The 107,000-nt window shown below is 68.1% G+C and carries 97 protein-coding genes, 1 tRNA gene, 2 pseudogenes and 1 riboswitch; of the genes and pseudogenes, 53 read left to right on the plus strand and 47 right to left on the minus strand.

Annotated elements, in window-relative coordinates; all coding sequences use genetic code 11:
- Positions 1 to 25: 25 nt before the first annotated feature.
- The gene (locus Ahu01nite_RS41410; protein ID WP_203842240.1) at positions 26 to 1,309 is read right to left on the minus strand and encodes an IS701 family transposase; all 1,284 of its coding nucleotides are present in this window, start codon (positions 1,307 to 1,309) and stop codon (positions 26 to 28) included.
- Positions 1,310 to 2,461: 1,152 nt separating this feature from the next.
- On the opposite strand from Ahu01nite_RS41410, the gene Ahu01nite_RS41420 reads away from it, so the two are divergent.
- Positions 2,462 to 3,025: a tyrosine-type recombinase/integrase gene (locus tag Ahu01nite_RS41420; protein WP_239159564.1), complete on the plus strand. Its 564-nt coding sequence runs from the start codon at positions 2,462 to 2,464 to the stop codon at positions 3,023 to 3,025.
- 106 nt (positions 3,026 to 3,131) lie between these two features.
- On the opposite strand, the gene Ahu01nite_RS41425 is transcribed toward Ahu01nite_RS41420, so the two are convergent.
- Positions 3,132 to 3,207, minus strand: a tRNA-Lys gene (locus Ahu01nite_RS41425).
- Positions 3,208 to 3,359: 152 nt separating this feature from the next.
- Here Ahu01nite_RS41425 and Ahu01nite_RS41430 point away from each other — a divergent pair.
- From Ahu01nite_RS41430 to Ahu01nite_RS41450, 5 genes are all read left to right on the plus strand, one after another.
- On the plus strand, positions 3,360 to 4,634 hold the full coding sequence (locus Ahu01nite_RS41430) for a L,D-transpeptidase (protein WP_203842327.1): 1,275 nt from the start codon (positions 3,360 to 3,362) through the stop codon (positions 4,632 to 4,634).
- A gap of 107 nt (positions 4,635 to 4,741) precedes the next feature.
- Positions 4,742 to 5,974: a L,D-transpeptidase gene (locus tag Ahu01nite_RS41435; RefSeq protein ID WP_203842243.1), complete on the plus strand. Its 1,233-nt coding sequence runs from the start codon at positions 4,742 to 4,744 to the stop codon at positions 5,972 to 5,974.
- Positions 5,975 to 6,150: 176 nt separating this feature from the next.
- Positions 6,151 to 6,552 carry a hypothetical protein gene (locus Ahu01nite_RS41440; protein ID WP_239159552.1) on the plus strand — a complete coding sequence of 134 codons (402 nt, stop codon included), beginning with the start codon at positions 6,151 to 6,153 and terminating at the stop codon, positions 6,550 to 6,552.
- A gap of 53 nt (positions 6,553 to 6,605) precedes the next feature.
- Positions 6,606 to 7,394 carry an aminoglycoside adenylyltransferase domain-containing protein gene (locus tag Ahu01nite_RS41445; RefSeq protein ID WP_203842244.1) on the plus strand — a complete coding sequence of 263 codons (789 nt, stop codon included), beginning with the start codon at positions 6,606 to 6,608 and terminating at the stop codon, positions 7,392 to 7,394.
- 67 nt (positions 7,395 to 7,461) lie between these two features.
- Positions 7,462 to 8,007, plus strand: a complete 546-nt coding sequence (locus Ahu01nite_RS41450) for a TetR/AcrR family transcriptional regulator (protein ID WP_203842245.1) — start codon at positions 7,462 to 7,464, stop codon at positions 8,005 to 8,007.
- Here the strand turns inward: Ahu01nite_RS41450 and Ahu01nite_RS41455 are convergent.
- Together Ahu01nite_RS41455 and Ahu01nite_RS41460 are read right to left on the minus strand one after the other, a co-directional pair.
- A complete protein-coding gene (locus tag Ahu01nite_RS41455; RefSeq protein ID WP_203842246.1) occupies positions 7,995 to 8,333 on the minus strand; it encodes a PRC-barrel domain-containing protein in 339 nt (112 codons plus the stop codon). The two genes, Ahu01nite_RS41450 and Ahu01nite_RS41455, sit on opposite strands and share 13 nt — an antisense overlap.
- A 29-nt stretch (positions 8,334 to 8,362) precedes the next feature.
- Entirely contained in the window at positions 8,363 to 8,794 is a 432-nt protein-coding gene (locus Ahu01nite_RS41460) for a response regulator (RefSeq protein WP_203842247.1), read from the minus strand.
- A gap of 225 nt (positions 8,795 to 9,019) precedes the next feature.
- Here Ahu01nite_RS41460 and Ahu01nite_RS41465 point away from each other — a divergent pair, with 225 nt between their 5' ends.
- On the plus strand, positions 9,020 to 11,896 hold the full coding sequence (locus Ahu01nite_RS41465; RefSeq protein ID WP_239159553.1) for a transglycosylase domain-containing protein: 2,877 nt from the start codon (positions 9,020 to 9,022) through the stop codon (positions 11,894 to 11,896).
- 3 nt (positions 11,897 to 11,899) lie between these two features.
- Here Ahu01nite_RS41465 and Ahu01nite_RS41470 read toward each other — a convergent pair whose 3' ends face one another.
- The 10 genes from Ahu01nite_RS41470 to Ahu01nite_RS41515 form a co-directional block, all read right to left on the minus strand.
- Complete coding sequence (locus Ahu01nite_RS41470) at positions 11,900 to 12,823, minus strand: type II secretion system F family protein (RefSeq protein ID WP_203842248.1); 924 nt, start codon at positions 12,821 to 12,823, stop codon at positions 11,900 to 11,902.
- Between the two features lie 10 nt (positions 12,824 to 12,833).
- Positions 12,834 to 13,790, minus strand: a complete 957-nt coding sequence (locus tag Ahu01nite_RS41475) for a type II secretion system F family protein (protein WP_203842249.1) — start codon at positions 13,788 to 13,790, stop codon at positions 12,834 to 12,836.
- Entirely contained in the window at positions 13,787 to 15,199 is a 1,413-nt protein-coding gene (locus Ahu01nite_RS41480; protein WP_203842250.1) for a TadA family conjugal transfer-associated ATPase, read from the minus strand. Before Ahu01nite_RS41480 ends, Ahu01nite_RS41475 begins: the two co-directional genes overlap by 4 nt.
- A complete protein-coding gene (locus tag Ahu01nite_RS41485; protein WP_203842251.1) occupies positions 15,196 to 16,371 on the minus strand; it encodes a CpaE/TadZ family protein in 1,176 nt (391 codons plus the stop codon). The genes Ahu01nite_RS41480 and Ahu01nite_RS41485 overlap by 4 nt, the downstream gene beginning before the upstream one ends.
- Positions 16,372 to 16,390: 19 nt before the next feature.
- Positions 16,391 to 17,152, minus strand: coding sequence for a Flp pilus assembly protein CpaB (gene cpaB / locus Ahu01nite_RS41490; RefSeq protein ID WP_203842252.1), 762 nt, complete (start codon positions 17,150 to 17,152; stop codon positions 16,391 to 16,393).
- 10 nt (positions 17,153 to 17,162) lie between these two features.
- Complete coding sequence (locus Ahu01nite_RS41495; protein ID WP_203842253.1) at positions 17,163 to 18,221, minus strand: pilus assembly protein TadG-related protein; 1,059 nt, start codon at positions 18,219 to 18,221, stop codon at positions 17,163 to 17,165.
- Entirely contained in the window at positions 18,209 to 18,610 is a 402-nt protein-coding gene (locus Ahu01nite_RS41500; protein WP_275411822.1) for a TadE/TadG family type IV pilus assembly protein, read from the minus strand. The genes Ahu01nite_RS41495 and Ahu01nite_RS41500 overlap by 13 nt, the downstream gene beginning before the upstream one ends.
- A gap of 26 nt (positions 18,611 to 18,636) precedes the next feature.
- Positions 18,637 to 18,840: a Flp family type IVb pilin gene (locus tag Ahu01nite_RS41505; protein ID WP_203842255.1), complete on the minus strand. Its 204-nt coding sequence runs from the start codon at positions 18,838 to 18,840 to the stop codon at positions 18,637 to 18,639.
- A gap of 102 nt (positions 18,841 to 18,942) precedes the next feature.
- Entirely contained in the window at positions 18,943 to 19,278 is a 336-nt protein-coding gene (locus Ahu01nite_RS41510; protein ID WP_203842256.1) for a DUF2750 domain-containing protein, read from the minus strand.
- 74 nt (positions 19,279 to 19,352) lie between these two features.
- Complete coding sequence (locus Ahu01nite_RS41515; protein WP_203842257.1) at positions 19,353 to 19,826, minus strand: DUF2000 domain-containing protein; 474 nt, start codon at positions 19,824 to 19,826, stop codon at positions 19,353 to 19,355.
- 71 nt (positions 19,827 to 19,897) lie between these two features.
- Between Ahu01nite_RS41515 and Ahu01nite_RS41520 the strand changes: the two genes are divergently transcribed.
- The 3 genes from Ahu01nite_RS41520 to Ahu01nite_RS41530 all read left to right on the plus strand — a co-directional run bounded on the left by Ahu01nite_RS41520 (position 19,898) and on the right by Ahu01nite_RS41530 (position 21,388).
- Positions 19,898 to 20,359, plus strand: a complete 462-nt coding sequence (locus tag Ahu01nite_RS41520) for an Lrp/AsnC family transcriptional regulator (protein ID WP_239159554.1) — start codon at positions 19,898 to 19,900, stop codon at positions 20,357 to 20,359.
- Positions 20,360 to 20,373: 14 nt separating this feature from the next.
- Entirely contained in the window at positions 20,374 to 20,859 is a 486-nt protein-coding gene (locus Ahu01nite_RS41525) for a GNAT family N-acetyltransferase (protein WP_203842258.1), read from the plus strand.
- Positions 20,860 to 20,929: 70 nt separating this feature from the next.
- Positions 20,930 to 21,388, plus strand: coding sequence for a hypothetical protein (locus Ahu01nite_RS41530; RefSeq protein ID WP_203842259.1), 459 nt, complete (start codon positions 20,930 to 20,932; stop codon positions 21,386 to 21,388).
- An 87-nt stretch (positions 21,389 to 21,475) separates the two neighbouring features.
- Here Ahu01nite_RS41530 and Ahu01nite_RS41535 read toward each other — a convergent pair whose 3' ends face one another.
- The 3 genes from Ahu01nite_RS41535 to Ahu01nite_RS41545 all read right to left on the minus strand — a co-directional run bounded on the left by Ahu01nite_RS41535 (position 21,476) and on the right by Ahu01nite_RS41545 (position 25,825).
- Positions 21,476 to 24,064, minus strand: coding sequence for a lipopolysaccharide biosynthesis protein (locus Ahu01nite_RS41535; RefSeq protein WP_203842260.1), 2,589 nt, complete (start codon positions 24,062 to 24,064; stop codon positions 21,476 to 21,478).
- Between the two features lie 157 nt (positions 24,065 to 24,221).
- Positions 24,222 to 24,728, minus strand: coding sequence for a GrpB family protein (locus Ahu01nite_RS41540; RefSeq protein ID WP_203842261.1), 507 nt, complete (start codon positions 24,726 to 24,728; stop codon positions 24,222 to 24,224).
- Positions 24,725 to 25,825, minus strand: coding sequence for a magnesium and cobalt transport protein CorA (locus Ahu01nite_RS41545; RefSeq protein WP_203842262.1), 1,101 nt, complete (start codon positions 25,823 to 25,825; stop codon positions 24,725 to 24,727). Before Ahu01nite_RS41545 ends, Ahu01nite_RS41540 begins: the two co-directional genes overlap by 4 nt.
- A gap of 135 nt (positions 25,826 to 25,960) precedes the next feature.
- On the opposite strand from Ahu01nite_RS41545, the gene Ahu01nite_RS41550 reads away from it, so the two are divergent.
- The 3 genes from Ahu01nite_RS41550 (at position 25,961) to ybiA (ending at position 28,705) form a co-directional block, all read left to right on the plus strand.
- Entirely contained in the window at positions 25,961 to 26,917 is a 957-nt protein-coding gene (locus Ahu01nite_RS41550) for a helix-turn-helix transcriptional regulator (protein ID WP_203842263.1), read from the plus strand.
- A gap of 123 nt (positions 26,918 to 27,040) precedes the next feature.
- The gene (locus Ahu01nite_RS41555) at positions 27,041 to 28,081 is read left to right on the plus strand and encodes an amidohydrolase family protein (protein WP_203842264.1); all 1,041 of its coding nucleotides are present in this window, start codon (positions 27,041 to 27,043) and stop codon (positions 28,079 to 28,081) included.
- 54 nt (positions 28,082 to 28,135) lie between these two features.
- Positions 28,136 to 28,705 (plus strand): riboflavin biosynthesis intermediates N-glycosidase, encoded by a 570-nt coding sequence (gene ybiA, locus Ahu01nite_RS41560; RefSeq protein WP_498370812.1) that lies wholly within the window; start codon positions 28,136 to 28,138, stop codon positions 28,703 to 28,705.
- A 97-nt stretch (positions 28,706 to 28,802) separates the two neighbouring features.
- Here the strand turns inward: ybiA and Ahu01nite_RS41565 are convergent, their stop codons facing one another.
- Positions 28,803 to 29,615, minus strand: a complete 813-nt coding sequence (locus Ahu01nite_RS41565) for an ATP-binding protein (protein WP_203842266.1) — start codon at positions 29,613 to 29,615, stop codon at positions 28,803 to 28,805.
- A 104-nt stretch (positions 29,616 to 29,719) separates the two neighbouring features.
- Here Ahu01nite_RS41565 and Ahu01nite_RS41570 point away from each other — a divergent pair, with 104 nt between their 5' ends.
- The 4 genes and pseudogenes from Ahu01nite_RS41570 to Ahu01nite_RS41580 all read left to right on the plus strand — a co-directional run bounded on the left by Ahu01nite_RS41570 (position 29,720) and on the right by Ahu01nite_RS41580 (position 31,720).
- Positions 29,720 to 30,184 (plus strand): hypothetical protein, encoded by a 465-nt coding sequence (locus Ahu01nite_RS41570; RefSeq protein WP_239159555.1) that lies wholly within the window; start codon positions 29,720 to 29,722, stop codon positions 30,182 to 30,184.
- Positions 30,087 to 30,371, plus strand: a pseudogene (locus tag Ahu01nite_RS50955) (SRPBCC domain-containing protein); the annotation flags it as partial. The gene Ahu01nite_RS41570 and the pseudogene Ahu01nite_RS50955, both read left to right, overlap by 98 nt.
- On the plus strand, positions 30,368 to 31,207 hold the full coding sequence (locus tag Ahu01nite_RS41575; RefSeq protein ID WP_203842267.1) for an LLM class flavin-dependent oxidoreductase: 840 nt from the start codon (positions 30,368 to 30,370) through the stop codon (positions 31,205 to 31,207). The pseudogene Ahu01nite_RS50955 and the gene Ahu01nite_RS41575, both read left to right, overlap by 4 nt.
- A 42-nt stretch (positions 31,208 to 31,249) precedes the next feature.
- A complete protein-coding gene (locus Ahu01nite_RS41580; RefSeq protein WP_203842268.1) occupies positions 31,250 to 31,720 on the plus strand; it encodes an NUDIX hydrolase in 471 nt (156 codons plus the stop codon).
- Between the two features lie 42 nt (positions 31,721 to 31,762).
- Here Ahu01nite_RS41580 and Ahu01nite_RS41585 read toward each other — a convergent pair whose 3' ends face one another.
- Positions 31,763 to 32,314: a GNAT family N-acetyltransferase gene (locus Ahu01nite_RS41585; protein ID WP_203842269.1), complete on the minus strand. Its 552-nt coding sequence runs from the start codon at positions 32,312 to 32,314 to the stop codon at positions 31,763 to 31,765.
- 110 nt (positions 32,315 to 32,424) lie between these two features.
- Between Ahu01nite_RS41585 and Ahu01nite_RS41590 the strand changes: the two genes are divergently transcribed.
- The 3 genes from Ahu01nite_RS41590 to Ahu01nite_RS41600 all read left to right on the plus strand — a co-directional run bounded on the left by Ahu01nite_RS41590 (position 32,425) and on the right by Ahu01nite_RS41600 (position 36,981).
- Entirely contained in the window at positions 32,425 to 33,918 is a 1,494-nt protein-coding gene (locus tag Ahu01nite_RS41590; RefSeq protein ID WP_239159556.1) for a beta-N-acetylhexosaminidase, read from the plus strand.
- A 215-nt stretch (positions 33,919 to 34,133) separates the two neighbouring features.
- Entirely contained in the window at positions 34,134 to 36,263 is a 2,130-nt protein-coding gene (locus Ahu01nite_RS41595) for a M48 family metallopeptidase (protein ID WP_203842271.1), read from the plus strand.
- Positions 36,264 to 36,462: 199 nt separating this feature from the next.
- Positions 36,463 to 36,981 carry a hypothetical protein gene (locus Ahu01nite_RS41600; RefSeq protein WP_203842272.1) on the plus strand — a complete coding sequence of 173 codons (519 nt, stop codon included), beginning with the start codon at positions 36,463 to 36,465 and terminating at the stop codon, positions 36,979 to 36,981.
- On the opposite strand, the gene Ahu01nite_RS41605 is transcribed toward Ahu01nite_RS41600, so the two are convergent.
- Genes Ahu01nite_RS41605 through Ahu01nite_RS41615 form a run of 3 tightly spaced genes read right to left on the minus strand, consistent with a single transcriptional unit; the run spans position 36,971 to position 40,010 of the window.
- The gene (locus tag Ahu01nite_RS41605) at positions 36,971 to 37,948 is read right to left on the minus strand and encodes a helix-turn-helix transcriptional regulator (RefSeq protein WP_203842273.1); all 978 of its coding nucleotides are present in this window, start codon (positions 37,946 to 37,948) and stop codon (positions 36,971 to 36,973) included. The two genes, Ahu01nite_RS41600 and Ahu01nite_RS41605, sit on opposite strands and share 11 nt — an antisense overlap.
- A 47-nt stretch (positions 37,949 to 37,995) precedes the next feature.
- Positions 37,996 to 39,354 carry a hypothetical protein gene (locus Ahu01nite_RS41610; protein WP_203842274.1) on the minus strand — a complete coding sequence of 453 codons (1,359 nt, stop codon included), beginning with the start codon at positions 39,352 to 39,354 and terminating at the stop codon, positions 37,996 to 37,998.
- A gap of 11 nt (positions 39,355 to 39,365) precedes the next feature.
- Complete coding sequence (locus Ahu01nite_RS41615; RefSeq protein WP_203842275.1) at positions 39,366 to 40,010, minus strand: hypothetical protein; 645 nt, start codon at positions 40,008 to 40,010, stop codon at positions 39,366 to 39,368.
- A gap of 137 nt (positions 40,011 to 40,147) precedes the next feature.
- Between Ahu01nite_RS41615 and Ahu01nite_RS41620 the strand changes: the two genes are divergently transcribed.
- The 5 genes from Ahu01nite_RS41620 (at position 40,148) to Ahu01nite_RS41640 (ending at position 46,428) form a co-directional block, all read left to right on the plus strand.
- Positions 40,148 to 41,629, plus strand: a complete 1,482-nt coding sequence (locus Ahu01nite_RS41620; protein ID WP_203842276.1) for a catalase — start codon at positions 40,148 to 40,150, stop codon at positions 41,627 to 41,629.
- A gap of 186 nt (positions 41,630 to 41,815) precedes the next feature.
- Positions 41,816 to 45,058, plus strand: coding sequence for a sensor histidine kinase (locus Ahu01nite_RS41625; RefSeq protein ID WP_203842277.1), 3,243 nt, complete (start codon positions 41,816 to 41,818; stop codon positions 45,056 to 45,058).
- A 9-nt stretch (positions 45,059 to 45,067) separates the two neighbouring features.
- Positions 45,068 to 45,475, plus strand: a complete 408-nt coding sequence (locus tag Ahu01nite_RS41630; protein ID WP_203842278.1) for a roadblock/LC7 domain-containing protein — start codon at positions 45,068 to 45,070, stop codon at positions 45,473 to 45,475.
- Entirely contained in the window at positions 45,465 to 45,851 is a 387-nt protein-coding gene (locus Ahu01nite_RS41635; protein ID WP_203842279.1) for a DUF742 domain-containing protein, read from the plus strand. The genes Ahu01nite_RS41630 and Ahu01nite_RS41635 overlap by 11 nt, the downstream gene beginning before the upstream one ends.
- Positions 45,832 to 46,428: a GTP-binding protein gene (locus Ahu01nite_RS41640; protein WP_203842280.1), complete on the plus strand. Its 597-nt coding sequence runs from the start codon at positions 45,832 to 45,834 to the stop codon at positions 46,426 to 46,428. The genes Ahu01nite_RS41635 and Ahu01nite_RS41640 overlap by 20 nt, the downstream gene beginning before the upstream one ends.
- A 209-nt stretch (positions 46,429 to 46,637) precedes the next feature.
- Here Ahu01nite_RS41640 and Ahu01nite_RS41645 read toward each other — a convergent pair whose 3' ends face one another.
- Positions 46,638 to 47,198: a hypothetical protein gene (locus tag Ahu01nite_RS41645; RefSeq protein ID WP_203842281.1), complete on the minus strand. Its 561-nt coding sequence runs from the start codon at positions 47,196 to 47,198 to the stop codon at positions 46,638 to 46,640.
- 476 nt (positions 47,199 to 47,674) lie between these two features.
- Between Ahu01nite_RS41645 and Ahu01nite_RS41650 the strand changes: the two genes are divergently transcribed.
- From Ahu01nite_RS41650 to Ahu01nite_RS50960, 3 genes are all read left to right on the plus strand, one after another.
- Positions 47,675 to 48,226, plus strand: a complete 552-nt coding sequence (locus tag Ahu01nite_RS41650; protein ID WP_203842282.1) for a type 1 periplasmic-binding domain-containing protein — start codon at positions 47,675 to 47,677, stop codon at positions 48,224 to 48,226.
- 125 nt (positions 48,227 to 48,351) lie between these two features.
- Positions 48,352 to 59,181, plus strand: a complete 10,830-nt coding sequence (locus Ahu01nite_RS41655; protein ID WP_203842283.1) for a LamG-like jellyroll fold domain-containing protein — start codon at positions 48,352 to 48,354, stop codon at positions 59,179 to 59,181.
- Between the two features lie 149 nt (positions 59,182 to 59,330).
- Positions 59,331 to 59,849: a pentapeptide repeat-containing protein gene (locus Ahu01nite_RS50960; protein ID WP_344572455.1), complete on the plus strand. Its 519-nt coding sequence runs from the start codon at positions 59,331 to 59,333 to the stop codon at positions 59,847 to 59,849.
- A gap of 44 nt (positions 59,850 to 59,893) precedes the next feature.
- Here Ahu01nite_RS50960 and Ahu01nite_RS41665 read toward each other — a convergent pair whose 3' ends face one another.
- The gene (locus Ahu01nite_RS41665; RefSeq protein ID WP_203842285.1) at positions 59,894 to 60,715 is read right to left on the minus strand and encodes a transposase family protein; all 822 of its coding nucleotides are present in this window, start codon (positions 60,713 to 60,715) and stop codon (positions 59,894 to 59,896) included.
- A 124-nt stretch (positions 60,716 to 60,839) separates the two neighbouring features.
- On the opposite strand from Ahu01nite_RS41665, the gene Ahu01nite_RS50965 reads away from it, so the two are divergent.
- The 5 genes from Ahu01nite_RS50965 to Ahu01nite_RS41685 all read left to right on the plus strand — a co-directional run bounded on the left by Ahu01nite_RS50965 (position 60,840) and on the right by Ahu01nite_RS41685 (position 63,513).
- The gene (locus Ahu01nite_RS50965; protein ID WP_239159558.1) at positions 60,840 to 61,409 is read left to right on the plus strand and encodes a transposase domain-containing protein; all 570 of its coding nucleotides are present in this window, start codon (positions 60,840 to 60,842) and stop codon (positions 61,407 to 61,409) included.
- 19 nt (positions 61,410 to 61,428) lie between these two features.
- Positions 61,429 to 61,839, plus strand: coding sequence for a hypothetical protein (locus Ahu01nite_RS50970; RefSeq protein ID WP_239159559.1), 411 nt, complete (start codon positions 61,429 to 61,431; stop codon positions 61,837 to 61,839).
- Positions 61,808 to 62,650: a polymorphic toxin-type HINT domain-containing protein gene (locus Ahu01nite_RS41675; protein ID WP_203842286.1), complete on the plus strand. Its 843-nt coding sequence runs from the start codon at positions 61,808 to 61,810 to the stop codon at positions 62,648 to 62,650. Before Ahu01nite_RS50970 ends, Ahu01nite_RS41675 begins: the two co-directional genes overlap by 32 nt.
- Positions 62,647 to 63,192, plus strand: coding sequence for a suppressor of fused domain protein (locus Ahu01nite_RS41680; RefSeq protein ID WP_203842287.1), 546 nt, complete (start codon positions 62,647 to 62,649; stop codon positions 63,190 to 63,192). Before Ahu01nite_RS41675 ends, Ahu01nite_RS41680 begins: the two co-directional genes overlap by 4 nt.
- 84 nt (positions 63,193 to 63,276) lie before the next feature.
- Positions 63,277 to 63,513 (plus strand): hypothetical protein, encoded by a 237-nt coding sequence (locus Ahu01nite_RS41685; RefSeq protein WP_203842288.1) that lies wholly within the window; start codon positions 63,277 to 63,279, stop codon positions 63,511 to 63,513.
- Between the two features lie 71 nt (positions 63,514 to 63,584).
- Here the strand turns inward: Ahu01nite_RS41685 and Ahu01nite_RS41690 are convergent, their stop codons facing one another.
- Complete coding sequence (locus tag Ahu01nite_RS41690; protein ID WP_203842289.1) at positions 63,585 to 65,240, minus strand: AfsR/SARP family transcriptional regulator; 1,656 nt, start codon at positions 65,238 to 65,240, stop codon at positions 63,585 to 63,587.
- A 161-nt stretch (positions 65,241 to 65,401) separates the two neighbouring features.
- Here Ahu01nite_RS41690 and Ahu01nite_RS41695 point away from each other — a divergent pair, with 161 nt between their 5' ends.
- The 3 genes from Ahu01nite_RS41695 (at position 65,402) to Ahu01nite_RS41705 (ending at position 69,180) form a co-directional block, all read left to right on the plus strand.
- A complete protein-coding gene (locus Ahu01nite_RS41695) occupies positions 65,402 to 66,193 on the plus strand; it encodes a hypothetical protein (RefSeq protein ID WP_203842290.1) in 792 nt (263 codons plus the stop codon).
- A gap of 81 nt (positions 66,194 to 66,274) precedes the next feature.
- A complete protein-coding gene (locus Ahu01nite_RS41700; protein ID WP_203842291.1) occupies positions 66,275 to 67,318 on the plus strand; it encodes a lactonase family protein in 1,044 nt (347 codons plus the stop codon).
- A 158-nt stretch (positions 67,319 to 67,476) separates the two neighbouring features.
- Positions 67,477 to 69,180: a substrate-binding domain-containing protein gene (locus Ahu01nite_RS41705; protein ID WP_203842292.1), complete on the plus strand. Its 1,704-nt coding sequence runs from the start codon at positions 67,477 to 67,479 to the stop codon at positions 69,178 to 69,180.
- 29 nt (positions 69,181 to 69,209) lie between these two features.
- Here Ahu01nite_RS41705 and Ahu01nite_RS41710 read toward each other — a convergent pair whose 3' ends face one another.
- Complete coding sequence (locus tag Ahu01nite_RS41710; protein ID WP_239159560.1) at positions 69,210 to 70,388, minus strand: PP2C family protein-serine/threonine phosphatase; 1,179 nt, start codon at positions 70,386 to 70,388, stop codon at positions 69,210 to 69,212.
- A gap of 51 nt (positions 70,389 to 70,439) precedes the next feature.
- On the opposite strand from Ahu01nite_RS41710, the gene Ahu01nite_RS41715 reads away from it, so the two are divergent.
- Positions 70,440 to 70,910, plus strand: a complete 471-nt coding sequence (locus Ahu01nite_RS41715; protein ID WP_203842294.1) for a MarR family winged helix-turn-helix transcriptional regulator — start codon at positions 70,440 to 70,442, stop codon at positions 70,908 to 70,910.
- Here Ahu01nite_RS41715 and Ahu01nite_RS41720 read toward each other — a convergent pair whose 3' ends face one another.
- Positions 70,911 to 72,035 (minus strand): ROK family protein, encoded by a 1,125-nt coding sequence (locus Ahu01nite_RS41720; RefSeq protein WP_203842331.1) that lies wholly within the window; start codon positions 72,033 to 72,035, stop codon positions 70,911 to 70,913.
- Positions 72,036 to 72,126: 91 nt separating this feature from the next.
- Between Ahu01nite_RS41720 and xylA the strand changes: the two genes are divergently transcribed.
- Genes xylA through Ahu01nite_RS41735 form a run of 3 tightly spaced genes read left to right on the plus strand, consistent with a single transcriptional unit; the run spans position 72,127 to position 76,168 of the window.
- Complete coding sequence (gene xylA / locus Ahu01nite_RS41725; RefSeq protein ID WP_203842295.1) at positions 72,127 to 73,311, plus strand: xylose isomerase; 1,185 nt, start codon at positions 72,127 to 72,129, stop codon at positions 73,309 to 73,311.
- Between the two features lie 22 nt (positions 73,312 to 73,333).
- Positions 73,334 to 74,749: a xylulokinase gene (xylB, locus tag Ahu01nite_RS41730; protein WP_203842296.1), complete on the plus strand. Its 1,416-nt coding sequence runs from the start codon at positions 73,334 to 73,336 to the stop codon at positions 74,747 to 74,749.
- 9 nt (positions 74,750 to 74,758) lie between these two features.
- Positions 74,759 to 76,168 (plus strand): MFS transporter, encoded by a 1,410-nt coding sequence (locus tag Ahu01nite_RS41735; RefSeq protein ID WP_203842297.1) that lies wholly within the window; start codon positions 74,759 to 74,761, stop codon positions 76,166 to 76,168.
- Here Ahu01nite_RS41735 and Ahu01nite_RS41740 read toward each other — a convergent pair.
- The 7 genes from Ahu01nite_RS41740 to Ahu01nite_RS41770 form a co-directional block, all read right to left on the minus strand.
- Positions 76,146 to 77,774, minus strand: a complete 1,629-nt coding sequence (locus Ahu01nite_RS41740; RefSeq protein ID WP_203842298.1) for a glycoside hydrolase family 13 protein — start codon at positions 77,772 to 77,774, stop codon at positions 76,146 to 76,148. The genes Ahu01nite_RS41735 and Ahu01nite_RS41740 overlap by 23 nt on opposite strands.
- A 9-nt stretch (positions 77,775 to 77,783) precedes the next feature.
- Positions 77,784 to 78,503, minus strand: a complete 720-nt coding sequence (locus tag Ahu01nite_RS41745; protein ID WP_203842299.1) for an HD domain-containing protein — start codon at positions 78,501 to 78,503, stop codon at positions 77,784 to 77,786.
- 23 nt (positions 78,504 to 78,526) lie between these two features.
- Positions 78,527 to 79,444 (minus strand): MHYT domain-containing protein, encoded by a 918-nt coding sequence (locus Ahu01nite_RS41750; protein ID WP_203842300.1) that lies wholly within the window; start codon positions 79,442 to 79,444, stop codon positions 78,527 to 78,529.
- A 223-nt stretch (positions 79,445 to 79,667) separates the two neighbouring features.
- A complete protein-coding gene (locus Ahu01nite_RS41755; RefSeq protein ID WP_203842301.1) occupies positions 79,668 to 79,811 on the minus strand; it encodes a GPGG-motif small membrane protein in 144 nt (47 codons plus the stop codon).
- Between the two features lie 120 nt (positions 79,812 to 79,931).
- The gene (locus Ahu01nite_RS41760; RefSeq protein ID WP_203842302.1) at positions 79,932 to 80,675 is read right to left on the minus strand and encodes a metallophosphoesterase family protein; all 744 of its coding nucleotides are present in this window, start codon (positions 80,673 to 80,675) and stop codon (positions 79,932 to 79,934) included.
- Positions 80,672 to 80,926, minus strand: coding sequence for a hypothetical protein (locus Ahu01nite_RS41765; RefSeq protein WP_203842303.1), 255 nt, complete (start codon positions 80,924 to 80,926; stop codon positions 80,672 to 80,674). The genes Ahu01nite_RS41760 and Ahu01nite_RS41765 overlap by 4 nt, the downstream gene beginning before the upstream one ends.
- Position 80,927: 1 nt before the next feature.
- Positions 80,928 to 81,512, minus strand: a complete 585-nt coding sequence (locus Ahu01nite_RS41770; RefSeq protein WP_203842304.1) for a nucleotidyltransferase — start codon at positions 81,510 to 81,512, stop codon at positions 80,928 to 80,930.
- Positions 81,513 to 81,658: 146 nt separating this feature from the next.
- Between Ahu01nite_RS41770 and Ahu01nite_RS41775 the strand changes: the two genes are divergently transcribed.
- Entirely contained in the window at positions 81,659 to 82,366 is a 708-nt protein-coding gene (locus Ahu01nite_RS41775; protein WP_203842305.1) for a dTMP kinase, read from the plus strand.
- On the opposite strand, the gene Ahu01nite_RS41780 is transcribed toward Ahu01nite_RS41775, so the two are convergent.
- Positions 82,363 to 83,049, minus strand: coding sequence for an SDR family NAD(P)-dependent oxidoreductase (locus Ahu01nite_RS41780; RefSeq protein WP_203842306.1), 687 nt, complete (start codon positions 83,047 to 83,049; stop codon positions 82,363 to 82,365). The genes Ahu01nite_RS41775 and Ahu01nite_RS41780 overlap by 4 nt on opposite strands.
- A 539-nt stretch (positions 83,050 to 83,588) precedes the next feature.
- Between Ahu01nite_RS41780 and Ahu01nite_RS41785 the strand changes: the two genes are divergently transcribed.
- Positions 83,589 to 84,590, plus strand: a complete 1,002-nt coding sequence (locus Ahu01nite_RS41785) for a sigma-70 family RNA polymerase sigma factor (protein WP_203842307.1) — start codon at positions 83,589 to 83,591, stop codon at positions 84,588 to 84,590.
- Between the two features lie 67 nt (positions 84,591 to 84,657).
- Here Ahu01nite_RS41785 and Ahu01nite_RS41790 read toward each other — a convergent pair whose 3' ends face one another.
- From Ahu01nite_RS41790 to Ahu01nite_RS41800, 3 genes are all read right to left on the minus strand, one after another.
- Positions 84,658 to 85,602 carry a C40 family peptidase gene (locus Ahu01nite_RS41790; RefSeq protein WP_203842308.1) on the minus strand — a complete coding sequence of 315 codons (945 nt, stop codon included), beginning with the start codon at positions 85,600 to 85,602 and terminating at the stop codon, positions 84,658 to 84,660.
- A gap of 29 nt (positions 85,603 to 85,631) precedes the next feature.
- Positions 85,632 to 85,762: riboswitch (cyclic di-AMP (ydaO/yuaA leader) on the minus strand.
- A 210-nt stretch (positions 85,763 to 85,972) separates the two neighbouring features.
- Positions 85,973 to 86,302 carry a DUF3817 domain-containing protein gene (locus Ahu01nite_RS41795; RefSeq protein WP_203842309.1) on the minus strand — a complete coding sequence of 110 codons (330 nt, stop codon included), beginning with the start codon at positions 86,300 to 86,302 and terminating at the stop codon, positions 85,973 to 85,975.
- Positions 86,303 to 86,313: 11 nt separating this feature from the next.
- Entirely contained in the window at positions 86,314 to 86,742 is a 429-nt protein-coding gene (locus Ahu01nite_RS41800) for a hypothetical protein (RefSeq protein ID WP_203842310.1), read from the minus strand.
- Positions 86,743 to 86,822: 80 nt separating this feature from the next.
- On the opposite strand from Ahu01nite_RS41800, the pseudogene Ahu01nite_RS41805 reads away from it, so the two are divergent.
- From Ahu01nite_RS41805 to Ahu01nite_RS41820, 4 genes and pseudogenes are all read left to right on the plus strand, one after another.
- Positions 86,823 to 87,020 (plus strand): annotated as a pseudogene (locus tag Ahu01nite_RS41805) (DUF6158 family protein); the annotation flags it as partial.
- A gap of 17 nt (positions 87,021 to 87,037) precedes the next feature.
- Positions 87,038 to 87,559 carry a DUF1360 domain-containing protein gene (locus Ahu01nite_RS41810; protein ID WP_203842312.1) on the plus strand — a complete coding sequence of 174 codons (522 nt, stop codon included), beginning with the start codon at positions 87,038 to 87,040 and terminating at the stop codon, positions 87,557 to 87,559.
- A 318-nt stretch (positions 87,560 to 87,877) separates the two neighbouring features.
- On the plus strand, positions 87,878 to 88,048 hold the full coding sequence (locus Ahu01nite_RS41815) for a hypothetical protein (protein ID WP_203842313.1): 171 nt from the start codon (positions 87,878 to 87,880) through the stop codon (positions 88,046 to 88,048).
- 233 nt (positions 88,049 to 88,281) lie between these two features.
- A complete protein-coding gene (locus tag Ahu01nite_RS41820) occupies positions 88,282 to 89,073 on the plus strand; it encodes a GAF and ANTAR domain-containing protein (protein WP_239159561.1) in 792 nt (263 codons plus the stop codon).
- Positions 89,074 to 89,242: 169 nt separating this feature from the next.
- Here Ahu01nite_RS41820 and Ahu01nite_RS41825 read toward each other — a convergent pair whose 3' ends face one another.
- The 4 genes from Ahu01nite_RS41825 to Ahu01nite_RS41840 all read right to left on the minus strand — a co-directional run bounded on the left by Ahu01nite_RS41825 (position 89,243) and on the right by Ahu01nite_RS41840 (position 92,696).
- Positions 89,243 to 89,545 (minus strand): antibiotic biosynthesis monooxygenase family protein, encoded by a 303-nt coding sequence (locus tag Ahu01nite_RS41825; RefSeq protein WP_203842315.1) that lies wholly within the window; start codon positions 89,543 to 89,545, stop codon positions 89,243 to 89,245.
- A 350-nt stretch (positions 89,546 to 89,895) separates the two neighbouring features.
- Positions 89,896 to 91,584, minus strand: a complete 1,689-nt coding sequence (locus tag Ahu01nite_RS41830) for an MDR family MFS transporter (RefSeq protein WP_203842316.1) — start codon at positions 91,582 to 91,584, stop codon at positions 89,896 to 89,898.
- Positions 91,581 to 92,060 carry a MarR family winged helix-turn-helix transcriptional regulator gene (locus Ahu01nite_RS41835; RefSeq protein ID WP_203842332.1) on the minus strand — a complete coding sequence of 160 codons (480 nt, stop codon included), beginning with the start codon at positions 92,058 to 92,060 and terminating at the stop codon, positions 91,581 to 91,583. Before Ahu01nite_RS41835 ends, Ahu01nite_RS41830 begins: the two co-directional genes overlap by 4 nt.
- 21 nt (positions 92,061 to 92,081) lie before the next feature.
- Positions 92,082 to 92,696, minus strand: a complete 615-nt coding sequence (locus tag Ahu01nite_RS41840) for a class I SAM-dependent methyltransferase (protein WP_438874860.1) — start codon at positions 92,694 to 92,696, stop codon at positions 92,082 to 92,084.
- A gap of 416 nt (positions 92,697 to 93,112) precedes the next feature.
- Here Ahu01nite_RS41840 and Ahu01nite_RS41845 point away from each other — a divergent pair, with 416 nt between their 5' ends.
- Complete coding sequence (locus tag Ahu01nite_RS41845) at positions 93,113 to 93,775, plus strand: response regulator (RefSeq protein ID WP_203842318.1); 663 nt, start codon at positions 93,113 to 93,115, stop codon at positions 93,773 to 93,775.
- Positions 93,776 to 93,874: 99 nt separating this feature from the next.
- The gene (locus Ahu01nite_RS41850; protein WP_203842319.1) at positions 93,875 to 96,391 is read left to right on the plus strand and encodes a hypothetical protein; all 2,517 of its coding nucleotides are present in this window, start codon (positions 93,875 to 93,877) and stop codon (positions 96,389 to 96,391) included.
- Between the two features lie 22 nt (positions 96,392 to 96,413).
- Here the strand turns inward: Ahu01nite_RS41850 and serA are convergent, their stop codons facing one another.
- Complete coding sequence (serA, locus tag Ahu01nite_RS41855) at positions 96,414 to 97,628, minus strand: phosphoglycerate dehydrogenase (RefSeq protein ID WP_239159566.1); 1,215 nt, start codon at positions 97,626 to 97,628, stop codon at positions 96,414 to 96,416.
- Between the two features lie 251 nt (positions 97,629 to 97,879).
- Here serA and Ahu01nite_RS41860 point away from each other — a divergent pair, with 251 nt between their 5' ends.
- The 3 genes from Ahu01nite_RS41860 (at position 97,880) to Ahu01nite_RS41870 (ending at position 100,519) form a co-directional block, all read left to right on the plus strand.
- Positions 97,880 to 98,821, plus strand: a complete 942-nt coding sequence (locus tag Ahu01nite_RS41860) for an ATP-binding cassette domain-containing protein (RefSeq protein ID WP_203842321.1) — start codon at positions 97,880 to 97,882, stop codon at positions 98,819 to 98,821.
- On the plus strand, positions 98,818 to 99,618 hold the full coding sequence (locus tag Ahu01nite_RS41865) for an ABC transporter permease (protein ID WP_203842322.1): 801 nt from the start codon (positions 98,818 to 98,820) through the stop codon (positions 99,616 to 99,618). The genes Ahu01nite_RS41860 and Ahu01nite_RS41865 overlap by 4 nt, the downstream gene beginning before the upstream one ends.
- A 676-nt stretch (positions 99,619 to 100,294) precedes the next feature.
- Positions 100,295 to 100,519 (plus strand): hypothetical protein, encoded by a 225-nt coding sequence (locus Ahu01nite_RS41870; protein WP_203842323.1) that lies wholly within the window; start codon positions 100,295 to 100,297, stop codon positions 100,517 to 100,519.
- Between the two features lie 125 nt (positions 100,520 to 100,644).
- On the opposite strand, the gene Ahu01nite_RS41875 is transcribed toward Ahu01nite_RS41870, so the two are convergent.
- From Ahu01nite_RS41875 to Ahu01nite_RS41885, 3 genes are all read right to left on the minus strand, one after another.
- Positions 100,645 to 101,856 carry a glycosyltransferase 87 family protein gene (locus Ahu01nite_RS41875; protein ID WP_203842324.1) on the minus strand — a complete coding sequence of 404 codons (1,212 nt, stop codon included), beginning with the start codon at positions 101,854 to 101,856 and terminating at the stop codon, positions 100,645 to 100,647.
- Between the two features lie 215 nt (positions 101,857 to 102,071).
- Positions 102,072 to 102,989, minus strand: a complete 918-nt coding sequence (locus Ahu01nite_RS41880) for a hypothetical protein (RefSeq protein WP_203842325.1) — start codon at positions 102,987 to 102,989, stop codon at positions 102,072 to 102,074.
- A gap of 74 nt (positions 102,990 to 103,063) precedes the next feature.
- The gene (locus Ahu01nite_RS41885; RefSeq protein WP_307794719.1) at positions 103,064 to 103,381 is read right to left on the minus strand and encodes a PadR family transcriptional regulator; all 318 of its coding nucleotides are present in this window, start codon (positions 103,379 to 103,381) and stop codon (positions 103,064 to 103,066) included.
- A 57-nt stretch (positions 103,382 to 103,438) separates the two neighbouring features.
- Here Ahu01nite_RS41885 and Ahu01nite_RS41890 point away from each other — a divergent pair, with 57 nt between their 5' ends.
- Complete coding sequence (locus Ahu01nite_RS41890; protein ID WP_239159562.1) at positions 103,439 to 104,713, plus strand: O-antigen ligase family protein; 1,275 nt, start codon at positions 103,439 to 103,441, stop codon at positions 104,711 to 104,713.
- On the opposite strand, the gene Ahu01nite_RS41895 is transcribed toward Ahu01nite_RS41890, so the two are convergent.
- Entirely contained in the window at positions 104,710 to 106,323 is a 1,614-nt protein-coding gene (locus tag Ahu01nite_RS41895; RefSeq protein WP_239159563.1) for a methyl-accepting chemotaxis protein, read from the minus strand. The two genes, Ahu01nite_RS41890 and Ahu01nite_RS41895, sit on opposite strands and share 4 nt — an antisense overlap.
- A 115-nt stretch (positions 106,324 to 106,438) precedes the next feature.
- On the opposite strand from Ahu01nite_RS41895, the gene Ahu01nite_RS41900 reads away from it, so the two are divergent.
- Complete coding sequence (locus tag Ahu01nite_RS41900; RefSeq protein WP_203842326.1) at positions 106,439 to 106,966, plus strand: GNAT family N-acetyltransferase; 528 nt, start codon at positions 106,439 to 106,441, stop codon at positions 106,964 to 106,966.
- Positions 106,967 to 107,000 lie beyond the last annotated feature (34 nt).

A 107,000-nucleotide genomic window follows, 5' to 3' on the forward strand; every position in this document is an offset into this window, starting at 1 on the left:
CTAGTACGGCAGCCGCCGTTAGAGATCATGGCTGAAGTTCGAGGTTGAGACGGCGGGCGTAGTGAGCTCGTTTCGCCCGTGCTTGGTGTCGGCGTCGCCATGTTGACCAGCGCAGACTGTAGGCGATGCTGTGGGTCGGCCGGATCAGGAGGACGTTGATCAGGCGGCGGATCTCGTTGACGGTCAACTCGATCATGTCGTCTTGACCGTGGTGCTCTGGGGTGCGGCTGGTAGCGGTGCAGAGCGCGAGGATGGCGAGGGCGGCCAGGGCCAACGTGGTGAACCGATGCCACGAGGTCCAGCGGCGGACCTGATGCTGGTCAAGGCCGACTTGGCCCTTGCCGGCTTGGAACGACTCTTCGACGGTCCAGCGGATACCGGCGACACGCACGAGCTGAGCGAGGGTGACCGGGCCAGGTGTCCAGCATCGGTAGAAGGCCAGCTCACCGGTCGAATTGTTGCGGCGGATCAGCAGGCTGTGCCGCCCGTCGTCGTCGGGGTCACCGTCAGCGCCGACGTCGGCCAGCCAGGCCCAGTCGTAGAACCGTGGTCCTTTCGACCCGTCACCGGCACTGCGCCGGGTCCACCCGGTGGCGGGCAGATCGGTGGCCAACTGGTCGGCGCGGCAGCGGGTCTTGCCGGCGCCGATCGGCACGAGATGATCGCGGGAGACTGCCAGGACGTAACCCAGACGCAGGGCGCGGAGCCGGGCCCGCAGGCCGGTGTTGTTGCCGTAGGCCTCGTCCGCCGCGACCCACCTGGCCGGGACCAGGGCGTTCACCGCAGCGGTGATCATGTGATCGGCTAACTCGGAGCGGGTCGCGAACGTAATGTCGTCGGGGACACCAGCCTGCTGACACCGTTGGCGGTCGCCGGTCCAGGACTTCGGCAGGTAAACCCTGCGGTCGATCAGGGTGTGGCCGTGCCGGCTGGCATAGGCCAGGAACACGCCGACCTGGGCGTTCTCGATTCGTCCGGCGGTGCCGGTGTATTGACGCTGGACGCCGACGGTGTGCGTGCCCTTCTTCAGGTCGCCGGTCTCGTCAACAACCAGGACCCCGTCGGGGTCTCCTAGACGGTCCGCCACGACCTGCCGCACATCGTCACGCACCGCGTCGGCATCCCACTTCGCCCGATACAGCAACCTCTGCATCGCATCCGGCCGGCCATGTCCGGCTTGCTCTGCGAGCTGCCAGCACGTCTTGATTTCCAGGTCGGTGAGCAGGCCGGTGACGAACTGGACGGCCGTCCGGCGGGGCTCGACCCGGCCGAACCGGCCCGCGAACGCGTCAGTGACCAGGTCAATCATTGCCCGCCACCGGGCAGGTTCTAAGCTATGACCTTCGGCCACCGCAAGGTCTGATGTTGTGTCCACAACGCACAGACGATCATGCGGTGGCCGTCCTTGTTCCCGCGGGATCCGAGGTCACCTCACAAACGGCGGCTGCCGTACTAGAGCTGCCCGCTCGTTCCTTGAGCGACGGTGAGTGATGCGCAAATGTCGCCTGGCCCTTGAACTCCGCACCTCATTTGCCACGCTCCACGGCTTGCAGGCTGGCTGCGGTTAGGGGTGCCGCTTTTGCCCGTCTGAGCTCCACCTCAGAGTGACTCGGCGGCTCTTGGGGTGCGGTTCGGGCTCATCGTTGAGCTATCCGATTGAGGAGGGCGTGGCGATGAGCGGTGGGGTGTTCAAACGGTGTGGATATTGATCGTCGGAGGACGGGCGGTTGTTGAGTTCGGCTTGTTCGCAGTTGGCTGAGCGGGTTACGGGAGCTGGTATTTCGGCTGCGCGGTGCCGGTCCTGCCCGGCCGGCGGGAGCGGCTGCGCCGCGGCGGCTACCCGACTCGGCATGAGGCGATCGCGGCCCGTGATGCGTTGCTGAGTGGCGGTGAAGCGACCACTGCCGAGGGTTGGACTATGCAACGCTGGTTGCGCTATTTGCTGACCACGCGGACGAAGATTCGGCCGACCACGCTGCGCTCGTACGAGAGTCATGTCGAGAACCATCTGATTCCGCATCTTGGCCGGTCCGGCTCAGTGAGCTGACCGGCCGTCACATCACTGACATGATCACCGCTACCGGTGCGACCACGAACCGGTACGACCGCCCGCCAAACCCATCGACGTTGCACCGCATCCGGGCGACTCTGCGCTCGGCGCTCAACGCCGCCATCCGTGAAGGGCTGCTGCGCGACAACCCAGCCCGCTATGTCGAGCTGCCCTCCCCGCGACATCCGCACGCCCTAGTGTGGACGCCGCAGCGGGTCGATGCTTGGAAGAAGACCGGAGAGCGGCCGTCGGTCGCGGTGTGGACGGTCGAGCAGGCCGCAACCTTCCTGTCCTTCGTGACGAAGGATTGTCTCGCGGTGATGTGGTGGTTGATCGCACTACGCGGCCTGCGCCGCGGTGAGGCCGCCGGGCTGCGCTTGGGCCGACGTCAATCTGGATGCCGGGGTGGCGATGATCGAGCAGCAGCGCATCGCCAACGGCCACCTGGTTACCGCCGGGCCTCCGAAGATCGCGGCCAGCCGCCGGCTGATCGCCCTCGACCGGCACACCGTACGACTGCTGCGTGACCACCGGAGTGGGCAGCGCGCCGAGCAACGCGCAGCTGGGTCAAGCTGGCAGGACTCCGGATACGTGTTCTGTTCGTCGCCGCGGACGGGGGCGCCGCTGCACCCGGACTTCTTGACCCGCCGGTTCCACCATCTGGTTGGTGAGTCGGGGCTGCCGCCGGTGCGGTTGCATGATCTGCGCCATGGGGCGGCCAGCCTCGCTCACTGCGCGGGCGTCGACCTCAAGACCGTGCAGACGCAGCTCGGACACAGCAGCATCGTGCTGACCGCTGACACCTGCACCAGCGTCCTGACCGATCTACTCGCCTACGCAGCCGAAGCCACCGCCCGGCTCGTACGCACCGCTGCGGCCCGTAACCCCGGCCACCGGCACCACCAAAACAGCACCTCGACGAAATCCGCTGAGCCGTCCAAGATCAACCTCGCAGAGCGACTCGCGGCCAGGTAATCCGGTAGCCAGAAGGGGTCGAAGCGACACGGCCCACATGGGTCCCACCGGCGCCCCACAAAGACTCAGGGCGTATAGCTCGAAAGCTATACGCCCTGGTGATGCTTGGTGCGCCGCGTAGGACTTGAACCTACAACCCGCGGATTAAGAGTCCGCTGCTCTGCCAGTTGAGCTAGCGGCGCTCGTTGGCAACGGAGAAACATTAACACGGTCATCGCGGGGCTCAAAAACGGGCCTCGGGTCGATCGGTGCGAGCAACCCGACGGTCGGTTGACCCCGTCTCTTGCATCGGTAGGGCAGGATGGCCGCGCGGAACGTGAGATCGGGGCAGATGATGGTCAGCATGAGGCGCTCGCTACTTGCGGTCGTGGCTTTGGTGGTGGTGGCGCCCATGGCGCTGGCAGCGTGTGGGGACGATGCCAAGAAGCCGGGGGCCGTGGGTGGGGCGGGTAGTTCGTCCGCTCCTGCCCCGGGTTCGTCGGCGGTGCCCGAATCGGGTGTTGTGGCGGCGGACGGGCCGTTGAAGCTGAGTGTGACGCCGGCTGCGGGCAAGAAGGGCGTACCCCTCAGCACTGAGATCGGGGTCGACGTCTCCGGGGGCAAAGTGACGACCGTCGCCCTCAAGGACGCCAAGGGCAAGGCCGTTGCGGGAGAGCTGCGCGAGGACGGCTCGTCCTGGGTGCCGGCGAAGGCACTCACGGCAAGCAAGACGTACGAGGCGAGCGTCACCGCCGTGGACAGCGCGGGGGTCTCCAAGACGGAGACGACCACGTTCACCACGATGGCGAAACCGGCCAAGAAGACCGGAACCGGGCTCTACCTCTTCGACGACCACACGTACGGCGTGGCGATGCCGATCGTGGTCGAGTTCAACCCCGGTATCAAGAAGAAGGACCGGGCCGCCGTACAGAAGCGCCTCTTCGTGAAGAGTGAGCCGGCGCAGCCCGGTGCCTGGTCGTGGACCTCGACCGGCACTCAGGTCTACTACCGTCCGCCGAAGTTCTGGGAACCGGGCACCAAGCTCACCGTGCGCGCCGCAGTAGGCGGCCTGCCGACCGGGGGCGGCCGCTACGGCGACCAGGACCGGGGCGCGAGTGCCAAGATCGGCCGCAGCCTGGTGATGAAGGTCGACAACAAGACCAAGAAGATGACGGTCGTCGAGAGCGGCAAAACGGTGCGTACGCTGGCCGTCAGCCTCGGCGCCCCGAAGCACCCCTCGTCGAGTGGCACCATGGTCGTCATGGAGAAGATGGCGGCAACGGTCTTCGACACCATGGACGAGGCTCCGCCCGGCGAGGGCTACGTCACAGACATCGAGTACGCCCAGCGTCTGACCTGGTCCGGGCAGTACATCCACTCGGCCCCGTGGTCGGTGGGTGCCCAGGGCCGCCGGAATGTGTCACACGGCTGTGTCAACGTGTCCCCGTCGAACGCCAAATGGCTCTTCGACAAGACGCTGATCGGCGACCCGGTCACGGTCAAGGGGACGGGCGACAAGCTGGCCTACGGCAACGGCTGGACGCCCTGGGATCTGAGCTGGAAAGAGTTCGTGAAGGGCAGTGCCATCGCTGTGCCGGCGGAGCTGGCGAACCAGGATGGCCAGTCCTGATTGTTGAAGCGTAAAGTCCCGACGGCGGTGTGGCACGAATTCGGGATGGGGGGTCCGGCATCCATGACGGATGATTGGCGCCGGACCGAGGTGCGGTGAGAGGGATCATGAAGCTTCGTGGATTTACCGGCAAAGCCGGGGGACGGCAGTGGCGAACTGCCGCGGCTGCGCTGGTGGCCGCGACCGTGCTGCTGAGCGCGGGCTGCAGCAGTGACGACAAGTCGGCGACGCCGGCATGGCAGGGCGGCAGCGCGGGCGCCTCCGGGGAGCCTTCGCCGCAGCCGACGCTGAGCACCGTGGCGGTCACCTCACCGGCGGCCGACTCGACCGGCGTGAAGGCGATCACGGAGATCAAGTACGACTCCGAGGACCCGCAGAACACCGCGGTCACGGTCGCTGACGCCGACGGCAAGGAAGTTCAGGGCACGCTCGACAAGGACGACAAGGTCTTCAAGCCGGCGGGTGCGCTCGGCTGGGGCAAGACCTACACGGTGACGGTCACCGGCACCGCGTCCGGTGACAAGGGCGGCACCGCCACCAGCAAGTTCACGGTGATGAAGAAGCCGTCGCAGCTGGTCCGGGTGACGAGCTTCCTCGGTGACGGCCAGAAGGTCGGCGTGGGCATGCCGGTCATCATCAAGTTCGGCCGCACCGTGCCCAAGAGCTACCGCGCGGAGGTCGAGCGTCGCATGACGGTCACCGCCCAGCCGGCCCAGGAAGGCTCCTGGTACTGGATCAGCGGCACCGAGATGCACTACCGCCCCAAGGTCTACTGGAAGGCCAACTCCAAGGTCTCCTACAAGATCGCGCTGGGCGGCGTCGAGATGGACAAGGGCTGGTACGGCCGCTCCGACCTCACCGTCGACTTCAACGTTGGCCGCTCCTTCATCATGACCGCGGACAGCAAGAACAAGCAGATGACCGTCACCCAGGACGGCCAGGTCATCAAGAAGCTACCGATCAGCCTCGGCAAGGCCAGCACCCCCTCGTCGAGCGGCACCGCGGTCATCATCGAGAAGAAGGAACACACCGTCTTCGACACGATGGACGAGCTTCCCGACGGCGAGGGCTACCGCACCAAGATCGACTACGCCCAGCGCTACACCTGGGGCGGCGAATTCGTCCACGCGGCCTCCTGGTCCGAAGGCGTCCAAGGCAAGCAGAACGTCTCCCATGGCTGCGTGAACGTCTCCGAGGCCATGGGCAAATGGCTCTTCGACCGCACCCTCATGGGCGACGTCGTCACGGTCAAGGGCACCGGCCGCAAGCTCCAGTGGCAGAACGGCTGGACCGACTGGAGCATCAGCTGGGACGAATACAAGAAGGGCAGCGCCCTCTGAGCGCAACACCCTGAAGCACCCCGCACCACGAGACATCCCCGGGCCGGTCGTTCCCACGACCGGCCCGGCCCCATTCCCGGCCTTGACCGTGTGGCGGCTGGCGTCCCCCTCCACCACGCACGGGCGCCATGGCGAAACAGGTCCTGGTCAGGGTGCGCGGACCGTACCCTCAGGCAGTGGTTCGATCATTGAGCGCCGGGGCCCTGGCCGCGCTCCTGGGGCTGCTCGGGGCGTGCACCGCCGACACCGCGAGGACAACCGCCCCAGCCCCCGCGCCGTCGCCGAGCATCTCCCCGGCCGTCGATGATCCACCCGGCTCCCTCGCCTGTGCCAAGGTGATCGCCGCGGTCCGCGACGCGACAGTCATGATGCCCGGCGTGACCGACTCGATCCTGCAGGCCACCGGCACCGCCGACGCACCCGTGGCCGATGCCGCCCAACGTCTCGCGGAAGCCTTCACCGCGGCCGTTCAGGCACAGGGTGCCGAGGACGAACCCGACAAGATCGCCGCAGTCAGTGCCGCCGCAGCCGAAATGGTCGAGATCTGCCGCGACTCCGGCCTCGAGTCGGCCGGCTGAACCCACTCACGGCCGAGCGGCGGGTGTGGACAGGGGCAGATACCGTCGCGGCGGTGGGTACGGACCTTGACGATGATGTTGCGCGGACGTGTGCGGAGTATCTGGCGCTGGCGGATTCCTATGAACCCGGTCTGGTCCGGGGGCTCTATCTGCAGGGTTCCCTGGCTCTGGGCGACTATCACCCCGGCACGAGCGACATGGATTTCGTCGCGGTCGTCTCCCGGCCACCGCAACTGCGGGCGCTGGAAGCCATTCATGCAAGCCTTCGGCGTACGCGCGGAGCCACGTTCTTCGACGGCCTCTATGTGAACGAAGGGGACCTGGCGAAGGACCCGGACGGACTCCCGGACGGCCCGGCGGTGCACGAGTGGCGCGTCGACCCGGCATCCCGCTTCGAGCGCAACCTCGTCACCTGGCACGTGCTGCGTCAGGGCGGGATAGCCGTGCGGGGATCCGCCGATCCCGACATCCACACCGACTGGCCCGCCCTCGCCGAGCAGACCCGTGCGAACCTGGCCGGCTACTGGACCGGCTGGCGGGCCAGGACGGCGCTCGGACTGGCCGGCGTGGGGGAGTGGAACACCTGTTGGAGTGTGCTCGGTGTGGCCCGGCTGCGGCACACTCTGGCGGCCGGCCGGGTGACCTCGAAGTCGGAAGCCGCCGGCTTTGCCCTGGAGACATATGAGGAACGCTGGCATCGCGTCATCCGTGAGGCGTTGCGCATCCGGCGCGGCGAGGGGCGGTCGCTCTATCGCAACCCGGTGCGCAGGCATGCCGACGTGGTGGGTTTCATGACCCACGTGCTGCGGTCGGAAGAGGCAGCGGGAACCGCAGCGGAATAGTGATCGGCTTCGTTTACGTACTACGCGAGTGCGACACGGAAATGCACGATGCATCGAAGGGTCGGAAATGGATGTAGAGGAACAACGCATTCTCGAGGTGGCGGACCGGCTCTTCTACGCCCGTGGCTTCCACGCTGTTGCGATGGCCGAGATCAGGACCGCCGCGGCCGTTTCGCTCAAGCGGCTCTACCAGCTCTTTCCGGCGAAGAATGAGCTGCTCCTGGCCGTTCTCGACCATCATGACGCCGAGTGGCGGGCCCGGCTCAGCGCCTACGTCGAGGCCGGTGACGGCGGGCCGCTCGCGATCTTCGACTGGCTCGAGCTCCGGGTGGGCGAGCGCGGCTTCCGGGGCTGTTTCAGGCTCAATGTGTACGCGGAACTGGGCGCCCGCTCGCCCCGCGTCGCCGAGCGCGTCCGAGATCACAAGGCGTACTTCCGCGCGTACCTGGAAGGTCTGACCTCGGACGGTGACCTGGCCGATCACCTGATGCTGCTCTTCGAAGGCGCAACGGTGACCGCGGCAGCGACCGGCACCACCGCCCCGGCCCGTCAGGCCCGTGAGGCAGCGGCGCAAGCCCTGGCCGAAAAGCAGCGAGTGGCCTACTTGGGCTGAATGAGCCAGTTCCAGGCGCGCCGCAGCCCGTCGCCGAGCGAGGAATCGGTGCTGTCCGCACTCGGTGAGGGGAGTTCGCCGGCCGTCTGCGAGATGATCACGCCGTGCTCGAAGATGCCGTCGATCACGGACGCGGCGGCGTAGCGGTGGCCTTCGGAGGTCTTGACGACCACGCCGTGGAAGATGTCTTCCTGGTCGTCCGAGAGCACGTGTTCGACCGTGCCCACCCGCTCGCCGGCCCGGTCGTAGACCGCGGTGCCGTCGTTGAGAACGAGGAATGACTGCGGCGCCCCGAGGTCCTCGGGCGCGGTATCGGTGTCCGCCATACGGTCGACGTACCCCGGAAACGGGCTTGTTACTCGCCCGGGGGCAGGATCGCGACCTCGCGGTAGAAGCGGTCGATCGTGCGGACCGTCGACTCGAACTCGTCGAGGCCGAACGGCTTGGTGACGTAGGCGTTGGCGCGGTGCTGGTAGCTGGCCGCGATGTCCGGGGCCGCACCCGACGTAGTCAGTATCACGACCGGGATCGTCTTGAGCTTCTCGTCGGTCTTGATCGCGGCGAGCGTCTCGCGGCCGTCCATGCGGGGCATGTTGAGGTCGAGCAGGATCAGGTCGGGGCGGTGCGCGTTCTCGAACGGCGTGTTGCGGCGCAGATAGTCGAGGGCTTCGCGGCCGTCGGCGACCCGGTTGACCGTTGTCAGGCGTTCTGTGCCCTCGAGCGCCTCCGAGATCATGAAGGCGTCGGCGTCATCATCGTCGACGACGAGGATCTCGAGACTTCGCACCAGTGCCCCCTTGATTGCAGTGGCGCAAGCATAGGTGTGGCAGGGTCCGACCACCACACACGGGCGGTATGAATTCCGTCAAGAGGAGATGTGTCTCATAGTGGTTTTCTGCAACCTGCAGGAAACAGCAGCTCACAACGTATCGATCAAGCGTGATTGAATCCCCACGCAAAGTAGTTGGGGCGAGGACGCCACGGATTGACGCTCGTCAACCGTCATCGATTCGTGACCACGAATGACGTTTCGGCGGAAGGCGCCCACAACCCGGGCCCGGCGCGAAAAGGACGACGGTCCCGCTTCTGGCGGAGGCTGGCCATCCGGCTGATGGTGATCGTCGCCTTCTACTGCGCTACGGGCGCTGCCGCGGCCGAGGCATACGTCGAATCGGTCCCGCTCCCCGACGCGCCGATCGAGCCGCAGGCGTCGACGCTGTACTTCCGGGACGGCAGCACGATCCTCGCCCGGGTCGGCACCGTCGACCACAGCGACGTGCCGCTCTCCGTCGTCCCGAAACCGGTCCGCGACGCGATCCTCGCCGCCGAGGACCGCAGTTTCTACGACCACGGCGGGTTCTCGGTGCGGGGTCTGGCCCGCGCGCTGGTCGCCGATGTCAGCGGTGGTCAGCAGGGCGCATCGACGATCACCCAGCAGTACGCCCGTAACGCCTTCCTGACCCAGGACGTCTCGGTCGGGCGTAAGGCCAAGGAGCTGGCGCTCTCCGTCCAGCTCGAGCGCAAGTACACGAAAGATCAGATCTTCGAGCGCTACCTGAACACCATCTACTACGGGCGCGGCGCGCAGGGCATCGCCGCGGCCGCGCACGCGTACTTCGGCATCACGCCGGACCAGCTGACCGCCGCCCAGGGCGCGGTGCTCGCCTCGGTCATCAAGGACCCGTGGGGGTTCGACCCGGCGAACGACGCTCATGCCGCGCAGGTGCGCTGGAAATGGGTGGTCAAGTCGGAGCAGACGCTCGGCTGGCTCAAGGACGATCTGGTCTACCCGAAGGTCGACGCGGCCAACGCGAAGAACCCCGGCGCCGACGGCATCATCATCGACCGGGTGGAGCGCGAGCTGGCCGCGCATGGTGTCACGTCGCAGATGCTGCACACCCGGGGCCTCAAGGTGATCACGACCCTGGACGCCACCGCTCAGCGCGCCGCGGTCAAGCAGGTGAAGAAGAAACTCGACGCTCAGCCGGATGACCTGCGCGCCGCGTTGGTCGCTCTTGATCCCGGGACCGGAGGGGTACGCGCATACTACGGCGGCGCGGAGCGGGGCTACTTCGACGACGCGTCCGCCTCGCACCCGGCCGCGTCCACGTTCAAGCCGATCGTGCTCGCCGCGGCGCTGGAGAAGAACATCGGCGTGAACTCACGCTGGGACGGCAGCTCGCCGCGCATCTTCCCGGGCAGGCTAGGCGTACCGCTGAAGAACCACCTCGACCTGCAGTGCCCCAGCTGCACGCTGAAAGCGGCGATGGTCGACTCGCTGAACACGCCGTTCTATGCGGTCACCGAGCAGATCGGCACCGACGCGGTCCGGGACATGGCGTGGGCGCTGGGCATCTCGAAGAAGTACGGGACCGCGCCGACCCTGGTCGATGTCAAGGGCGACCCCAAACCCGGCAAGACCAGAGCGGACATCGCGATCGGACGGTACGCCGTGACGCCCGGCGACCTCGCCACCGTCTACGCGACGTTCGCCTCGGGCGGCGTACGCCATGACCGCTTCTTCGTGCAGACGGCCACCGCCGCCGGTGGTGAGCGGCTCTACACCGCCGTCCCGAAGTCGACGCCCGTGCTCGACAAGGCCGCCGCGTCCGACATCTCGTCCGTGCTCAGTGCGGTGGTGACGAGCGACAAGGTGGTCCCGGGACGGCCCGCCGCCGGTAAGACGGGCACCCAGCAGTGGGGCAACACCAAGGACAACCAGGACGCGTGGATGGCCGGATACACCCCGGAGCTGGCGTCCGTGGTGTGGATCGGCAAGGCCAAGCCCGGCCCGATCCGCGAGAAGTCCGGCAAGGCGATCGAGGGCGAGACCGTCCCGGCGAAGCTGTGGAGCGACTTCACCCGCGACGCCCTCACCGGCTCCCCGGTCCAGGCACTGCCGAAGGCGACCCACATCGGCCGCACGGACGTCGGCGACGCCGGCAAGACGAAGACCGGCACCAAGGGCGGCGAGAGCAGCGACCAGAGCCGGCAGAACCAGGACGGCAAGCTCGGTTTCGGTACGCCCGTCGTGCGCACCGCCGGCACCGGCAAGCGCCTGGCGCTGACCTTCGACGACGGCCCGTCCTCCTACACCCCGGAGATTCTCGACCTGCTCGCGAAGAACGGCGTGAGGGCAACGTTCTGCATGGTCGGCGAGGAGGTCGAGCGTTACCCGGAGCTGGTGCGCAGGGTGATCGCCGAGGGTCACACGCTGTGCAACCACTCGTGGAAGCACGACGACCTGGGCCAGATGTCCGCTGCTGATGCCCGCGCCGACATCGAGCGCACCGACGCGGCCATCTCGGTGGCGGCCCCGGGCGCGACGGTCCCGTTCTTCCGGGCGCCGTACGGCTCGTGGGGCACGTCGAACAAGGAAGGCGCGAAGCTGGGCCACACCCCGCTGGGCTGGGTCGTCGACCCGGACGACTGGCTGCTGCCCGGCGCGGACGTGATCGCCGACCGGATCGAGACCCAGCTGACGCCGCGCGCGGTGGTGCTGGTGCACGACGGCGGTGGTGAGCGCGAGCAGACCATCGAGGCGCTGACGAAGCTCATCCCGAAGCTGAAGGCCGACGGCTGGACGTTCGACCTGCCCGAGAAGACGGTCGCATCGCACCCGCTGCCGCAGCAGAGCACCAAGCCCGAGTCGCCCTCGCCGAGCGAGAGTTCGAGTGCCCCGCCGCAGTCCGGGGACGACGACCCGAGCGGCGACGACCCGAGCAGCGACGACCCGGGCGACGGCGACAGCCCGAGTGACGGTGAGTCGCCTGACGAGGGGGACGGGACGCCCGGTGATGACGCGCCCGACAATGGGAATGACACGCCCGGCACCGGCGGCCCGACGACGGCGACAACAACCGGGGCTCCGGCGGATCCGGGCCGGTAGGGCTCAACGGCCCAGGGTGTCCAGCAGGCGCAGGACGCCCGGGCCGAGGATGACGACGAAGATGACCGGGAACAGGCAGAACAGCACCGGGAAGAGCAGCTTGATCGGCACCTTCTGGGCCTGTTCCTCGGCCCGCTGACGACGTTTGGTCCGCTGGTCGCGGGCGTGTTCACGCAGCACGCCCGCGATCGGCACACCCAGCTCGCCGGCCTGGATCACCGAGGTCACGAACGACTTCAGCTCGCGCACCGTCGTGCGTGCGGACAATGAGCGCAAGGCCTCCGTACGCGAGATGCCGATCTTCATCTCCTGCAGCACCCGGTGCACCTCGGCGGGCATCGGGCCGGCCAGGTTGGCCGAGACCTGAGCCATCGCGGCGTCCAGGCCGAGCCCCGCCTCCACCCCGATGACGAGCGCGTCGAGCACGTCCGGCAGCGACTGGGCCAGCTCGCGCTGCCGTTTGGTGCCCAGGTCGTTGACGATGATGTCGGGCAGGAACAGCCCGAGGATCGCGGCGGCCGGCCCGGCGAGCACCGCGCCACGGGCTCCGGCGAGGGCCGCGCCACCGAGCGCACCCGCCAGCCCCATCCCGATCAGCAACTGACCCCGGCGGCGGACCACCGTGTCGATCAGCCGGTCCTCGGGATTACCCGCGTAGTCGAGCAGCCGCTCCAAGCGCCCCCGCGCGGCAGCAGGCGTGACCATCCGCCCGAGCCGGTCGAACGCGCCGACGGTCGCCGCCCGCAGCTGCTGATCCAGCGTCGGCCCGCGATCGTCCCGCAGCTTGCCCCGCCCGGCACCGAACATGCTCAGCGTGCGCATCATCCGCTCGCCACGCGTCGGCGGCAGCGCCACCGCCAGCAGAAACAGCCCGACGGACGCGGCCCCGGTCAGAATCGCCACGACCTCGATGATCAGCAGCCCCATGCTGTCCCCATCAGACTTCGACCCGGACGACGCGGCGGAGCCAGAGGCCGCCGACAACGAGGAGCCCGGCGGCGACGGCGAGCATCACGATGCCGCGGGGGTCGGTGTAGAGCGGGCGGATGTACTCCCGGCGGAACAGGAGCATCCAGGCGCCCATGATGAGCGGCATCGCGAAGAGAATGCCCGCGGACAGCCGCCCCTCGGCCGACAGCGCGCGCACGCTGCGCCGCAGGTAGTCACGTTCGCGCATGGTGTCCGCGGTGGTCTGCAGCACCTCGGAGAGGCTCCCGCCGACTTCCCGCTGCAGCCGGATCGCCATGACCAGCCATTTCATGTCGTGGTTTCCGGTGCGCCGGCCGACCCCGTCGAGCGCGTCCTCCAGTTCGGCCCCGAGCCGGGTCTCGGACAGCGCCCGCCGCAGTTCCCCTGCGACCGGCCCGTCGCTGTCGCGGACCGCGTTGGAGATGCCGTGCTGCAGCGTGAAACCCGACCGGAGCGAGCTGACGATCATCTGCAGGGTCTCGGGCAGCTCCTCGGCGAAGCGGGCCTTACGCCGTTCGACCCGTCCCTGCAGCAGCGCGTTCGGGATCAGGAAACCGGCGATCAACCCGGCCGGGATGCCCAGGAACCACGGCAGGATCAGGCCGAGCACCAGCGCCAAGGCCAGCGCCGCACCGGCTTGGATCACCAGCCACTCGCCGGGCCGGATCGGCACCGCGGCCGCTTCGAGCAGCGCATGGTTGTCGAGCCGGACGAGCCGCCCGATCCGTTCGCCGGTCCGGGTGATCCCGGCGCGGATCGCCGCGACCATGAGCCCCTTCGTCACCGGTGTCCGCACGGCGAAGCGCCGCAGGGACTCCAGGCGCCGCTGGAAGAACGTCTTGCCGAAGAGGGCCTCGAGGATCAGGTAAGCGACGAGGAACACCGCTGCGGCCATCGCCACGGCGGCGAGGACCAGCCACATCATCGGCGTCCCTTGGCGGGTGCGGCGGTGAACAGCGCCGGCGGCATCGTCACGCCGTACACCGCGAGGTCGTCGGCGAACCGCGGGCGCAGACCGGTCGGTTCCAAGGTCCCCTTGAAACGCCCGGCGCTGTCCATGCCCGCCTTGAAGTCGAACAGGAACAGGTCCTGAAGGCTGACCACGTCGGCTTCCATGCCGACCACCTCGGAGATGTGGGTGACCCGGCGGCTGCCGTCCTTGAGCCGGCTGACCTGCAGGATGACGTCGACGGCCGCGGCGATCTGGTCGCGGATCGCGCGGATCGGCAGGTCCATGCCGCCCATCAGCACCATCGTCTCCATCCGGGCGATGGCGTCGCGCGGCGCGTTGGCGTGCAGCGTGGTCAGCGAGCCGTCGTGGCCGGTGTTCATCGCCTGCAGCATGTCGAGTGCGGCGGCGTCGCGGACCTCGCCGACGACGATCCGGTCGGGGCGCATGCGCAGGGCGTTGCGGACCAGGTCGCGGGTGCTGATCGTGCCGGCGCCCTCGGAGTTCTTCGGGCGCGACTCCAGGCGTACGACATGGTCCTGCCGCAGTTGCAGTTCCGCCGCGTCCTCGATGGTGACGATCCGCTCGTCATGCGGCACGTACGAGGAGAGCACGTTGAGCATCGTGGTCTTGCCGGAGCCCGTACCCCCGCTGACCACGATGTTGCGGCGCCCGCGCACACAGTTCTCCAGGAACGTGGCGGTCTTCGCGCTGAGCGTGCCGAAGCGGATCAGGTCGTCGACGGTCAGCGGCGACACGGAGAACTTGCGGATCGTCAGCGAGGAGCCGTCCAGCGAGACCGGTGGCACCACGGCGTTGACCCGGCTGCCGTCGGGCAGTCGCGCGTCGACCATCGGGCTGGCCTCGTCGACGCGGCGCCCGACCCGCGAGCAGATCCGGTCGATGATGCGCCGCAGGTGCGCCTCGTCGTCGAACTCGACGTCGGCGCGTTCGAGCCGGCCGAAGCGTTCCACGTAGATGAGGTCGTAGCCGTTCACCATGACCTCGCTGACCGTCGGGTCGCGCAGCAGCGACTCGATCGGCCCGTGCCCGAGCACGTCGTCGGTGACGTCCTGGATGATGCGGGCCTTGTCGGCACCGGCGAGCGGGGTCTGCTCGCGCGCGATCAGCTCGGTCAGCGTCTGCTTGACCCGGGCGTCGAGGTCGCCGGCCGGGCCGTCGGACGACGAGTAGAGGGTCGGCCCGAGCTCGTCGGCGAGCTGCCGCTGGATCCGCAGCCGTACCTCGGTGACGGCATCCCCGACCTGTACGCCTGCGGCGCGGTAACGCTGTTCCGTCGCCGAGACCGGACCCTCGTCGACCGGCTCGGCGGTGACCGGCCCGGCAGACGGGGAGAGTGCGGCGATGCGCGCGGAGAGACTCATCGGCGTTTCCCGAAGGCGAAGATGCGCCGCCGCGACTCCTGCGCGCTGGTAACCCCGGAACAGCGGTCGGCGAGTTTGCGCAGGGCCAGGCTCACCGGGTGGGTCGGGTCCTGCAGCACGATCGGCAGGCCCCGGTTGACCGACACGGGCACGTCCCGCGACGACGGCACGTGCACGGACAGGTGGGCGCCGACCGCCTCCTCGACGTCCTCGGTGGTCAGCCCGACCTCGGTGTTGGCGCGGTTGAAGACCACGAGCCGCCGGTCGCGCGGGTACTGCAGCAGGTCGAACATCTCGATCGTGAGCCGCACACTCTTGAGCGTCGGCAGGTCGGGCGTCACGATCGGCACGAACCAGTCGGTCAGGTCCAGCGCCGAGAGCACCTGATCGGTGACCGCGGGCGGGGTGTCGAGGACGATGAAGTCGTACATTCCGCGGGCCACCTCGAGGATCTCGGTGACCAGTTCGCGGCCGACGTGTTCGCCCTCGGCCGGGCTCGACGGCGCGAGCAGCGCGTCCCAGCCGGGCCGGTAGGGCGTGATGACCGAGCGCAGCCCGGCCTCGTCGACCTTGCCGCCCATCGAGATCGCGTCGGAGATGCTCCGGTTCGGCGGCAGCTGCAGCATGATCGCGACATCGCCGAACTGCAGGGCGAGATCGACGAGCAGCACCCGGCGGCTGCCGTCGGCGGAGAGCGCGGCGGCCAGGTTCGTGGCGACGACGCTCTTGCCGCAGCCGCCCTTGCCCGCGAAGACGGTGATGATCTTCGCGCTCTGGTCCTGGTCGCTCGCGCTGCGCAGGCTGGTGCTCAGCGCCTTCGACAGATCGATCGACCGGGCCGCCGCGAGCCGGATCCCCTCAGCGTCCAGTTCCTCGAGCACCTCGCGGATCCCGGCGCGCATCGCCCGCCCGAGCACGTCTGGCTCCAGCGTCCGGCGCAACAGCAGAACCCCGATCAAAGGCCTCTGCACTCTCTGGTACGCCGTGAAGGTCAGCACCTCCTCCAGGTCCACGGTCGCGCCGACCATCACCAGCAGCGTCTCGGGATTGCGCGGCAGATGCGTCTCCAGCTCCGCCAGCTCGCCCACGATCGCGAAGCCGTACTCGCGGTAGACGGCCCCGACCGAGTTGCGCCGCTCGGCATCCGGCTCGACATAGACGTAGTACGTCACGAGTTTCTCCTCGGCCCGGTCACGAGTTCTCCTTCGGCCAGAGTGAGCCGTAGTCGACGGCGGCCGACGGCGTGACCTCGGTGCCCTCGCCGAGCAGCCCGAGATACAGCTCGGCGGTCTGTGCGGCGTGCACGAGCCGGGTCGCGTCGGCCTGGTTGACCGCGAGCGTGGCCGGATACGACTGGGCTGCCCGGCTGCTCGCCGCCCGCGACGTGGACGTCGGCGCCGGCGTGACATCGCTCGGCTGGCCGCTCGTGATGCTGATGACCGTCGCGGCCGGCAGCAGCACCCGGGTCTTCTGCGAGTCGGGCGAGCCACCCTTCGGATACGTCACGAACACGGTGACCCGATCGCCCTCGGCGACCTTCTCGGCGACCCCGGGCGCCATGCTGACCTCGACGCTGACCCCGAGCTGCCCGTCCGGTACGCCCACGGTGGCCGCCGATGTCGTGCCGGCGACGCCGAAGAGCCCGCGCATGAGCAACTGCTGCGGCGCGAGATCGGCGCTCAGCTCCAACCGGTCCAGGTCGGCGCCGAGCGCGTTGAGCGTCCCCTCGGGAACCGTCTCGGCGGGCATCACGACCGTGCGGACGAGCTTTTGCTTGCGGATCTCGGCGCCGGTCGTACCTGCCTTGATCTTCTTGGTGGCGAGCAGCACGGAGATCGCCTGCCGCCCGTCCACGGCCCGCTGGTCGACGCCGCGGGCGTACAGGGTCATGGCGACCCCGCTGATCCCGGCGAGGACCAGCGCGGCCAGTGCGATCAGAACCCGGCGTCGCATGATTCCCCCGTCATCCGGTGCGTCCGATAGCCGTTACGCCGTAGTCGGCGGCTCCCTCGACGGAGAACCTCGGCTGCGAGCGCGGTGCGAGCATCTGGGTGAAGTAGCCGGCCACGCACGGCGTGCCCGGGTCGGTGCAGAGCGCGCCGTCCGGCTGCCCGGCGTAGCCGGTGACGACGTACGCCGCGTAGCCGGTGACGTGGATCTGGTCGGCGGCGCGGCTGTCGTACACCGGCACGAGCATCGGCAGGTGTTCGTCGCGCGCCTCGGCCAGCGCATCCGGGCAGCCGGTCGCGGTGGCGGTGAGGTCGACCGGCGGCGTCGGCGTGACGTAACAGGTGCCGGCGCTGTCGAGCCACGTGAAGCCGCAACCCGTACCCGTCCCGGGGTCTTCCGGAAGAGCGGTGGAAGCGTCCGCGGGTGGGTCGGGCAGGTGGCGTGGCATCGCGCCGATGGTCTGCTGGGTGTCGTCCGGGATATCGGGTACGCCGTAGAACTCCGCCGGGATGCACGCGGCGGAGATGCCGAGCGGCCGCAGCTGCATCGACTCGGCGGCGCCCCACGAGACCCGGGAACACGCGCCGACCTTCGCGCCCTTGGACCCGCCGGAGAACGCCCCGGCCAGCGGCGCCGGCATGACGAGGTCGTCGCCGTCCCGGTAGTAGCTGCGCACCTCGGCGTACGGCCCGAACGTCAACCGCAGCGACGGGCACTCCACGCCTGTGTTCCAGTCCGCGCAGTTGATGCCCTCGATGCACACCTGCGCCGCGACGGCCGCGCTCAGGTTGTTGTTCGGCTGCGGGCCGTAGACCTGCGCGGCGACGAGCTGATCCACGGCGGGTTGCTGCGCTTCGTTCGTACACGAGGCCGGGTCTTCGATGCAGGACTGGGCAACCGCCCAGGCCGCGGCATCCGCGCCGGACTGCAGCTGCTCGCGCTTGGCGTAGAGGTTGCCCACGTCGAGGACGAGAGCGGTGGCCCCGATCAGCACGCCGCCGGTGAGCAGCACCGCGACGATGACCGCGATCGCGCCGTCATCGCCGGTTTTCGACAGCTTCAGCCGACGCATGGCATCACGCCGGTCGCATGCAGCTCGAAGCTCGTGACGTCGCGCCCGCCGAAGCTCGCCATGAGGCTGCCGAGGCCGGTGGGGGAGTCGTAGAAGAGCGTGAGGTCGACCGTCGCGGTGTCGTCGGTGCCGTCGAGGGCGCACGCGGACACGGACATGTCGACCTGGGTGTTGTCGGCGCTGACGCCGAGGATGCGGTTCACGGTCTGCGCGACGGCCGCCTGGTCGCCGTTCAGCGCGGCGACGCGGGCGCCCTCGTGCGCGGCCTCGGTGAGGTTCAGCTGACGGTTCCAGCCGATCCCGAACTCGATGATGCCGAGAACTATCAGGAGCAGCAGGGGCAGGACGATTGCCATCTCGACAGCGGCCGCTCCGCGATCGTCACGCAGCGGCCGCCGTACGGAGAAGCCGGGACCTAGCTGCCGCTGTCCGAGCCGCCGCCGAGCTGGTTGGCCACGTCGTCGAACATCGCGTCGATGTTGCCGCCCAGCAGCGTCACGCTGGAGATGATGATGACCGCGATGAGACCGACGAGCAGTGCGTACTCGACCGCGGTCGCACCCTCGTCGTCGTCGGAGGGCCAGCGACGCGCCATCTCGCGCAGCAGGGTGATCAGCATCGTGGTTCTCCTTCTGGGGTGCCGCGACTACTTGCGCCGGCATGGTCAGCCTGTCGCAATGTGTATCGGTCCCCGCGGGAATCACTAAAGGGTTTGAAGCGGTCATGGCAGCTCTTCAAACCACCCTGCTACCTGAGCCGGAGTCAGATCGAATCCGGTGGCGTGCGGGCCGGCCCAGTTCACGCCGACGAGCAGGTCGTCACGCCGCAGGCCGGGAAGCCAGCTGTCCAGCCAGTCCGACACGGGTATCTCGACGACCTCGAAGCCCTGATAGGCCTCGACGGTGCCGACGATGCGCTTGGCGCGTGACTGCTTCGACCAGAACGGGAGAGCGCCACCGGGGGCGGGGTAACCGTGGGAGTCCCGGATCGACCAGACCCGGCCTTCCTGGGGCACCTCGCGGCGGAACGCCGCCTTGTGGGCTGCACTGAGCGACATGGCCGTCCCCTCCTGATCCGACGCTGCCCCTATCGTCGCTTGTCGGAGGGTTCTTGGTGATTTGAAACCCTAAATCAGGCCAGCAGCGCCAGGCCCTTCACCAGCTTGTCGATCCGGTTCCGCGGCCCGACCAGACTGACCGCGTGGTACGCGAGGGCGTCGCTGTCCGTTTCGCCGAGCTGTCGCAGGTATTCGTCGTAGACCCGGGTGCTCTGCCCGTTCGCCGGCATGTCGGCGACGAAGACGCCCAGCGACTCGACCGCCCGGGCCCGCAACCCGGCGAGCTTGTCGGCCCCGGCGCCGAGCACCGTGCACCCCGCCCAGGGCAGGCCGGGGTGCACCGAACCGGTGGCGTCCTTGGCGTCCGGCCCGAGCAGCCCGGTGACCGAGGCGGTCGTAGCGGCGGCGACACAGACTGCCGCGTTGACGGCCCGCCCGGCCGGCATGCTCTCGTCCACCACGACCACCCACTTGAGCCGCGCGGAGCGGGTGGGCTCGTCGGTACGGATCTCCTCGGGTTCAAAACCCACCTGATTAACAGCGCTCATAGGTCAAAACGGTAGGCACTTCGACGGGTACGCAGCAAGTGAACCGTACTTAATTCGGCTAGCCTGCCAAGATGGCTGACCTGGACGAACTTGATACGGCGATCCTGCGGGAATTGCAGGTGGACGCACGGCGCACCAACCGCGACATCGCCGCCGCGGTGGGCGTCTCACCGACCACCGCGCTGGATCGCACCCGGGCGCTGCGCGAGCGCGGAGTCATCCGGGGTGCCAGTCTCACGCTCGACCTCGCGGCGATCGGGCGGCCGGTGCAGGCGTTGATCGCGGTCCGGATCAGGCCCCCGTCGCGCCGCAACATCGAGGCGTTCCGCAACTGGGTGACCGCGCTGCCCGACACGCTCGGCGTCTTCGTCACGACCGGCTCGGAGGACTTCCTCATCCACGTCGCGGTGCCGGACAACGACAGCTTGTACGCGTTTGTCATCGACCGCCTCACCGAGCACGCCCATGTAGCCGATGTGCGAACGTCCGTCGTCTACGAGCACCTGCGCAACGACAGCATCACGCCCGCCTAGCTATTCTTCCGAAAATGGAGATCAGGGAAGCGACCCCGCAGGACTGGCCGGCCATCTACCCGTTCTGGTCGCAGATCGTGGAGGCGCGGGAGTCGTACGTCTACCCGCTCGGCGCGAGCAGCGACGAGGCCCGCGCGATCTGGATGCAGGCGCCGCCCGCGCACGTCGTGGTGGCCGTCGACGGCGAAAGCATCCTCGGCTCGGCGACGATGGGCCCGAACAAGGCGGGCCCGGGATCGCACATCGCGACGGGCAGTTTCATGGTCAGCCCGGAGGCTCAGGGTCGAGGGATGGGCCGGGCGCTGGGCGAGTACCTGATCGGTTGGTCGCGGCGCTCGGGGTATCGGGGCATCCAGTTCAACGCGGTCGTGGAGACGAACGCTCCGGCCGTACACCTCTGGAAGTCTCTGGGTTTCGAGGTCATCGGCACGGTGCCGGAAGCCTTCGATTCGGCCTCGCACGGTCTCGTAGGACTGCATGTTATGTACCAAAAACTGTAAGTCTGCCCCTGGAGTCCGATATCCGCCCTAGCCTCGGCATGATCAACCGAAGCTTTGGGAGGTAGTTCGCATGAGCAAGACTCGGCGCGTCGCGGCGATGATGACAGCGGCGCTGGCGGCCGTGGGGCTGGCGACGACGGTGGCGGTAACGCCGGCCGCCGCGGCGGTCAAGGGCCCGCACCTGATCACGAACTGGACCCGGCCCGTCGCCCCGGACGAGGGCACGTGGGTCGACCTCTACTGGAAGACCGGCAAGCCGGTGTGCGACGCCGAGGTGACGATCGACGGCAAGAACGTCTCCATCACCTACCCGTCGAACACCGAGACGTACACGTCGTTCTCCAAGAGCGCGAACCTCAAGGCCGGAAAGGTGGACCGGACGGCGTTCTACGTCATCGCCTACTACGACGCGACGACGGTCGTGAAGCTCAAGGCGACGATCGTCTACAACACCTGCGGCGACGACGCGGTCGAGAAGACCAAGAAGTTCGACGTGAAGCTGCCGGTCATGGCGGACACCGCGCTCTGACGGCGGTGGACCTGCGTGCGGCCGACGGGGGGCTGCCGGCCGCACGCAGGCCTTTCCAACGGGCCGCCGCTCGCGCGGCGACCGGGCTTAACGGGCCGCCATGATCAACGCGGCGGGGTCGGTGCAGACCAGGTCGAGGGCCCGGGCCACGACGGCCGGGTCGTACGTCGAGGTGTGGAACGTCGCCTCGAGGTGCAGCACCCCGTTCATCTCCGAGGTGGTGAGTGTGATGCCCTCGGGGCTGCCCGCTGTCGGGACGCTCTGGTTGACCCGGCCCGCCGGCTCGACCGCCCACGGCAGATCGCCGAGCATGTCGTGCCGGCCCTGGTTGCTGAAGGTCAGCGCGGGCCTCGGCGCGGAGGGGGCCTGCGTCGGGTACGGCTCCGGCATCCCGGGCGCCCCGGTGATCAGCATCTTGCCCTCGCGCAGCACCATCATCGTCAGGATCCGGCCGGTGGCGAGCTCGGCCTTCAGCGTGGTGTGGATCGACTTCGGGTCGGTCAGATCCTCCGGCGACAGGTACGGGCCCATCACGAAGTTGCTGTCGATGCTGACGCCCTTGTCGACGTAGCGCCGGGCGTCCGCGAGGAACGTGCCGCCCCGCAGGTCCGGGTCGAGCCCGAGGTCGCGCAGGGCCGCGGTGAACGCCGCGAAGGTGATCGCCGAGGTGGTCACGCCGGGGGCGTACCGGTCGCGCCACGCCCGCATCTCGCCGAGTACGGTCGCCGACCGGGCGGTCACCACGGTCAGGCTCGCCGTCCACGGCTGCACCGGGCCGTCGAGGTGCTCCGGGGGCCGGGCGAAGCTCAGGCCCTGCTTCCAGCGGCCCGGCTTGGTGCCGAACTGTTTCCGCCAGGCCACCGGCAGCGCCCAGCGGTGCCGCACCGACGGCGGGATGTCCGCGGCACGCTCCTCGCCGGCCGCGCGGATCAGCTCGCGCAGGAGCACGTTCACCGGGCCTGCGTCGCCGTACGCGTGCGACACCTTCATCGCGACGTACCCGCCGCCGACAAGGATCCGCACCGGGTGGTGGGCGCGCGGCTCGGCCTGCAGCTCCAGGCTCATCGCGTCGAAGTCGGCGGGGCCGTCACCGAGGTCGCTCACCGCGTCCTGCACGTACCTGGCGAACGCGGGCGCGTCCATGTGCAGCCAGCGCGCGCCGCTGCGGTCGAGACGCGACACGGCCCGGTGCTCCGGGTCGGCGGCGTGCAGGCCGATCAGCGCGTTGCGCAGCCGCTCGGCGTTCACGCCGGTGAAGGGGCCGACAGTGCGGATGTACTCGAGCGGTAGCCAGGCGCGCTCGCGCAGCGTCAGGCTGGTGGTGGACACGATGTTCTCTCCTTCAGGAGCTGCCTTGGCGAAAACCACGCGCAGCACGGTGGGCGCCACCAGAACCGTCTCGACGGCCATCACCACGGCGACCCAGGCGACCAGGTCGGTCAGGCTGCCGCGGCTGCCGCCGTACCAGGCCGCGACGAGCTCGGCCGCCCCGGCGAAGACCGAGAAGTAGCCGGCGCCGCGGACGGTGCCCTGCACCCGGGAGATCGCCAGGAAGAAGTGGTGGAAGACGAACGGGATATAGGTGAACGCGAGGATGGTGAGCGCGGTGCTCGCGGACGCGGCGTAGCTGGCACCGAAGATCAACATGATCCAGTGCGCGCCGAACGCGACGACGAGGGACGCGGGCAGCCCGACGGCGAGACAGATGCCGAGGCCGACCCGGACCTTCGAGCGCAGCGCCGCCTTGTCGCCGCTGGCCACCGCGAAGAGGGTCAGCGCCACGTTGCCGGGGACCATGGCGAGGAACGAGGTCACCATGAACGCGGTGTAGAAGGCCGCGTTGGCCTCGGTGGAGAGGACCGCGGTGACGACCAGGGGCAGCGCCGCCCGGGGCAGGTAGGTCGCCAGGTTGAGCAGGTTGTGGTCGAACGTCGACCGGCCGCGGCCGCGCAGCAGGGCCACCCGGGGGCGTACCGAATCGACCATGGCGCGGCTGCGCAGTGCCCGGCCCAGGATCGCGACCGACGCGACCGAGCCGGCGATCCAGGTCAGCAGCAGCTCGCCGCCGGTGAGCGTGATCGGCAGCACCGCCAGCACGCCGAGCAGCACCAGCTTGATCACGGAGAACCAGGCGTTGCGCATCAGCTGCAGCGGGCCCTGCAGGAGGCCGACGAGGGCCTCGTCCAGCACCAGCGTCATCGCGTTGAGCGCGATGCCGAAGACCAGCAGCACGGTGGCGGCCGTACTGCCGAGTGCGTCCCGCAACCCGGGGAAGGCCAGGTGGGCCAGGCCGACGTAGATGAGGCCACCCACGGTGGCCGCGGACCCGGCGACGAGCAGGCAGGTGGAGATCAGCTCCCACTTGCGCCCGCGCAGCGACCCCAGGTCCGAGATGAGCATCGTGCCCATGCCGAACATCCCGATCGTGCCGATCAGGGTCATCGCGGACACGGCGGCGGAAGCCTGGCCGACGGCGGCGGGCGAGGCGAACCGGGCGGCGACCCACCAGTACGCGAAGCCGAAAAGCGAGGTGATCGCGGTGGTCGCCATCAGCGACCCGGCGTTCAGGAAAAGATCGAGATGCCCGCGCAGGACGGTGACGAGGCCGCCACGCCCCGGACCCTCGGGCCCGGCGTCAAGGCTTTCCGGTACGGCCTCGGTAACCGTGCTCTCCACTGACCGCCCCCAGTCGCCGTGATCGACTGCCAACGGTAGTTACTGCGCGTGTTCATCTGCCACGGCGAAGTGGGGTAGTCCCGGCGTTCCGTCCGGAGTGGATCATCCGGCCGATCGGGGGAGGCCATGAGGCCCTAGTGACGACTGTGACCTGGGACTATTCCTCCCACACCGGAATCGGGGGCAAACCACGCCCAGCCCGTTCGGCATCGGACATCTCCTGCATCAGGGCGGCCTTACCCCGCGTATACGCCTCGCCCGGGCCGAATCGGTCCATCAGCTCTGTTTTGCGTGCGGCGTACCTTTCCCGCTGCGCGGGGTGGGTGGTAAGGTAGTCACGGAGCAACCGCTCCGGGCGTTCCGGCCAGCTCGCCGTGGTGACCACATACAGGCAATATCCGAGACTGTCGTAGTTCTCACGTCGATAGAGAAGCATGTCGTCGACCGGCGGCACCGCGAGGCGATACGCCAGCCTGCGGAGCGCGCCGTCGTCGACCTCGTCGAGGTCTTCGACCGCCGCCATCAGGTCGATGGCGGCCGAGGCGGGCAAACCCGGCACGGCCGTGGCGCCGATGTGCTCGACCTCGTCGAAGTACGGCTCGAGGGCAACGATCGCCGTGTGGGCGAGAGCGGCCCAGCGCGGATCCGGCTCCGCAAGCGTCACAACCAGCCCACCTTCTTCAGCCTTCGATGCAGCGCCACGGCCGAGACCACCATGACGGCCAGTACGACCCCGTAGCCGTACTTCCAGTCCAGTCCCGGGAGATTCGCGAAGTTCATCCCGTAGACGCCGGCGATGGTGGTCTGCACGGCCGCGATGGCCGCCCAGGACGCGATCTTGCGCATGTCGTTGTTCTGATCCACGGAGACCTGGGCGAGCCGGGCCTGCAGGATCGAGTTGATCAGGTCGTCGAAGCCGGCAACCCGTTCCACGGCCCGGGTCAGGCGACTACGTACGTCCACAAGGTACGGATACAAGCCTTCGGGCACCACCCCGCGGTCGAGAAGTCGTGTCAACGGCTCCTGCAACGGCAGCACGGCCCGCTTGAATTCCACCATTTCGCGCTTGAGCTGGTAGATGTGGGCGATATCCGGTGCCAGGTCGGAGAACGCGGTCTCCTCCAGTCGCTCCAGGTCACGCTCGACGCTACCCGCGACCTCCAGATACAGCTCGACCATCCGGTCGCACACCGCGTAGGCGACAGACCACGGCCCGTGCGCCAGGATCGCGGGTCGCGCTTCAAGCTCTTCGCGTACGGGCTTGAGCGCACCCGCCGCCCCGTGCCGCACGGTGATCACGAAGTTCCGCCCGACCAGCACGGTCACGTCCCCGGTGTCGACCACCTCGGAGGTGGCGGTCAGCTCCTCGTGCTCGACGTAACGCGCGGTCCGCAGCACGAGCCGGGTGACCTCGCCGACGGTCTCCGCGGCCGGCCGGTGCCCACCGGTCAGCGCCTGATCGGCGGTGAGCTCGTGCAGCCCGAAGACCTGGGCGATGGCGGCCATGGTCGGCTCGTCGGGCTCGTGCAGCCCCAGCCAGACGAACGCGTCCCGCTGTCTCGCCGCCACCCGGGCGGCCTGCGCGTAGTGCGCGTGCCCCGCTCGCCGGTCGCCGCCCTGGTAGATCGCGCAGTCGACCACCGCGTCCGGATTGCGCTGCCGTTGCCGCGGAGCCTGCGGCTCGACCCGGTTCAGTCCCTCGATGAGCCGCCCCAGAGCCCGGGGAAGCGCGTAGGGCTCCCGTCGCCGCCACCCCAACATCCGTCGCGCCCCCCGTTTTGCTCGCCTGTTCCGTCTGACGTTAGCGGTCGGCTGCCGCGGTGGTTCGGGCCGGCTTCACGTGTTTCCATGCTTCAGCGGTCACTTTCTGACCGCAATATGCGGGACCCTGGTCAGATGGCGAACACGAGCGCACGGATGCTCCGGCTGCTGTCGCTGCTGCAGACGCATCGTTACTGGCCGGGCACGGAGCTCGCCGACCGGCTCGAGGTGAGCCCCCGCACCCTGCGCCGGGACGTCGACCGGCTCCGCGAGCTCGGCTACCCGGTCGACGCCGCGCGTGGAGTCGCGGGCGGCTACCAGCTCCAGGCCGGAGCTGCCATGCCGCCGCTGCTGCTGGACGACGAGGAAGCGGTAGCCATCGCCGTCGGCCTGCGTACCGCCGCGGTGGTCGGCTACGAGGAAACCTCGATCCGGGCTCTGGCCAAGGTGATCCAGCTCCTGCCACCACGGCTCCGGAAGCGGATCGACGCCCTCCGCGTGGCAACGGCCCCGGGCGCGCAAGGACCGGGACCCACCCTCGACGCCACCACCCTGACCACGCTCGCCCTGGCCTGCCGCGCCGAGGAACGGCTCAGGTTCACCTACACCCCGGCAATCGCGCCTCCGACGGACCGGCACGCGGAACCGCATCGCCTCGTCTCCCTCGGCCGCCGGTGGTATCTCGTCGCCTGGGACCTGGATCGGGGTGACTGGCGCAGTTTCCGGGTCGACCGCCTCACCGCCCCCGTGCCGACCGGCGCCCGCTTCCGGCCCCGCGAGATCCCCGGTGGCGACCCGGCCGCCTGGCTGCAGGATCGCCTGAGCGGCGTCAGCAACCGCTACGACGTGTCGGTCCTCGTGCAGACCGACGCCGAGACCGTGCGCCGCAGTTTCGGCCAGTGGGCCAGGGCGGAGGAGACCGGGCCCGGAAGCTGTCGCCTGCTGATGACCGTGGACGACCTGCGCTGGCCGCTGATGATTCTCGGCTCGCTGGGCGCCGGCTTCGTCATCGAGTCGCCGCCGGAACTGCACGACCACGCCCGCCGGGCGGGGGAGACCCTGCTGCGCAGCGCCGGGGCCTCCACCGCCTGACCAGGTGAATTACTATGCGCGGATCGGCGCCCCCGTGGCGTCGATCCGCGAGCAGAAACCTAGCGGGACCCTCTGACATTTTTTGGGGCAGCGGCGTCCACAGTGGTGATCTAGGGTCGGACAATGACGGTTCTACGGCTGCGCGGCCCGGCTCTGCCCGACGGCGAGATCGTGGATATTTATGCCGACGGGGATCGCTGGACCACCGACCCCGTGCCGGGCGCCGAGCTGATCGAGGGCTGGCTGCTGCCCGGTCTGGTCGACACGCACACCCATCCCGGTGCGGCGGAGCTCGGCGATCCGCTCGACGACGGGGTCCTCCGCGACGACCTCCACCGGCACGTCGACAGTGGAGTGACACTGATCCGGGCGCCCGGGCTCGCGGGCGATCCACCCGAATGGTTCGGCCAGGATCCCGACGTGCCGCGGGCGCTGCATGCCGGTCCGTGGATCGCGCAGTTCGGCCAGTTCTTCGACGGCTGGGGACGCCGCGCCGACCATGACAAGCTGCCCGGGGTCGCCGCCGAGCAGGCCGCGCGCACGGGCTGGGCGAAAATCATCATGGACTGGCGCGTCGGCGACGAGCCCGTCCCGCTCGCGGTCATCAGCGAGATCGTGACGCGGGTCCATGCGGTGGGTGGCCGGGTCGCCGTGCATTCCCAGCACGCCGCGGGCGGGTTGCTCGCGGTCCGGGCCGGCGTCGACTCGATCGAGCACGGCATGTGCCTCGACCCGGAGCTGCTGCCCGAGATGGCCGCCCGGGGCATCGCCCTCACACCCACGCTCGCCGCGTTGCAGCGCAGCATCCCGGCCCAGCACGCCCGCGAGGACAGCCCGACGAAGCGCTGGCAGCTGGGCGGGCGGCTGGGTCACGCCGCGCTGACCGCTGCCGCCGTCGAAGCCGGTGTGACTGTGCTGGCCGGCACGGACTCGCGCCCCATGGGTGGCATCGCGGCCGAGGTGCGGGCGATGGTCGAGGCCGGTGTGCCGCCCCACGACGCGGTGGGTGCGGCGTCGTGGTCGGCGCGGGCCTACCTGGGGCTGGCCGGGCTCGTGCCCGGTGCGCCTGCCGATGCGGTTGTTTATGCCGCTGACCCGCGTACTGAAATGGGACAGCTGGACCACCCGGAAGCGGTCATCCTCCGCGGGGTTCGGGTGCGGTAACGCGGGGTTCGCCTGCGGTAAACGGGGCGAGAAATGTCAGAGGGCAGCGGCATAATCCCCGGCATGGACGAGATCCCCAGCACCGTGGCCGAATTGGTCGCGCTGACCAGCAAGGGCCGGCGGGTCAAATACCTGTTCTTCTGGGGGCACCAGCCGCAGCGTGACGGGAGTGTCGGCGCGGGGTGCCTGAGCCAGTGGTTCCCGGCGCCGTTCACGGTCGACGGCGTCACGTTCCGCACCGCTGAGCACTACATGATGTGGCGCAAGGCGATGCTCTTCGGCGACGAGGAGTCGGCCCGGCGCATCGTCATCGCCGGCCACCCGCGTCAGGCCAAGATGCTGGGGCGCCGGGTCCGGGGCTTCTCCGACGACGTCTGGGACAGGGAGCGGTTCGCCATCGTGACGCGGGCGAGCGTCGAGAAGTTCGGGCAGCGCCCCGAGCTGCAGGAGTTCCTCGCCGGCACGAATACCCGGGTCCTGGTCGAGGCCAGCCCGACCGATCGGGTGTGGGGCATCGGCCTCGCCGCGACCGACGACCGCACCGCCGACCCGGCGCAGTGGCGGGGCCTCAACCTGCTCGGTTTCGCCCTGATGCAGGCCCGCGCGGAGCTGGCACTCACCTGAGCGGCTTACGCATTCTGGTGGACCTGGCCTCGACGTCATCGACCGTCGCGGCCCGCACGATGGCAGCGCCATGACACCGCACGCTACCGCCCGGGGATCACCATCGCCGCCCGCTGCCGCGCCGCTCGCGGATCGTGGCCCACACCATCTTCCCGCCGGTTGTCCGCATGGCACCCCACGCCATCGAGTCCGCGTGGACGACCTGCAGCCCCCGCCCCCGTTCGTCGAGAGGACGACCGGCCAGAACCGGTGCCGGCCGACGGATGTAAGGAAGCTTCGGATCGCGATCCCGCACCGCGATATGCAGGCCGAATCCCCGGCGGGATACCGAGATGTCCATTTCGGTACGCGCATGCTCGACCGCGTTCGCCACCAGCTCCGACATCACGGCGCGGCCCGGCATCAGCAGCCGGGGCATGGTCCATTCGTGGCAGGCGCCGCCGACCAGGTTCCGGGCCACGCTGACCGACTGGAGCGAGGGTGGCAGGCGGAGCCGGATGACGTCGGCGAGCACCCTGCGGGCGGCAATCGCGATGCGGGCCTGCGCCGGAGTCTCGAAGATCGCCAGGAACCGTTTGCTCCCCACCCGGAGCAACCGCTCTCCCAACGGCGTGCCGGGCGGCATGCAGAGGGCGATCTGCGTGGGCGGGTCGGTGGCATCGGCCATCTGCGCCGCGGCCACCCAGGTCGCCACGCTCTCCGCCCCGGGGTCGTCGATCCTGCCGAGGTCGATGACGATCCCGGCAGGGCATTCGGCCAGGCATTTCTGGATCGCCTGATGGACGGTCACCCCGACGCTCCGCTGCCATGGCCCGGAGACGCAGATGTCGATGACCGCACCGTCGATGTCGGTCGTCACCGCGACCTCGGAGTCGTGGAGGTCGAAGAGATAGGGAGGTTCTTCCTCCATGGCACGGCCTCCCGCCTTTGCGTACCCCGGAGTCTTCGGGCCTGCCAGGAAGGAGTCAACCGACCTGTCACCTCCCCAGGTTCGCCCGTTCAGCGCCACTTGACATGACCCGGCAGTCGGCGACCCAGCATCTGGAGCTGCTCGAGGGAGCCAACCTGATCAGCGTGGTCCGCCGTGGCCGCGCGAAGCTCCACTACCTCAACCCGGTGCCGCTGCACGAGATGCAGGAGCGCTGGATCGACAAGTTCGAGCGGCCCCGGCTACGGGCGCTCAGTGGCGTCAAAATTCGAGCGGAGAAAGCGATGAGCGACCGGCCCACGTACGTCTACGTCACCTACATCGAGAGCACCCCCGAGCGGGCCTGGCACGCCCTGACCGACGCGGACCTGACCGGCTGCCTACTGGGGGCACGCCAACGTCTCCGACTGGCAGCCCGGTTCGACGTGGGAGCACCGACGCGTCGACGGGTCCGGGATCGCCGACGTGGTGGGCACGGTCGTGGAGGCGTCCGCGCCACGCCGGCTCGTCACGACGTGGGCCGATCCGGCCCGGCCGGAAGCCGTCTCTGAGCAGGTCACCTTCGAGATCGAGCCGTTCCACGGGATCGTCCGGCTCACGGTCACCCACGAGAACCTCGCAAGCGAGCAGGCGCACTCCGACGTGGCGAGCGGCTGGCCCGCGGTGCTGTCGAACCTCAAGACGCTGCTCGAGACCGGCCAGGTTTTGTCACAGGCACCGTGGACTATGGGCCGGTGACGAATCTCGGCGCTATCTACCTGCCCATGAACCCTCCCGAACGGCTGCCGGAGGTCGCCCGCATCGCCGACCGGGCGGGCCTCGAACAGCTCTGGCTGTGGGAGGACTGCTTCCTCAACAGCGGCATCGCGGCGGCTTCCGCGGCGCTCGCCTGCACCGAACGGCTGCGGGTCGGCATCGGGCTCATGCCGGTCCCGTTCCGTAACGTCGCGCTCGCGGCGATGGAGATCGCCACGCTGCACCGGCTCTTCGGCGACCGGCCGATCGCGGGCATCGGCCACGGCGTTCAGGAATGGATGGCCCAGGTCGGCGCACGAGCGGAGTCGCCGATGACCCTGCTGCGTGAATACACCACCGCACTCAGGTCGCTGCTGCACGGCGAGGAGGTCACCACAGACGGCCGCTACGTGCATCTCGACGCGGTCAGGCTCGACTGGCCGCCGTCCTCGCCGCCCAGCCTGCTGATCGGGGCGACCGGGCCGAAGACCCTGCAGCTGTCCGGCGAGCTGGCCGACGGCACCATCCTCACCGCGGGCACCTCCCCCGACGGCGTGCGCACCGCGGTGACGAACATCCGCCCCGATGACCGGCACGACGTGGTCGTCTTCATGATGGTCGAGACCGGCCCGGGCGCGGCCGAGCGGCTCGCCGCGCAGCAGGAGAAGAGCGGCGGCTGGGGAGTCGCAGGTGACGCCGCCGCGATCGCCGAGGGCGTCGAGAGCATCGCCGCAGCCGGTGCGACGACCGTCGTCCTGCAGCCGACCGAGTCCAACTCGCCGCCGCCCGGGGAGTTCGTGCGCTTCGTCGCCGAGGAGGTGCGCCCCCTGGTCGGGTGACACGCATTTGCCCCGGCGGCGGAGCGCTGATGGAGTGGGATCATGGCCATCTCCGAGTACCTGAAGAGCCTCCGTTCCGTCGTCGGGACCAGGCTGTTGTTCCTGCCCGGGGTGACCGCCGTGGTCTTCGACGACGCCGGCCGGGTGCTGCTCGGCCGGCGCTCGGACGACGGCTCCTGGGGGCTGATCGCCGGCGTCATGGACCCGGGCGAGCAGCCCGCCGAGACCGTCGTCCGCGAGGTGTTCGAGGAGACCGCCGTGCACGTCGTCCCCGAGCGCATCACCGGCGTCTTCACCCAGCCCCCGAACACCTACCCCAACGGGGACCGCACCGAATACGTGGACATCTCGTTCCGGTGCCGCGCGGTGGGCGGCGAGGCTCGGGTCAACGACGACGAGTCGCTGGAGGTGGGCTGGTTCGCCCTGGACGAGCTCCCGCCGATCGGCGACCTGACCCGCCGCCGCATCGACTGGGCCCAGCTCCCCGGTCCCGCCGCGTCCTTCCTCAGCTGACCTCCCGGCCCTGTCCCTCAGCTGATTTCCCGGCCCTTTTCCTCAGCTGACCTGCAGCACCCGGCCGCGGACGTGGTCGTCGTGCCGGGCGTTGCCGACCCGGAAATGCTTGGTGCCGATCACGTCGAAACCCTGCTTGGTGTAGAACTTGGCCGCGCGTTCGTTCTGCTGGTTCACGCCCAGCCAGCAGTGCGTCGCACCGGTCTCCACGGCCGCCGCCAGCGTCGCCGCCATCAGCGTCGATGCCACACCGGACCCATGGGCTTCAGGGGCAAGATAGAACTTGCTCAGCTCGATGCTGACGCCGTCGCCCGCGAACTTCGCCACCGTCTCCGAGAGCGACGGGTCTGCGACAGGGCCGCCGACCAGCATCGAATACCCGATGGGCTTGTCATGCTCGGAGGCGATCAGCAGGACCCGCAGCGGGTCCGCCAGGTAGCCCTCGAAGCTGGCAACCGAGAGGTGGAGCGCGATGAAGGCGTCGATGTCGCTCTGCGCGGAGCCCGGCGGATTCGCGAGGCCGAAGGTGCGTGCTGCCAGTTCGTGCAGTTCGCCCGCATCGCGCAGGGTCGCTCGTCGTGTGGAGATGACCATGTTCAGAACATTAAGACCTTCCCGACCATGGGAGCGGTCCCGGGAACTGGAAAGAGGGTTTAGAGTTTCCGGCGGGTCGAGAGGCGGCCCCTACGATGAAGGGCGTAGCGGTGACTAGAGGACTGGGCGACGTCATACCCGCCCCGGGTGAGGTGCGGCCCGACGCGGCCGCCGATTTCACCATCGATTCCGGTACGAGGATCAGCGCGGCAGCCGGCACGGAACACGTCGCGGAGCATCTCGCCGCGGCGCTGCGCCCGGCAACCGGCTACGACCTTCCCGTCGGCGGTGCAAGCCTTGATGCCGGCGCGGTGGCCCCGGGCGTTATCGCGTTGGCGGTTGACGCGGCGCTGGGCTCCGAGGCGTACCGGATGGAGATCTCACCGGGCGGAATCGTGCTGACCGGCGGTGACCCGGCAGGGGTTTTCTATGGTGTGCAGACGCTGCGGCAGCTGCTGCCCGCGGAGATCTACGCAGGCGTTCCACGGCGGGTCACCTGGACGGTTCCCGGTGGGACGATCTCCGACCGGCCCAGGTTCTCCTATCGAAGCGGCATGCTCGATGTGGCCCGGCACTTCTTCACGGTCGCCGAGGTCAAGTCCTATCTGGACACCCTGGTCCAGTTCAAGATCAATCACCTGCACCTGCATCTCACCGATGACCAGGGCTGGCGCATCGAGATCGACAGCTGGCCCAAGCTCACCGCGATCAGCGGCGGCGAGGGTACGGGTGTCGACGGTGCAGGCCCCGGCTTCTACACCAAGGCCGACTACGCCGAGCTGGTCGCGTACGCGGCGGACCGTTTCGTGACGATCGTGCCGGAGATCGACATGCCCGGGCACGTCAACGCGGCGCAGGTGGCGTACCCCGAACTCACCACGGACGGCATCGCCCCCGAGCCGCGCACCGACGTCGAGGTCGGCTACAGCTCCCTGGTCGCGGCCAAGGAGGAGACGTACGCCTTCGCCGACGACATCCTGCGCGAGATCGCGGCGCTGACACCGGGCCCGTACATTCACATCGGCGGCGACGAGGCCCTGGTCACGACGGCCGAGGACTACCGTACGTTCATCGAGCGCCTCCTGCCCCTGGTCGTGAAGCACGGCAAGCGCCCCCTGGGCTGGCACGAGATGGCGTCAGCCGACCTCCCACCCACAACCATCGTCCAATACTGGCGGATCGAAGCCACCGACGACGGCACCGCCCGCGCCGCCGCAGCCGGCCACAAGGTCATCATGTCCCCGGCCGACCACACCTACCTCGACATGAAGTACGCCGCCGACACCACCCCCGGCCTGGACTGGGCCGGCCTCGTCAGCGTCGAGAAGGCGTACGCCTGGGACCCGGCCGACCGCCTCCCCGGAGTAACCGAGGAATCCCTGCTCGGCGTCGAAGCCCCACTCTGGTCGGAAACCCTCCGCACCCTCGCCGACGCCCAGACCATGACCTTCCCGAGACTCCCGGCAATCGCCGAGATCGGCTGGTCACCCAGAGAAACCCACAACTGGGAGTCTTTCCGCACCCGCCTCGCCGCCTGCGCCCCCCGCTGGCAAGCCCAGGGCGTCGCCTTCCACCCCGCCCCAGAGATCAACTGGCCCCACTGACCTCCGGCGCAGAGCTTTAGGTTGTGTGCAATTAAGTTGTGCACAATTAAATTGCACACAACCTAATCACCCGTCCGTGACTGCGCTGCCGAAAATCTTCCTTAAATCTTGGCCGCGGGTCCGGCGGCCGTCCGCCCAGCTCAGCCGGGCATCGACGGGATCACGGACCGGACCGCGCCGGTGAAGCGCTGCGAAGCCACCCCTACTCTTGCCGAGTGCAGAAGTTGGTGTGGACTTCGGCTACCGCGTTGGCCGGTTTTCTGGCGGTAGCGGTGCTGCAGCTGGCGCTGGTCGTCGTGCCGGTCCTGCTTGTGCTCTCGACGCTGCCCGATTCGGCGATCACGCGGATCGGGGTGCCCGTGTGCACGGCGACGGTGGGTGTGATGGCGTACGCGACCTGGCGTGCCCTGCACGCCCGGCGCCCGGAACCGGTCGGTATCCCCGTGACCAGGCAGGACGCGCCGGAGCTGTGGGCTCTGCTCGACGCCGCGGCGGTGGCTGCGGGCACTCGCGCGCCGGACCATCTGACCATCGTCGCGGACGCGGTCGCCAAGCTGATCGAACGAACCCGCTTCCTCGGCCTCGGCGGCGGCCCCCGCAATTTCTACCTCGGGTTGCCGCTGCTGCAGGCCTGGGACATCGAGCACCTGCAGGCGGTCACCGCCCACGAGCTCGGTCACTTCTCACCTCGCCTCGGCCGCCTGGCGCCGCTGGCCTGGCGAGGCCGCACAGCAGTCGCCCGGGTGGTGCCCCGCATCCCGCGTCGTAACCCGGCCGGCCCGCTCCTGCGGACGTACGCGAAGTTCTACCGCCGTCTCGATGCCCCGTTCAGTCGGGCCCAGGAGCTCCAAGCCGACCGTATCGCCGCGGATTTCGCCGGCCCGGCCGCGGCGGCCGCTGTCTTGCGCGACCTCCCAGCCCTTGATGCGGTCCACCGCGTATTCCACGCCGAATACCTCGGTCCCGGCTGGCAGGCGGGCCACGTCCCCGACGACGTGTTCGGCGGCTTTCTGCGCGTGTTGTCGGCCCGGGCGGACGAGATCGCGGTCCTGCGCAACCGCGAACCGTCAGCGCCATCCACATGGGACACTCACCCACCCCGCCAGGAACGCCTCGCCGCACTGGCCCTGCTCACCACGCCGCCATCTCCACCTGCGCCCACGCCGGTGGCGGACGCGACTTCAGGAGCCCCGGTCGGCGCCGAGATGACGGCATTCGGTGCGCCCGTCGGCGACCGGTCAGAAGGCTCGACGGATTCACCCGCAACAGCTACCGCCTCCGCACCCTCGTCCGCCGCGGCCCAGCCGGTCGAATCGGGAGCGGGATCCGTCGCCGTCGCCGACCGCACCGAGACATCCCCCGACGCCGCCGAAGCACCCGCACCCGCGCCGGCAGCAGAAGAGCCGGCCGCAGAAGAGAAGCCCACGACAATCCCGGCCCCAGGTGCCGCCCGCTCGGCCGGCCCGGCGCTCACCCTCGTCCCCGATCTCCCCGGTCTGGGCCGCGCGCTGCAGCAGGTCGCGTACCCGCCGCAGGGCCGCACCCGCGTCGGCTGGGACGAGTTCTTCGGCGCGGCGCGTACGGGCGAGATGCAGCGGGAGGCCGACGCCGCGCTGGCGACCCTCACCCGGGTCGCGGAAAGCCCGGTGACCAACGCCGCCGACGTGCTGGATCTCGCCGCTGACGGCCGGCTGCGCAAGATTGCCGAGTCCGTGTTCGCCGGTCTCACCCCCGATGAGACCACCCTTCGGGTGAACGAGCTGGTCAACCTGCTGATCGCCCTGGCCGCGCTGCGTAGTGGGGCGGCCCGGTGGCGGCACAGCTGGACGGGTACGGCCGAACTTGTCTCCGTCGACGGATCGCATCTCGATCTCGGGGCGCTGGCCGCGCTCGCCATCGATCCGGCGACCGTGGGCAGTGCGCGCGAGCGGCTGACCCAGCTCGGCATCGACGTCTCGGCGGGGCCGTCCGCGGATGCGCTGCCCGCCCGGCCGGAAGTTGTCGGCGGAGTCGTCAATCTGGTCGTCGACGGTTCGCGGACCGATGTGCTGATCGTCGACACCGGGTTGTTGCTGGTGCCGGGTTTGCCGCGTTCGCAGAACGGGTCGGCGAAACGGCGGCTCGCGCGGATCGCCGCCGAGGATCCGGCGCGGCGGGAATCCGACACGCGGTTCGTCGCGTACGCCGATGTGGTGAATGCGACCCAGGTGAAGCGCCGGAGCTGGGCGTTGAATCTGCGTGACGGGGCGGCGTTGAATGTCCGCAGTGCCCTGGATTCCGATGAGTTGCCAGGCGGTTGGGCAGCGCTGGACAACGCCGTGGAGTTCCTGTCGCGTACCAGGTAGTCATGATCCTAGTGAACCGTTGTGCTCCCTCGTCCGTGGTGCTGCGTAGACGGGTCGTGTCGCCGACTATTTAGTAGTCGATGCGTCACGTCACGTCACAATGGCAGCAGGCGAGATTCGCTTTACGTTCGCGGAATATGGGTAGAAGTACCCCCGCGTGTGAAGCGATGATTGTCGTAACACGGGGGGAGGGGGCGTCGTGGAACGGGGACCCTTGGCGCTCTTCGGAGCATTGGTCGCAGTCGGTCTGGGGCCGGCTATGTGGCTGGGCGCGCAGTTCGGCGAGTCGACGCTGACGCCGCAGCGCCCACCGGCGGTGACCAGAGTCCAGCAGAACGAGGTTGTGCCGCCGGGACAGGGCGGCGAGGGCGCGGGCATCACGCCGAGCGATCCGGCCGAAATCATCCACACCGACCCCGCGGCCGACCCGGCGCCGCAGAAACACAAGCCCCGGGTGACGACTCCGTCCACTGAGGACAACAACGACGAGTACACCGGCGGAAGCGGCGGGGATGACCCGACGACCAGGCCTACGACGCCGTCGTCGTCTCCTACCGCCGACCCGGAGCCGAGCGAAACCTCCGACGACCCGGACACCCCGCCGACGGACGAGCCCACCGATCCCGCGACCGACCCGACCGACGAGACCTCCGACTCGCCCAGTGGTCCGGAAGTCCCGACCACGAACGTGACCACCCAGTCCGTGGTCAACGACTGAGATAGATGGTGCCGAGGCCCTCGGCCGTGGCCGCGAAGAGCGAACGTAGCTCGGGCGGTGCCAGCACTTCGGCCTCGGCGCCGAGTTTCAGCAGCTCGATGTGCCCGTGCCGCGCCGACTCGATGGGCACCGTCGTCGTCAGCCAGCCGCTCTCATCGGGCTCCGACGCCGCTGACTGCGCCACCCGGGTCATCTCCGGCGGGAACACATACTGCATCCGGGCGAGCGCGGACGACGTCATCCGCACGGTGGCGACTCCTGTGTAGACACTCCGCTCGTACCTGTCGGTCCATTCCTGCCAGAAACCCGCCAGATCAAAACCCTCGGGCCGCAGGGCCGGTTCATCGCGCACGCTCGCATCAAGGACATTCACCACTCGGTACGCCGTGACGCGCTCGCCTGACAACGCGACCAGATACCAGCGCCCCGCCTTGAGAACCACCCCCAGGGGCGAGAGTGTCCGGGTGACCTCCCGCGGCGCCTTCCACCTGCGGTACCTGACATCGAGTTGCCGTTCCCGCCACACCGCGTCCGCCACGGCGGCGAGGTGCGGGGTCGACTCGCCGACGCGGAACCAGCCGGGGGCATCGAGGTGGAAGCGGTCGCGGACCCGATCCGCACGGTCGGCGAGCTCGCCCGGGAGCGACGCGCGGAGCTTGAGCTCCGCGGCGGCCAGCATCGAACCCAGGCCGAGTTCGGCAGCCGGGCCGGGCACCCCGGAGAGGAAGAGCGTGCTCGCCTCACCCTCGGTGAGCCCGGTCAGCCGGGTGCGATAGCCGTCCAGAAGCTGATAACCGCCGGCCGGGCCGCGATCGGCGTAGACCGGAACCCCGGAAGCGCCGAGTGACTCGACATCGCGGTAGACCGTCCGGATGGAGACTTCGAGCTCGTCAGCGAGCGCACGGGCCGTCATCCGGCCGCGGGTCTGCAGCAGAAGCAGAAGGGAGACCAGGCGGGATGCGCGCACCCACCCAGTCTCCCAGTGCCAGGTCGTTCAGCGGACCAGGGTTGTTTTCAGAGGCCCAGGATCCGGTTGAGGATGTCCCGGTATCCGCGCAGCTGCACGCGAAGTGTCTCGGTGTCGTCGCTCTCGCCGGCCAGGCCGTCCTTGCGGGCTTTCAGGCTCGCGGTCAGCTTCTCAACGGCTTCCTCGACCATCTTGGCGGCGTCCTCGGTGGCTTCCTTCGGGCTGTCGACGAAGCGAAGCTGCACATCGCGCCACCGCTCCTTGAGCCCGGCCGCGTCCTCGGCCTTGAAGAACGTGTCCGGCCCGTCGGCGGAGGCGGCCGCGGGCGTGGTCGTGGTCGTCGAGGCGCCGACCGGAACCGGCACCACCGCGGGCGGGGTGGTGTCGTCGGCCGCCGTGCCGACGTGCGCGGGCTCGGCCACGATCGGCTCGTCGAGCCCGGAGTTCTCGTCGGTGGGGTTCTCGTCGGTCTTGTTCCGCAGATCGGTCACGCCGGCCACCTCATCGCTCTTGTCGGTCTCGTCGGCCACAACGGCCGTCCCGGTGACATCCTCGTCGGCCTTACCGTCCCCGTCGATGTCGTGCGCGCCGGAGAAGGCGGTGTCGGTGTCGTGCGCACCATCAACGTCAGTGTCGTCCTCGTCGGCCGCGTGGTGCTTGCCGTCGGCGAGATCGGTCGTGCTGTCACGGTCGGAGTCACTGGCAGCGTCGTACTCACTGTCGGCGGCCGATCCGAACGCCTCATCGGTTGACGAGGTGAGCGGCTCGTCGGTGACCGGGTCGACGGCCTCCGGGTCCTTGAACGTGCCCTCGTCCTTGAGCGCGGCGTCCTTGTCGAACGCGGCGTCGGCGTCGGTGTCGAACTTCGCCGTCGGCTCGTCGGGTTCGTCCAGCGGCACGTCCACGACCTCGTCGTCGTGCGTCTTGTCGCGGGTGTCATCCACGGCGTACCCGGTGGGCAGGGTGGTGGTGGCGTCCGGGTCGCTGGTGGCCGCGGAACTCCCCGCGTACGTGGTGGTGTTGCTCTCGGAAGGCTGCTCGACCACGACGGCCTTGTCGGTCGTCTCCGGGGTCTCCCACCGCTCGGTCGGGGAATCGGATCCGACCGTGCCCCACGGGGTCTGGTGGGTGCCCGTCTCGTGCGCCTGGGTACGGTCCGGGTCGTCGTCGTCCAGCTCGGTGTCGTTGCGGGTGTCGTTGTCGGCGGTTGCGGGAACGGCGGCGTTGTCGGCGGGGGTGGCCCAGGGCGACGGCGGGCGCTGGCCCGGGACGGCTACCGGCTCGGACTGGACCCTGCCGGCCCGCTCATCCGTGGCTCGCTCGTCCGCCGCCCGCTCATCCGTGTCGCGGTCCTCGGTTGCTTGATCGTCGCTCGCCTCGCGGGCGTCGTTGGAGAAGAAACGCATCGTCGGACTCCTCAGCGGCTCGTGGCGTCGGGACGGGAGCCCGCGACGTCGGTGTCGTGGTCGTTGATCTTCGGGGACGGGACCTTCGGTTCGCTGTCGGGGGCAACGGCGCCCTCGGAGCGGACGGGGTTCTCACCGAGCAGGTCGGCGAAGAGCTCGCGGTAGTGCACGAGCGCCTGGCGGAGGTCCTCGGTCTCGGCCTCGCCGTTCTTGCTGCGTTCGCTGATCGCGTGGGCGTCGCGGTAGTGCTCGAGCGTCTTGGCGTGCTGCACCGAGAGGTTGGCGAGCTGGTCGTCGTAGTCGCCAACCGGGTAGCCACGCTCGGCGATCAGGCGGGTGACGAGCTCGTCGGCGGTGGAGACGGCCTCCGCAGGGGAGTCCACGAAGTCGATCTGGACTTCTTCCCAGGCCACGGAGTAGCGCGCCTTCGACTCCGCCGAGAGCGCCTTGAGCTCGAACTGGGCGACGCGCTTCTGCCGCTCCACCAGCTCACGCTCGCCGGCCGCCCGGCTGTCGGAGTCGCCGACGACCCGGTCGTACTCCGGCCCGAACTTCGTCTGCAGCTTCTTGCGCCGCGACGCCCGCACACCGAGCACGACGGCGGCGATCACCAGCAGCACCAGGACGATGAGAATGACAACGAGTACAGGGGACATCGGTCTCCTCCTTCTTCACCCGTTGATATGCCCACCCAACCAGGGTCATCAATCCGATTCGAGCCTGTGAGGTGAAATCCCTCCGACCGGGGCCGGTAAACTTGACTCATTCCAGAAAACGTCGTTGACTCGGAAGCATGACGAACCCGGAATCCAAGCCGGTACTGACCACCCGTCAGGGGCACCCGGTCCACAACAATGCCCAGCAGCGCACGGTCGGGACCCGAGGCCCGGCGACGCTGGAGAACTACCAGTTCCTGGAGAAGATCGCCCATTTCGACCGCGAGCGCGTCCCGGAGCGGGTCGTGCACGCTCGCGGCTTCGTCGCGCACGGTGAGTTCGAGGCCTACGGCACCATCGGCGAGGAGCCTGCCGCCGTCTACACGAGGGCCAAGCTTTTCCAGATCAAAGGAGAGAGGACCCCGGTTTCCGTACGCTTCTCAACTGTCATCGGCGGCCGTGACTCCTCCGAAGCGGCCCGTGACCCACGTGGTTTCGCGGTGAAGTTCCGCACCGCCGACGGCAACTGGGATCTGGTCGGCAACAACCTCCCCGTCTTCTTCATCCGCGACGCGATCAAGTTCCCCGACGTGATCCACTCGCTCAAGCCCGACCCGATCACCTTCAAGCAGGAGCCGAACCGGATCTTCGACTTCATGGCCGGTACGCCCGAGTCGATGCACATGCTGACCTGGCTCTTCAGCCCCCGGGGCATCCCCGCGAACTACCGCACCCAGGACGGCTTCGGCGTCAACACCTACCGGATGGTCAACGCCGCCGGCGAGGCCGTGCTGGTCAAGTACCACTGGAAGTCGCAGCAGGGCATCGAGTCGATGACCGAGGAACAGGCCGCGGTGGTCCAGGGGCAGGGGCTCGGCCATGCCACCCAGGACGCGTACGACGCCATCGAGCGCGGCGATTTCCCCAAGTGGGAGCTCCACGTGCAGATCATGAGCGACGACGAGCACCCCGAGCTGGACTTCGATCCCCTCGACGACACGAAGACCTGGCCCGAGGACGTCTTCCCGCTGCGCGCTGTCGGGATGATGACGCTCAACCAGAACGTGTCGAGCTTCTTCAACGAGAACGAGCAGCTCGCATTTGGCACCGGCGTGCTGGTCGACGGTCTCGACTTCTCCGACGACAAGATGCTGATCGGGCGCACCTTCTCCTACAGCGACACCCAGCGCTACCGGATCGGCCCCAACTACCTGCAGCTGCCGGTCAACGCGCCGCGCCCCGGCGTCAAGGTCGCCACCAACCAGGAGGGCGGCCCGATGTCCTTCGCGGTGGACAACCGTGGTGCCAGCCCGCACATCAACTTCGAGCCCTCGTCCGTGGCCGGCCTCGCCACCGCCGACGACAGCTACCAGGAATACCGTCCGTTCGTCTCCGGTCAGATCGTGAAGGCCCCGATCGCGCGTCAGAACAACTATGCCCAGGCCGGCGAGCGTTTCCGCACCATGCCGCAGTGGGAGCGGGACGACCTGGTGGCCAACATGATCAATCTGCTGGGCCAGTGCGACAAGCACATCCAGGAGAAGATGATCTGGCACTTCACCCAGTGCGACGAGGCGTACGGCAAACGTGTCGCCGACGGGTTGGGTCTTACAGTCTGATCGACAGTCAGTCAGCATGGCATTACCGCAGCCCCCGGCTTTTGAGGTCGGGGGCTGTTTGTCGTGCCTTTGTCCACAGGGGCGGTGGCTGCGGTCGCCGCGATTACGTATCCTCGCCAGGGCGTGCGCTCCTCATAGACATATGTTGACGCGTGCGTTGTCCTGCACCCCCTCGGGCGGAGTCTGATGAGAACCCGCAGTTGGTCGATCCGTTCGAAGATCATCGCGCTGGCCGCGGTGCCGTTGACGGCACTGCTGGCGCTCTGGGCCTTCGCCACGGCTATCACCGCCGGTCCGGCGCTCAACCTGCTGACGACGCAGTCGTTGCTCGATGACGTCGGCAATCCGGGTTCGGTCCTCGTGACCGAGCTCCAGCGGGAGCGCCGGCTCTCCGTCGAGTTCCTCTCGAATGCCAAGACGAACCCCGAAAGTCTCAACACACAGCGGGCCGTCACCGACCGGGCCGCCGCCGACTTCCGGCGCACAGCGGTCTCCGCGGTCAGCAGCCAGGCCGAGCGGGTCTCCAGCGGGACGCTCTCCGCGCGCATCAAGCAGCTCATCAGCGACCTCGACGGGCTGTCCGCCGCCCGCGGCTACATCGACGATCGCGACGTCGACGTGGTGGGCGCGCAGAATCTCTACAGCAACATCGTCGACACCAGCTTCCAGATGTTCGTGGCCACGGCCACGTTCGGTGACGAGCGCGTCGACCGGGAGATCCGCGGCCTGAGCAACGTCGGCCGCGGCCGCGAATACCTCAGCCGGGTCGACTCCCTGCTCGCCGGCGCGCACGTCGCCGGAAAGCTCAGCGCTGGCAGCCGCGCCGAGATCGTGCAGGCGATCGGCACCGCCCGCTTCCTGATCGCCCAGGGCGTCAGCGACCTGCCCGCGCAGGACCGCACGGCATATCAGACGCTCAGCGCCGGCACCGCCTTCAACCGCCTCGGCGAGCTGCAGAACGAGCTGCTCACGACCAGCCGGGCCGGGGTCGCCGTCCCGGTGCCGGCCGACGCCTGGCAGCCCGCCTACGACACCACGATCGAACAGCTGCGCGCCTTCGAGACCAACGCGTCCGATTCACTCTCCGACGACGCCCGGCCCGTCGCGGTCAACGTGCTGCTGCGACTCGGGCTCGCCGGCCTGCTCGGCCTGGTCGCGCTCGTCCTGTCGGTGCTGGTGTCGATCCGGGTCGGCCGCTCCATCGTCGGCCGGCTGATCCGGCTGCGCGGCGAGGCCCTCGAGATGGCAGACGAACGGCTCCCCGCAGTCGTGCGGCGGCTGCAACGCGGCGAGGCCGTCGACGTCGAGGTGGAGACCCCTCCCCTCGAGTACGGTCGCGACGAGATCGGCCAGCTCGGCCACGCGTTCAACGAGGTCCAGCGCACCGCCGTGCAGTCCGCGGTCGAGGAGGCCAGCGTCCGCCGCGGCATCAACGAGGTGTTCCTCAATATCGCCCGGCGCAGCCAGACCCTGCTCCACCGCCAGCTGGCCCTGCTCGACAAGATGGAGCGCCGCGAGACCGAGCCGGACGAGCTCGAGGACCTCTACCGCGTCGACCACCTCGCCACCCGCATGCGCCGCCACGCCGAGGACCTCGTCATCCTCGCCGGCGCCGCCCCCGGCCGGGGCTGGCGCAACCCGGTCCCGCTGATCGACGTCATCCGCGGCGCGATCAGCGAGGTGGAGGACTACAAGCGCGTCGACATCCAGTCCATCCAGCCGTCCGCGGTCCTCGGCCGCGCGGTCGGCGACGTGATCCACCTCCTCGCCGAGCTGCTCGAGAACGCCGCGTCCTTCTCACCCCCGACGACCCGCGTCCAGGTGGTGGGACAGATCCTCCCCAACGGGTACGCCGTGGAGATCGAGGACCGTGGCCTGGGCATGTCCGCCGACGCGATCACGGAAGCCAACCGCAAACTCCTCGAGCCCCCGGACTTCGACCCCACCGACAGCGCCCGGCTCGGCCTGTTCGTGGTGGCCCAGCTCGCCTCCCGCCAGGGCATCCGCGTGTCCCTGCGCCCCAGCGCCTACGGCGGCGTGACAGCGATCGTCCTGATCCCCGGCGAGCTGATCACCGCCGCCCCGCCCGGCCCCGGCGCGCTCACCATCGGCCCCGGCCCGTCACCCAGCGGCCCCGCCGAGCCTGGCCTCGACCGCCCCCTGACCGGCACGGGCACCGACGACCGCAGCTCCCTCGCCGCCCTCCAATGGCAGGGCACTGAGGAGCTCCGCTCGATCACCACCCCCGCCCGCCCGGCCCAGGCCAACGGCAGAACCGTCGACGGCCTCCCCGCCGCCCTCACCACCCGGCCCGGCCCCGCCGCCGCACCCGGCCCACTCGATCAGCCCGGCGCACTCGATCGCCCCGGCCCCCTCGATCAGGCAGGCCCCCTCGATCAGGCAGGCTCGGCCGAGGCCGACCTGGTGACCGGCCCGACGCCGTCCGCGGTGGTCGACGGCTTGACCCCGGACGGCCTCGTCCAGCGCCGCCGCGGCGCCCCGCGCAAACGGCGCGACGGCCGCCCCGAGCCGCTGGCCCAGCTGACGCCCAACCTCGACACCCCGGACGCGCTTGCTGCACCCACCGCGCCTCCTGCCACGCCTCGCGCCGGCGCCCCCGAGGTGCCGGGAGCGATCCAGGGCGACGGCCTCGACGTGGACTGGCCGTCAGGGAGCGACCCGGCGGCCCTACCCACTCCGGCCCTACCCACTCCGGCCCTGCCGTCCCGGCCCCCGCGCATTCCCGCCCAGCGCACCCCTGCGGAGTCGATCTCTCCGACTGCCCCCTCCACCCTGCCCGGCTCGGTGTCACCGGCTGAGGTGGCTTCTCCGGCCGGGGGAGTCCAGGAGCGGGCCGGGGGAGTCCAGGAGCGGAGTGCGGCGGCCGCCGAGGATGCGAGTAGGTTGCGGGCGGCTTTCGCCGGTTCTGTAGATTCTTCGATGGATTCGCCCCTTGAGTCCTCGATGGAGGAGCCGGGGGAGGCTCCTGCGGACGAGCGTCTGCTGCCCCGGCGGGTGCGGCAGTCTCATCTGGCTCCGCAGTTGCGGGGCCCGGTGGTCGAGCGTGCGGAGGCAACCACAACGCGTTCCCCGGAGAAGGTGCGCAGTCTGATGAGCGCGTTGCAGCAGGGCACCACCCGGGGCCGCCGGGACGCTGCAGCGCTCACCCAGCCGCCGCAGTCGGAACCGGGGTCGGTAACAGCCGCAAGTGACCATGCGGCAGCGGGTAGTGAGCGAAACGCCGGAGAGGGTGACGAACAAGCCCGAGTTACTGACAAACAGCAGACGACAGGGCAGCCGACGTGGTCGGAGGCAGCTACCGTCACCTTCCCGGCCGTAAGGATTAGTGAGGCGGACGGGACCGACGGGGGCACGGACGGGCCGCCCGGGGATTTACACCAGATCCATCGGCCGGAGAAGGACGCATAAGTGGCACAGATGACCAACCAGAGCGCTCACCTCACCTGGCTCCTCGACGACCTCGTCGAGCGGGTTCCGTCCGCGCAGCAGGCGGTGGTGCTCTCGGCTGACGGGCTCCTGATGGGAGCGTCGGCCGGCATGGGCCGCGAGGACGCCGAGCACCTGTCGGCGATGGCCGCCGGTTTCCAGAGCCTCGCCAAGGGGGCCAGCCGGCACTTCCGGGCCGGGCCCGTGCGCCAGACCGTGGTGGAGATGGAGGACGCCTTCCTCTTCGTCACCGCGGCCGGGCTGGGTGCCTGTCTCGCCGTCGTCGCACGCAGCGACGCGGATCTCGGCCTGATCGCGTACGAGATGGCCATGCTCGTCACCCGGGTCGGCCAGAAGATGGACGCACCCGACCGGCTTCCCGGATCCGATGCCCGCTGATCCTCGGCGTGCGCCGCACGACTGGCTGGACCACGACGCAGGTCCGGTGGTCCGGCCGTACGCGATGACCCAGGGCCGGGTCGCACCCTCCGGCGGCGAGTTCGACCTGCTCGCCTTCGTGGTGGCGTCCGCTCCCGACACGCCCCTGCCGGCATCGATGCAACCCGAGCATCACGCAATCGTCGGCGCGGCGTGGGAGCCAACGTCCGTTGTCGAACTAGCCTCCAAACTGGACCTCGCGATCGGGGTCGTCCGGGTTTTCCTGGGTGATCTACGCTCTGCGGGCTTCATTTCGCTTTACGAGCCCCCCGCGGCCTCCCAGCCGCATGACGTCGACGTACTCAAGGCGGTTGTCAATGGACTCCGTGCGCTCTGACCGTGAAGGCGCCCGATCGCGCATCCCGGTTGCGCTCAAGATCCTCATCGCCGGCGGGTTCGGTGCGGGCAAGACCACTCTGGTCGGCTCAGTCAGCGAGATCCGGCCGTTGCAGACCGAGGAAGTTCTCACCGGCGTCGACGGCGCCGACGACACTTCCGGAGTCGAGGGCAAACACACCACCACGGTGACGATGGACTTCGGTCGCATCACCATCACCGACGACCTTCAGCTCTACCTGTTCGGCACCCCCGGCCAGGACCGCTTCTGGTTCCTCTGGGACGAGCTGTCCCAGGGCGCCCTGGGAGCGGTAGTCCTGGCGGACACCCGCCGCCTGGCCGACTGCTTCCCCTCCATCGACTACTTCGAGCAACGAGGCACCCCCTTCATCGTCGCAGTCAACTGCTTCGACGACCGCCGCTTCGGCGCCGACGCCATCGGCCGAGCCCTCGACCTCGACCCGGACGTCCCCGTGGTCGAATTCGACGCCCGAGACAAGACAGCAGCCCGCAACGTCCTCATCGAACTGGTCGAGTACGTAGCCCGCCGCCAACTCGCCGCCGCCGGCTCCCGCTGACCCACCCGCCGCCGGGCCGATCCCATCGGCCCGGCGGCGGGATGGGTTGGGGTGTGGAGGCGAAGGTGACGGGTGAGATCACGTAGGTGATCAAAGGTCACAGAGGTCGAGCGCAACATCATTGCCAAATGGATGCGAACCAAGCGTTACCGGTTTGTTGCACTCCCCTGATGATCTTTCCTTCGGTCTCGCACCGTCTGAACAGTGGGCTAGAGTCGGCGCATGCCATTGCGGTAAGCCATCGACTCCACCCCGGCCTCGGTGCGAACCTCGTCGATGAACTCAGCGGAGAATTCACCAGCGGCCTCGCTTACCAGGTCGAACAAATAAGCTTGCCCGCGCAACTCGAAAGCGGCCCAGGACCGTCCATCTGCGGGCAGGTCGGCCGACGCCCGGTCCATCTCGATAGCGACCCGCAACGCCAGCCCGACGACTCTTGAGCATCGCTCCGCCTCATCGCCGACATCCGCCAAGAGTGCAGCGATGACATCTATCGCCGCGGCCGCAGCGGCGGCACCGTGCCGGCCCGAGGCCGCGATCTGTTCTTTCACTGAGGGCAGCCGGCCCCTAAGGAGGCTATCGAGCTCCTCGGATCGACCCATACCGGTCAGCTCACACCACCCCGACTCGACACCCTGCTTCGGGTCGAAGGTGTCGCTCACATAGGGCCTGTCTAGCCGTCCGAGGAAAATTGGCAACAACGACGTGACCCGCGTGGCGATCGCGACCGAGAGGATAAATTCTCCAGAGAGAGGAGCAGCGTTGGTCACGGCCTAATTTCCTTTTCCCCAGACTGCTCTGGTCGGTGTGATGATGCGGCCGCCGAGTCTCTCGATCAGCGGAGCGACAATACTCGTCGCAGAAGTCACGGCTGGCAATCAGAAGTTTCGGTTGCACCCCCAAGTTGACGACAGCCTCGGTCCGCAACTTTCCTTCCGCATGGTTATGACCCAACAGATGCGGGTTATCCCTGACCCTAGGCAAACCTGGGTAAATACGATGCGCCTCGTCTTCGGGACTGAGCTTGCCGATCCCCGCCCTCGGGATGCTTCTGGCTTTTTTGTGACTAGATTTCCCCGGGCGCCCGGGGAGCGGTGGTCCTCGCAGACACCCGCCGCCTGGCCGATTACTTCGCGTCGATTGCTGGTCGTAACGCTCGCGTTCATGCCGTGCGTAGGCGGTGGTCGCGGTGGGATACGGGCGGGCGGACATCACTGATCCGGGTCGAGCCGTTACGCTTCCGCGCGTGCTGGGGGGAAAGATCGACAAGCGGTTGCGTGGGTCGACGTCGTCGCGGGTGGTGTGGCCACGGCTGTCGCGTCGGCAAGGGATGGTGCTGGGTGGCGGGCTGGCCGGGCTGCTGGTGATCGCGCTGCTGGTCTGGGCTCTGTGGCCCGAGCCGGAGGCGGAGCCCCGCCCGCGTGAGTACACCGATGCCACGGCCTGTCTGCTGACCGACGCGGACGGGGTGGCCGGGGCAGGCGCGGCGCCTGTGTGGGCAGGCATGCAGCAGGCCTCGCGGGAGACCTCCGGGCAGGTGCGATACCTGGCGGTGGGTGGCGAGCAGACCGTGGAGAACGCCCGTACGTTCGTCGGCACGCTGATTCTGGGTCGGTGCACCGTGATCGTTGCCGCGCCCGGGATCGCTGACGGGGCTGTGCGGGCTGTTGCGGGCGATCACCTGAACCAGCAGTTCATGGTTGTAGATGGCGATGCCCCCGAAGGGCCCAATGTGGTGCTCGTCGGGGTGGGCGAGGTGGCCGCAACCCTGCGCGACCGGCTGAGCACGCAAAACTGATTGTTTCATTGACACTCAGGAACTTCACAGTAGACACTCTCCGTGCTTGATCGACTGCGGTTAGCGGGGCGGGGAGTATGTCCTTTTGGCGGCGCTGTGCCGTTTTTACGGTTGTTGTCTTTGGTTTGTCGGTTGCGGTCCCACCGCAGGCGGTGCCAGAGGGCGGCAGCTTCCCGCTCAGCTGGTTGGCCGACGCGTTCCGGTTGCCAGCCGCGCTTGCTTCAGTAACCGGGCTGCCGGTGCAGGAGCGCCGCGATCCCGGCAAGGGCGGCTACGTGCCCACCTCCGAAACACGGGCGAACGGCGGCGTCGGCAGCCCGCAATCCATCGTGGAAGGCGGCCTGGACGGTTATCGGCCGTTCGAGCCGGAGAAGGTCACGACCACCACGGGCCCGCAGGCGCGCGGTTTTGTCGAGGAGACGAGCAAGAGGCAGGCCGGCAAGTCCGCTGCCGAGATGGACCAGTACCTGAACGCGGACGGGTCCACGACTCGGATCTTCTCCGCCGACCCGGTCAACTACCGCACCGCCGACGGCAAGTGGCAGCCCATCGATCCGACGTTGATCCGCGTGGGGGACCGTTGGCGCACGCGCGCGAACTCCCTGAGCGTCACCATCGGCGCCCCGACAGAAGCAAGCCCGGCGCCAGAGGCGAACTCGGCAACGGCAAGCCCTACGCCAGAGACAAGCCCGGCACCATCAGCGAGTCCTGCATCCGAGGTAAATCCGGCATCCAAGGCGAGTCCGGCAGCGGAAGCCAGTCCGACACCAATGGCGAGTGTGGCGGCCGGCTCGGATGCGGCGCCGGAGAAACGAGCTGAACCCCTCGCCGCGATCACTGTTGCTGAGGGCATCGAGGCGGGCTGGAGTCTTGACGGGGCCGCCGCGGTCACTCCGGCGATCACCGGAGCCACTGCGGCGTACCCGGAGATCCTGCCCGGCACCGACCTCGAGCTGCACACCACCGCGACCGGTTTCGACCAGACCCTGATCCTCAAGTCGCCGCAGGCGAAAGCGGCAGGCGAATGGCTGCTACCGCTGAACCTGACCGGCCTCACCCCGCACACCGCCGCGACCGGCGACGTTGAGCTCCGCGACGACGACGACGCTGTCCGGGCGACGATCATGCCGGGCTCGACACCGGTCAAGGTCGAGACGATCGACGGTGGGCGGTCGCTGCGGATGACGGCCGATTCCGCCTGGCTGAACGACCCGGCTCGCGTCTTCCCCCTCCGGCTCGGCGTCACCGTGACGACGGACGCCGACGCAGTCACGAAGAACACCGCTCTGACCGTTCCCATCGATACGACCCGTCCGGCGGGCACGCATGTGACCGAGGCAAGGGTCGAGGTCGCCGGATGCGAGACCGATCAGCCGGTCACCGTGACCGGGGCAGACGGCAGACAGCCGCTCGGCACTGCCACCACCTGTAAGGCTGATGCCACGGTCCCCCTCGATGAGGCCGCGGTGGACAGCGCCCTCGCGAAGGCCAAAACTAAGACCGCGGATCTGGAGCTGACCGTTTCAGCCGCGGCGGAGGCGAACGTCGTTGTCACGCTCGCGGCGAATAAGGTGCCGCAGATCGACACCCGTTATCCGGCGTTGAACGCGGTCGTGGAGACGCTCACACCGCAGCTGGTGACCCGGGCCCACGACCCGGACAACTCCCCGGCCAAGGGCCTGACCTACGCCTACACGGTCTACGACACCACTGCGACCGCGGTGGCGACCTCGGGGACCGTGACCACGTCGGGCTGGCAGGTGCCGGCGGGCAAGCTGGCGTGGAACACCTCCTACTACTACACGGTGAAGGTCGGCGACACGGTCGGGACGACGGCCGAATCGGCGGTATCGGCGTTCGCGACGACTGTTCCACAGCCGCGGCTCACCTCGGACCTGGCGCAGAACCCGGGCGCCGGCTTCGACCCGAACAACGGCAACTACACCACCGACGCCACCGACGCAGAGGTCGCTGGGGTCGGCCCGGCACTGGAAATCTCGCGTAGTTACAACAGCCTGGACACCCGCCGGACCGGGGCGTTCGGTCAGGGCTGGGCGAGCATCCTGGACACCGCGGTGACCGAACGCAAGGACGCCGCGGGTGCGGTGAAGACCGTGGAGGTGACGTACCCGAACGGCTCCGAAGTGGCGTTCGGCCGCAACGCCGACGGTACGTTCACCCCGCCATCCGGCCGGTTCGCGGTGTTCACCGCGCAGACCTCGGGCACCACGGTCACCGGCTACACGCTGACCGACAAGGACGCGACGAAGTACGTCTTCGGCCGTTCGATCGTCACCGGCCGGTTCGGCGTGACGTCGATCGCGGACGCGAACGGGCGGGCGCTGACCTTCGCGTACGACGCGGGCACGGGCCTGATCTCGACGATGACCAACACGTCGGGCCGCAAGCTGACGCTGACCTGGGCGACCACGGCCGCCCCGACATCCGGGGCTTCGCACGTGGCATCGGTCGTCACGGACGCTCCGGTCGCGGGTGGCACCGGGTACACCTGGACCTACACCTACGGTACGTATGACCGGCTGACCTCCGTCTGCCCGCCCGGGACGTCCACGGCGTGCACGGTCTACGAATGGGCGAACTGGCACAACCAGCAGGCGAACGCCGTACTTGACCTGAACCCGTACTCGTTCTGGCGCTTGAACGAAACGGAGGGGACCTCGGCTGCGAGCAGCGTGCTCACCAACGCCGGGGTGGACAACGGTATCTACAAGAACGTGACGCTGGGTGGAGCCGCGTCGCTGGCTGACTCGACCTCACCGACGACAGGCTTCAACGGCACCACCTCGTCGGTGCAGCTGCCGGGCAAGCTCGTCAACGACGGCTCGTACCAGTCGCTGAGCATGTGGTTCAAGACCAGCACCGCAGGCGGGGTGCTGTTCAGCTACAGCGGTGGTTCGATCAGCGCCGGTACGACCACTGGGAACTACGTCCCCGCCCTGTACGTCGACAAGAACGGTTTCCTGCGGGGCGAGTTCTGGCAGGGCGCCGTCGCACCGATGAAGAGTAAAAAGACGGTCACCGATGGCAGTTGGCACCACGTGGTGCTCTCCGGCGCGGGCAACACCCAGACCATGTACGTGGACGGGCTTCCTGCGGCCGACCTCGCGGGCACGATCGGCCTGTTCCAGACGACCGGGTCCGCATATGAGTACGTCGGCGCGGGATTTGTCGGTGGCAGCTGGCCAGACCATGTGGACACCGGTAAGGCGCCCGCCCCGGCCCGCTACTTCACCGGCTCGATCGCCGACGTCGGATTCTTCACCAAAACGCTGAGTTCCTCGGACGTCACCGGCATCTACCAGGTTGCGACGAACTCCAGTTCGGCGATCCGTTCCGTCACGTCGCCGGCGGGAAAGGTCACGTCGCAGATCGCCATCAGTACCGTCTCCGGCCAGGTCAGTTCGGTGACGGATGAGAACGGCGGCGTCTGGACGATGGGCCAGCCGTCGATCGCCGGAAGCAGCGAGGTCTATGTCGCGTCGGTTCTCGGCGCCAAACCGCTCAACTACTGGCGGCTCGGCGAGACCGAGGCCGACACAGCGGACGCGGTGAACGAGGTCGCCGGTTCGACAGCTACCTACAGCAGCGTCCAGCTCGGTGCCGCTGGGCCGTTTCCTGATTCGACTGCGGCCACGTTCAATGGCAGCACCTCGGCGGTGGCACTGCCGGGAACTGTTGCGGCTGCGGGTGCCTCGTCGGTCGGGGTGTGGTTCAACACAACCGCTGCAGGCAAGGTTGTGCTCGGCTCGCAGGCCGGCGTGCTCGGCACGACCACCGCGCCGGGCTTGCCGACGCTGTGGATCAGTGCGGACGGCAGACTGCGTGGGCTTTCACCGTCGACGACCCCGACCGGGCCGCTGCGCTCCGGCATCGCCGGCAAGTGTGTGAACGTAACCGACGGTGCCACCGCGAATGGCACCAAGGTCGGTATATATACGTGTAACGGTGCGGCGGCGCAGAACTGGACCTGGTACGCCGACGGCACAGTCCGCGCGCTCGGCAAGTGTCTTGACGCCAAGAGCTCCGGCACGGTCAACGGCACATTGGTGCAGCTCTACGACTGCAACAACTCGGTGGCGCAGGTCTGGGAGCCGACCACCGGCGGCGGCCTGAAGAACACGAACGCAGGCAAGTGTCTCGATGACCCGGACAGCACTACCGTGAACGACACCCAGCTGCGGATCTGGACCTGTAACAGCACCGCGGCGCAGCAATGGCCGGTATCCCTGGCCTCCTCGGCGGCGGTCAACGACGGCAAATGGCATCAGGCGGTCCTGACCTCGACGGGTCTCGCTCAGGTGCTCTACGTCGATGGCGTCAAGGCCGCATCCAGCACCGGCTCCGTAGCACTGGACCCGGGTGCCCAGCCGTACGCGTATCTCGGCGTGGGCCTCACCGGCACCGGCTGGTCCGGGCTGACCGCGAACACCACGTCGTACTACACCGGCAAGCTCGCCGAGGCAGCCTTCTTCGCCACGACGGTGACCGCCGACCAGGTCGCGGCGCAGTTCGCGGCAAGCAAGCTGACCGTGCCGGTCGCGGTGACCACCGTCGACACCAGCGTTCAGACCATCACCATGCCGGTGAAGACGGTCGCCGTCACCGATCCCGGCGGCAAGACCGTCTCCTACGCCTACGACCTGGTCAACAACCGGCAGATCGCCGAGACCGACGCGCTGGGCAACACCACCCGCTACGGCTACGACAGTGGCGGGTTCGACAGCCTCGTCTACGACCCCAACGGTGTCCGCACCCAGAACGTGCAGGACAAACGCGGCAACACGATCCAGGCGCTCACCTGCCAGGACCAGTCGGCGAACCTGTGCTCCAGCACCTACTACGGCTACTACCTCAACGCGGCCGACCCGGTTGACCCGCGCAATGACCTGATGGTCAGCAGCCGGGACGGCCGGTCGGCGGACCGCGCCGACAACACGTACCGCACGATCTATGACTACGACACCAAGGGCAACCCGGTCACCACGACCGACCCGCTCAAGCGGATCACGGCGACGGCCTACACCGACGGGACGACGATCGCCGCTGCGGACGGCGGGTTCGCACCGGCTGGGCTGCCATACCAGATCACGAACGCCGCCAACAGCGTGCAGGCCATCACCTACAACGCCAACGGCGACATTGCGAAGACTGTTTCACCCGCGGGTGAGGTCACCGCGTACACGTACGACCGCCTGGGCCGCAAGCTCAGTGAGACGGTGACGACCTCGACGTTCCCGAGCGGGCGGACGTCGACGTTCACGTACGACGCGCTGGGCCGGGTGCTCACCGAGTCCGACCCGCCGGTCACCAACCGGGTCACCGGTGCCGTGCACACCTTGGTGGCCACCAACGTCTACGACGCCGACGGCCGGATGATGTCGCAGTCGATCGCGGACACCACCGGCGGTGACGTCGCCCGCACTGAGACGGTCAAATACAACGATCGCGGACAGCGGTTGACCGCAACCGACGCCACCGGCAAGTCCACGTCGTTCACCTACGACGCTTACGGACAGGTCGTGACCGAGACCGACTCGGATGGCGGCGTCACCGCCTATGTAGTCGACCCCGAGGGCCACGTGCTTTCCGAGACGATGAAGGGCTGGACGGGCGACCCCGACGCCCCGCAGGACCCCAAGGACCTGATCACCGAGACGAACATGTACGACCCGGACGGCCGGCTCGCGAGCACGACCGACGCGATGGGCCGCACGACGTCGTACACGTATACGGACAACGACCTGACGGCGACGGTCACCGTCACCGACGGGACCAGCTCGTTCGTGCAGGAACGCAACACCTACGACAACGACGGCAACCTGGAAACCCAGATCACCGGCAACGGCGCCACCAAAACCGCGTTCAAGTACGACGAGGCGGGCCGCCAGACCATTACGACACTCGACCCGGACGGCCTCAACCGGGTCTCGACGAACGAGTACGCCAAGGACGACAACATCTGGCGTACGACCCAGCGCGTGGGCACCGGGGAAGTTCTCTCGGCGACCGATCACCAGTACGACACCGAGGGTCGGATGACGGCCGAAACGTCGTACAACGGAGACCCGGCGAGCACCCCGCTAGCCCGCTGGAAGCTGGACGCGACGACCGGCACCACCGCGGCCGACAGCTCCGGCAACGCGCCCGGCACCGCCAACAACGGCGTCACCTGGTCGACCTCGGCGCCCGCCGGGCACACCGGCAGCGCCGCCTTCAACCGCGATCAGAAGGGCCGGGTCACCTCTGTCGGCGGCCCAGTGGTCGACACCACCCGCTCGTGGACCGTCTCCGCGTGGGTCTATCTGACCATCAGCGAGGTCCGCAACTTCGCAGCGGTTTCGCAGGACGGCCCGGTCCGCAGCACCTTCATGCTCGGTTACGCAGGCACCAACAACAAATGGCGGATGCTGAGCAGCCGCTCCTCCACCGCCCAGAACACCGTCGAGTCGCAGGTCACGGCGGCCACGAACACCTGGACCCAGCTCACCGGCGTCTACGACTCGTCGATTGACAAGATGTCGCTCTACGTCAATGGCGAGTTCCAGACCACCGCGGGCATCACCGGCATGGCCAGCACCGGCCCGTTCATCATCGGCGGCGGCAAGTGGGACGGCGGGGTCTCGGACTCGTGGCCCGGCCAGGTCGCCGACGTCCAGGCATATCAGGGCGTCCTTACTGCTGACCAGATCAAGAAGGTGTACGCGGGGACCGCGCCGGCCGCCGGAGCCACGGTGTCCCGGTCGTCCGCGGTCACCGATGAGGGCGGCCTCGCGACCCGCAGCATCGACCCGCTCGGCAACGCCACCGACGTCACGTACGACGAGGCCGAGCGGCCCGTAGTGACGGTGGCCGCGCCGGTCGTCGCCGACACCGAGGCGGGCACGGTTACCGCCCGGCCGGTTACCTACACCGGTTACGACACGTTCGGCGATGAGACCGAGAGCGTCGACGCCAACGGCAACCGCACCACGACCGTGTTCGACCGGGCCGGGCGTGCCTACGAGACCCACGACCCGACCTACACGACACCGGCCGGCACCACGATCAGCCCGGTCTCGAAGGTCGAGTACGACACGCTCGGGCAGGCCGTCTCCAGCACCGACGAGCTCGGCAACGTCACCCGCAACACGTTCGACCAGCTGGGCCGGACCACCCGGAGCGTCGCGCCGAACGGCGGCATCACCCGGGTCTCGTACGACCTGGCCGGGCAGCCGCTCACGGTGACCGACCCGACCGGCGCGGTCTCCGCCACGACCTACGACTTCCTGGGCCGTCAGAAGACCACCACCCAGGCCGTACGCCAGACCGGCGGTGCCTATGAGACGAAGTACAACTACGACACCGCCGGGCGGTTGGAGTCGACAACCACCCCCGCAGGCGCCACGGAGCACTACACCTACAACGCCGTCGGCCAGCCGGTCACCTCGGTCGATCCCGCCGGGCAGACCACCACGACGGCCTACGACGGGCAGGGCCTGCCGGTCAAGGTGACCCAGCCGGACGGTACCTACCAGACGACGTCGTACGACATGCTGTCCCGGCCCACGGCGGCTGCGTCCTACGGCGCAGGTAGCACCACGCCCGGCACCACCTCCGCCCAGTCCTACGACGCCGCCGGCAAAGTTCTGACCAGCACGGACGGGCGCGGCACGACCACCTCGTACACGTACGACCCGACCGGTCTCGTGCTTACCGAGAAGCAGCCGATCAGCGCGACCGCATCGATCACCACATCGTTCGGTTACGACCTGGTGGGCAACCGGACCCGCTTCACCGACGGGCGTGGCAACGCGTTCCGGACCACCTACAACGCCTGGAACCTGTCCGAGTCCACGATCGAACCGGCCACCACCCGGACCCCGTCCGCTGTTAACCGCACCTGGACGATCACGTACGACGCGGCAGGTCAGGCGGTCTCACAGCGGGCGCCGGGCGGTGTCGTCCAGACCTACTCGTATGACAGTGCGGGCAGTCTGAAGTCCCAGAGTGGCACCGGTGCCGAGGCGGACACCGGCACCCGGACGTTCGACTACGACCTCGCCGGCCGGGTCACTTCCTTCGCCACCCCGACCGGCAGCAACACGGTGGGCTACGACGACCGTGGCCTGCCGTTGTCGATCACCGGAGCGTCCGGCAACTCGTCGTTCACGTACACCGCCGACGGTCTCATGGCCTCACGGACCGACGCCGCCGGCACCACCGCGTACACATACGACGGTGCCGACCGGCTCGCCACCCTGAGCAACTCCGCCGCCGGCGCCGACCTGCGCTACACCTACGACACCACCTCCGCGGTCAAAAAGATCACCTACGGGGGTACGGGCAACGTCCGCACCTTCGACTACGACGATCTGCACCGCGTGAACAGCGACTCCCTGGCAACCGCCGCCGGCGCCGCAGTCGCGAAGATCTCGTACGGCTGGGACGCCAACGGCAACGAGACCTCAAAGACCACCACGTCATTCGGCGCCGGCACAACGGCGAACAAATACACGTACGACCTCGCCGACAGGCTGACCTCCTGGGACAACGGGAACACGACGGTCGGCTACACGTACGACGCCTCCGGCAACCGGACCGGCAACGGTTCGACGACCTACACGTACGACGAACAGAACCGGCTGTTCAGTGACTCCACCGGGGCTGGCTACTCCTACTCCCCACGCGGCACGCTCACGTCGGTCGCCGGCAACGGCACCACCACGTCGTACACATCGGATGCTTTCGACCAGACCACCGGGCAGGGACTCTCGTACGACGCGCTCGGCCGGGCGGTGCGAGCCGGGTTCTCGTACACGGGAACCGGCAACGACCTGGCCGGCGACGGAACCGCGACCTACGCCCGTGACCCCTCTGCCTCCGTGATCAGCGCCGGCGGCCGGCTGACCTGGACCGATCTGCACGACGACGTGGTCGGCCAGTTCACACCGACCGGCACCACGCTGACCGGTTCCCGCACCTACGATCCGCTCGGCAAGGTCGTCACCGAGACCGGGATGCTCGGCAACCTCGGCTACCAATCGGAGTACACCGAGCCGTCAACCGGCCGGGTCAACATGGCCGCCCGCTGGTACAACCCCGGCACCGGCCAGTTCGACAATCGCGACACCGCCGCCAACAGCCCGGTCCCCGACAGCATCAACGCCAACCGTTATCAGTACGGCGACGCGAACCCGCTTACGGTCACCGACCCGACGGGCCACTGGGGCTTCAGGTCCATCACGAGTTTTGTGTCCCGGGCGGCCAGCACGGTCACTTCGTATGCCTCGCAGGCCGCTTCGGTGGCACGCAGTTATTCGTCGTCCGTTTATCACGCGACGGTTTCGCTGGCGTACTCGGCGACGGCGTACACGTTGCATCAGGTTTCGAAGGCTGCGAAGAAGGTCGGTTTCAAGAGGCTCGCCAAGCGTGCGGACGCGGGTCGTAAGCGGTACGCGAAGAAGGCACGGATCCATCGGCACAAGGCGCATAGGTCGTATGAAAGAGCCCAGCGTAAGGGTCATGCGCTGAAACAGCGGGCGGCGCGTGCGGCGAACAAGGTCGCGAAGAAGGTCAATGACGCGACGAAGAGGTCTGTGAAGTGGGTGAAGGCCCACAAGAAGCAGATCATCGCGGTGGTCGCGGTCGTCGCGGTGGTTGCTGCCACGGTCGCATTGGGTCCGGTCGGTGGGATCGTGGCCGGGATTGCGATCAACGTGGCGAAGGATGCGTTGCTGGGTGAGATCCACAGCATCGGTGATCTGGCGTCGTCGGCGGCTATGGGTGCGGTGACCGGGATTATCGGGGCGGCGACTGGTGGTCTGGGTGGTGCGGTTGGTTGCCGGATCGCGGGGATGGCGGCGACGAAGCTGGGTGCTGGTTTCGCGGGCAAGGTCGCTGCGGGTGCCATTGATGGTGGTGTGACCGGTGGTGTGTCGGACGCGGCGGAGCAGTTGGTGCGGACCGGTCGGATCGATGTGCGTCAGACGGCGCAGGCCGCTGCGGTGGGTGCGTTCACCGGTGGGTTGACGCGTGGCCTGATGAAGAAGTCCGCGTGTCACAGTTTTGATCCGACGACGCGGATCTTCATGGCTGACGGCACGGTGAAGCAGATCGGTGACGTCTCGCTGGGTGACGAGGTCTTGTCCACCGATCCTGAGTCCGGGGACACGGAGGGTAAGAAGGTCAGTGTCCTGCACCATCACCTGGACACCGACCTGGCCAAGGTCACCGTCTCGGATACCAAGACCGGTAAGAGAGCGGTCCTGGACACCACGGCGAATCATCCGTTCTGGAGTGAGGACCGCCAGGCGTGGGTGGAGGCCAAAGACCTGAAGCCGGGCGAACGCCTCCGTAGTGCGGATGGTGAGAGTAGCCAGCGGGTCGCGTCGGTCAAGCTCTGGAACGGCCTGAAGTGGATGGACGACCTCACCGTCAACGACATCCACACCTACTACGTACTCGCCGGCAACACGCCGGTACTCGTACACAACAATAGTGGTGAGCCCTGTAAACCTCCGGTTGGGTCCCGTGACAGCCTGGATGGCGCTGGCAAGCAGAGCTACGACACTTTGAAGGCTGCCGTAGGAAGGGCGCGCGGAGACCACGATTCCATCCGGGATAACCTGGGTCCGAACCAGGTTGGCCGTACCGATGTGCCGTTCTTCGTTCAGCGGATGTGGGCGGGTACGGCTTTGGAGAAGGCTGTGGCAGCAGACCCCAAGGTCGTCGCGGATGGCAACATTGTCCACGTCGGTGCATCCCTACCCGGTCGGGCAGAACCAGACTTCGTGATCGGCGGCAGTCATAATATTGATGTGACGGGTGCAAGTAGGACATCGATTTCCGAACATATGGGCCGTGACTACTATAAACACAACGACCAGCTATTGACTTATCCCACGCTGGCCGGAGCTGATATAGCCAAAATTTTTGGGAAAGTTGGCCGAGGGTGAATAGCTTAGAGAAATTGTCATTCGAGCGTCTTCGCCAATATGGCAGTGGGCGAATCTTCAGTGAACTTGATTTGAGAGACGTCAAGTTCACCAGTTGCACTCTAGCTCAGCATGACGACCCCGCGTTTGGGCTCGTAGTGCGGAATTCCATGCTTCGCAATTGTTCTTTCAGTGCGTGTGTTATGGCGGGAGTTAAACTCGATAATGTCATTATCGACAGAGCGAAGTTTTCCAGGAGTTCGATCTCTGGGTGTGTTTTCAGGAATGTGACGCTGCGTGGGAGAATTGGCCAGCTTATTCTCGGTGGCCCGGCCAGATCTCTTCCCTCCGAAATGTTTGAGGCTTTTTCTCAAGCGCTTCTAGAATTTTATCGGGATGTCGACTGGGCGCTGGATATCAGTGACGCTACATTCGCAGACGCCACTATCCGTGCGGTCCCAGGGGAATTGATTCGTAGGGATGTCGGCAGGCATTTCCTCATACGTCGCGAGAACAGGGATGCAGTCCTGTCTATGCCGGATGCTCCGGGTCTCGCGAAGGCGTATTTCAGAGATTTTGATCTAACTCCATTCGATACTATGATTGCCGTTGCTGCGCAGGGTTCGAAAAATTTCGAAAAGCAGTTGGCTGATTTGCAATGGCTTCGTGAGCGGGACCTTGCTGAATGAGGCTTTCCGAGTAACAGCCGTCTGACGTTTGGTGACGAATTTTCTCAGGTAGTCCGGCCGTGCTCGATGTGCAGGATGACCAGGGCTGCTGTAGTGATCCGGCCGATACTCCAGAGGCTGAGGCTGGTGTTGCGTAGCGCTTTGAAGGTGGTCTTGAGCAGGGAGTTCCCGCGTTCGCCGATAGCGCGTACGGCGTTGTGGGCCCGGTTGCACTGTTGCTGCACCGCGGTGCAGGACCGGTTCTTCGGTATCTTGAACGCGACGGTGATCGTAATCGGTTCAACTTCGTAGCCCAGGTCACCGGGCACGCGCAGACCGTCGCCGGTCCAGGTGGTCAGCGCCGGCAGGATGCTGTGGTGGCGCAGGGCGGTGGTGTCGTGTTCGCGGCCCGGGCGCACGGGTAAAGTCCAGAGCGGCCAGCCGTCCGGGGCGGTGATGACCTGCACGTTCCCACCATGATTGTCGTGTTTTCCCGACCACCACAGATCCACCCCGGGCGTCGGTCCCGGGGTGCGGCACCGGTCGGTCTCGATCAGCGTGCCATCGATATTGACGTACGCGTAGCCGGCGATCTTCGCCGCGAGCAGTGCCGAGTCCAGCCCGGGAGCCTGGGCGGCGATCACTCGCAGGCCCTCGTGCAGATACGCGTACCCGGTCGAGCGACTCACCGCGTTGTCCGCGGCCAACTGCGTGATCCGGGTGCCGTCGAGTAACCAGCGCAGCACCAGGACCGCTTGTCGATAACAGCCCAGTTTACGGGTTCCCGCCCCGGTCCCGAGGCGTCGGCGTTCGGCGTGCAGCAACGCGGACACGAACAACACGGTGTGCTCGGATACTGGCAGGACGGCGGTGTATGGGACACTCATGACGCAATGCCGTCAAGTTAAGGCATCGATGCTGGTCAGCGTGGTGAGCTGACGGGGTGGTGATAGGTCAGTACTGTGACCGACCGTGACGTCGTCTGTAGTGGAATCGCGGCCGCAGGGCCGGTTGACTGATCACATTGGGCTCGGGGTGGTGTCGGCCCGGTTCAGTCGGGACCTGATCGAGGAGGTCCTGAACCAAACGGACCGGCGGGAGAAACGGTCACGGCGCCTGCCCGCACACGTGATGATCCGCTACGTCATCGCGATGGGCCTGTTCGCTGCCGAGTCATATGACGAGGTGATGCGCCGGCTCGTCGGTAACCTGCGCAAACTCGGGTCCTGGGATGATGGCTGGCAGGTCCCGACCGCATCCGCGATCACCCAGGCCCGTCAGCGGCTCGGCCCGCAGCCCGTCGCCGAACTGTTCGACCGCGCGTGTGTGCTCCTGTCCGGTCCGGGCACCAAGGGTGCCTGGCTGGCCCGGCGCCGGCTGATGGCGATCGACGCGACCAGCTTCGACGTCGCCGACGCAGAAGCCAACGTGGAGCGTTTCGATCGCCTCGGGTCCGGGCCGAAGCGTCGGCGTATCCGAAACTGCACGTCGCAGCCCTCGCTGAGTGCGGCAGCCACGCGATCGTCGCCGCGGTCCTGGGCTCGTGCCGGACCGGGGAACGCACTCTGGTCAAGGACCTGAGCGCCGGGTCGAAGCGGGCATGCTCGTGCTCGCTGACGCGGGTCTGTTCTCCTTCGAGCTGTTCAACGCCTTCGCGGCCACCGGCGCCGATCTGGCCTGGCGGGTCGGGGCGAGCGTCTCTCTGGGCAACGTCCGCTGGCTGGCCGACGGCTCTTACCAAGCGCTGATCTTCAAACCTGGCCTGTCCGCGCAACGCCAGACCCGCCTCGTTGAGCAGGCCCGCGCCGGCCACGACATCCCCGCTGATCTCGCCCGGCTCGTGCGGGTGGTCGAGTACACCGTCCCGGACCGCAACCCCGACGGTGAACTCATCGTGGTGGTCACCACCCTCACCGACCCGTTCGAGGTGCCTGCCCTCGATCTGGCAGCCGCGTATCAGCAGCGCTGGGCGGATCTTCATGGCCGACGGCACCGTGAAACAGATCGGTGACGTCTCACTCGGTGACGAGGTCCGCTCGACTGACCCGGAGTCCGGGGACACGGAGGGCAAGAAGGTCGGTGTCCTGCACCATCATCTGGACACCGACCTGGCCAAGGTCACCGTTTCGAATACCAAGACCGGCACAACCACCGTCCTGGACACCACGGCCAATCACCCGTTCTGGAGTGCGGACCGCCAGCAGTGGGTGGAGGCCAAGGACCTGAAGCCGGGCGAACGCCTCCGTAGTGCGGATGGTGAGCGCAGCCAGCAGGTCGCCTCGGTCAAACTCTGGACCGGCCTGAAGTGGATGGACGACCTCACGGTCAACGACATCCACACCTACTACGTACTCGCCGGCGCGGTGCCGGTACTGGTCCACAACAACGGGCCGGTCTTCGACCACTGCGCGCCCATCGGGCCGGTAGAGGCGAACGGGCGCCGGACAGCGTGGTCGGATCCCGCCGAGGGCCCGGCGCCGAAATACAACCGGCGAACCCAGTTCACGAACATGACGAATGCAAATCGACAAGACACGTTGGCCAGCGACCCTATTTGCGTCTACTGCGGGAACTCGGTGAGCTCACAGGCCGATCACGTCTACTCGGTCCGTGAATATCACCAGAGCGGTGGCTGGGAAGGCGATAAGGAAACCCGTTCGGCCGATATCAACCAGCGCGGTAACCTGGCTGGAGCCTGCCAGCCATGCAACGGGGGCGGGGGTAAGGGAGGTAAGGTGTTGGGGCCTGGCCCGGGAGAATTCTGGCCGCCTGCTTGGCCGGCCGGACAGTGGTGGCCGTTTGGGGGAGGGCCCAGACCATGATTACTCGTGACCTGATAAGCGATTTCTACGAATCAAAATGGGGGCGACCGAAGCGCAAGGCCCGATTCGATGTGCTCGGTCACCCCATGGAGGTCGGTAAGTGGGATGAAGAGGCCACCGGCGAAGACGTCACCATGTACGCCACCAACGGTGCCAGCGCTTTGGAGTCGGTTCAGTCTCCTGGCCGCCGGGTGGAGTTCTATGTGGGATTCAGTCCGGAGTTCGACGACATAGCCTCCGCGCTATCCTTGCTCGGTAGCTACCCACTGACCGGGGCGGCCGTTTCGGTCGGCGATACGGTCACCTTGGGCGATCCACTCTGGAGTGGCGCTCCTGTCAATACTTTCTTGATCGCTCCGCAGATCGAGGAGTTATTCGATCCGTTCGTGCTCCCGGATTCTTCGCACGTCCACTTCTATCAGGTGCTTCTCATTTCTGAGAATGAACTCAAGCTGAAGCAACAACTTGGCGCCCGGTGGCTGCTCGGAGAATTGAACGATCAGGGAATTCCGACCTGGAAGCACGACCGGCGTTATCTCTGACCAGCAGGGTAGAAGGATGGTCGGCGCGATTGCGCCGGCCCTGCCGTTGGTGCGGCCTAGGACCCCGGCAAAGTCGACGATTTGATGCAGGTGGCCACCACTGAGAATGGTGACCTGATCTACTGGGCTGCCCCGGTGGGAAAGAACCCGAACGACTGGACGACTGTGGTTACCGGACCTCGCGACTCCGACGAGCTTCCCGAGCACGAGTTCGGTTTGGCCGGCTTCCCGGTCGGGGTGTTGCCTGGCAGCCTGAGGGTGGAGGCGTTCACACCCGACTTTCCGGATGAGTCCCCCGTCTTCGTGCCAGAGGAAGACTGACTGGCGGCGGACGATCTTGACGGCTTGTGCGGGCTGCCGAGGGGACAATATCGAGTCACGGACGTAGAAGATCAGTACGCGTGGCCCCAGGACGGCGTGGCTGGTGCAGGTGCGGTCGCCGCGATGCAGACCAGCCAGGAAGAGGCCCGGTTCAGTCGGCGGGTTGTCAGCACGCCACGCAGGACAAGTTCTTCGGGCTGCAGGTACGGCCGTTCGGCGCGAGCTGTGACGATGCGCTCGGCCAGGACGGTTGTCAGGCCGGGCACGGCGGTCAGGGTGTGAGCCGGGGCGTGGTTGAGGTCGACCAGGCCGCCGTCGTCGTACCTGCGGGCGAGGTCGGGACGCCCGACCGCGATCTGCAGTGCCTGTGCCGGGTTGTAGGCCGCGAAGGTGCGAGCCTGGTGGCGCAGCGCGCGGGCTTTGGGGCTGTCGCCCGGGTGGGAGGCGAGCACGCCGCCGTGGATCGCGGCGACGACCGCGATGAGCAGGAACATGCTGATGGCGACGTTTTCGGTGTTGGTCGTGTAGTCCGCTTCGATGGGGCTCGGGTCCAGGCTCATCACGATGCAGGCGGCGACGAACAGCACCAGATAGGTCGCTGAGACCACGAACTGGCGCCGGTCGCGGCGATAGAAGCCGGCGTACAGGAAGTAGATCCAGCTGCCTGCCGAGAGGAGCAGGATCGGCAGCACAGACGCGATGATGACTTCGACAACGGGAAAGCCTCGGTGTATCCGCAGAGGTAGCGGCGGTGTCTGCGTCCAGCCGGGCAATGTGGGCGGGTCCGGCGGCACATAGGGCGGCGGGTAAAAGGCCGAGGGGTTGTACGGCGGCCCGGAAGGCTGGTTGTAAGGAGAGCCGGAAGCGGGCCCGGAGGGCGGCGGGGCGAATCCGGCCGGTGGCGAATACTGGCCGGGATGCTCGCTCCCGTCGGACCACGGGTCGACGGCTTCGGAGTAGAAGTGTTCGCCGCGCAGGATCCGGCGGTGGGTCTCCTGGAGTTTGTCGCCGGGTTCGACGCCGAACTCGTCGAGGAAGTATTCGCGGGCCTCGCGGAAGGCGGCCAGCGCTTCCGCCTGCCGTCCGCCCTGGTGCAGGGCGATCATCAGGCTTGACCGCAGGCCCTCGCGGAGTGGGAACTGCTCGACCAGGCGTACGAGATCGGGCATCACGCCGGTGTGGTTTCCCCGCGCGAGCTCAATTTCCGACCATTTCTCCCAGGCTGTTGCTTTTGCCTCGGTGAGGCGGGTGCGGGCGGACTCGAAAACGGCTCCGCTCAGGCCGGCGAGCGCTTCGCCTTTCCAGAGCTCCAGCGCGGTGCGCAGCGTCGCCGCCGCTTCCGGGAAATGCCCGCTCTTGCGCTGGACCGACGCCTGCGCCATGCCCGCCTCGAACCGGACCGAATCCAGGTCGTCGGGGGAGATCTGCAGCGCATAACCCGCGCTCGTCAGAGGGAGCAATTCTCCGGGGGTACGCGGTGGGCGATCCGGGTCGAGGAGGCGTCGCAGCCCGGCGACATATTTCTGTACGACGTTGGCGCCGTTCTCCGGCGGATCCTCGCCCCACACCGCGTCGACGATCTGGGTGACGGGGACCGGGCGGCCCGCGTTCAGCAGGAGGATGGCGAGCACCGCGCGTTGTTTTGCGGGGCCGAGTTCGAGGGGCGTTTGTGCGCGCAGTGCGCGTACCTCACCCAGAAGCTCGAAGCGCAAGTCTGAGTCAGACATAGCGCACCCCCATTTACCTGCGGAAACGTGAAACGGCAGCGAAGCGGCAGCCGGCAGCAGCATAGCGGCAGCGCGACGGCAGCACTGTCCGCCAGTCTTCGGTGTATCGACCCCGGTGGTGTGCAGCGCCGGGACCCCCATCGCATTCGGAGACAAGACTGATGAACGTACGTGTGGGAGTGGGCGCCGTGGTCGCCCTCGGCATTCTCGCCACCGGCGGCTGCGGTGCTGTGCAGGCGGCCAAGGACGAGGTCGCGGAGGCGGTGGTGCCGACGCCGAAGGAGAAGCTCGTCGACTCGCTGCCGGATTCGGGCGCCGGGCCGTTCCACTTCGCGATGAAGGGTGGCGAGCAGCCGATGGACGGTGTGCTCGACGCCTCGAAGAAGAGCTACCAGCTGGGGTTCAGCAACACGGACCCGGATCTGGGTTTCACCATGACGATGAAGTTCCTGGTCGTGGGGGAGAAGTCCTGGATCAAGATCGGATTCACGGGTACGGAGGGGCTCACCGGGCTGCCGAAGTTGCCGAAGAAGTGGATGCTCGTCGACCCGGCGAAGATCAAGGACGCCGACGGGCCGTTGACGTATGACGACGAGACCGATCCGGGCGCTTTGACGCCGATCCTGGACGCGATCGTCGAGGTGCACGAGACCGGTGCCGGGAAGTTCGCGGGCACCACCGATCTCACGAAGCAGGGTGAGGCTGACCTCGTGGACCAGAAGACCCTCGACGCGCTGGGCGCGAAGGCGAACGCTGTGCCGTTCGAGGCCGAGCTGGACGACAAGGGCCGGTTCGCCAAGGCGGTCATCAAGGTCCCGGCCGCCGGCAAGATCAAGGCGGAGACGTACGAGGTGGTCTACGACAAGTACGGCACCGCCAAGTCTCCCGCCGAGCCCGCCGCGGGGGAGCAGCAGAAGGCGACCGCCGCGGCGTACGAGTTGCTGAACTCCTGATCCTGGTTCCACCTCATCGGCGGTCGCGCGGGTCTGACGGGGGTCCGCGCGGTCGCCGCTGTCGTGTGGTGGGATCGGGGTATGGCTACAAACGAGGACTTCGTCTATCTCGGGTGTTACACCGATGAGCGCGGCGGCGAGGGCGAGGGCATCGCGTTGCTGCGGCGCGACCGGGTGACCGGTGCGCTGACGCCGGCGGGGGTTGCCGCGCGTACGCCTGCTCCCTCTTTTGTGGGCCAGCACCCCACCCTGCCGGTCGTGTACGCCGTCAACGAGCTCACCGAAGGTGCGGTCAGCGCGTTCGCCGTGGAGCCTGACGCGACGCTGACCCTGCTCGCCGTACGCCAGACCGGTGGTAAGGAGCCCTGCCACCTCGCGGTCTCCTCGGACGCCTCGCACCTGCTCGTCGCCAACTACACCAGCGGTGATGTGGCTGTCTTCCCACTGGACGCGGACGGGGTGCCGGGGGAGCGTTCCGATCTGCTCGACCTGCGGGGGTCCGGCCCGGTCGCGGACCGCCAGGAGGGCCCGCACGCGCACATGGTCAATCCCGATCCGAACGGCCCGGACGTCCTAGTGTGCGACCTCGGCTCGGACCGGGTCTGGCACACCCGTCTCGACGCGGTTTCCGGGCGGCTGACCCTGGTCGGCCCCGCGATCGTCGCCGAGCCCGGCACCGGTCCGCGGCACCTGCTGCGCGTCCCGGGCGGTGACATTCTGCTGGTCGGGGAGCTTTCCGGGGATCTGAGCCGGTTCCGGCCGGGGCCGTCGGGGGCGTTCGTCCAGGCCGTCGTCGAGGTCACCAGCGCGGTGAAGCCGAATCAGCCGTCAGAGCTCACCACGGGCCGGGACGGCCGTTTCGTATATGTCGCCAATCGTGGGCCGGACACCATTTCGGTCTTCGACGGCGATCGGCTGATCGCGGAAGTGGCGACGGGCGGCGAGTGGCCCCGGCACATCGCGCTGCTCGGCGATCACCTCTATGTAGCCAATGAGCGGTCGCACACCGTCACTGTCTTCCGGATCGACCCCGATTCGGGCATCCCGGCGATTCAGGGTGACCCCGTCCACCAGGGCAGTCCTACCTGCATCTTGCAGTACCGCACACCCATCGGAATGGGATAACTACTCTCAGTGAATTAAGTATACGATAATGCCAATACGAGTAACTTTCGTCCGAACGTATATGGCATTCGCGTCTCGGGATGCGCAGTATGGAGCGCGTGTCAGGCCGCCATCGCAGAAACTTCAGTCTCAAGGGAGCGGGCGTCGTCGCATCAGCGATGGCGATCGTTGTCGTTCTCGCGGGGTCCTGGTTCGGTTATCAGCAGCTCGCTGACAAGGGCTGTTCCGGCGGAATCGCCCTCAACGTGGCCGCGGCGTCCGAAATTGTCCCCGCTGTTCAGCAGGCCGCCAAGCGGTGGAGTGACGCCGGTGCCGAGGTCAATGGGACGTGCGTCAACGTCAATGTGACTGGCGTCAGCCCGGCCTCAATGGCGTCCACCATCGCGCTCAAGCACCGGGTGACGCTGTCGGGCCTGGGTGCGGTGAGCAAGGACGGCACGGTGCCCGACGTCTGGATCCCCGACTCGACCACCTGGCTGCTGCGCCTGCGCTCGGAGGCCTCCGGCTTCCAGCCGACCGATGGCAAGTCGCTCGCGCAGAGCCCGGTCGTGATCGCGATGCCGCAGCCGGTCGCCGAGAAGATCGGCTGGCCCGACCGCAAGCTCGGCTGGGCCGACCTGGTCAAGCAGATGACCACCGGAAACTCGCTACGGACCGGCATCGTGGACCCCAACCGGGACGCCGCCGGTCTCGCGGGCCTGCTCGCGCTGGGCGGCGCGGCCGGCACCAGCGCGCAGGCGAAGGCTCAGCAGGTCGGCGCGCTGCGCTCGCTCGCCCTGGGCAGCTCCTCGCTGCGCGAGGATCTCCTGGAGAAGTTCCCCCGCTCGGAGGACGCGGCAGACCTGACCACCGCGATCAGCGCGGCGCCGCTCTCCGAGGAAGACGTCATCAGCTACAACGCCGACAAGCCGGTCGTCCCGCTCGCCGCGCTCTATCTCGACCCGAAGCCGCCGGCCCTTGACTACCCCTACGCCGTCATGCCCGAGGTCGGCATCGACCTGAACAAGTCCGCGGCGGCGACCGGTCTGCGCCAGGCGATGGAGCAGCCGGCCTTCCGCGACGAGCTTGCCCGGGTCGGCCTGCGCGGCCCCGACGGCGTGGCGGGCTCCGGTTTCGCCAACCCGACCGGCGGGCCCAAGGCCAGCGCGGCCCCCGCCGCCACCACCGGCACCGAGGGTGCGGCCGCCGCGGGTCTCGACGCCGGCTCGATCAACCAGGTCCTGGGCAGCTGGGCTGCCATCACGCAGCCCGGCCGGGTCCTCGCGGTCTTCGACGTGTCGGGCTCGATGGCCGACAAGGTCCCGACCGCCGACAACCAGAGCCGCGCGGCGGTGACCCGGACGGCGGCGACCCAGGGCCTCAAGCTCTTCGACAACGAATGGGCCGTCGGCACCTGGATCTTCTCCACCGAGATGAACGGCAAGCTGCCCTACAAGGAGATCGTGCCGATCAGCCCGCTGACCTCGGCGCGCTCCGAGCTGGAAGCCTCCATCTCGCAGATCACCCCGAAGGCGGGCGGCGCGACCGGCCTCTACGACACGGCGCTGGCCGCGTACAAGAAGGTCCAGGAGGACTGGCAGCCCGGCCGGGTCAACTCCGTCATCCTCTTCACCGACGGCAAGAACAGCAACGACGACGGCATCAAGCTCCCCACCCTCGTCACCGAGCTGAAGAAGGCCAACGACGCGAAGCGCCCGGTCCGCATGGTGATCATCGGTATCGGCAACGAGGTCGACGCCAACGAGCTGGAGACCATCACCAACGCGACCAGCTCCGGCGGCGTCTTCATCGCCGAGGACCCCGCGAAGATCTCCGACATCTTCCTCGAAGCCATCGCCTCCCGCTCCGGCGCCGCGCGCTAGGCGCCTCCCGCTCCGGCGCCGCGCGCTGATCACGCCGAAGAGGGGTTCCAGTCGAGGCAGACGGCCACGGCGTCGTCCTCCAGGTCCGAGCTCACGAACGCGCGGAGATCGCCCAGCAGGGAGCGAACAGCCTGGAGCGGGGCAAGCGGGCCGGTCCGGCGGATGAAGCGGCGCAGTGCCGCCTCGCCGTACTGACCGGCCGCCCCCGGAGCCGCGAAGACGCCGTCGCTGACGATGAACAGCCGGTCACCGGGCTGCATCCGGAAGCTCTGCGTCGAATAGTCGCTGGTCTCGAACATGCCGAACGGGAACTCGGCGTCCAGCTCCTGGTCGTGGACCTCGCCGTCGCGCAGCACCAGGAGCCGGGGCGAACCGGCATCGATCGCGAGGACCTCGCCGGTGGTCACGTCCAGTTCCAGCATCAGGGCGGCCACGTGCGAGTTACCGCGGTGCTGGGCGAAGAGGGCCTGGTCGGCGAGGCTCGCCTGGTCGGCCAGCGGGAGACCGGCACGGCGGGCGTTGCGCAGGGCCTGGGTGGCCAGGGAGGTCAGCAGGGACGCCGTCATGCCGTCGCCCATGCCGTTGAGCACGGTGACGAAGACCCGGTCCTTTTGTTCGGCCCAGTCGAAGCTGTCGCCGCGGACGGCGTACGCCGGCTCGAGCTGGCCCGCCAGGCTGAAGCCCGGACCCACCCGGGAACGCCCGGGCAGCAACTCCCACTGCAGCTCGGCAGCGAGCGTGAGCCGCTGGGAGCGGGCCGCGACGGTGTAGCGGTCGGTGCCGGCGCCGGCAGCCTGCAACTCGTGCGCGAGCAGCGTGCCGATCTCCAGGAGCTCGGCGCGCTCGATGCCGGCCTCCGGAAAGGGCTCGGTGCCGGCTTCCGGGGAGGGCTCGGTGCCAGCCTCCGGGAAGGGTGAGATCCGCAGAACACCGAGGCGTTCTCCCCGCACGGTCACGGGCAGATACCCGACGTGCCCCGCGACCACCTCGTTCTGGTGGTCGAACGCCCGCCACGCCGGATCGCCGGGGTGGGTCACCGCCGGGCCGCCGAGCAGCGGGAGCAGCGCTGACAGGCGGTAGTCGACCAGCAGCAGATCGGCGCCGGTGATCGCGTATTCCTTGGCCAGCACGTCCGCCAGGCACTCCACCACCAGCCTCGCCGGCGCCTCGGCCAGCGCCCGCCGGACCGCTGTCACTCGCTCGGACACGGTTTGCACCCCCTCGACACCGTCGCCTCTCCGGGTAGTCTCTGCTGCACCATGGGCGAACACCATGGGCCGGATGGGCCACAGCACGCCGCGGCAGTCGACGACGCCGCGGGTACGTTGCTGGCCGTTTGGGACGCTGCCCGGGAGCAGGCCACGCCCCGCCTCTCCGGCCCGCAACTCAACGCGCTCCTCGTCGTCGAGCGCGAGGAGGGCATCAACCTGCGAGGTCTCGCCGGGGAGCTGAGGATGATTCTCTCCTCCGCGAGCCGGCTCTGTGACCGCCTTGTCGCCTCCGGCATGGTCGAGCGGGTGCCGGGCCGGGTCGATCGCCGGGAGATCGCGTTGTACCTCACGCCCTCATCGCACGCCCTGCTGGCCAACCTGCGCAACACGCGCCGGGAGATCCTGGCCGAGGTGCTGGGCCGGATGAGCCCCGCCGGCCGTGCGGCGCTGGTGCGGGGGCTCGCGGAGTTCAGCGCGGCGGTCTCGGAGGAGTCCCGCTCCGACGCCCGCACGGCCTGATCAACGCGCCAGATAGGCGGCGGGGTCATCCAGCACACCACGCAGCACGGCTCCGGCCGCACCTCGGACGGCGGCGTCGGGGCCGAGGGTCGCGGCCCGCAACCGCACCGGGGACCAGCCGGCGGTCAGCACCCGCCGCGCGATCTCCGCGCCGATGGCGTCGTGCAGCCCGGGCAGCAGCGGCGCGTAGATGCCCCCGAGCACGACCGTGTCCACGTCCAGCAGGTTGACCACGGTGGCTATCGCGGTGCCGAGCGCGGTCCCGGCGACGGTCAGGTCGGCCCCTGCCAGGGACTCGACCGAGGTGACGCCGGCGGCGCCCAGCATCGCTTCCTGGCCTGCGTACTGCTCGAGACAGCCGCGGGCGCCGCACCGGCACAGCGGGCCTGAGGAGTCGATCGGGATGTGCCCGATCTCGCCGCTCCAGCCCCGCACGCCCCGGTAGAGCGCGCCGTTCAGCACGATGCCGGCGCCGATGCCGATCTCGCCGGAGATGTAGACGAAGCTGGGTGGCAGGTCACCCGTGCCCAGCTCGCTCAGCGCGGCCAGGTTGGCCTCGTTGTCGACGATCAGCGGCAGGCCGTGCAGCTGCGACCCGACGGTGACGTCCTGCCAGCCGAGGTTGGGGGCGACCCGGACCACGCCACCGGCGGACACGAGGCCGGGCACGGCGAGCGCGGCCCCCGCAACGGTCAGCCCCTCGGCCCCGGCCAGGCGTAGCGCCCGCGCGGCCAGCCGGGTGAGGCCGTCGAGGGAGCCGGGGGCGCGCTGGTCGCCTGCCTCGACGAGGTGGTGCCGGACGGTGCCGGTGAGGTCGACGACGCAGGCCGCGCGGTAGTCGACGTTGATCTCCAGGCCGAGCCCGGCCGGCCCGTCCGCCGAGGGTCGCAGCCCGGCCGCGGGGCGTCCGGCGCCGCTGCGGGGAGCGGGGTCGACCTCGCCGAGCAGGGCGCCGGCGATCAGGTCGTCGACGAGCGCGGAAACGGTGGCCCGGGTGAGGCCCGTCGCGCCCGCCACCGAAGCCCGACTTATCGGATCTGCGCTGTTCGCCACGGTTTGCAGCACAAGCGCGAGATTATGGGCCCGCACGCTGCTCTGCCGGACGGGGGCGTTGGAAGCAGTCATCATCCGGCCCGGCACCCCTTGACAATGCCATACGGCACTCAAATAATTCAACCAATAAACAAATCGGTCCTGTTACGTGGAGGTAACTGAGATGGTCCAGCCCACCAAGGCAGACAAGTTCAGCTTCGGTCTCTGGACCGTGGGCTGGACCGCCCGCGACCCGTTCGGTGACGCCACCCGCGCGGCGCTCGACCCGATCGAGGCGGTGCACAAGCTCAACGAGTTCGGCGCGTACGGCATCACCTTCCACGACGACGACCTCGTGCCGTTCGGCTCCGATGCGCAGACCCGCGACGGCATCATCGCCGGCTTCAAGAAGGCCCTCGACGAGACCGGCATGGTCGTCCCGATGGTGACCACCAACCTGTTCACCCACCCGGTGTTCAAGGACGGCGGCTTCACCAGCAACGACCGTGGCGTACGCCGCTATGCGCTGCGCAAGGTCCTCCGCAACATGGACCTCGCCGCGGAGCTCGGCGCGCAGACACTCGTCCTCTGGGGTGGCCGCGAAGGCGCGGAGTACGACGAGGCCAAGGACGTTCAGGCCGCACTCGACCGGTACGCCGAGGGCCTCAACCTGCTCGCCCAGTACTCCGAGGACAAGGGCTACGGCCTGCGCTTCGCGATCGAGCCCAAGCCCAACGAGCCCCGCGGCGACATCCTGCTCCCGACGGCCGGCCACGCCATCGCGTTCGTCCAGGAGCTCGAGCGCTCCGAGCTGTTCGGGATCAACCCCGAGGTCGGCCACGAGCAGATGTCGAACCTCAACTTCACCCAGGGCATCGCCCAGGCGCTGTGGCACAAGAAGCTGTTCCACATCGACCTCAACGGCCAGCACGGCCCCAAGTTCGACCAGGACCTCGTCTTCGGCCACGCCGACCTGCTCAACGCGTTCTCCCTGGTCGACCTGCTCGAGCACGGCGCACCCGGCGGCGGCCCCGGCTACGACGGCCCCCGGCACTTCGACTACAAGCCCTCCCGCACCGAGAACTACGAGGGTGTCTGGGAGTCCGCCAAGGCCAACATGCGGATGTATTTGCTGCTCAAGGAGCGGGCTGCTGCCTTCCGCGCCGATCCTGAGGTGCAGGCCGCGCTGGAGGCGTCGAAGGTGCTCGAGCTCGCCAAGCCGACCCTCAACGAGGGTGAGAGCTACCAGGACCTGCTCAACGACAAGAGCGCGTTCGAGGAGTACGACGTCGACGCCGCCGGCGAGCAGGGGTATCACTTCGTCAAGCTGCACCAGCTCGCCATCGACCACGTGCTGCGCGCGCGCTGATCTCCAAGGAAGAATGAAGAGCATGACTCTTGTCGCCGGGATCGACAGTTCTACGCAGTCCTGCAAGGTGGTCATCCGTGATGCCGGGACCGGGAAACTGGTCCGGCAGGGGCGGGCGGGTCATCCCGACGGCACGGAGGTGCATCCGCACGCCTGGTGGGACGCGCTGCAGCGGGCGATTGAGGAAGCGGGCGGGCTCGATGACGTCGCCGCTGTCTCGGTGGCCGGTCAGCAGCACGGCATGGTCGTGCTGGACGAGGACGGCGAAGTGGTCCGCCCGGCGCTGCTGTGGAACGACACGCGCAGCGCCGGGGCGGCCGCCGACCTGATCGAGGAGCTTGGCGGCGGGGACAAGGGTCGCCGGGCTTGGGCGGACGCGGTCGGGATTGTGCCGGTGGCCAGTTTTACGCTCACCAAGCTGCGGTGGCTGGCTCGTCATGAGCCGGAGAACGCGGCCCGGGTGGCGGCGGTTTGTTTGCCGCATGACTGGCTGACCTGGAAGTTGTCCGGGGCGAAGGGGCTTGGCACGCTGCGCACCGACCGCAGTGACGCCAGCGGCACGCTCTACTGGTCGGCCAAGACCAATGAATACCGGCATGACCTGCTCGAGCTGGGCTTCGGCCGGCGGATTCTGACGCCGGAGGTGCTCGGGCCGGTCGGCATCGCAGGGCACCTGCCCAACGGTGCGCCGCTTGGCCCGGGCGCCGGTGACAACGCGGCCGCGGGGCTTGGTGCCGGGGCGCTTCCCGGGGATGTGGTGATCTCGATCGGGACGTCCGGGACGGTGTTCGTTTCCTCGGATGTGGCGCCGGATGATCCGAGTGGGGCTGTTTCCGGGTTTGCTGATGTCACCGGGCGGTTCCTGCCGATCGTGGTGACGCTCAATGCGGCCCGGGTGCTCGATGCGGCGGGCAAGCTGCTCGGCGTCGACCATGAGGAGCTGTCACGGCTTGCGCTGTCGGCGCCGGCGGGCGCCGATGGGCTGGTGCTCGTGCCGTACCTGGAGGGGGAGCGCACCCCGAACCGGCCCGACGCGACCGGGGCCATCCACGGCCTGACGCTGAAGACCTCCGATCCGGCGCATCTGGCCCGGGCGGCCGTCGAGGGCATGCTCTGCGCGCTCGCGGACGGGCTGGACGCGCTGGTCGCGCAGGGTGCGGCCGCCAACCGCGTCGTGCTGGTGGGTGGCGGTGCGCGCAGTCTGGCCGTACGCAAAATCGCTCCTGCGCTCTTCGGTCTTCCGGTCCTTGTCCCGCCGCCCGGCGAGTATGTCGCGGACGGTGCGGCACGGCAGGCCGCGTGGGTCACGGTGGGTGGCGATCTCCCGCCGCAGTGGTCCGCCGAAACCCCCGAGGTGTACGAGGACACGAGCGTCCCCCTCATCCGCGAGCAGTACGCCGCCGCCCGCGACAAGGTCGTCGACAGGGTTGACCGCTAACCTGGCGGCGTGACCACGGGTACAGGCGGTTCGGCGCATCGCGCGTACAGCGTGGTGGTGTTCGTGGTGCTCGCCTCGCTCGACAATGTGGCGATCGGCCTCGTCCCACCCCTGTACGGCAGCATCGGCGACGATTTCGGGGTGGGCGAGGGCCATATCGCGCTCGCCACCACGATCATGTTCCTGATCAGCGCGGTCGCGGCGATCGGCTGGGCGTACGCCGGCGATCGCACCAACCGCAAACCGGTTCTCATCGCCGGCACCGCGATCTGGGTCCTCGGCACCGCCTGGTCCGGGCTGTCCGGCAGCTACCCGTCGTTCCTGATGTCGCAGGTGCTCGCCGCGATCGGCCTGGGCGGCGTGGCCAGTGTCAGCTTCGCCGTGGTCAGCGATCTGATCTCGCCGAGGCGCCGCGGCCTGGTGATGAGCTTCTGGGGCCTGTCGCAGGGCATCGGCACGCTCGCGGGCACGCTGGTCGGCGGCCTGCTCGGCGCGGGGGACTGGCGGCGCCCGTTCCTGGTGGTGTCGGTGGCCGGGGTGATCGGGGCGATCGCCTACGTGTTCACCTACAACGTCCCGCGCGGGGACAGCCAGCCCGAACTGCGCGGCGTGGAGTACGACGAGCGCATCCACTCGGGCGACCTGCCGAAGATCCTCGCCCGGCGTACCAACGTCTGGCTGATCCTGCAGGGCTTCTCGGCGCAGGTGGCTTTCGGGTCGCTGGTGTGGCTGCCCGTGCTGTTCCGGGCGCGTGCGGAGGACCAGGGTTATTCGACGGCGACGGCGATCGTCGTGGGCAGCGTCTTCGCCACGCTCTTCCAGCTGGGCGGGGCGCTGTCGATCCTCGGCGGGCTCATCGGCGACCGGCTGCAGCGGCGTACGCCGAGGGGCCGCGCCCTGGTCGCCGCGGTCGGCATCCTCGCCGCCGTGCCGTTCTACGTGGTGCTGTACTTCGTCCCGTTCCACATCGACGTCCCGGACGGCGGTGGCACGGGCACCATCATCGGCGCCGTGCTGCGCAACGTCTGGACCGAGCCGACGGTCGGGCTCAGCCTCGCCGTCGCCATCTTCGCGCTCGCGCTGACCTCGGCGAATTCCCCCAACTGGTTCGCGATGATCGCCGACGTGAACCCGCCCGAGCACCGCGGCACGGTCTACAGCCTCGGCAACCTGTTCAACGGCGCCGGGCGGGCCGGTGGCAACGCGCTGGTCGGGGTGGCGTTCCGGGGTCTCGCCGGGGCCTTCCCGCCGCCGCTGAACTACGCGGTCGGGCTGGCCGTCTTCCAGTTCTTCTTCATCCCGACCGGCGTCATGTACTGGCTGGCCAGCCGCACCGTGGCCAGGGACATGGCGGAAACCCATGCGCACCTGGCCACGTACACCACAAAAGCGGAACCTATGCGCGAGCCCACACCGTGACGTCCTGCGGAACCTTGCCGTCCTCGGTGAGCGGCTCGCTGCTCAGCAGCACCCGCGACCCCAGCGGCAGCTCCGCGGCGGCGTCACCGAAGTTGGTCAGCACCAGGATGTCGCCGTTGCGGAAGGCGAGCACGTCGGCCGGGGTGTCCAGCCAGCTCAGCGTGCCGTTGCCGAGGTCGTGCTCCTTGCGCAGCCGCAACGTCGAACGGTAGAGCTCGTACGTCGAGCCCGGCACGTCACGCTGGCGGTCCAGGGCGTATTCCGCCCACGCGGCCGGCTGCGGCAGCCAGCTCGCGTCGGCCGGGCCGAACCCGAACGACGGCGAGTCGGCCTCCCACGGGATCGGCACCCGGCACCCGTCGCGACCCGGCTCGGTGTGCCCGGAGCGCTCCCAGGTCGGGTCCTCGCGGAAGTCGTCGGGCAGCGTGGTGTGCTCCGGCAGCCCGAGCTCCTCACCCTGGTAGAGGTACGCGGAACCGGGCAGCCCCAGCATCTGCAGCGACGCGGCCCGCGCCCGGCGCAGCCCCAGCGCCGCGTCCGGCTGCGGGTCGTCCACCCCGATGCCGTTGCGGTGGTCCTTGCCGTCGGAGAAACCCAGCCGGGAGGCGTGCCGCACCACGTCGTGGTTGGAAAGCACCCAGGTCGTCGGCGCGCCGACGGCGGCGTTGGCGATGCTCGTCCGGTCGACGACCTTGCGGATCGCGTCGGCACCCCACGGCGTGACCAGGTATTCGAAGTTGAACGCCTGATGCATCTCGTCGGGGCGCACGTACCGCGCGAGCCGGTCGGCCGGCTGCACCCACGCCTCGGCGACGAGGATGCGCGCGGGCTCGTAGGAATTCAAGAGCTCACGCCACTGCCGATAGATTTCGTGTACGCCGTCCTGGTCCCACATCGGCGGCGGCGGAGCGCCCTCCGGGGTGAGCCCGCCCAGGATCTCGCCGGCATATTCCCAGTCGGCGAGCGTGGCCTCCTTGATCAGGCCGTGCGCGACATCCACGCGGAAGCCGTCGACGCCCTTGTCGAGCCAGAATCGCAGGATCGACAGGAACTCCTCGCGGACCTCCGGGTTGCCCCAGTTGAGGTCGGGCTGGGAGACGTCGAACAGGTGCAGGTACCACTGGCCGTCGTCGACGCGCTCCCAGGCGGGGCCGCCGAAGACGCTGGTCCACCCGTTCGGCGGCTCGCTGCCGTCCTCGCCACGGCCGTCCCGGAAGATGTACCGCTCGCGTTCCGGGCTGCCGGGCGCGGCGGCCAGCGCCTCCTGGAACCACACGTGCTCGCTGGAGGTGTGGTTGGGCACGAGGTCGACGATGACCTTCAGGCCGAGCTGTTTCGCCGCGGCGAGCATCTTGTCGGCGTCGCCGAGGTCGCCGAAGCGCGGGTCGACGGAGCGGTAGTCCGCCACGTCGTACCCGGCGTCGAGCTGTGGTGACTTGTAGAAGGGCGACAACCAGACGGCGTCCACACCGAGATCACGAAGATCGGTGAGCCGCGCCGTGATGCCGGGCAGATCGCCCATGCCGTCGCCGTCGTTGTCGGCGAAGGAGCGCGGATAGATCTGGTAGATGACGTCGCTGCGCCACCAGTCACGAGGGGAGGACATCCCCCCACGTTAGCCGTCGAGGATGGCGGCGAAGCGCTCCTCGGCCAGGTCCAGTTGATCAAGAATGTGATCCTTGGCGGCGATCGAGAGCGGGGTGTCCGGGCGGCCGATGAGTTCCCTGAGCTTGGGGACCAGCGGGCGGTATTTGATCGCCGAGCTGTGCGCCTTGTCGTACGTGGTGTGGATGACGCCCACGCCGTTGTCGGTGAAGTCACTCACCTTGATGACCCGGGCCCACGGGTCCCGGTCGAGGCTGTCGGCGACGTGCGTGCGGTACTGCTCGTGCTTGTCGCGGGTGGGATCGTACTCGGGGTTGGTGACCGAGCGGACCAGTTCGGCGGCCCTCGGGCCGAACCGGCGGGCGAGCTCAGCGATCGCCGCCTCCGTCAGCACCGTGTGCCCGAGGTCGGCCGGCAGCCCCGCGAGCTCGGCGGGATGGTCCTCGACCGCGTCGTGCAGCAGGGCCGCGGTCAGCACGTCGACGTCCCGGATCCCGTAGTAGCGGATGATCCGGATGGCGACCCGCAGCAGGTGGTTCAGGTAGGGCTCGCGGACCCGCCGGTCGTCGGCGTGCAGCTCGGAGGCGAGCGCCAGGGCTTCCTCGAGTCGTTCGCGGTCCGCCTGCGGCAGCTCCTGCAGCTCGAGGGCGAACCGGTCCCGCAATCCGGGCTCGCCGTAGACCTCGGTGATCGCGTGCAACGGCATCGACAGCAGCATCCTGGGCGCCATCTGAGGACGGTATACCAGCTCGATCAGGATTGGACGTCGAGCAGCGGTTCTTCCTCGGCCGGGACGGTTACCGCCTTGCGCAGGGGGAGCGGTTGGGGGGAGGGGCGGGCTCCGGGCGTACGTTTCATGGCGGTCAATGAAGTCTGCTTGAGCGACCAGGAGTTGGTGATCGGCCCCTCGTGGCGCCGGATGCCCCCGCCGTCGGTGAATTCCTCCTCGGTCATCGCCTGCAGCGCGCTCAGGGCGACCGCGAGAATGGTCCCCGCACTGACCAGCGTGATCGGCACGATCATCAGCAACGGCCGGATGCCGCTCACGTCGGTGGAGACGATGTGGCTCAGTTCGACGCTGGTCGCGGCCATGCCGGTGTAGTGCATGCCGCAGACCCCGAGCGCCATGATCGCGGCGGCACCCAGCGTCGGCAGCAGACCCCGGACGGAGACCGTGAACCACAGCGCGGCGGTGGCGGTTGTGATCGCGATGACGGCGGCGGCGACCACGAGGGCCGGCTGGTAGTGGATGACACCGGAGACGTGCACGCCGGCCATCCCGGTGAAGTGCATGGCGAGGATGCCGGCCCCGGTGAGCACACCGGCCACCAGGATGCGCGGGAGGCTGCGGGGGCCGTGGCCGACAAGGATCAGTCCGAAACCGACGGCGACCACCGCGAGAGCGAGGCTGAGCATCGTCAGTAGCGGGCTGTAGCGCACCGGGCTCTCGGGGACGTCGAAGCCGAGCATCGCGGTGAAGTGCATGAGCCAGATGGCGGCCCCGCCGATGGCGAACGCGGCGATGATCAGCCAGCGGGTACGCCTGCCGCGGGTGCGGGCCTGGCGGGCGCGTGCGGTGCAGAGCAGTCCGAGGAAGGATCCCAGGACCGCCACCAGGTACGCGCCGATCGGATTGAAAGCTCCATAGGTGAAGTGATGGACCTCGGCCACGGCCGGTACCTCGCGAACGTCGGGGGATCGATTCGCTGAGAAGTACGCCATGAGTCCGATCTAGGACATCGCACGACGTGTGCGTGTCACTACATAGTGGTGGGTGGGCACATAAAGAACCGGGGCCACCGTATAGCTGCCTGCGAGAGGTAGCCATACGGCAGCCCCGGTGCGGTCGGCTTGCGACGACCGGTCAGGAAACTGCCGGGGGGAGTAGGGGCGGTTAACTGAAGATGCTGACGCCGCCGGGGCCGACGAGCAGGCCCACGATGATGAGGACGACGCCCCAGAGGATCTGCCGGCGGAACAGCGCGAGGATGCCGGCGACGACGAGGATGACTGCGAGGATCCAGAGCAACAGGTTCATGCTCAGACGAATACCCGGGCCTCCGAAATCGAAAACCTGTTATGAGACCGCCCACCATCACGTTTCGGTCTACGAACGACGGAAGCCCCGCCGTAGCGGGGCCTCCGTCTCCCAGACCTACTAAATACTGACAAGTCCGGCATCGACCTCGTCGGAAAGCAGTTGATACACGTTGTACGCCTGCTTGATGACCGGATGCGCCACGTTGCGCACAGGCACCCCACCGGGAGTACGCCCCCGCTCACTGCCGTGATGAGCGTGCCCGTGCAGCGCCAGGGCCGTCGGGGCGGAGTCGATCGCCTGACCGAGCAGGTACGACCCCAGGAACGGATAGATCTCCAACGGCTCCCCGGTCAGCGTCTCCGGCACCGGCGCGTAATGCGTCAGTGCCACGAGCGCGTCACACTCCAGCCCGCGCAGCGCGGCGCCGAGCCGTTCCGCGATCGCCTCGGTGGTGCCGACGAAGTTCTTCATCTCCCGCTCGCCGAACTTGCTGGCGCACGCCCCGGCGAACCCACCGCCGAACCCCTTCGCGCCGGCGATCCCGAGCGTGTGCCCGTTGAGCTCGAGGACCGTGCCCTCGCCCTCCAGCACGACCAGCCCGGCGTCCTGCAGCACGCCGGTGACGGCGTCCTGCTGGTCGCTCTGGTGGTCATGGTTGCCGAGAACGACGACGACCGGCACGCCCAGATCGCCGAACTCCTGCGCCATGCACCTGGCCTCCTCGACGGTGCCGTGCCGGGTGAGGTCCCCGGCGATCAGCAACGCGTCGGCGACGCCGGGCAGCTGTTCCAGGGCGGGCCGGTAACGACCCACCACGTCCTTGTCCACATGGACGTCGCCGACGGCGGCGATCCGGATCATGAGATCTCCTCCACCTCGGTGGGCGCCTGGGCGCGGACGATGCCGATGTCGCAGGCGATCTCCACGTCCGGGAAGTGCTGGTTGATCTGGCGGCAGATCTCGTCGCGGCGCTGCGCGCTCTCGACCTCCCCGCCGAGCACGATCAGGTGCTCGCGGCGAGCGATCGTGATGCCCTGCTCGGCGACCGAACCGGTCTCGGCGAGCAGCCGCTGGATCTCGGCCTCCACGTATTCGTCAAGCTGTGGTGTCATCTCATCCCCCCACGGTGAGGCGGGCGCTCTCCGGATCCGGGACCACGTCGAGACGGTCGAGCAGGATCAGGAACGCTTCCGCGTACGGCGACTTCTCCGTTTCCTTTCGGACCCGGTCCCAGTCGATCTGCTCACGCAGCGAGCGGGCGACCGGGAGCCCGGTGGCGAAGTCGCAGTGGTGCTGGCTGTAGCTCAGCAACTTGTGCACCATCAGCTGGGTCGCCGACAGTACGGGCATGTTGATCGCCTCGACGGACAGCATCGAGGTGTCCCGCAGCGTCTCGTCGGTCACCGGCAGATCGACCGGGCGGTAGATCAGGTCCACCATCCGGCCCTCGTCGAAGACCTTGACGAGCCAGTCCTCCGGCGGCTGCTCCACCTCGAAGCCGGCCGAGGAGAGCTCTTCGAGCGCGCGTCCCCTGTCCTGCTCGCGGATCACGAAGTCCACGTCGTGGTCGCTGGAGTGGCCGCCGTGGGCGTACACCGCGAAGCTGCCGCCCAGCGCGAAGGGGATCTCCGACTGCTTGAGCACCGCGGCGACCCTCTTGAGCGTGTTTACCAGGCCCTCGTCCACCCGGTGCGGCATGGTGATCTCCCTAGCTGTGAGGTCCGTTTATCGACCCGGCAATTACCCCGCACCGTGATCGACATAACGTTCATGCCCATTTTGTACGCCCGCCGCGCCCCGCACGGTGGAACTCAACGTGACAACCCGCGCTACCGTAAGTGGGTATGACCAGGCCTCGTACCATCGCGCTCGTCGGGATCGATGGCTCCGGCAAGACCACCGCGGCCCACCTGCTCGCCGAGGCGCTGGCCGATCGGGGGCTTCCGGCCGTCTACCGCCGCAATGCGGGAGGCCGCCGCTGGTTCGGCCGCCTGGCCACCCGCTTCGGCAAGGCCGACGGGGAGGATCTGCTCGGCCGCCGGACGATGCTCCTCGTCGAGGCCGTGCTGCGCTGGCTCGCGATCCTGCGCACGCTGGTGCGCCGCTGGTTCACGGGCGAGACGGCCGTGATGGACCGCTACGCGGTGTGCCAGTTCGCGAGCATCGAGTCGCACCACGGCCGGTCGATCTTCTGGGCCCGCCTCGCGTACCGGATCTTCCCGGCGCCGGATGTCACGTTCTTCCTGGCAGTGGACCCGGCGATCGCCTACGACCGGATCGAGCGCCGCGGCTACGACCACGAGGACATGTCGTACCTGCGCGCCGCCACCGCCGCCTACCGGGCGCTCCCTGAATTCCCCGCGTTCGTGGTGATCGACGCGAACGAAACCCCGGAGCAGGTCCAGGCCGCGATGCTCACCCACCTGCCTTCGGCGATATCGGTACGCAGGCAGGCGCCGCTGTTGTCCTATGCGCGCACCTTGATCGTGGCCGCAGCGACCCTCGCAGCCGCGGCGACCGCGCTCACCTACCAGCTCGCGGACGGCTTCTAGGACTGCCCGTAGACCGGGATCCGCGCGCCGCTCGTGGGCGCTGAGGCGTCCCCTGCCAGGAACTCGATCACCGTGGCGATCTCGTCCGGGGTGACCCACCGGGACGTGTCGGCGCCCGGCTGCTCGTCCCGGTTCAGCGGGGTGTCGATGACGCTGGGCAGCACCGTGTTCACCCGCACGCCCTGCTTCTTGTACTCGACGGCGACCGCGTCGGCGAACGCCAGCACCGCGGCCTTGGCGGTCACATAGCCGGCCGCGCCCGGGAACGGAGCGAGCGCCGCCCGCGACGACACACAGACGATCGACCCGCCGCCCGCCTCGACGAGATGCGGCAGGGCGGCCGCGGTCACCAGATAGGTCGGGCGCAGGTTGAGCCGCAGCATCGCCTCGAAGTCCTCAACCGGTGTCTCGTGCACCTTGCCGCCCATCGCGAACCCGCCGACCAGGTTGACCACGGCACGCAGCGGCGCTCCGGGCTCACCCGCGGCGGTGTCGACGGCTGCCTCGACGTCCGTCTTCACTGTGAGGTCCGCCTCAACCGCGATCACGCCGTCGGGGAGCCGCCCGGCCGATCCGGGCCGCACCGGGGCGATCACCCGCCACCCCGAATCCCGCAGCGCCCGCACGACGGCACCACCCAGACCGCCTGCCCCACCCGTCACGATCACGCTTCGCTCGGCCATACGGCCACGGTAGTGCTGTGTTATCCGTCACTGTCTGTGCGGTCCGTCAGAGAACCGCAGGTGGCTCGACGCCACGTCCGGGTGTCACCCGCAGGGGCTAGTGAACTGCGGCGCGATGTGCCGCATCGTGGCAGGTGGCTCCGAGCCGGGTACGGGTCTTGAGCTTTTGCCGCGGGGTTTTGTTTCAGGCCCGGCGGCAACCTGTCGATGCAGCACGTGAACCCGAGCGGCCGGCTGGCCGTACTGGTGAGTGACGAGCATCGCAGGGACAGCCGTGATGCCCGTCGCTGTGACGAAGAGGGGCTGATGGTGTCATGTAAGGACCACGGGGTATGCGAGTGTCCGAGGCATCCAACCCCGGGTGCGGCTCCGAATGACTCCGGGAGCTCTCTCCTCAGAATTTACGCAACCGGCTCTCAGGTGGCACTCAGACAATCGTGACACTTTCAAGTCACGAAAAGGAATCAGTACAGGGTGTCACGTGTTGTGTAGGTGTCAGCACCGCAATGCACGAACTGCGGACGTTACGGGGAGAGCTGATGGACGCAGGTATTGCCCGTAACAGGGTTAGTGAAGGCAATGAGGGGACCGTGGGCAACGTGGAGAAGAACACCGTGATGCGTACCGACCAGGTAGCCGAAGAGCGCGACCTCGTCGGAGTCTACCTGCACGAGATCTCCCGGACGCCGCTTCTGGACGCCGCCAGGGAGGTTGAGCTTTCCAAGGCGATCGAGGCAGGCCTCTACGCCGAGCACCTGCTCGACACCGGCGAGGTCCGTCGCGGTGTGAGCCGGGAAGAGCTCGAGCGGCTGGTAGCCGACGGCCAGAAGTCGAAGGACCTGTTCATCCGGGCCAACCTGCGACTGGTCGTCTCCATCGCCCGCCGCTACGTGCGGTCGGGGATGCCGATGCTCGACCTCATCCAGGAGGGCAACACCGGCCTTGTCCGCGCCGTTGAGAAGTTCGACTACGAGCGCGGCTACAAATTCTCGACGTACGCGACGTGGTGGGTCCGCCAGGCGATCAGCCGGGCGATCGCGCAGCAGGAGCGCACCGTGCGCCTGCCCGTGCACCTCGTCGAGGACGTCAACCGGATGCGCAACGTCACCCGCCAGCTCGTCCGCGAGCTCGGCGCCGACCCGGAGCCGGCGCAGGTCGCCGCAGCCCTGGGCGTGACGGTCGAGCGCGTCACCGAGCTCACCCGCTGGGCCCAGGACACCGTGTCCCTGGACACCCCGGTCGGCGACGACGGCGACACCAACCTCGGTGACCTGGTCGCCGACAGCGACGCGCCGTCGCCCGAGGAGATCGTGCTGACCGCGCTGGAGCGTCAGCGCATCGAGGGCCTGCTCAACCACCTCGACGACCGTTCGGCCGGCATCATGCGCGCCCGCTACGGCCTCGAGGACGGCCGCGAGCACTCGCTGACCGAGGTGGCGTCGCGCTTCTCGCTCTCCCGCGAGCGCATCCGCCAGCTCGAGATCCAGGCGCTCGGCCGGCTCCGTGAGCTGGCCCGCGCCGAGGGCCTGCAGGCCGCCTGATCCGCTGGTTCGTAGGACACAAAAAGGCCGGGGCAAGCGCCCCGGCCTTTTGCTGTGCTGCCTTCGATCAGGTCACGCGCCCGTAGCCGTACGGGGTCATGATGTTGATCGACCGTTTCTTCACCGGCGCACCCGCGTGCGAGGCGTCGATGATCATGCCGCCGCCCACGTAGATGCCCACGTGGCCGAGACTTCGATAGAACACCAGGTCACCGGCCGCGAGATCGGACCGGGAGACCCGCTTGGTGGCGCTGTACTGCGCTGCCGCGTTGTGTGGCAGGGACTTGCCCGCGGCAGCCCAGGCCGCCGAGGTGAGACCCGAGCAGTCGTACGTGTTCGGGCCGCCCGAGCCGTACTCGTACATCAGGCCGATCGCGCCGTAGGCGAAGGAGACCGCCTTGCCGGCGGAACCGGCGATGTTCGGAACCGTGCCCGTGTAGCTGGACCCGGTCTCGGTCTCCTTGCCGTATGCCGTCTTGCGCATGGCATACAGATCTTTGAGGTCGCCCTCGATCTTCTTCTTGCGCGCCGACAGCTCCTTGACCTCAGCTGCCTGCTTGTCCTGGGTCACCTTCAACGCGGCCTGGCGGGCGTCGTAGTCCTTCGCCGTGGCCGAGAAGGTGTCGATGTCCCGTTGCTGGGTGCGCGAGATCTGCTCCAGGATGGACATCCGGTCGATCAGACCTTCGTTCCCCTCGAGCAGCACGTTCATCGTGCCGACCTTGCCGGACTTGTACGCCGAAGCCGCGATGACCTTCATCTGCGAGCTGGCCACCACGAGGGCGGCCTTCGCGGGCCCGAGCGACTCGGCGAGCTTCTTCTCGTCCGCCTTGGTCTTGTCCAGGCTGATCTTCATCTTGTTGAACGACTCGACGACGTCCTCGAGGTCGTTCGACGCCTTTTCGATCTTCTTGGTGAGTTCACCGGAGGTGGGTGCCGCGTGTGCCGCGGGCGCGAACGAGCCGGTGATGGCGATCGCCAGTCCGGCGACCACCAGGGTGCGTAGCCTCATGCGAGCGTGTCGCAACGGTGCATGGCCTCTCTTCCGCTTGAGCCACCTACCGGGTTAGCTGACGGATTCGGGCGGGAAGAAGGCCCTACCGCTTGCGCGGATTCACCCCATTGCTGCGTCGGTGGGTCCCCGGCTCACTGCAGAACGGCGCGGAACCCCGGGGGATTGGGGTGGCCGTGGCGCCCTGAGCGATTCGGCGGCGCTGGCCGGTGCCACCGGAGACGTGGCTGCGGACCGGACCAACCGCATCAACTTATCGGCGATCCGCATTAACACAAGAGTCGCGTCCGTGATTTAAGGCAATCATCACATTTATGCGAATGATCCAGATAACGGAGTGCAATTCAGCCGACTCGAAGCGTTACCTGTTCTATTTCTCCGCCATCGCGGGCGCGTTGTCCATAGCCTGCGGAGCCCACTTGTGAGTGACCACCCGCTCGGCCCAGAACGAGAAGAACGGAATCGTGCCGGCCAGCATCACCAGCAGCATCCGGCCGAGCGGCCAGCCGGCCCGGCGGCTCAGATCCCAGGTCGCCACGAGGTAGACCATGTAGAGGAAGCCGTGGATCGGGCCGACGGCGGCGACCACGAAGTCGTTGTCACCGATGTACTTGAGCGGCATGCCAACCAGCACGAGCACGATGAGGACCACGCCAACGATCCAGGCGATGGTCCGGTAACGGGTGAGGGCTCCCTGCACGATCCACGTCCTTATTTACTGGGTGCTGCGTTCTTGTAACCGGGGTAGTCGCCGGGACGTGCGCCGGGATGGGCGGACAACCAGGCCAGATAGTCGTTGTAGGCGGCCAGCTCCGGGTCGTCGGCGGCCGGGCTCTGCGATTTCACGGGTACGCGGACAGGTCTGCGCACGGTGATCGGAGCGTCCTCGGCCGGCTCCTCGGCCGGCATGGCGTCCTCCGCCGGCGTTTCACCGATTTTGCGCTCCTGTTGGACCTCGCGGAACCAGATGAAGACGACGAAGGCGGCGAAGACCGGCCACTCGAAGGTGTAGCCCCAGCTCAGCGTGTTACCGCCGGTGGCGCGGCTGAACTGCCACCAGCCGAGCCCGAGGAAGCCCGCGATCAGCACGAGCGCGGCCACGTGACGCGCGATCCACGCCGGGGTCCACAGCCCTTTCATGCGGTCGAGCGTACCGGCGCGGGTTTGGTGTTTGACCGCGCGGGCAACCGTGAGCCATGAGTGACTCCGTTGATGACCTCGTCGGCGTGGATCCGGCGGACCTCTCCGACGAAGACCTGCTCCGCGAGATGGGCAGCCTGCACCGGACCCGCTTGGACACCCTCCGCCACGGACCCGACGCTGCGCTCGCCACCCACCTGCGACGCACGGCCGAGTTGGAGACCGAATACCTGGCCCGGCACCCGGGCCGTGAGGTCGACCCCCACCGGCTCTCCTGAAAGGAAAACCCCTCCTGATGCCCCCCTTGGTACGCAGCCGGCTCGAACGGTTGCGGCGGCAGTACGCGCCGCACGAGCATCGCCCCCTGGACGGTTACGTCGTCACGATGGGCGCCTTCGGAGCCCTCGCGGCCAGCGCCGCAATCGCCGCGAAGGTGACGGGCCGCCCGATCCCGGACCGCCCGGCGACCGCGGACGTCGTGCTCATCTCGATCGCGACCCACAAGCTCAGCCGCCTGATCGCCAAGGACTCGATCACCAGCCCGCTGCGGGCACCCTTCACCCGGTACAGCGAGCCGGGTGGCAGCGGCGAGGTCAACGAGGAGGTACGCGACCAGGGCAGCTCCCTGCGCCACTCGATCGGTGAGCTGGTCAGCTGCCCGTTCTGCCTCGCGGTCTGGGTCGCCACCGGGCTCACGGCCGGCCTGGTCTTCGCCCCGAAACTGACGAGGCTGACGGCCACGGTCTTCACGGCGACGGCCGTGTCGGACTTCCTGCAGATGGCGTACTCGATCTCCAAGGAGACCGCGGAGGGCTGACCCCTATTGTGTGGTACGGGTCACATTTGCTCCCGGAATGGCCGGACCCGACCGACAGTTGATGACAGATGTCGGTGTGCCCAGTGTCCCCGGGCCTCACCCTAAGCCTTCGCGGAATACCGTTCGGCTGGAGCCGCGTTGAGCCACTCGCCGCGAGGCGACCTGCACACCGGCATCATGTGGGCGGCGCCCCCTGGGATTCCCAGGGGGCGCCGTTCGTTTCCGGGTTCTCGTGGGCTTCGTCCGTTTCCCGTTTCCCGGATCCTCGTGGGGCTTCGTCCGTTTCCCGATGGGCGGTCCCGGGTAATTCGCCCACTTATGAGTGACGATCGGGTGGAGCAGCGGGCCGCGGACCTGCTGCCCGAAGAGAGAACCGCGGGCAGCGCCGACCCCCGTGCCCAGGCAGAGGCCATCCTCGCGGAGTCCGACGAGCGCGAGTACGCACCGGACACCTCCGCGACGGTTACGCCCGCGGACGGTACCCGATAGAGGACACCACTTTCGTGTTCACGGATACCCATGGCAAACTCGGGCAAATGTCTGCCCCGCAAAGGAGCACCGGCCGACGCCTGACGTCTCGGCGCATCCCTCCCGCGACCGACACACCCCCACCCACCCGGCTCGGCGTCCGCAGCCGCATATCGGTCGCACCCCTACCGGCGCCCGTTGCCATCACCTCTGGTTCGCCGCCGCCTGTTGCCGTCGTCGTCGGCTCTGGTTCGTTGCAGGCTGTTAACGTCGGCTCGGGTTCGCTGCCGACCGCTGATGTCGGCTCCGGCTTGCTGCCGACTGCTGATGTCGGCTCCGGCTTGCTGTCGGCCGTTGGTGTCGGTGCGGTTGATCGGCCGCATCCCGTTGAGGTCGCTGGGCTGCTGCACGAGCTGACGGCGCGGCTGCTGGGCGCGGAGGACGTACCCCAGGCTCTGGACCGGCTTGCGGCTTTCGGGGTGCAGGCGCTTCCTGGGACGCTGCGCTGCTCGGTCGCACTGATCGGGGAGGGCGGCCCGCCGACGCTGGCAGCGTCCGGCCCGCAGGCCCAGCAGCTGGACGATCTTCAGTACGCATCCGGCGAAGGCCCGGCCCTGGAAGCAGCCCGGGCCCGGGCGGTCGTCACCGCTCAGGACCTCCCCACCGACGACCGCTGGCCCGAGCTCGGCGAATGCGCCCTGGCCGAAGGCGTCAGGGGAGTGGCAGCCATCCCGCTGGACGTCCCCCGCTCGGCGGTCGGCTCGGTCAGCTTCTTCGTCCAGCGCCCCGGAGGAATGGACCCCGAGCAACTCCTGACCGCAATGGCCCTGGTCAACCAGGCCGAAGTCCTCCTGGCCGAACTCCAGCGCCGCCAAGGCCTGCGCGAAGGCGCCACGGTCGACCGAGCGGCGGGCGTCATCATCGCCCAGCGCGGCTGCGGCGTCCAGGAGGCCTACAACGTCCTCCGCGACACCTCCCAGCGCCTCGGCCTCCCCCGCGAAGAAGTAGCCGAACGCCTCATCGCCGCAGCCGCCCGCAACGCCTGATCCGCAACGCCTGATCCGCAACGCCTGATCCGCAACGCCTGATCCGCAACGCCTGATCCGCAACGCCTGATCACGGCCCGGACCCGCATCCGGTCCGGGCCGTCACGTCTTTCGTTGCCTCAGCCTCGGGCGTTACCTGCCGCTTGCGTTACTACTGCTGGTTCTGGTGTTACTTCGCGACCTGCTGAACGACCTCGAACTCCAGCAGGCTGGCGCCACCCGCGACGGGCTTGGCCCGCTCACCCGCGTGCGCCGCTCGCCCGGACCCGGCCGACCAGGCCTGGAAAGCCTCCTCCGACTCCCACTTCGTGTAGACGAAGTACCGGGTCTCACCCGACACCGGCCGGAGCAGCTCGAACCCCAGGAACCCCTCGGCGTTCTCCACGGCACCCTGCCGAGCGGCGAACCGCTTCTCCAGCTCGGGCCCCGCACCCTCGGGCACATCAATCGCATTGATCTTCACAACAGCCATAAACCCCAGCCTACGAGCGCCCCCGCCTACCTCCCCCCGAGCGCCCCCGCCAACCCTCCCCTGAGCGCTCCGCCGACCTCGTCTCCGAGCCCCGCCTGCCGCTGGGTCGCCCACCCGCCTGCCGCTGGGCCGCCGACCTGCCTGAAGTTGGGCTGCCCACCTGCCTGAAGTTGGGCTGCCCACCTGCCTGAAGTTGGGCTGCCCGTCCGCCTGCCGTTGGGCTGCCCACCTGCCTGAAGTTGGGCTGCCCGCACGCCTGCCGCTGGGCGCCCCGCCCCGCACGTGCGAACGCCCCGGAGGCCAGGCCGCGGTGGGCTTGGGCTTCGGGGCGTTCGGTGTGGTGCGGGTGGTTAGTGGGCTGGGGTCGCTGGGTGCGAGGCCGGGCCGGCTCCGACTTCGCCGGGGACGCCGTCGCTGTCGGCTGCGGCGGCTGCGTCGTCGGCTCGTTGTTGCTGGGCGGAGCGCTGGGAGAGCGGGATCTCCGGGAGGAAGAGGACCACGATCAGGCCGATGACCATGACGGCGAAGGCCAGGAGGAAGACGACCTGGATGCCGTCGGAGAAGCCGACCTTGAAGGGGTGGGCGAGGGCCTCGGGCAGCTTGTTGATGAACGACGTGTCGCTCAGGTCACCGCCTGCGGAGGCGCCGCCCGGGAGCTGGACCTTGGCGTCTGCGTAGGCGTGGGAGATCTTGCTGGGGAGCACGTTGAAGAGCACCGACAGGAAGATCGCCGTGCCCAGCGTGCCGCCCATGGAGCGGAAGAAGGTCACCGAGCTGGTGGCCACGCCGATCTCGCGGGGCGACACGGCGTTCTGCACCGCGGTGATCATCGGCTGCATGTTGCCACCCAGGCCGAGACCCATCACGACCATGATCAGCATGGTCTGCCAGAGCGGGGTGTCCGCGCCGATCAGGGCGAAGAGGCCGAGCGCCACGAGCATCAGGGTGCTGCCGATGATCGGGAAGATGCGGTAGCGGCCGGTGCGGGCGATGAGCTGACCGGCGGTGATCGAGCCCGCCATGATGCCGAACACGAACGGGATCATCTGCAGGCCGGCGACCGTCGGCGAGCTGCCCTTGACGATCTGCAGGTACAGCGGGACGGTCATCAGGCCGCCGAACATCGCCATGCCCAGGATCGTGCTGGAGGTGGCGCCGACCGCGACCGTGCGGTTGCGGAAGAGCCGCAGCGGCAGCAGTGCCTCGTCCTTGTACGCCCGCTCGGCGAGCACGAACCCGACCAGGCCGAGGACGCCGATCACGTAGCAGGCGATCGCGCGGCCGGAGCCCCAGCCCCAGTCGCGACCCTGCTCGGCCACGGTGAGCAGCGGCACCAGGCCGATGACCAGGGTGAGTGCGCCGGGCCAGTCGATGCGGTGGTCGTTACGGGTGTGCGGGAGGTGCAGGACCCGGGCGACGACGACCATGGCCGCGATGCCGATCGGGACGTTGATGTAGAAGACCCAGCGCCAGCCGTCGACGCCCAGGATATTGTCGGCGCCGGCGAAGAAGCCGCCGAGGATCGGGCCGATGACGCTGGCCGTGCCGAAGACCGCGAGGAAGTAGCCCTGGTACTTGGCGCGCTCGCGGGGCGGCACGATGTCACCGATGATGACGAGCGCGAGCGACATCAGGCCACCGGCGCCGAGACCCTGGATGGCCCGGAACGCGGCCAGCTCGTACATGTTCTGCGAGAGACCGCAGAGGAACGAGCCGGCGATGAAGATGCCGATCGCGGAGAGGAAGAACGGCCGCCGCCCGTAGATGTCGGACAGCTTGCCGTAGAGCGGCGTGGAGATCGTCGACGTGATGAGGAACGCCGTCGTCGCCCAGGCCTGCAGGTTGAAGCCGTTGAGGTCGTCGGCGATGGTCCGGGTCGCGGTCGCCATGATCGTCTGGTCCAGGGCGGCCAGGAACATGCCCATCATCAGGCCGACCAGCACCGTGATGACCTGACGGTGGGTGAATTCCGCCGATGGCGGGGCCGGCCGGGCGCCGGGCCCGGCTGCCGCCGGTGCGGTTTCGGTGGAGTTACTCACGCTTTCTCCCGTGCTGGTACGGCTGGGTCGTTGCGCATCTGCGCTTCGACGGAGCTGTTGAATTCTTGGAATAGGTCGGTGAACGCGTGGACGCGCTCCGCCGGCCAGTCGTTCAGTGCCTGGCACAACATCGCCTGCCGGGCCTCGTGCATGCGCGAGCAGGCAGCCATGCCGGACTCCGTCACGGCGAGCCGCGACGCGCGCCCGTCGGCCGGATCCGCCTCTCGGCGGGCGAGGCCGGCCTTGACGAGCTGGGCCGCCTGCCGGCTGATCGTGGACGGATCAGCGCCCTTGAGATCGGCCAGGTCGGTGACCCGCAGCGGTCCGTGATGACGCAGAGGGAACAGGAGCATCAGCGCGGAGAATTCAGCACCGAGATCCGCCGTGTTGAGCATGCTCTTGGCACGCGCACCCAGGCGGACGAACCGCAGAACTTCGTCTGCGAGGCGTCCGATGGAATCCCCGGTGTCCGGCATCGTCACGTGCTGCACCTCCGTTCAGATGTGTGCAGCGTACAACTTGTTGTTTGGTGAAAGCATCTCCCATACCCCTGTGACGAGGGTCTCTGTATCCTCCAGCGCCGCGGGCACGGGCACCTTGTACTCCCCTTTACGCGTGAAGAGCCGTCCGGGGAAATACCCCCGGCCCGGGTCGCCAACCAGAACGAGAGCCTCCGGTGCGAGGCGGCGCAGGGCCGTCGTCATCCGGTCGGCGACGCTGCGGGTGTAGAAGACGTCACCGGCCAGGACAACGTCGACACCACCCTCGATCTCGGCGATGTCGGCGGCACGGGCCCGGATGGTGACGTTGTTGGCGGCGGCGTTGCGCGTGACAGCCTCGGCCGCGGCGGGATCGAGGTCGATGGCATCCACGGTCGCGGCGCCGGCCAGGGCGGCCGCGATCGCCGCCACTCCGGAGCCCGTGGCGACGTCGAGCACCCGTCTGCCCCGGACCGTGTCGGGATTGTCCAGCACATATCGTGCGAGGGCCTGCCCGCCGGCCCACACGAAAGCCCAGAACGGCGGGGCGATGTCGCTGCTGAACTCCCCGCCGTTCGCGTCGAACAACCCCATGCGGGTGCCGGCGAGGTGCAGGGAGATCTCAGGGGCCATGGGTACGGGGAGCAGTGACGTTCGCACCCGATGATTCTGGGCCGCCGGGGCGATTCCCCGCGCGCCAATTCGCTGTCCTGTGGATAACTAGACGCGGTTCGGTGGATAACTCGGTTCGGCTGCTTCGGGCGTACCCATCGTGTCTTGAAGTGACTGAAGGGTGACCCACCGCTGCGCGCGAGTATCCATCGTGGTCTGACGGCGTTTCGTAAGCCTCCGTGATGGTGAACGCGGACCCCGAAAGCGAGGGGTGGCCTCCACCGAAGATACGAGTTGCGCGGTCCGCTCGGCCTCATCCGTGCGGCAGGTGGTCAGAGCGTTCGGCGTGCCTCGTGCATGCTGTCAGACTGTTGGTACGCCTTGGCTTTGCGCGGTGGACACATAGACTTCCAGCGCTGGCGGATCAGGAGGCGTGAATGGTGGGCGAGGCGATCACGGTGCTCGTGGTGGACGGGCATCAGACGTTCGCCGAGTTGCTCGGTGTGGCGCTGACCGGGCAACCGGAGCTGCATTACGTCGGTCATGCCGGCTCGGGCGAGCAGGCTATTCGGATGGTGCAGGAGATACGCCCCGACGTGGTGCTCCTCGATCCGGACCTTCCGGACGCCGACGGCATCGCTATCGCGGAGCTGTTGCGGCACCGGCAGCCCGGCACGCGGTTCGTCATATTGACCGCGAACAACGAATCCGCCCTGGTCGGCCGTGCCACCGCAGCCGGTGCCTCGGGCTTCCTGTCGAAGAACGGCCCGCTCGGTGACGTGATGAACGCGATCCGCACCGCGCACGGCGGCGGCATGACGGTCTCGACGGACATCCTCGCCCGGCTCCTGCGCAGCACGGCCCCCGTGGTGGGCCCCCGAGCAGGCGGTCTCACTGCGCGTGAGCATGAGGTGCTCGTTCTCATGGGTTCCGGGCTCGATCCGCGCGCGATCGCGCGCCGGCTCGGCATCAGCGTGCACACCTGCCGCGGCTATGTGAAGGCTGTACTGGGAAAACTCGGCGCGCACAGCCAACTGGAAGCGGTTGCGGTGGCGACCCGGCGAGGCCTGCTCCGCCCCGAAGGTCATAACGCAGAGTAATTCCCGCAGATACTCATCCGCGGGGGCCCTGGTTACGTACCTCTCGTTGGAGCGCCCTGAAAAGACAGTAGGGCGCCGGCGCGAGCTGGAGGACTTCGCGTGGAACGAGGATTTGCCGATTCGTCCGATGTGTCCGTCGCGCTCGCGGACCTGCCGTCGGACGTCGCAACCGACCACGAAGCGCTCTACCGCCGACCCGGAGCAGACCCCCTGCCCCGCCGCCGTACGCCCGGCACGGTCCCGTCCGGGGGTGGCTCGCGCTCGTCCGGCTCGGCTGGCTCGTCTGGCTCGTCTGGGGGTGGCTCGCGCTCGTCCGGGGGAGGCTCGGGCGAGGAACCCCGAGGTGAGCTGACCGACACCGGTAGCTGGAACGCGTTCACACCCCGTCGTCAGATCGAGGACACCCCGATGCGGGAAGACCGCACCCAGGCAGACAAGGGGCCGAGCCGGCCCGACGCTCAGGACCGTCGTCCGGCTGCGGCACGACGGACCACAACGGACGGTCGCCCCGCCGCCACACCGCGCGACGCGCCGGCCGTTGACCCGTGGGCCGAGGCCGACGGCCAGGAGAGTGGCGACCGATGGGGCGCCGCCGACGGCTGGCAGGCCACAGACATCCCGGACGACACCAACAGCGCACGCACCACGACGGTGTGGGCTACCGGCTCCAACCCCCAGGTCACTCGGGGTGCCGCCGCGGAGTGGGGGACGGGCGCCAACCCGCAGGTCCGCGGCAATGCCGCCACCGACTGGGGGACGGGTGTCAACCCGCAGGTCGCTCGGGGTGGCGCGACTGAGTGGGCGACGGGCGCCAATGCGCAGGTCTCTTCGCCGCGGGATGGTGGGTCGCGTGCGGAGGTGTGGGAGTCCGGGGAGGTCGTGCCGGCGACGGAGGGCTGGGACGCTGAGGACGGCTGGGAGGCGCAGGCGCGACGGGAGCCGAAGCCGGAGCCCAAGTTCGGTCCCGCGCCGCCGGCTACCAACGGGCGTACCTCGTTCGGTTTCACCGCAGGCCCGATCAGTGGCAACTGGCGTGATGATGCGCCCATCTCGGTCGCGCCCGGCAAAAAGCCCGCTAAGCCTGCCAAGGCTTCCAAAGCTCCGAAATCCGCCAGGCCCGCCGCGGCGGATGCCGGCGAGAGAGACGCAGACTTCGGTGGAAGCCACCGAGGCGGGGAACACGCCGCAACCGGACTGGCACATCACGCCGCTTCCGAACTGGCACACCCGGTCCGCCGCCCGCAGCTCGACCCCCCACGCCGCAACCGCCCGCAGCTCGAGTCCGCCCCCAGCCGCCCCCAGCCCGACGATTTCGCCCACCTTGCCCGTCCCGAGCAGGATGATTTCGCCCACCTGAGCCGTCCCGAGCCTGACGATTTCGCTCACCTCGGCCGGCAGCAACCCGATGATTTCGCCCATCTCAGCCGTCAGCAGCCGGACGAGTTCGGCTACCTCAGCCGTCAGTCCGACGACGCGACCCAGATCAGCCGCCAGTCCGGGGACTTGCCCCGGACCAGTCGGCAGCCCGAAAACTCGACCCGGACCAGTCGGCAGTCTGACGACTTCGCGCAGCTTGGCCGACAGCGGCAGGGGGCTTTGTCAGATCGTTCTGATGAGGCGGATTTTTCCGTTCGGCAGTATCAGGCGGAGGCGGGGCGCCCGGTTCGCGAGCGGTCGGCCGAGGATCCCTATGCGTCGCTCGGGTCGGATCTGCGGGGATCGGGGCGTTCTCGGGGTGTCGCGGCGGGGCTCGATGAGGACCATATCGGTGACCTGGTTGGGGACAATGCGCATGAGATCCGGGCGCATCGGGCGGGGGCTGTGGGGGCGCCGGCGACGGCGAAGCGTAGTCCGGGCGTACTTTTCGCTGGGTTGGCTTTGACTGTTGCCGTGATTGTCGGGGGGACGGTTGCGGGGGTCACGTATTTCTCGGGGGACGACAAGGCCCTGACGTCGGTGCTCGAGCTGGGTGCGAAGGAGAAGCCCACTGCGGACCGTACGGCCACCGCGCTCATCGAAGGCCGGACCGCCGCGGAGTTCGAGCTGGTCAGTGCCGTGACGAAGGTGACCGTGCGCAGCGAGGATCTCGGGGACAGTCTGTACCGGATGACCACTGCTGAGGGGTCGGGGCTGGTGCCGAAGCCTGACCTGTCGCGCGACAAGGTGCAGCTGCAGCTCGCGCCGGGTGGTGCCGCGGGGGAGAACGTGAGCGACACCGGTGAGGTTGAGGTGGTGCTCTCGTCCAGGATCATGTGGACGTTGCGGTTCTCCGGGGCGGCGGACGAGCAGTTGCTCAATCTTCAGGGCGGGAAGGTCGGCGGGATCAGCCTGATCGGCGGGTCACGGCGGACGACGATTCAGCTGCCGGGAGCCGCCGGGACGGTGCCGCTCAAGGTGACCGGGTCGGTGGATGAGCTGGCCATGACGTCGCCGAGTGGAAATCCTGTGCGGGTCCAGATGAAGGGTGGCGCGAAGACCGTCGCGGCCGGTGCGAAGACGTTGCGCGACGTCGCGCCCGGGTCGACGTTGACGCCGAAGGACTGGGCGACCGACAACCGCTATGACGTCGACACCGAAGCCCCGGTGACCCTCCTGTCCGTGGAGACGCGGGACTAGGAGGGCCACTCCGGGCGTACGGTCAGGAAAGAACGCGGAGCCGGACCGTCTGGCTCATGCCCCGCAGTTTGTCGAGAACATCAGCGCTGAAGGCGCCGCCGATGTCGGTGATCAGGTAGCCGTACTCGCCGCGGGTGCTGAGCAGCTGGCCCTCGACGTTCACGTGGTGCTCGGCGAGGATGCTGTTGACCTGTGCGAGCACGCCCGGCATGTTGACGTGGACATGGACGATGCGGCTCGTTCCGGACTGGGCGGGCAGGGCGACGCTGGGCAGGTTCACGCTGAGCGTGGTGTTGCCCTCTTGCACGAAGTGGTTGAGCTTGTTCGCGACGAAGTCACCGATATCGGCCTGCGCCTCCTCCGTCGACCCGCCGATGTGCGGCGTGAGGATGACGTTCGGCAGGCCGCGCAGCTCGGAGACGAACTCGTCACCGCGACCCTTCGGCTCCGTGGGGAACACGTCGACCGCGGCACCGGAGAGGCGTCCGCTGGTCAGCGCGTCACGCAGGTCGCCGTGATCGACCACGATGCCCCGGGAGAGGTTCAGGAAGATCGCGCCCTGCTTCATCTTGGCGAACTGCTCGGCGCCGAAGAACCCGGCGTTGCCCGGCCGGCCGTCGACGTGCATCGTCACGACGTCCGACAGCTCGAGCAGCTCGTCGAGCGAGGCGCAGCGCTGGGCATTACCGAGTGCGAGCTTGTCGGCGGTGTCGTAGAAGAACACGTGCATGCCGAGGTTCTCGGCGAGCACCGACAGCTGGGTGCCGATGTTGCCGTACCCGATGATGCCGAGATTGCGGCCGCGGACCTCGTGGCTGCCGACGGCGGCCTTGTCCCACACGCCCTCGTGCATGAGATTGTTCTTCTCGGTCAGCCGCCGGGTCATGGCGATGATCTCCGCGAGCGCCAGCTCCACCACCGAGCGGGTGTTGGAGAACGGCGCGTTGAACACGGCGACACCCGCCTTGGAGGCGGTCCCCAGGTCGATCTGGTCGGTGCCGATGCAGAACGCGCCGATGGCGACGAGGCTGTCGGCGGCCTCGAGCACCTTCGCGGTGACCTGCGTCTTGGAACGGATGCCGAGCAGGTGCACGCCCGGGATGCGCTCGATGAGCTCGACCTCGTCGAGGGCGTTGCGGAGGGACTCGACCTGGTAACCCTCTGCCTCGAGCCGGGACACCGCGTCGGGGTGGATGCTCTCGAGCAGCAGAACTCGTACCTTGGCTTGGTCGATCATCACTTTCCGTTTCATATGAGGGAATCGATCGTCCGGGCCGCCACGCCGAAGCCCAGTCATAGGCGTCCCAGACTAATGCCCCGGATTGCCCATACCTTGCCGGTGTGCCGGAGGTCCCACCTTACGGTCAGGCCGTAACCTCACCGCCTTCTACGGAACCGGCGCCTTGAACGGATCAATGCTGCAACACGTGGGAAACGCCCAGGGTCCGTCACGGACGAAATGTCACACCCCCGCGAGACCATGCACGCATGTCTTTCGCAGTGGAAACCACCGGCCTCGTGAAGATCTTCGGAGACAACCGCGCGGTCGACGGCGTTGATCTCCAAGTGCCGCGCGGCACGGTCTACGGATTACTCGGCCCCAACGGCGCAGGCAAGACCACCGTCGTACGCATGCTCGCCACCCTGCTGAGACCCGACGGCGGCACCGCCCGGGTGTTCGGCCACGACGTCGCCAAGGAACCCGACGCGGTGCGGAGCCGCGTCAGCCTCACGGGGCAGTACGCCTCCGTCGACGAGGACCTCACCGGCACGGAAAACCTCGTGCTCCTCGCCCGCCTGCTCGGCCATCGCCGACCCGCCGCCCGGGCCCGAGCCGCCCAGTTGCTGGAGGCGTTCGGCCTGACCGAGGCCGCCACCCGTCAGGTCAAGAAGTACTCGGGTGGCATGCGCCGGCGCATCGACATCGCCGCCAGCATCCTCAACACCCCTGACCTGCTCTTCCTCGACGAGCCGACCACGGGCCTCGACCCCCGCAGCCGCAACCAGGTCTGGGAAATCATCCGGGAGGTCGTCGCCCACGGCACCACGGTCCTGCTCACCACGCAATACCTGGACGAGGCCGACCGGCTCGCCGGCCGGATCGCGGTCATCGACCACGGCAAGGTCATCGCTGAGGGCACCCCCGGCTCCCTCAAGGCATCCATCGGCGCCGGCACTGTCCACGTACGACTCCGCGACCCCGGCCGCCGCCCCGAAGCGGTCTCGTTGATCGCAGCAACCCTCGACACCCCGGTGCAGCTGGACAGCGACCCGGTGGCACTCACGGCCCCCGCCGCCTCCGCCGAGCAGGCCGCCCGGGCCCTCGGCGCCCTCGCCGGCGCGGGCATCCTGGTCGACGACTTCTCCCTCGGCCAGCCCAGCCTCGACGAGGTCTTCCTCGCCCTCACCGCCCAGGGAGCCCCGGCATGACAACCCTCGCCACCGTCCTGACCCGCGAAGAACGCCCCCGCCGCCCCTCAGCCCTCGCCGCCTCGCTGACCTTCGGCTGGCGCGCGATCCTGAAAATCAAGCACGTCCCCGAGCAACTCTTCGACGTCACGGCCTTCCCCATCATCATGACGCTGATGTTCACGTATCTCTTCGGCGGAGCCCTGGCCGGCTCCACCAAGGAATACCTGCAATACCTGCTCCCCGGCATCATGGTCACCTCAGTAGTGATGATCACTATGTACACCGGCGTAGGCCTCAACACCGACATCGAAAAAGGAGTCTTCGACCGCTTCCGAACCCTCCCCATCTGGCGCCCAGCAGCCCTGGTCGGCATGATCATCGGCGACGTCCTGCGCTATGTCCTCGCCGCCACCACGATCATGCTGGTCGGCCTCATCCTCGGCTTCCGGCCAGCAGGTGGAGTGGTCGGAGTCCTCGCGGGAATCGGCCTCCTCGTGGTCTTCTCCTTCGCCTTCTCCTGGATCTGGACAATGTTCGGGCTGCTTCTCCGCTCCGAGAAATCAGTCATGGGGGTGAGCATGCTGGTCCTGTTCCCACTGACATTCCTGAGCAACGTCTTCGTCAACCCGTCAACGATGCCCGGCTGGCTCCAGGCCTTCGTAAAACTCAACCCCATCACGCATCTGGTCGCCGCCGTCCGATTCCTCATGGCCGGCACGCCGGACGCTGCGGAAACAATGTGGACCCTTGCCGCTTCCGCTGTTCTGCTGGCCGTTTTCGGAGCGTTGACAATGCGCCTCTATAACCGCAAATAGTTGCTGCTTTTTGGGCTGGGGTCGTTTCGGGTTGGCTTGGTGTTTTCGGTTTGACCTTTCGCCTTGGCTTGTTTCGGCTTGGCTTGTTTCGGTTTGGTCCGTTTGGTTTGTTCCGTTTTGGTTTGGGCCGGGTGGCTCGGTTTGTGTGGCTTCGGTTTGTGGCTCGGGCTGTGGGGCTTGGCTTGTGCGGCCTGAGCTCTGCGGCTTGGGGTTTGCTGCCTGGCTTGTGCGGCCTGGGCTGCGCGGATTGGGCCTCGTTGCCTGGTCGTGCAGCCTGGGCTCTGGCGGGTTTGGGCTTTGTGGTCTGAGCTTTGGCCTGGCCTGGCCTTGCCTTACGTTGCCTGGCCTCGCCTCGCTGGGCCTGGGCCTGGGCCTGGGCCTGGGCTTGGGCTTGGGCTTGGGGGTGGGCTTTGTGGTGTGGCCGGGCATTGCCCTTGGCCGTGGACCCTCGATCCGGTTGTTGCCTACGGCCCACCCTCTTCTCAATGGTCGCCTTCTGCCGCGTCGGCTTCAGTTGGCATACCGGCCAACGCTCGCCACCGCTCCGGTGCCGGCAGGCTGCACCTTTTCGCACTGTTAGCAAAAGCCGGCACCTGATCCCGTCGACCTCGCCATTGTTCTCCAAATCCCGCACCGCATCGCCAAAACTGTCGTACCCCCGCGAGAAAATATCCCCATGACCGACGCAGAGATCTTTTGCCAAACCGAGCGCGACCAATGGCGTGATCGCCTCGAATCCCGAGTCCAGGAAGCCGCCCGCAAGAAAGCAGCAGCAGCAGCCGCCGAACGCGCCCGCAAAGCCCGCCGAAACCACGGATTGATCGCCCGCCACGCCGCCCGCATGGCCCGCATCAAGCAGGACGACTACCCGTTCCCTCCAGATCCGGAGTGCTCGGAATAACCCCACAGATCAACAGCCCGGTCGTGGCGTGCCTCCAGCACGTCACGACCGCCCCACCCCCGGTTGCTTGGCGCCCTACGCGTGATCCGCCATGAGTTGCCGTCCGATGATGCTGTGTTCGCCGCTCAGCGCGTGATCTGCCGCGAGCTGCCGCCCGGTGGTGCGGTGGTCGGCGTCTTGCGTGTGACCTGTCCCGGGCTGCCCTCCTGGAGCGCGGCAACCCCCGCCCCGGCCCCGGCATGCGCCAGCCGTCGCACACCTCGCCCCACCGATCGAAGCGTCACCCCAACCGACCCCAACCCCAGCTCATCGCGCCGATCCGGGCTCACCAGCAGGAACGGCGCAACCGTCGTTACCGCGACAGCCAGCAGGAACCGGATGTTGCTCCAGACCGGCGGCCCGAGTGCGGTTACCGGCAGCAGCATCACCGCCAGGACCAGCGCCATCCAATATCCCCGAATCCTTCCCCGGAGAGGAAGCAGTGCGGCCAACACCAGCCACACCTGATGATGCGTCCAGGAAACCGGCGACAGGACCACGCTGGCAGAACCCGTGATCACCACCGCCGAGAGCCAGTCACCACGCCGAGCAACCCGTCCGGCCTGTACCGATGCGAGCAACGCAATACCGCCGCCGACAACAACGACCACGAGCGACCGGTCCGCGGCGGAGATGCCGAAGCGCATCAGAACGCCATTCAGTGACTGGTTCCCCACGCTCGTGATGTATCCGAGCCGGCTCACCTGCGTTATCTCCGTCGTCCAGAATCGCCATGAGTCACCCGGCAGTGCCAGCGCAGCGACAGCACCGCAGGTGGTGAAGGTTGCTGCGGCGGTGACGGCCGCCCGGCGACGGCCCGCCAGCCAGAGCATCGGAATGAAGATCAACGGCGTTAGTTTGATCGCGGCGGCTACCCCGATAAGTACGCCGTGAGCGCGCCTCCCCCGCAACAGCAGCACGTCCGCCGTGATCATTGCGGCGAGAAAGACACTGACCTGCCCGTACTTGAAGTTCGAGGAGATCGGCGCGGAAAGAATGAGGACAAACGCCAACGCGGGCGCGGGCAGAGCGGTCTCCCGGGCCACCATCTGCGCCACCAGCACGACCGTGACCAGCGTCCCGAGGGTCCAGAGGCATTGCAGCAGCGGCACCGCCACATCCGCGAGCGGCAGGAACACCAGACCCGCAAACGGTGGATACGTGAAAGGCGCATTCCCCGCACTGACAAAGTCATAGAGACTCGCGCCGTGCCGCAGTCCCTCCACCGCACCGACGTACACGCCCAGGTCGGTGAGCCGAAGCGCGCCCGGCCGCCCCAGCGCGGCCCAAACCGCCACCGCCGCCGCAACAGCTGCCGGAACCCAGTGAGAAGTCCGTCTAGCTATACCCATGGTCGGTACTCTACATAGGGTCAGCAAGCGCCCCGCAAAATCGAAACCGCAGGGCGCCACCGTCAGGAAAGGGCGGGCTCGCTACCACGTGGTGATGCGAACCTAGCCGAACGGCTCCGGCTCATGCCCTGGTCAGACATGGGCTCCGTTCGGTGAACCGGCTACCTGCTGTTCAGGAGCGGCGCCCCGGCCGGCGAGTGGTAAGCAGCAGCCAGGGCAACCACCAGTGCGGTCGCCGCGAGTCCGGCAGGCGGTGAGAGGAACCCGAACCCGAAAACAGTGTCGATCGCCCGAGGTGTGCGGCGCAGGAACTCGCCGATCGCCACGCTGACCAACGCCGCGGTCACACCCGCCGGGATCGCGCGGGCCCGGGGAAGGCGGGCAGGCTTACTACGAATCAAACCCATCAGCACGTACGCCGAAACGAGCGCGAGTGCACCCGTCATAGCCGCCGCATTCCCGATGAGCATCGGGTGACCAGAGCCCGGCACCAGGATCTGTGGCAGCCACAACGGTGCGGAGCCGAGTGGAACGCCGAGCGTCAACGCGGCATGCGCCGAACCGGCAGCGACAGCGAGGTCGAGCGCGACCAGTGTTCCGACGACAGCGATGGTCCGGGATCGGGTGCGGACCAGGAACGCAGTGGCTACCGTCCAGGTGACGACAGCGGGCCCGGCGTCACGCCAGCCCATGAACGGCATCACGGCGACGGGGTTTCCGGCGAGCAGGAAGGCGTACAGACAAGCGCCGAGCAGGATCACCCCGCTTGAGCTCGTGCGTCGCCCCGCCCAGCCCATGGTCGCCAAAGCGAAGACCAGTGCCGTCCCCGCGGCGAGCTGCCCGCCGTGCACCCCGGCCAGCCGTACGCCGTTGAACAGCGCCGCGGCGAGCAACGTCAGGACCACCGGAGTGGTGACCCCGCGTGCCCGGTCCTGCCAGGTCGGTCCGTCGATCGCGGGGGAGATGGCGAGGCTTCCGGCGAAGGTGAGCTGGCGCAGCGGCCTTCCGCGCATGGCGTCGAGCTCGGCCAGCCATTCGCGCTCGAGGTCCGCGGCGAGATCCGCCGGCCACCGCCTCACCGCGAGCCGGGTCAAGAGGACCGCGAGCCACGAGAACAAGGCCGCGAGCCGGATCAAGTGAACAGACGGCCCGTTCATGTCGAAAGCCCGGGGGCGCCGATGGCCCGGGATATCTGCTGCTGCATGGCACCCACTTCGCGTCGAGCCTCGGACGCGCCCGTCGCGGTCAGCCGGTAATAACGCCGCGTCGGGCGCCCCTCGACAGCGGGGTCGACGTCTTCCCAGCGTGACTCGACCCATCCAGCGCGCTCCAGGCGTACCAAAATGGGGTAGAGCGTGCCGCTCGGCAGGGAGGTGGCATGCATGATCTTGAGGCCGTAGTGCTCGCCCACGGGGTCGGCGAGCAGGGCGGCGACCACCTTGAGCACCGACGACGTCATCCGCACAGCCATGTCCAGATCCTACATAGGGCTCGCTGGGTTCGAGCCGGTCAGCATTACACTGCATCGATGCCCGCACTGCCCGTCTGGCCGCTCTATCTGATGTTCGGCATGGTGCCGTTCTGGTGGGTGCTGGGCGGCCTCAACCTGATCTGGCCCGTTTTCTCGGTCGTGCTCGGTGTAGTGCTGCTGAGTCGCGGGAAGGTCCGGATGCCGACCGGCTGGTCGCTGTGGCTCGTTCTGATCGGGCTGATCGTGGTGAGCGGCACCCGCCTCGAGAAGGTCACCTCCGTTTTCATGTACGGCCTTCGCCTCGGTTTTGTGGTGGTGGCTTTTGTCGTTTACCTCTACGTCTACAACGCTGCCCGCAACGGCATCAGTTGGAAGCTGCTGTTCCAGCCCCTGATGGTTTTCTGGCTGTCAATGGTGGTGCTCGGCTGGATCGGCGTTTTCGCTCCCCGCTTCGCTCTCACCACGCCGGTGGAAATGCTGCTGCCGAAGAGCATCTCGAACGACCGCATCGTGCAGGCGCTCACCCATGTGCACGCCACCGAATACAGTGCGACCAGCCAAAATCCGTACTACCGGACCGCTGCGCCCTACCCTTACACCAATAACTGGGGCACGGGCTTCGCAATTCTCATCCCCTGCGTCGTCGCCTATCTTTCTTCGGTACGCGAAGGCCTTCTTCGCAAAGCAGTGATCGTCTCTCTGCCGTTGTCCCTGGTCCCGGCGTTCCTGACGCTGAACCGCGGCATGTTCGTCGGGCTCGGCGCCGGGATGCTCTATCTCGGCCTGCGTGCACTGATGCGTGGCGACGTGCGGGTCATCGCCTCGATCGTCGGCGTCTCGGTGCTGGCCTGGGTGGTCACGCTCGTCATCCCGGTCATGGACCTCATCAACAACCGGGTGGAGAACACCGAATCCACTCGCGACCGCGCCGACCTCTACTGGCAGACCATCAACGCGGTCCTGCACTCGCCCGTTCTGGGATTCGGCGCGCCCCGCACGGTGGACACCACAACCGGAGCAGAGCCTTTGGGTACGCAGGGACAGCTCTGGCTGCTGATGTACAGCCATGGCATCCCGGCGCTCATCGTCTTCCTGCTTCTTTTCCTGGTCATCGCCCGGCGTCTGTCCGCGGCAGTGTCCACGCCGGGCAAATGGTTGAGCGTCATTCCGGTCATCGCGCTCATCCTCACGCCGTTCTACGGTTTTACCGACGTGAACCTTTCCGTCATGTTCTTCGGGATCGCCCTGGCGATGGCGGCGGTGGACGGCCCCGTCAACCGTCCCGGCGTACCCATGGCCATTCCTGTGCCGGTAAGGGCCGGGACGGTCTAATAGCGGAAGCGGGAGACCAGGCTGCTCAGTTCGGTCGACAGCCTGGTCAGCTCGGTCGTGGCGGCGCGTGACTGGGCCACACCCTCGCTGGTCTGCGCGGCCGCGGTGGCGACCCCGGTGATGTTCTGGGCGATCTCGCTGGTGCCACCGGCGGCCTGGCCGACGCTGCGGCTCATTTCCCCGGTGGTCGCGGTCTGTTCCTCGACCGCGCTGGCGATGGTGGTCTGGAAGTCGCTGATCCGCTCGATGACCAGGGAGATCTCGCCGATCGCGGTGACCGCTCCAGCGGTGTCGGCCTGGATGGCCTCGACCCGGCGGGAGATGTCCTCGGTCGCGCGGGCGGTCTCCTGAGCGAGATCCTTGACCTCGGAGGCGACGACGGCGAAGCCCTTTCCGGCCTCGCCGGCCCGGGCGGCCTCGATGGTCGCGTTCAGGGCGAGCAGGTTCGTCTGCTCGGCGATCGAGGTGATGACCTTGATGACGTTGCCGATCTCGGCGGAGGACTCGCCCAGTTTGTTCATGGTCTCCGACGTGGCCGAGGTGATCGTGACAGCCTCGGCGGCCACCCGCGCGGCCTCGGTCGCGTTCTGCGAGATCTCCCGGATTGACGTGCCCATCTCCTCGCTTCCGGCCGACACCGTGTCGACGCTGCGGGAGATCTCCTCGGCGGCGGCTGACACAGCCTGCGCCTGCACCGAGGTGATCTCCGCCGAGGAGGCGATCTGGGTGGAGGTCGCCGACATCTCCTCCGCCGCCCCGGCCAGCGAGGAAGCCGACTCGTCGATGGTGGAGACCGTGCTGCGCAACTGGCTCAGGGCGGAGTCGAGGGCCTGTCCCATCTGCCCGGGCTCGTCGCGGGAGGTCAGGCCGCTGCTGCGGGTCAGGTCACCGGTCGCGAGGGCGTCACAGACCGCCTTGACGCGAGCCAGCGACCGTACGATCGCCTGCGCGACCAGGAAGCCTAGCGCGAGCACCAGGATCGCGCCGATCGTGATGACCAGGATGATCACCAGTCGCCCGGTGGAATAGGTGCTCTTGGCCGCGGTGTCCGATTGCTTGGCCTGCGCGGCCTCGGCTGCCGTCAGCTCTTCCACCCCGGCGCTGATCTTCGTGAACAGCGGCGCGGCGGAATCCTCGTTCACTTTCTGGAATGCGGCGTAGTCGTTGTCCTGCCCGGCCTGGAACTGGTCGCCCTGGGCAACCGTCTTGTACGCCGCCCAGTTCGACTGGAGCTCGGCCACGGTCGCCGCGGCACCGGCCGGCCCGCTGGCAACATAGGCCGCGATCGCCTCATCGGTGGCCTTGATGTCCGCTGTGAACAGCGTGTTGTACTTCTCGCTGGTGGCGTCGTCCTGGGCGATGGCAGCAGTCGCCAGGTCAAGCCGCGTCTGCGCCATGTCCGCCTGCACGGTGGCGATGGCCTGTGAGCTGCTGAGATTCTCGCTGTAGATCGCATGAGCCGCGTCACTCGCCCGCCCGAGCGCGATCAGCCCCACCATCGCCACACCGATGGCCATGACCACCGCCAGGCAGATCACAGCGATAAATTTTGTGCGCACACTCAGGTCGGAGAACGAGAGCCGTGCTGAGGTTCCCGGTGCAGTTGTCACTGACGCTCCTAGACGCGATCCCAGCTTCCTCTAGCCGATTCGGTCGTTCTGCGGAGCAGTTGAGGCTCTGGCGGGTTTCCAACTCCTCCCCACCCACTCCGGCATCCTTGTGACCATGACTTTGACCTGCCGCCTAGCCAGCCGCGAGGACATGCCCGCCCTCCTGCCGATGATCGACGCGGCAATCATCGAACTGCAGCGGGGCTTCCTCGACGCCGACCAGATCCGTTCGAGCCGAGCCATCATGGGCCTGGACACCCAGCTCATCGACGACGGCACGTACTTCGTGGTCGAATCCGACGGCGAAATCGCAGGCTGTGGAGGCTGGAGCCGCCGAGCCACCCTCTACGGCGGTGACCACTCGGCGGGACGTGACGCGGCCCTGCTCAACCCGGAAACCGAACCGGCCCGGATCCGCGCGATGTACACCCACCCCGCCTTCACCCGCCGGGGCGTGGGCAGCCTGGTCCTTGCCCGCTGCGAGCAAGCAGCAGCGGCGGAAGGCTTCACTGCCCTGGAACTGATGGGCACCCTGGCCGGAGCGCCGCTCTACAAGGCAGCAGGCTTCGAACCGCTCGAAGAACTAGCCGACGACACAGGAGGTGCATCGGTCCCACTGATCCGCATGCGCAAGGCAATTTGATCGCAAAAAGCCTGATCAGCGGGCCCCTCAACTG

It is taken from the genome of Winogradskya humida (assembly GCF_016862215.1).
Classification (GTDB): domain Bacteria; phylum Actinomycetota; class Actinomycetes; order Mycobacteriales; family Micromonosporaceae; genus Actinoplanes; species Actinoplanes humidus.

Coding starts and splice junctions, on each gene's coding strand:
- Ahu01nite_RS41410 (WP_203842240.1), bottom strand. CDS start 1,309: ATGATTGACCTGGTCACTGACGCGTTCGCGGGCCGGTTCGGCCGGGTC.
- Ahu01nite_RS41420 (WP_239159564.1), top strand. CDS start 2,462: ATGATCGAGCAGCAGCGCATCGCCAACGGCCACCTGGTTACCGCCGGG.
- Ahu01nite_RS41430 (WP_203842327.1), top strand. CDS start 3,360: ATGGTCAGCATGAGGCGCTCGCTACTTGCGGTCGTGGCTTTGGTGGTG.
- Ahu01nite_RS41435 (WP_203842243.1), top strand. CDS start 4,742: ATGAAGCTTCGTGGATTTACCGGCAAAGCCGGGGGACGGCAGTGGCGA.
- Ahu01nite_RS41450 (WP_203842245.1), top strand. CDS start 7,462: ATGGATGTAGAGGAACAACGCATTCTCGAGGTGGCGGACCGGCTCTTC.
- Ahu01nite_RS41455 (WP_203842246.1), bottom strand. CDS start 8,333: ATGGCGGACACCGATACCGCGCCCGAGGACCTCGGGGCGCCGCAGTCA.
- Ahu01nite_RS41470 (WP_203842248.1), bottom strand. CDS start 12,823: ATGGGGCTGCTGATCATCGAGGTCGTGGCGATTCTGACCGGGGCCGCG.
- Ahu01nite_RS41475 (WP_203842249.1), bottom strand. CDS start 13,790: ATGATGTGGCTGGTCCTCGCCGCCGTGGCGATGGCCGCAGCGGTGTTC.
- Ahu01nite_RS41480 (WP_203842250.1), bottom strand. CDS start 15,199: ATGAGTCTCTCCGCGCGCATCGCCGCACTCTCCCCGTCTGCCGGGCCG.
- cpaB (WP_203842252.1), bottom strand. CDS start 17,152: ATGCGACGCCGGGTTCTGATCGCACTGGCCGCGCTGGTCCTCGCCGGG.
- Ahu01nite_RS41495 (WP_203842253.1), bottom strand. CDS start 18,221: ATGCGTCGGCTGAAGCTGTCGAAAACCGGCGATGACGGCGCGATCGCG.
- Ahu01nite_RS41505 (WP_203842255.1), bottom strand. CDS start 18,840: ATGCTGATCACCCTGCTGCGCGAGATGGCGCGTCGCTGGCCCTCCGAC.
- Ahu01nite_RS41510 (WP_203842256.1), bottom strand. CDS start 19,278: ATGTCGCTCAGTGCAGCCCACAAGGCGGCGTTCCGCCGCGAGGTGCCC.
- Ahu01nite_RS41515 (WP_203842257.1), bottom strand. CDS start 19,826: ATGAGCGCTGTTAATCAGGTGGGTTTTGAACCCGAGGAGATCCGTACC.
- Ahu01nite_RS41520 (WP_239159554.1), top strand. CDS start 19,898: ATGGCTGACCTGGACGAACTTGATACGGCGATCCTGCGGGAATTGCAG.
- Ahu01nite_RS41525 (WP_203842258.1), top strand. CDS start 20,374: ATGGAGATCAGGGAAGCGACCCCGCAGGACTGGCCGGCCATCTACCCG.
- Ahu01nite_RS41530 (WP_203842259.1), top strand. CDS start 20,930: ATGAGCAAGACTCGGCGCGTCGCGGCGATGATGACAGCGGCGCTGGCG.
- Ahu01nite_RS41545 (WP_203842262.1), bottom strand. CDS start 25,825: ATGTTGGGGTGGCGGCGACGGGAGCCCTACGCGCTTCCCCGGGCTCTG.
- Ahu01nite_RS41550 (WP_203842263.1), top strand. CDS start 25,961: ATGGCGAACACGAGCGCACGGATGCTCCGGCTGCTGTCGCTGCTGCAG.
- Ahu01nite_RS41555 (WP_203842264.1), top strand. CDS start 27,041: ATGACGGTTCTACGGCTGCGCGGCCCGGCTCTGCCCGACGGCGAGATC.
- Ahu01nite_RS41565 (WP_203842266.1), bottom strand. CDS start 29,615: ATGGAGGAAGAACCTCCCTATCTCTTCGACCTCCACGACTCCGAGGTC.
- Ahu01nite_RS41570 (WP_239159555.1), top strand. CDS start 29,720: ATGACCCGGCAGTCGGCGACCCAGCATCTGGAGCTGCTCGAGGGAGCC.
- Ahu01nite_RS41580 (WP_203842268.1), top strand. CDS start 31,250: ATGGCCATCTCCGAGTACCTGAAGAGCCTCCGTTCCGTCGTCGGGACC.
- Ahu01nite_RS41585 (WP_203842269.1), bottom strand. CDS start 32,314: ATGGTCATCTCCACACGACGAGCGACCCTGCGCGATGCGGGCGAACTG.
- Ahu01nite_RS41610 (WP_203842274.1), bottom strand. CDS start 39,354: ATGCGTTTCTTCTCCAACGACGCCCGCGAGGCGAGCGACGATCAAGCA.
- Ahu01nite_RS41615 (WP_203842275.1), bottom strand. CDS start 40,010: ATGTCCCCTGTACTCGTTGTCATTCTCATCGTCCTGGTGCTGCTGGTG.
- Ahu01nite_RS41620 (WP_203842276.1), top strand. CDS start 40,148: ATGACGAACCCGGAATCCAAGCCGGTACTGACCACCCGTCAGGGGCAC.
- Ahu01nite_RS41625 (WP_203842277.1), top strand. CDS start 41,816: ATGAGAACCCGCAGTTGGTCGATCCGTTCGAAGATCATCGCGCTGGCC.
- Ahu01nite_RS41630 (WP_203842278.1), top strand. CDS start 45,068: ATGACCAACCAGAGCGCTCACCTCACCTGGCTCCTCGACGACCTCGTC.
- Ahu01nite_RS41635 (WP_203842279.1), top strand. CDS start 45,465: ATGCCCGCTGATCCTCGGCGTGCGCCGCACGACTGGCTGGACCACGAC.
- Ahu01nite_RS41640 (WP_203842280.1), top strand. CDS start 45,832: ATGGACTCCGTGCGCTCTGACCGTGAAGGCGCCCGATCGCGCATCCCG.
- Ahu01nite_RS50960 (WP_344572455.1), top strand. CDS start 59,331: ATGCTTCGCAATTGTTCTTTCAGTGCGTGTGTTATGGCGGGAGTTAAA.
- Ahu01nite_RS41665 (WP_203842285.1), bottom strand. CDS start 60,715: ATGAGTGTCCCATACACCGCCGTCCTGCCAGTATCCGAGCACACCGTG.
- Ahu01nite_RS50970 (WP_239159559.1), top strand. CDS start 61,429: ATGCTCGTGCTCGCTGACGCGGGTCTGTTCTCCTTCGAGCTGTTCAAC.
- Ahu01nite_RS41675 (WP_203842286.1), top strand. CDS start 61,808: ATGGCCGACGGCACCGTGAAACAGATCGGTGACGTCTCACTCGGTGAC.
- Ahu01nite_RS41680 (WP_203842287.1), top strand. CDS start 62,647: ATGATTACTCGTGACCTGATAAGCGATTTCTACGAATCAAAATGGGGG.
- Ahu01nite_RS41685 (WP_203842288.1), top strand. CDS start 63,277: ATGCAGGTGGCCACCACTGAGAATGGTGACCTGATCTACTGGGCTGCC.
- Ahu01nite_RS41690 (WP_203842289.1), bottom strand. CDS start 65,240: ATGTCTGACTCAGACTTGCGCTTCGAGCTTCTGGGTGAGGTACGCGCA.
- Ahu01nite_RS41695 (WP_203842290.1), top strand. CDS start 65,402: ATGAACGTACGTGTGGGAGTGGGCGCCGTGGTCGCCCTCGGCATTCTC.
- Ahu01nite_RS41700 (WP_203842291.1), top strand. CDS start 66,275: ATGGCTACAAACGAGGACTTCGTCTATCTCGGGTGTTACACCGATGAG.
- Ahu01nite_RS41705 (WP_203842292.1), top strand. CDS start 67,477: ATGGCGATCGTTGTCGTTCTCGCGGGGTCCTGGTTCGGTTATCAGCAG.
- Ahu01nite_RS41715 (WP_203842294.1), top strand. CDS start 70,440: ATGGGCGAACACCATGGGCCGGATGGGCCACAGCACGCCGCGGCAGTC.
- Ahu01nite_RS41720 (WP_203842331.1), bottom strand. CDS start 72,035: ATGACTGCTTCCAACGCCCCCGTCCGGCAGAGCAGCGTGCGGGCCCAT.
- xylA (WP_203842295.1), top strand. CDS start 72,127: ATGGTCCAGCCCACCAAGGCAGACAAGTTCAGCTTCGGTCTCTGGACC.
- xylB (WP_203842296.1), top strand. CDS start 73,334: ATGACTCTTGTCGCCGGGATCGACAGTTCTACGCAGTCCTGCAAGGTG.
- Ahu01nite_RS41740 (WP_203842298.1), bottom strand. CDS start 77,774: ATGTCCTCCCCTCGTGACTGGTGGCGCAGCGACGTCATCTACCAGATC.
- Ahu01nite_RS41745 (WP_203842299.1), bottom strand. CDS start 78,503: ATGGCGCCCAGGATGCTGCTGTCGATGCCGTTGCACGCGATCACCGAG.
- Ahu01nite_RS41755 (WP_203842301.1), bottom strand. CDS start 79,811: ATGAACCTGTTGCTCTGGATCCTCGCAGTCATCCTCGTCGTCGCCGGC.
- Ahu01nite_RS41760 (WP_203842302.1), bottom strand. CDS start 80,675: ATGATCCGGATCGCCGCCGTCGGCGACGTCCATGTGGACAAGGACGTG.
- Ahu01nite_RS41765 (WP_203842303.1), bottom strand. CDS start 80,926: ATGACACCACAGCTTGACGAATACGTGGAGGCCGAGATCCAGCGGCTG.
- Ahu01nite_RS41770 (WP_203842304.1), bottom strand. CDS start 81,512: ATGCCGCACCGGGTGGACGAGGGCCTGGTAAACACGCTCAAGAGGGTC.
- Ahu01nite_RS41775 (WP_203842305.1), top strand. CDS start 81,659: ATGACCAGGCCTCGTACCATCGCGCTCGTCGGGATCGATGGCTCCGGC.
- Ahu01nite_RS41780 (WP_203842306.1), bottom strand. CDS start 83,049: ATGGCCGAGCGAAGCGTGATCGTGACGGGTGGGGCAGGCGGTCTGGGT.
- Ahu01nite_RS41785 (WP_203842307.1), top strand. CDS start 83,589: ATGGACGCAGGTATTGCCCGTAACAGGGTTAGTGAAGGCAATGAGGGG.
- Ahu01nite_RS41790 (WP_203842308.1), bottom strand. CDS start 85,602: ATGAGGCTACGCACCCTGGTGGTCGCCGGACTGGCGATCGCCATCACC.
- Ahu01nite_RS41800 (WP_203842310.1), bottom strand. CDS start 86,742: ATGAAAGGGCTGTGGACCCCGGCGTGGATCGCGCGTCACGTGGCCGCG.
- Ahu01nite_RS41810 (WP_203842312.1), top strand. CDS start 87,038: ATGCCCCCCTTGGTACGCAGCCGGCTCGAACGGTTGCGGCGGCAGTAC.
- Ahu01nite_RS41815 (WP_203842313.1), top strand. CDS start 87,878: ATGAGTGACGATCGGGTGGAGCAGCGGGCCGCGGACCTGCTGCCCGAA.
- Ahu01nite_RS41825 (WP_203842315.1), bottom strand. CDS start 89,545: ATGGCTGTTGTGAAGATCAATGCGATTGATGTGCCCGAGGGTGCGGGG.
- Ahu01nite_RS41835 (WP_203842332.1), bottom strand. CDS start 92,060: ATGCCGGACACCGGGGATTCCATCGGACGCCTCGCAGACGAAGTTCTG.
- Ahu01nite_RS41840 (WP_438874860.1), bottom strand. CDS start 92,696: ATGGCCCCTGAGATCTCCCTGCACCTCGCCGGCACCCGCATGGGGTTG.
- Ahu01nite_RS41845 (WP_203842318.1), top strand. CDS start 93,113: ATGGTGGGCGAGGCGATCACGGTGCTCGTGGTGGACGGGCATCAGACG.
- serA (WP_239159566.1), bottom strand. CDS start 97,628: ATGATCGACCAAGCCAAGGTACGAGTTCTGCTGCTCGAGAGCATCCAC.
- Ahu01nite_RS41860 (WP_203842321.1), top strand. CDS start 97,880: ATGTCTTTCGCAGTGGAAACCACCGGCCTCGTGAAGATCTTCGGAGAC.
- Ahu01nite_RS41865 (WP_203842322.1), top strand. CDS start 98,818: ATGACAACCCTCGCCACCGTCCTGACCCGCGAAGAACGCCCCCGCCGC.
- Ahu01nite_RS41870 (WP_203842323.1), top strand. CDS start 100,295: ATGACCGACGCAGAGATCTTTTGCCAAACCGAGCGCGACCAATGGCGT.
- Ahu01nite_RS41885 (WP_307794719.1), bottom strand. CDS start 103,381: ATGGCTGTGCGGATGACGTCGTCGGTGCTCAAGGTGGTCGCCGCCCTG.
- Ahu01nite_RS41890 (WP_239159562.1), top strand. CDS start 103,439: ATGCCCGCACTGCCCGTCTGGCCGCTCTATCTGATGTTCGGCATGGTG.
- Ahu01nite_RS41900 (WP_203842326.1), top strand. CDS start 106,439: ATGACTTTGACCTGCCGCCTAGCCAGCCGCGAGGACATGCCCGCCCTC.